The organism is Arthrobacter horti, from assembly GCF_030731045.1.
Taxonomy (GTDB): domain Bacteria; phylum Actinomycetota; class Actinomycetes; order Actinomycetales; family Micrococcaceae; genus Arthrobacter_E; species Arthrobacter_E nanjingensis.
Window position 1 is genome coordinate 227,835 of sequence record NZ_JAVALS010000001.1, and the last position, 113,176, is coordinate 341,010.

Genomic DNA, 113,176 nt, shown 5'->3' on the forward strand with positions numbered 1-113,176 from the left:
CTGCCCATCGTGTTCACGCTTCTGTTGTCCTTCTTCACCTGGGACGTGATCACGCCACCGCAGTTCGTGGGATTCCAGAATTTCCAGAAGCTGGCATCGGATACCGCGGTTATCCACTCCTTCGGCGTCACCGGCCTGCTGGCGGTCCTGATCGTGATCCTCCAGATCGTGATCGGCCTCACCATGGCCTTGCTGGTCCAGCAGCGGAAGTCTACCTGGGCGCGGTCCATCTTCCGTACCGCGTTCTTCCTGCCGCTGCTCGTCTCCGCCGCGTCCATCTCGATCGTGTTCAGCTACCTGTTCGACACCAATTTCGGGGTGGTCAACTACTACTTGCAGCTGATCGGGATCGCCCCGGTGGACTGGATGAACTCCCCGGCAGGCGCCACGGCCACCATTGTGATCGTGGCGGTCTGGCAGAAGCTCGGATTCGTCTTCATCCTGTTCGTCGCCGCCCTCGGTTCGCTCCCGCAGGATGTCCTCGAGGCCGTCTCACTGGACGGCTCGGGCCCCATCAGGACCTTCTTCTCGATCAAGCTGCCACTGATCAGCCCGACGATCTTCTTCGCCGCGGTGATCGGCATGATCGACGCCATGCAGATCTTCGACCAGCCGTACGTCATGACCAAGGGCGGCCCGGGCGATTCCACCACCACCACGGTGATGCTCATCTATCGCACGGCCTTCCAGAATATCGACTTCGGCTATGGCTCCGCGATCTCCGTGGTCCTGTTCCTGCTCCTGCTGCTCCTGACCTGGATGCAGTTCACCGTGTCCCGGAAGTGGGTGTTTTACTCATGAGCACGTCCGCTCCTTCCCGTTCATCCGGCAAGACCCTGGGCAAGGTCACTCTCTCGCCCGGCGGGCTCCGCCGGGTGTACCGCGGCGCCGGTCTGGTGCTGCTGGTCGTGATCGCCGCGGCCTTCGTCCTTCCGATCCTGTGGACCGTCTCCACCTCGCTCCGACTGCCGAACGAGTCGTTCTCCAACCCGCCGTCCTGGCTCCCCACTGATCCGGTGTGGTCCAACTATTCGGCGGTGTTCGAACAGGTCCCCATGCTGACCTTCTTCATCAACAGTGTGGTGGTCACCGGGCTGATCGTGATCCTCCAGCTGATCACGTCCACCATGAGTGGCTACGCGTTCGCCTTGATCCGCTTCCGGGGCAAGAACGCCCTGTTCGCCATCGTGCTGGCCACCATGATGGTGCCTGCGCAGACCACGATCATCCCGGTGTTCATCCTGATCCGGTACATGGGGTTGTCGGACAACCTCGGAGCACTGGTGATTCCCGCGATCGGTGGGGCCTTCGGCACGTTCCTCATGCGCCAGTACTTCCTGCAGATGCCTGCCGAGCTCGCTGAAGCAGGCAGGGTCGACGGCGCCGGACACTTCCAGATCTTCTCCAAGCTCTACGTGCCGATCGCGCTACCGCCCATGGCGACGCTGGCGGTGCTGAACTTCTCGGGGTACTGGAACGAGTTCTTCCGGCCGCTGATCTTCCTTCAGTCCACCAACAATTTCACCCTTCCAGTAGGGCTGGTCTCGCTGCAAGGCAACTTCGGCACCGGCAGCATCTCCGTGGTGCTTGCCGGCGTCGTGATCGCTCTGATCCCCAGCGTGGCAATCTTCCTCCTGGCCCAGCGGTATTTCGTCGAGGGCATCACCGCAGGGTCCTTCCGATGAGCACCACCACGACCGAAAGGCGATCAATGACCGTCTCCCAGGAATCCGGGGCCGAGCCGTTCGCCGCTGAGGCGTTCCGGCCGCTGATCCACTACACGGCCGCGGACCGGTGGATCAACGATCCCAACGGACTGGTTCACCACGGCGGGCTTTACCATCTCTTCTTCCAGTACAACCCGTACGGCACCGACCATGGATTCATGTCCTGGGGGCACGCGGTCTCCCCGGACCTGGTCCGGTGGGAGGACCGTCCGGTGGCCATCCTGTGTGATGAGGACGAACAGATCTTCTCCGGAAGCGCGGTGGTGGATTCCGGCAACTCAGCGGGGTTCGGGCCGGACGGCAGTTCACCTCTGGTGGCCGTGTACACCAGCCACTACAGCGATTCTTCGCCGTACCCGAAGACCCAGGCGCAGTCCCTGGCTTACAGTCTGGACGGTGGTGAGAGCTGGACGAAGCATCACGGGAATCCGGTGCTGAACCGCGGCTCCTCCGACTTCCGCGACCCGAAGGTGTTCCGCTATCAGGGACCGGCAGGGGAGTACTGGGTCATGGTGGCCGTGGAGGCGGTGGACCGCAAGGTGGTCCTTTACCGTTCGCTTGACCTGAAGGACTGGACGTACCTGAGCGAGTTCACCTCCACCGAAGTGGTGGGGCAGATCTGGGAGTGTCCCGATCTGTTCCCCCTGGCGCTGGACGGGGACCCGGATGAGGTCCGCTGGGTGCTGGTGGTCAGCTTCAACCAGGAGGAAGGGAACGGGGGCTCGAAGGGCATCTACTTCATCGGGGACTTCGACGGGACCCGGTTCACCTCCGCCGCTGCGGAGAATGCCCGGCAGGCTGAGTGGGAGTGGCTGGACCATGGCCGCGACTATTATGCGGCGGTGTCGTTCAATGACGCCCCGGAGGGCCGGCGGATCATGATCGGCTGGATGAACAACTGGGAGTATGCCAAAGACCTCCCGACCAATCCCTGGCGCGGTTCGATGTCCGTGGCACGGGACCTCAGCCTCCACCGTGAGCAGGGGCGCCTTGTCCTGCGGCAACGGCCGGCCGCCCTGCCGGACTCGGCGGGAATCGCGGTGGAGGTGCCGCCTCTGGCCGTTCTGGAAGGATGCCGGTCCCTGCCGGCGCTGCCGTCCGGCCAGGCGGCTCGACTCGAGGTGCGTCTGGTCCGTGAGCTCGCGTCCGAAATGGGCCTGGTCCTCAGGGCGGGCGAAGGGGAGGAGACCGTCCTCGGCTACGACGTGGAGACGGAGGAACTCTTCCTGGACCGCCGGTGGGCCGGCGGTGGGGACCTGGGCCCCTTCTTCGCATCCAGGGAGTCGGCGCCGCTGACGCTCGACGACGGCGGGCTGGGACTCACGGTGATCCTCGACGCCGGCTCGGTGGAGGTCTTCGCCGGCGACGGCCGGTGTGTCATCACCGATCAGATCTTCTCTCGCGACGAGAGCGTCGGTCTGTACGCCTACGCGAAGGGCGGCTCCGCCAGGATTGAGGGCTTCTCGCTGACCCCCTTGGCGGCCGCACCGGTCATTCGCCGCTGACGTGATCCTTGCGGGGGTTCGCGACCTTCCACGCCAATCCCCGCAAGGAGAGCAGGCCGGCCCGCGCACCTGCTCAGGCTTTGGGATTCCTGCGCGTCGCCTTCAGGTAGAGGCCCATGAGCCGGGGCACCACCACATAGACCGCGAGAGGCACCACGATGACCGTCAGGCCCAGCGCACGGAGCACCGGGTGCCATGACGCCATCACCGGGCCGAGACCCCAAAGACCCAGGGCCACCATGGGGAAGATGGCCAGCCACGTGACCAGGGCCCGTTCGTGGACGCTTGGCGGGGTGGGTCCCGTCGGCGTCGGGGTCTGGGCGGGTGCCGCGTCATGAACGAGTGAATCGGTGGGCGTCATGACCGGTCCAACAGCCATGACGCCCAACGCATTCCTCGTACTCGCGGATCAGACGGCCAGTGGTGCGGCCGCGGACACCAGGCTGAACAGGTCCTTCGGGTTCTCCGGGGAGGCGATCAGGTCGATCTCCTGGAAGAAGTCCGTGCCGTCCACGGCGTCCCGGACGTACCGCAGGGCGGAGAAGTCCTCCACGGCGAAGCCCACGGAATCGAAGATGGTGATCTGTTCCGGGGAGGTGCGTCCGGCCGCGGTGCCGTTCAGCACCTTCCAGAACTCGGTGACCGGGAAGTCCTCCGGCATCTGCTGGATCTCACCCTCGATCCGGGTCTGCGGCGGGAACTCCACGAACACCTCGCCGAGGTTCAGGATCTCCGCATCCAGTTCGGTCTTGCCGGGACAGTCGCCGCCGATCGCGTTCAGGTGCACGCCCGGCCGGATGAGATCGGCTGTGAGGATGGTGGCGTTGGCCTTGTCCGCCGTGCAGGTGGTCACGACGTCGGCGCCGTCCACGCATTCGGCAGCGGAGCCGGTGATCTCGATCGTGAAGCCGAGCGGCTCCAGGTTCCGGACCAGCTTCTCCATGGCCGCGGGGTCCGTGTCCCAGATCCGCAGCGAATCGATGCCGAGGGCGGCGCGGAACGCCAGTGCCTGGAACTCGGACTGCGTGCCGCAGCCGATCAGGGCCAGGGTCTGCGAGTCCTTCCTGGCCAGCTGCTTCGCCACCATGGCCGACGTCGCGGCCGTGCGCAGCGCGGTGAGGACGGTCATCTCGGCGAGGAAGGTCGGGTAGCCGTTGTGCACATCGGCGAGCATGCCGAACGCCGTGACGGTCTGGTAGCCGCGAACCGGATTGGAGGGGTGGCCGTTGACGTATTTGAAGCCGTACTCCTCCTCGGTGCTGGTGGGCATCAGCTCGATGACGCCGAAGGAGGTGTGGCTGGCCACGCGCGGCGTCTTGTCGAAGGACTCCCAGCGGCGGAAGTCCTCCTCGAGATAGCCGATCATGCCGGTGATGATGTCCTCGACGCCGCGATCGGCGGCCCAGCGGACCATGGTACGGACGTCGACAAAGCGTGCCATCGTGGGGAGTCTCCTTGAATCGGTGTAGGGGGTTCCACCAGCTTAGGAATCGTCGATATGCACCCACAATGGACGTTCCATGCGATTTTCATCCAATAACTATGCAGAACGACGAAGGCATCTGGTCACTGTGCGCAATACCCGTTTCGGGGCCCGCGGCGCGGCCGGGTCGGCGCCACGGGGTCAGCGCCACCGGTTCAGCGCAGCGCGGAGCTGAGCAGCAGGCTCGTCTCACTGTTGATGATCCCGTCGATGCCCCGGATCCGCCCGAGCACGCCGTCGAAGGCGCCCAGGCTTTCCGCGCGGAGCTCGGCGACCAGGTCCCAGCGGCCGTTGGTGGTGTGCAGCGAGAGGATCTCCGGGAAGCCGCGCAGCTGCGCGATCACCTTGTCCGCCGACTTCCCCTCCACCTCGATGAGGGTGACCGCCCGAATGGTGAGGGGGTCGGCGTCGTCGCGCACGCGGGCCGTGAAGCCGATGATCACGCCCGAGGCGACCAGGCGGTCGATCCGGCTGCTGACCGTGGTGCGGGTGACGCCCAGTCTCCGGGCCAGGCTCGCCACGGATTCGCGTCCGTCCTCCCGGAGCGCGGAGAGGAGTCGTCGGTCCAGATCGGTGAGGCTCGCCATGAACCTCAATGCTAGTGGGAGTCTCAGGCCATCGCCGGGGCGGTGCGTGGACGCCTCGCCCGGCCGAGCCACAGGGCGGCCAGCCAGGCGACGGCGAAGTCCGCCGCCGCGATGCCGAGCGCCATGGCGCTGTGGCCCGCAGATGCGGCCGTGATGGCCGGGCCGGTGGCGTGATGCGCGTGGTCCATCAGGGTCACCGGCCCCAGGGCCATCCCCACGTGGACCAGCGCCATCACCAGCGACATGACCGTCAGCATGCGGGCGGAGTGCGCCGTCGGCCGGCGCCACATGCCCCACGCGCACGGTGCGCACGCGGCGATCATGACGACGGCGGCGACAGCCATCCACGCGCCGTCGGCCACCATGCTCAGATGGGCGGCCATGCCGGCGACGGCCGCCAGCGCGACGCAGCGCGCCGGCAGCCGTGCGCTCATGCTCAGACCCCCTTGATGACCTGCGGCTGGCCGAGGTGCTTGAGGCCCTCCGCACCGAACTCCAGGCCGTAGCCGGACTGCTTGGCCCCGCCGAAGGGGACTCGCGGGTCGATGGCGCCGTGTTCGTTGATCCAGACCGTGCCGGCCTGCAGCAGGGCCGCGACCTCGCGGGCCCGGGCCGTGTCGCTGGACCAGACGGAGGCGCCGAGCCCCACCTCCAGGCCGTTGGCCTTCGCCACAGCCTCCTCGACGGTGGAGTACCGGATGATCGGCAGGGCCGGCCCGAACTGCTCCTCCGCCACGAGGGGGTTGGTGTCGTCGATATCCGCCACGAGCGTGGCCGGGTAGAAGTAGCCGGGCTGATCCGCCTCGGGGTTCCCGCCCAGCAGGACCCGGGCGCCGGAGGCCTTGGCAGACTCCACCAGGCGGGAGACGATGTCGAACTGGGCCTTGTTCTGCAGCGGGCCGAGGACATTGTTCTCGTCGAGGCCCACACCCATGGGGACGGCCGCTGCATAGGCGGTCAGGGCGTCGCAGACGGCGTCGTAGATGTCCTCGTGCACGTAGAGGCGCTTGAGCGCCGCGCACGTCTGGCCGGTGTTGATGAAGGCGCCCCAGAAGAGACCCTCCGCGATCGCGGCCGGATCGGCGTCCGGCAGGACGATGCCGGCGTCGTTCCCTCCGAGCTCCAGCGTGAGGCGCTTGACCGTGTCCGCGGAGGAGCGGATGATCGCCTTGCCTGTGGCAGTGGAGCCCGTGAACATGACCTTGCCGATGGCGGGGTGGGAAGCCAGCGCCTCCCCGACGTCGCGGCCACCGGAGACCACCGTCAGCAGTCCTTCCGGGATGGCCTGGTTCATGACCTCGGCCAGGGCCAGGACGCTCAGCGGGGTGTACTCGCTGGGTTTGACCACGATCGCGTTGCCCATGCGCAGGGCCGGGGCGATCTGCCAGATGGAGATCATCATGGGCCAGTTCCACGGGCCGATGGCGCCCACGACGCCGATGGGCCGGTAGCTCAGTTCGGCGTAGGTGGTGCCGTCGTCCACCAGGACCTCCGGCTCCAGCGGGGTGTCCGCGGTGGCGCGCAGCCAGGCGACGCACGCGCCGACCTCGAAGCGGGCATTGGGGCCGTTGAGCGGCTTGCCCTGCTCGCGGGACAGGAGGCGGGCGAGTTCCTCAGCATTGGCCTCGATCGCGTCGGCGGCCCGGTGGAGCGCGGCGCTGCGCTCGCCGTGACCGGCGGCGGCCCAGGCCGGCTGAGCGGCCCGTGCGGCGCTGATGGCCGACTCAAGATCCGCGACGTCGTGGACCGGGGCGGTGCCGACCACCTCGCCGGTGGCCGGATCGAGGATCTCACGGCCGGCGGCGTTGCCGGACGGTGCGATCGCTTCGAGCAGGGTGCGTGTCTGGGTGGTGTCCATGTGACCTCCGTCTCAAGGGATTTCCTCCACCGTAGGCGGCCGGGCATGCCCAGGGCTGTGCTGTCAGCGCACCGGGCTTGACTCCCCGCGCGCCGTTGCGCGGCAGCCGCTGGGAGACTGGCCGTAGGCGGCGCGGAACACCCGGCTGAAGTGGGCGGAGTCCAGGAACCCCCAGCGCGTGGCGATCGCGGTCACCGGCCTGCTCGCCAGCACGGGGTCCTGAAGATCGGCCCGGCAGTGCTCCAGGCGCCGTTGCCGGATGGAGGTGGCCACCGTGGTGCCGATCTCTTTGAACAGCTCATGAAGGTGCCGCGTGGAGATGTAGTGGGCCGCGGCGATCGAACCGGGGCTCAGTTCCGGATCTCCCAGGTGGTCCTCAATGTAGGCCTGGACCTGGGAGAGCAGGAGCTGGTGCGGATCCAGGCCGGTGGCAGGCCGCTGGTCCAGCTCCTCATGGAAGAGCGTGGTGACCAGTCCCAGCGCATTGCGGATCAGGCGGATCCCGTTGGGGCGTTCCAGAGACTCGAGCTGAGCGGCCAGCTGGACCAGGAAGGGGCTGACGAGCGCTCCGAGGCCGCGGGTGCCGTCGATGGTGGTGGCCGTGATCTGTTTGAGCGCCTCGGCCGGGAGGTCCAGCGCGGTCTGCGGGAACATGAGGATCAGGGTGCGGAAGTCGCCGTCGTGGGCGATCGTGTACGGGCGGTCCGTGGCGTAGATGGCCAGATCGCCCGGCCGCAGCACGGCCTCCCGGCCGTCCTGCATCAGCAGCCCCGTACCGTGCATCTGGATCCCCAGCTTGAAGTACGCCTCCGCGGACGCGGCCACCAGCCGGTCCGTCCGGTGGACCGCGTGCCCGCTCGCGGCGACGTCGATCACGCTGAGGTCCGGCGCGGTGACGTGCAGACCGCGCAGGGAGCCGTGGAAGTCCCCGCGCACGGTGGAGGAGACGTCGAGCGGGACGAAGGACTGCGACGTCGCGCGCCGCCAGCTGTCCGCATCGGCGACGTTGATGGTCTGCAGTCCGGTGGAGGCGGTCAGCATGGGCGTCCTTCTTTCACCAGGGCCTCCAGGAGGAGGTCGAGCTGTTCGACGAGCTGGGCGGGGGAGTGATGCGTGGGGGAGAAGACTGCGGTGATCTGGGTGCCCAGGACGTGGCTCATGAGGGTGCCCACCGCCACCTGGATCTCCTGCTCGCCGCTCATGCCGGCGCCGTCCAGCAGTGCGGCGAGGCCGGTCCGCCACTGTTCCATGGCGCTGTCATGGGCCGCGGTCTTGGCGGGATCGTTGAGGGCCTTCTGCCAGAACGCGATGGCGACGCGTGCCTCTTGCAGCCGCTCCTCGTCCAGGGGGAGGATCTCGTGGCAGTAGGCGCGCACGGCGGCCAGGCCGGAGCGCCCGTGGACCGAGGCCTCCATGCGTTCATTGGTGCGCTGGAAGATGTGCTCGAAGGCGAAGTCCAGGAGCCGTTCCTTGGTGGGGAAGTAGGGCTTGAGGGCGCCGTTGGCGAAGCCGGCCTCCGCGGCGATGTCCCGCATGGTGGCGCCGTCGATGCCGCGGGACGCGATGATCCGCCAGGTGGCGTCCACGAGTTCGATCCTGCGGCGGTCGTGATCGACGATCTTGGGCAAGTGTCCTCCGGCGGCATCTTTTCTGCGGTTCTTTTTTCTACAACTGTTGTGATTCAGATTACACCGGGCTTATTCTCTACGTCGAGAGAAAAAACCACTGAAGGAGGATCTCATGGGCACGGACACCATCACCCACAGCTGTCACGGGCGCGGCGACGACGCCGGCGCGGACGCCGCGGAACGGGGCGCCTTCGCGCTGGCCTCCGCCGAGGAGATCGAAGCCGTCCGAGGCATCCTCACCGAGGCCGGGCTCTGGACCGGGACCACGCGCGTCGCCTACCTCGGACTCATCGACCCGCCGCGCGGCATCGCCGCGGAGGCTTCCGGCGAGCGCCGCTTCCGCGCCTTCCTGCACGACGTCGCCGGGGCACGCCCGCACGACGTCACCGTCTCCGTCACGCACGGAAGGGTGGAGTCCGACGTCGAACTCGACACCGCGATGACCGGCGAGCTGCCGATCATGGGCGAGGAGTTCGAGGCCGTGGAGGAGATCCTCAACGCGGATGAACGCTGGCTTGCGGCGCTCGCCGCCCGCGGCCTGGACCCCGCGACGGTCCGCGTCGCCCCGCTGTCCCCGGGCGTCTTCGAATACCCGGAGGAGAAGGGGCGCCGGATCCTGCGCGGCCTGGCGTTCGTCCAGGAACACCCGGAGGACTCTGCCTGGGCCCATCCGGTGGACGGCCTGGTGGCCTACCTGGACATCGTGAACCGCTCGGTGGACCAGATCCTGGACTTCGGGCCTGTGCAGGTTCCGGCCGAGCACGGCAACTACACGGACCCCGAGCTGACCGGCCCGGTCCGCACCACCCAGAAGCCGTTGGAGATCATCCAGCCCGAAGGTTCCAGCTTCACCGTCACGGGCGGCAACCACGTCGAGTGGGAGCGCTGGAGCCTGGACGTCGGTTTCGACATCCGCGAAGGCCTGGTCCTGCACAACATCGCCTTTGATGACGCCTCCGGTGGCGACCCGGGTGCCCGGGTGCCCACGCGCCGTCGTCGTATCCTGGACCGCGCCTCGATCGCCGAGATGGTGGTGCCGTACGGCGACCCGTCGCCCGTGCGCTCCTGGCAGAACTACTTCGACACCGGCGAATACCTGGTGGGCCAGTACGCCAACTCCCTGGAGCTCGGCTGCGACTGCCTGGGCGAGATCACCTACCTCAGCCCCGTGGTGAGCGACGAGTTCGGCAATCCGCGCACCATCCGCAACGGCGTGTGCATGCACGAGGAGGACTGGTCCATCCTGGCCAAGCACTCCGATCTGTGGAGCGGCGTGGACTACGTGCGCCGCAACCGCCGCCTGGTGATCAGCTTCTTCACCACGGTGGGCAACTACGACTACGGCTTCTACTGGTACCTGTATCTGGACGGCACCATCGAGTTCGAGGCCAAGGCCACGGGCGTGGTGTTCACCAGTGCGCTGCCGGACAAGGAGTACCCGTTCGCGTCCGAGCTGGCGCCGGGCCTCGGCGCCCCCTTCCACCAGCACCTCTTCAGCGCCCGGCTCGACTTCGCGCTCGACGGCGGGCCCTCCCGCGTGGAGGAGGAGGACGTGGTGCGCGTGCCGGTGGGCCCTGGCAACGAGCGCGGGAACGCCTTCACCCGCAAGCGGACCGTGCTGTCCCGGGAATCCGAAGCGGCCCGCGACGCCGACGCCGCAGTAGGGCGCACCTGGGTGGTCAGCAACCCGGAGTCCCGCAACCGCCTGGGCGACCCGGTGGGTTACAAGCTCCACGCCGAAGCCCAGCCGACGCTCCTGGCCGACCCGGCGTCGTCGATCGCCGCCCGTGCCGCCTTCGCCACGAAGGCGCTCTGGGTGACCCGGTACGACGAGGCGGAGAAGTACCCCACCGGTGACTTCGTCAACCAGCACCCGGGCGGTTCCGGCCTGCCGGCCTACGTGGCCCAGGACCGTGACCTGGACGGGCAAGAGCTGGTCCTCTGGCACACCTTCGGGCTCACCCACTTCCCGCGCCCCGAGGACTGGCCCATCATGCCCGTGGACCACGTCGGATTCCGCCTCCGGCCGGAGGGCTTCTTCGACCGTAGCCCCGTCCTTGACGTGCCGGCGTCGGCGCAGAAGGAGGGCGGGCACTGCCACTGAGCGCAGGCGCGCTCCGGAGGACAAAAGCCCTTCGCTGTGAGTCAAGTCACGGACGCGGCGGCCGCGGCACGATGGTGCTGTGGCCGCCGCGCCGCGTTTCCCGCCGGGACGTCCCGGCTCCCAGACAGGAGTTGTCCATGACCACCCACACGACTCAGCGAAAGGCCGAGGGGACGGCCGGAACCGACGCCCGCCGCAGACTGGGCGTCACCTCGATCACCCTGATGATCATCGCCGCCTCCGCCCCGCTCACCGTGCTGGCCGGCGGTGTGACCACCACGTTCGCAGTCTCCGGGCTGTTCGGCGTGCCGCTGTCCTTCCTGGTGCTGGGCGTGATCCTGACGGTGTTCGCCGTGGGCTACGCGGCCATGAGCCGGCACGTCACCAACGCCGGCGCCTTCTACGCCTACATCGCCCAGGGCATCTCCCGCCCGCTGGGGGTGGGCGGTTCGCTCGTGGCGCTCATGGCGTACAACCTCATGCAGATCGGCATCTACGGGGTGTTCGGCTTCACCGTCTCCTCGCTGCTGTCCTCCCGGCTGGGACTGGACGTCCCGTGGTGGGTTCCGGTCCTCGTGTGCATCGCCGTGGTGGGCGTGCTCGGCGTCAACCGGGTGGACCTGTCCGCCAAGGTCCTGGGCGTTCTGGTGGCGTGCGAGTTCCTGGTGGTGATCGTGTACGACGTGGCGTCCTTCCTGGTGGCACCGGAAGGCGTGTCCGCCGCGCCGCTGTCACCCACCAGCCTCTTCCTGCCCGGTGTGGGTGCCGTGCTGTCCTTCGGGATCGCCGCATTCATGGGCTTCGAGTCCGCGGCCATCTACGGTGAGGAGGCGCGTGAGCCGCACCGCACCATCCCGCGCGCCACGTACCTGGCAGTGGGCGTCATCGCGGTGTTCTACGCCGTCTCGGCCTGGGCCATGGTGGTGGGCACGGGCCCGTCCCAGCTGATCGATGCGGCCGGCAAGAACGGCCCGGACCTGGTGTTCTCCTTCCTCAGCGCCCACCTGGGCGGCGTGATGGCGGACATCGCCCAGTTGCTCTTCTGCACCAGCATCTTCGCGGCACTCGTCAGCTTCCACAACGCCGTGGCCCGGTACTTCTTCTCCCTCGGTCGCGAGCGAGTGCTGCCTGCCTGGCTGGCGAAGACCAGCCGGCAGGGGGCGCCGCGCTCCGGCTCATTGCTTCAGACGGCGCTGGCCGTGGTGGTGGTCGCGGTCTTCGCGGTGGCCGGGCAGGGGTCCGAGCTCGGGCCGCTGTACCCCGTCCTGACCCTCTTCACGTGGCTCACGAACTCCGGGGCACTGGGGCTGGTGTTCCTCATGGCCGTGGTCTCCGTGGCGGTCATCGGCTTCTTCTGGCGGCACCGTGAACTCTCGCCGGGCGCCTGGAAGGCCGTGGTGGCGCCGGCCGTCGGCGCCGTGAGCCTGCTAGGGGTCCTCGCGCTGATCCTGGCCAACTTCGACGTGCTGCTCGGCCAGACCGAGCCGAGCCCGCTCAGTTTCATCCTGCCCGCCGTGGTGCTGCTCCCGGGCCTGGTGGGGATCGGCTGGGCGTTGCGCCTGCGCCGTTCCCACCCGGAGGTCTACCGGGGGATCGGGCACCGCGCGGAGGAGGACTGACGCGTCAGGACTTCGGGTTCGGCGTGAATTCGTGGCCGAGCGCCTGGGAGAGGGCTACGAAGATCCGAGTGGCCGGATCCAGGCAGGGGATGCCCTTGGGGGAGTCCGGCAGGGTGGGGGACTGAGTGCAGTCTCCGGAGAGGATGTCGCTGTTCACCATGACCGCCACGGTGGTGTCCGTCCGAGTGTCGTAGAAGGTGGCGGCGTTGAATCCGGGGACTTCGCCGGTGTGTCCGAACCAGCCGCCGATGCAGCCGGCCGCCAGGCCATAACCTGCTGGGCCGGGGATGGAGGTGAGGCGTTCGGTCTGGGTCTCCGGCTTCAGCAGGCCCTGGCCGGTGCCGAGCGCCCGCCCGTACACGAGCTGATCGCTCACCGTGGAGACCAGTGCGCCGGCGGACCAGCCCCAGGACGGATTCCACGAGGTGGCGTCCTGCGGCGCGGTCTGCCCTTCCGGAAGGCCCTGGAGGGTGACGCCGTCCGGGTGCGGGGAGGGGAGTGTGCCGCTCGTCTCCGGGAGGGTGGTGTCATGCAGGCCGAGCGGCGTGATGATGCGGTCCTTCAGGACGGTCCCGTAACTCTGCCCGGTGAGCTTCTCCACGAGCAGGCCCAGGATGACCGTGTTGGTGTTCGAATAGTCGAACTTGGCGCCCGGATCGAACAGCCGCGGCAGCTTGATGCCCATGTCCATCAACTCCCTCGGCTTCCACACGCGTGTGGTGTTGGTGAAGAACTCGTCCTGGAAGGACTGGTCCAGGGTGTAGCTGGCGATGCCGCTGGTCATGTTCATCAGCATGGCGACGGTCACCTTGTCCCCTTCGGGGATCTCCGGGAAGTACCGGCCGATGGGATCCGTCAGCTTCACCTTTTCGTCCTGGACCAGCTGCAGGACGAGTGTTCCCGTGAACGTCTTGGTGACGGAGCCGATCCGGCTGTGCATGTCCGCGGTCATGGGGATGGTCCCTCCCTGATCCGCGGAGCCGGCGGCCTTGATCCAGGTTCCCTCAGGTGTCCGCACGGCCATCACCGCGCCGGACGCGGATGCCTGTCCCATGCCGATGCGAGCCGCCTTCTCCAGCTGTTCGGCCACGCCGGACGGCATGGCGCCCATCGCCGCAGCGGGCAGCTGCCGGCTGATCACCGCCTGCGGGTCGGTGACGCAGGGGCCCGACGCCGTGGCGCTCGGCCCGGTGGTGACCGGCGCTTCCGGTGCGGACGCGGAACACCCGCTGAGCGCTGTGCTCAATATCAGGGCGAGTGCCGCCGTCGTCGTTGACATCGCAAGCCTGCGTGAAGCCATGATGCGTCCTTCCTCCGGCGAGCGCCCCCGCTCGCACCCCCTGATCCGCCGGTCTGGAAGGCCGGTGTTCGTATCTTAGGAGCGCGGGATCGGTCAGGGGAAGGGAACGTCCTTGACTGGTGTATCCGGCAGGTTCACACTGTGGTTCAGCGACGGGGCTTCAGCATGCGCAGAGGGCGATCCAGGCCTCGCCCGGCAGGAGGGGTGCCATGCCCACGGAAGTGCTGGATGCTGACTATCTGATCGTCGGGAGCGGCGCCGTGGGGCTCGCCTTTGCGGACGTCCTGTTCACGGAAACGGACGCCACGTTGGCGATCGTGGACCGGCGCCACGGGCCCGGAGGCCACTGGAACGATGCCTATCCGTTCGTCCGGCTCCATCAGCCCTCCGCCTACTACGGGGTGAATTCCCGGGATCTCGGAACTGACAGCCTGGACAGGACAGCCCTCAACAAAGGCATGTACGAGCGTGCCAGCAGCGCGGAGATCCTGGCGTACTACCAGCGGCTCATGACGGATCTGATGGGCTCGGGACGGGTGCGATACTTCCCCATGAGCGAGTACGTGGGCGACTTCGCCCATGAGCACCGGGTGGTGCCGCGTGTCGGAGGGGACTCCACGGAAATCAGTGTCCGGCGCCGCACCGTGGACACCAGCTACATCCGCACCGAGGTGCCCGCCACGCACCCGCCCCGGTACCTGATCGCCGATGGCGTCCGGTGCGTTCCGCCCCATAGGCTTCCTGGGGAAGACCGGCCGGAGGACGGCTACGTGGTGATCGGCTCCGGGAAGACCGGGGTGGACGTGTGCCTCTGGCTGTTGGAATCCGGGGTGGCTCCGGAGCGGATCACCTGGGTGGCGCCGAGGGATTCGTGGTTCCAGAACCGGCACCACATGCAGCCGCTGGGGGAGTTCATGACGCCGGCGCTCGCGGGGCTGGTCCAGCAGGCGGAGATCGCCGGGTCGGCACAGTCCGCGGACGAGTTCTTCCTGGGGATGGAGGCGGCCGGGGTGCTGCTGCGGGTGGATCCGTCCGTCACGCCGGAGATGTTCCACGGGGCCATCCTCTCCGTGGCCGAGCTCGAGGAGCTCCGGCGGATCCCTTCGGTCGTCCGGATGGGCAGGGTGCAGGCGATCGGGCCGGAACGGATCGTGCTGGAGGGCGGCACGGTGCCGTCCAGCACGGGGCGGCTGTACATCGACTGCACGGCACGTGGTGTGGACCTGCGCGAGTCCCGGACGGTCTTCACGGACAGCACCGTCACGCCTCAGATGGTCAGGACGTTCCAGCCGGTGTTCAGCAGCGCCCTGATCGCCCATGTCGAGGCGACCGTGGACGGCACCGAGGCGAAGAACGCGCTCTGCCGTCCCATGCAAATGGCGGACCGGCCGGCCGAGTACCTGCGCGTCCTGCTCCTGAACTACGCGAACCACTACGCGTGGAACAAGAACCCTCTCATCGCTGAGTGGCTCCAGGCGTCCCGTCTGGACCGCTATTCGCGGCTGACCAGGGACGGGGCCGACGGTGATCTGGAGCGTCTCGCCCTGATCGAGCGCCACGGCGCGGCGGTGAAGTCGGCCGTGGCGAATCTGCCGCTGCTGGTGGCGCAGCATGAGGCGGCGGAGGCCGCTTCCGCGCCGTCGGAAAACGGGTAGCGATTGCCCTCGACAGACGTGCCGCCGGCCCCCATGATGAGTCCCATGCGCGACGTCATCAGTACTCCGGGAGCCCCGTCATCGCCGTTCTTCAGCCAGGGGGTGAAAGCAGGGCCGTTCCTCCTCATCTCCGGGATGACCGGCCTGGACACGTCCACCGGCGAACTCGCCGGACCCACTGTCCAGGAACAGACGTGGCAGGCCATCGCCAATTGCGGAGAGGTGCTCAAGGCCGCAGGGCTGTCCCTGGACGACGTGGTGGAAGTCGGCGTGCTCCTGACCCACCCGGCCGATTTCGCAGGGATGAACGAGGAGTACGTGCGCCATTTCCCGGAGAATCCGCCGGCCCGGTATGTCACCAAATTGGGGGTGGACCTCCCGGGGATCCTGGTGTCGATCCGGATGACGGCGTACACCGGGTGAGCGTGCCCTTCAAGACGGATTTCAAGAAGACCTTGGACCGCTACCGGGCACGGCAAGGCGATTTCCGTGTGCTGGAGGTCCCGGAAACGCGGTATCTGGTGATTGACGGCCACGGAGATCCGAACACCTCGCCCGCCTTCGCCGAGGCGCTCGCGGCCCTGTATCCGGTGGCGTACAAGCTGAAGTTCGCGGCCCGGGATGCCACCGGGGAGGACTATGTGGTGCCGCCGTTGGAAGGGCTCTGGTGGGCGGACGACATGGAGGCTTTCACGACGGCGAGGGACAAGTCACGCTGGGACTGGACGGTCATGCTGATGGTGCCGGAGCACGTGCCCGGGGATCTGGTGACGCTGGCCGTGGAGCGCGCAGGGGCGAAGAATCCGCCGCTTCGCTTGGGCGAGGTCCGTCTGGAAACGCTCATGGAGGGCCGCTGCGTGCAGACCCTTCACGTGGGAAGCTTCGAGGCGGAAGCGGTGGTTCTGAACAGGCTCCACCACGACGTGATCCCCGGTCTTGGCCTGGGTCTGCGCGGGAAGCACCACGAGATCTACCTCAGCGATTTCCGGAAGACCGCCCCGGAGAAACAGCGCACCATCCTCCGTCAGCCGGTGGCGGAGGCCTGAGAAGGTCAGCGGTGGGTGCTTGGCCAGATCGAACCTGAGAGCGGGAACTCCGTCAGCTCACTCGCCCCGTGGCCGAGGGCCTTCACGATGCCGGACAGGACGATGCCGAACTCGCGGGCATTGTCCTGCGCCTGGCCCAGGTACGTCTTGACGGCCAGCCCGTCCGACAGGACGGAGAGGACTTCCGCCGCGGTGGTGAGTGCATTGTCCGGGGCGGAGGGGATCCCTTCAGCCTGGCACAGGCGTGCCAGTGTCTCCCGGAGGACCTCCACCTGCCCGGTCCCGCTCACGGGCTCGGTGTCCGGGGATCCCAAGGAAGCCGCGGTCAGGAGACGCAGACGGGTGGACGGCAGGCCGAGGCAGGTGTCGCACCAGACCGTGGACATCAGTGCCGAGGCGTCATGCAGAGACAGGGTATCGCGGACCACCTGGGCCAAGGCCTTGTCCATGGCCGTGCGAAGGCGGTGCTGGGCGTTCCATGAGGTGAATCCGACCACGTCCCGCAGGAAGTCGTGGTGCGCCACCCAGCGGTCGCGGAACTTGGCCTCCGTGGGTTCGGTGCGCGGGAAGTCCTGGGCGGCCCTGGCCACGACGCGCGGACGGGAGAGGAAGCCAGGGAACCCCGAGTCCTCACCCGTGGGCCGGCCGACGGAGAAAGTCTCATCCAGAAGCCGCTCTGCGGAGAGGAGGAGGGCGCGGGTCAAATCCGAGTTGGCCAGCTTCGCGCGGCTGCTCGGACGGACCCTGTTGAGGTGGGTGACGGTGGACGAGAGGTCTGAGTGATTCACAATGTTGAGTTCATGGAGTGGGGTCATTGGAAGGTCTGGATGATCCCGAAGACTGCCGGACCCAGGACGATGATGAACAGGGCGGGAAGGATCACGAAGATCAAGGGGAAGAGGATCTTGACTGGGATCTTCATGGCCTGCTCCTCGGCACGTTGACGGCGCTTGAGACGCATCTCATGGGCCTGAGCACGGAGGACTTTGGCGATCGCTATGCCGTACTGGTCGGCCTGGACCACCGCCCGGACAAAGGACTTCAGGTCGGGAAAGTTAGCCCGCTGAGCCAGGTCCAGATATGCTTCGCGACGGGAGCGTCCTACTTGGATATCCTGTAAGGTCCTGACGAATTCCACCTTGAGCGGGCCGGAGCTACTCTCCGCGGCCCGGGCCATGGCTGACTCGAATCCGACGCCGGCTTCCACGGAGATGAGCATCTGGTCCAGCATGGTGGGCAGTGCGATCTGCATCTCCAACCGTCGCTTGTCTCCATGGTTCTTGATCAGAACGTCTGGAAGGAAATAGAACAGCACTGTCAACACGATCAGCAGAAGAAATGTCTGAGGCATCGGTTTTGCGAGCGCCATGATTCCGCCGAGAAGGAATCCCGCCAGTGCAAGGAGCGGCTTGATCGCGACGACGCGGTCCAGGGGCCAGTCGGCAGGTCGGCCGGCTTGGGCCAACTTCCTGTCCAGCCACCGGACATAGCCCTTGGGCGCCACACGACGCGCGAGGTCAAGCCACATCGTCGGACGAGGACCCTCGTCTAACCGACCAGCTGCCGTCCTGGTGCCTTGGAGATTCGTCTCGATATTCTTTCGGATCAACCGGCTTCCACCAGCGAACATCCACACCAGGAAAGCCAGAGGCGCCACGATGAGTGCGATCGTGACATAGGCGAATATCGACATGAGATCCCCCTCAGAACTTGATCTTGGTGATTCGGCTGAGCCAGAACGCCCCCACGAGGAGGAGTACGGCGGTGGCGGCGAGCATGATCCATCCTGGAACAGTGGTGAAGAACGTCGTTGCGACGGTTGGGTTGATCATCGAAAGGATGATGAGCATGACGATGGGAAGAGCAATGAGCACGACGCCGGACGTGCGGCCTTCCGCACTCAAGGCCCTCACCTGTCGACTGATCTGTGCACGTTCCTTGATCGTCTCGTGGACGTTGTCGAGAACTTCGGTCAGATTGCCGCCGACTTCGCGCTGAGTTTCGACAGCCTGGGTGGTCCACAGGAAGTCTTCACTCTTCATCCGCGCGGCCGTTTCCTCCATGGCCACAACAAGGTCGCGGCCGATACGGGTCTCGGAGACGATCCGGCGGAGCTCCTCGGACATGGGCTCCTCGGTCTCCTCAGCAGCCGAATCCACCGCCCGGAGGAAACCGTGGCCGGCGCGCATGCTGCCGGAAAGCATCTGAAGAGTATCCGGGAGTTGTTCGGCGAATTTCCCCTGGCGCCGGGAAATGCGGATATTCAGCCACAGATAGATGGCAAGCGGCGTCAAGATGATCGCCAGCAGGGCAATGGGCAGCTCGCCCAGGAGGAATCCGATGACTGCTGCGATCAACGTGATCGCTCCTGCGCGTAGCAGGAGATCCCCCATCGAGACCCTCAGCCCGGCCTGCTCCAGACGATCCACCTTGAGGAAGCGGATCCGGCTTCCGCGCAAGGAGGAATTGATGTTCCCGACCGTCTCCCTGGTCAGACGGGAGAACGCGGTCTCCGCCTTGGCTTGGCCAAGGCGACGTCGGTCGCGTGAGACGGTCCGGGATCGAGGCAAGAGGAATGCGAACACGCCGATGATCGCCGCATAGACGGCCAGAAGGCCAAGAGGGAGAAACCAAGCCGGAGTAGCACCCATCGTGTTCACCTCCGGCTCAGATTCGCATGGAAGATCCGGTCATCAATCGGGATGCCGAGATCACGGAAGTGTTCCACGAAACGCGGACGGATGCCGGTGGAGACGGGATGACCGAGGAAGCGGCCATGCTCATCGACGCCTGCGCCGTAGTCGAAGACGAACGCGTCCTGGAGGGTCACGATGTCTCCTTCCATGCCCTGTACCTCGGTCAGATGCGTGACGCGACGAGTGCCGTCGCGAAGGCGTGTCAGGTGCACGATCAAGTTCACCGCGGAGGACACCTGCTCGCGCACTGCTCGGAGCGGAAGGTCCATGCCGGCCATCAGGACCAGGGTTTCCAGGCGGGAAATCGCGTCACGGGGCGTATTTGCGTGGACCGTGGAAAGGGACCCGTCATGGCCTGTATTCATCGCCTGCAGCATGTCCAGAGTCTCGCCGCCGCGGACCTCGCCGACCACAATCCGGTCGGGCCGCATGCGAAGGGAGTTGCGGACCAGATCCCTGATCGTGATCGCCCCATTGCCTTCGATGTTCGGAGGACGGCTTTCGAGCCGCACCACGTGCTCCTGTTGCAGTTGAAGCTCCACGGCATCCTCGATCGTGACGATCCTCTCGTCGTACGGGATGAACGAGGACAGCACGTTGAGCAGTGTGGTCTTCCCAGTTCCCGTGCCGCCCGAGACGATGATGTTCAGGCGAGCCTGGACACAAGCTCGCAGGAGTTCGGTCATTTCCGGGGTCATCGAGCCGAGCTCGATGAGTTTCTGCACCGTCAACGCTTCGTGGCCGAACTTGCGGATGGTCAATGCTGCACCGTTGACCGCAAGAGGCGGAATGATCGCGTTGACGCGCGAGCCATCTGCGAGCCGGGCATCGACCAGAGGCGACGACTCATCAATGCGGCGTCCCACGCGAGAAACGATGCGATCAATGACCCGCCGTAGCTGATCCTCAGAAGTGAATCGAGTGTCGGTCAGGTTCAGTTTGCCGGCCCGCTCGATATAGACCTGGTCGGCGCGGTTGACCATGATCTCGGTGACCGATTCGTCTTCTATGTAGCGTTGCAGTGGGCCTAATCCCAGGACGTCGTCCATGATCTCGTTGATGAGGCGGTCTCGTTCGCTCGCACTCAGCGGGACCTGCTGCTCGCTGACCACCGAGCGCAACTCACCGCGCACAAAAGTGTGAAGTTCGGCTTCGCCGAGTGCGGTGTCGGTGATGCGACTGCCCACGCGCTCATACAACTCACGGGTGACGTCTTCCTTAAGTGCGCTCAGGGCCTGGGAACTCGCCAGGCTTCCGGCAGTCTGGAGTCCAGCCTTGCGCGCTTCGGCTTCGGCAGCGGCGATTTCCTCGAGGCGCCTGCTCAAGGGTGTGGGGCCCTGATCGTCCGAAGTTGCTTCCGTCGTCTGCTCTGGTCGGGAATTCTCTCGACCGCCGTTGCCGGACGGGGCGGAGACTACTCGTCCTTCGACCACGGGGGTCTGGGCCAGTCGAAGCTCGTTGAGGCGATCGCTCAAGCTCATCGCTTTGCTCCTACTCCGGGCTCCCAATGAAGTGCGAACCGATCGACGAGTGCGCGGAGGCTCTTCACCGACGGGTCACGGAGGCCGTCCTGCAGCGCCGGAACTCCGCGGTTCGTCGTCATGGGGATGGACCGCGAACGAGGGATCTGGACGTCAACCGGGACCCCGATGCTCGCCTCGACGTCATGGACAGAGACACCCGAGTGGCGGTCCGCCATGTTGAGGACGACGTGGCGTCCGGGGGGCAGCATATTGACCTCGCCGAGGATGTCCAGTCCGTTGCGAAGACCACGGATGCTGGGGATGTCCATCCCGCACACCCAGACGACATCGCTGGTCTTCTCAAGCAGCGCGAGCACGTGGTCTCCCAAACCCGGGGACGTGTCGACGACTACGTACTGGAAGTTCTCAGCGAGCTGATCGATCAGTTCAGTCACCACGGCGGGCGACACCCCGTCCGCGTCGGCAGGGTTGGCGGGAGCGCACAGTGCGTAGATGTTGCTGCCGTGAGGCGTGAGGTAGGTCTTCAACGAGAGCGCATCGCGGGGACCCCGCGCCGCATCCGTGATCGTCTGAACGGGCTTCAGCATCAGGCCGCTGGCCACGTCGCCGAACTGGAGATCGGCGTCCACGATCACCACCGACATCGGCGCGATTTTTCCGAGGCCGACGGCAAGGTTGGTGGCGATGGTTGTCTTTCCGACCCCTCCCTTTGGCGACATCACAGCGATCACCCTGCCGTGTGGGGTCGCTGAAGCGGACGTCGATGTCTGGGCTTCGGCCGTCCCTGCCGTGTGCCGGCTCAGTGCTGAGTCCGATGCCCGGTGGAGTTGGGCCCTCAGCGCGTCAACATCCGAATCTGGTTCAACGATGTCGCGGACGCCTGCACGCATTGCGCCCAGCACGTTCTCAGGCGTTGCGGCGGCGGCATAGACGATGCTCACCTGGGGGTGCCAAATGTTCACGTCGGAGGCGAATCGGAAGACTTCATCCGCCTTCAGATCAGGTCCAAGCACCAGGACTTCGACGGGATCTCCCACTAGCTGCGAGAAGACGTCATCGATGTGGGCAGGGAGGAAGTTGGCTTGGAAGGACTGAAAGCTGTCCTCGAAGTCACGTGCGGCGAGCTTGATCCGGTGGGAGAATTCAGAATCCGCAGTGATCAAGGCAAGCCGGCTCATCGGAACACCCGCCCTCGGTCGATCGGAGCACCGCTGTTCTCCGTAGTGGTGCCGGGCTCCTTGCTCAGGTAAACCTTGCCGTATTCGACCGCATAGATGATGCGGTCGGAATCGGCCGGCGTGCGTGCGATGGTTACCAAGTAATTGCCATTGCTGGACGAACCGCTGCTGCCGATGCCGCCGCTGGATTTCTGAGTCGATTGATCGTCCGCATTGTTGGGTGCGTTCTCCCCGGACACGAGCTGGACGCCGGTGACGAGCACCTTGTTGAACGTCTGCTGCGTCTGATTAGGTGTGTTGTTATCGGCGTTCAACGAGATGATCACTCCCACGGTGTCACCTGCAGAGAGCGTTCCACCAACCACCCGTTCGATGGGGAGTTTGAGGGTGATCTCTTGCATCCCTGCCGGAATGCTGACTCGGCGAGGGCCATTGAGGTCGTTCGCGTTGACGAATCGTGACTTGATCAGTACCTCGCCAGGTTCGAGATCCGATGAGGCGGCCGTAGTTCCGAGATCTGCCAAGTTCGACACCGCATCCTGCGGAACCACGGACTTCGGCACCGGCTTCTTGGCCACAGCATCTCCGAGATTTCCGGCGATGGTTCCCTTGAGGACCTGCTTCTGAACTACGTAGACTTCGGTGGATTCCGTGCCATTCAGAGCACGCTTATCGGCGCCATTGACATACATGATTAGTAAAACGGTGCCTATCACTGCCACGACAAGGGCAGCGAGGCCACCGATCAGGCGAGTCCTCACGGGTACTCCTTTAGGAATTCAGACGCGATAGGTGCGTGAAACTTATTTGATGAGGCGGGGAGGCAGGGTCACGCCACCGCCTGTGTAGCCGCTGCCAAAGTAGTCCTTAGGGTCTGCGACGAATTCGACGAAGTGTCCGTAGAGCCCGTTTGCGCTCGTCTTCTGAGGAGGTGGAGGGTTCCAATTCGAAGTCGTGGTGCCCGGGAAGCTGTATCCTTCGAGGAAGAAAGCAGCAAATCCCTTGACGTAGTACCAGCTCTTTGATCCAGTGAGTCCATTCGTGGTGCCGTCCCAGACTGGAATCAAGATCACGCTGTTGAGCTTGCTTGCGAAATACGATGGGGTGCAGCCAAGGCTGCCATGAGGCATCGGAGCGCCTGGGCTGGCCGGAACGTAGTATTTTCCGGTGGCCGGATCGAGCTGAACTTTGACGGTGCAAGGCTGACCAGGAACATTAGGTGAGGTCCACTCGAAGCCGCCTGGTATCACTCCACCTGAGGGACTGTCGGTAGCGCAACTTGTAGTTCCTTGAGTGAAGATGTATTGCTCACTGCCATCCTGGAATTGACAGTGCGCGAAGGTCATAGGAAATGCCCCAGGGCCTCCGGCGGGTCCACCCCAACTTGCAGTTGCGGTGGCTTTCACCTTGACGCTGGTGATGCCCAGTGCCTTAGCCAGGGTCATGGCCAGGCCGTTGTCGTCGGTGGCTGCCGTGACTTGAACCGTGTGGTTGTCGGGAAACACTGTCTGGACCGGAGCAAGGTTCTCAGACGGCGTGCGCTTGTTCGCCTGGGCGTATTGGTCAGCCTGGGCTTGCGCTTCGCTGAATGCAGTGCTCGGGCAGGTATCGACGGCGTTCGCAGCGCAATAGGCTGCCGCTGCAAGGGCTCCGGCATCAGCGCTGTTCTGGAGCTGACCTCGCTTTTCAGCGATGCGCCCCATATCCACCGCGAGAGCGCCGGCACCGATCAGGACCACAGCAAGGATGGCCACGACGACTGCGACGGCACCTCCCTCGTCCTTACGGGAGGAATGTCCTACTTTTCGCATAACATGGACGCCTTCCCTTGAAGGGTCAGGCCGCCCGTGAAGCCGGCCCAACTCCCGGTCAGAAATTTGACGTTAGCCTGCACGGTAACGTTGACGGGGCTTCCCTCAGTGCAACTGGCCGGAATGGAAGATCCGGCTGGATCGATTCCGGCAGGATAGGCACTATTTGCTGCGGAGACGGCGGCAGACTGACTGTGCGGCGAGATGGCCAGTGTTCTGGCCGCTTCGCGCGCTGCATTGGTCAGAAGAATTTGCGAATTATAGAGGTGGGAAACCTCCAGAATCCCTACAATCAGGGCAAGCAGGAGCGGGATCACCAAGGCGAACTCCACTGCGGCGGCCCCGCGTTCCCGGTCGCGGCAAGCCATTGTTTCTCCTACTGAGAGCTATTCAATGACGCCGGGCACAGCTGCGTTCAATTTCGAACGGGCCGTGCCCGACGCACTGTTTTTGCTCTACTTGGCCCAGCCGCTGACGGTGGTTCCCAGAGAGCTGAACCAGCTGCTGAGGGCGGTGCCGAATGCCGTGACGCCGACGATGATGATGAGGGCGATGAAGGCCACCAGCAATGCATATTCAGTGCCGGTCGCGCCCTTTTCCTTCTCAGCGGGGTTGGTGATGTCGTTCCAGAAAGACATCAAGGTAACGAGGATCTTGTCCACGATGATCTCCTAAATTTTTCCCTGTTTCGCATGAACCCTGATCGACGAATCCCCCCGGACTCTTTAATGCCGATCAATGGGTGCGAGTTCACTATGGCACCAAGGAAGCCAGGTAGTCCAGTCTGTGACTACTTGGTTTGATACTCGTTTTTTCCTCCCGGTGGGAGGTACTGGTGGGAGGACTCTCCCGGTTCCGCTGTCTCCCTTGATTTTCCGCGGGTTTCACTTCCGTGTGACTGGATGTGAACGGGCGAGGGAAAGTTTGGGATCCCTGTCAGGGCTGCCTAATTCGATAGGATCGAACGGTACGGCAATCACCTGCGGAGGAGTTCGAACGTGTCCAGCCTGCCCCCCACCCGTCCCCGCGCCGTCTTCCTGGACATCGACGGCACCTACGCGGACCACGGGCTGGTCCCCGACGCCCATGTCGAGGCCGTCGAACTCGCCCGCAGCCGGGGTCACCGGGTCTTCCTCTGCACCGGACGCCCCCTTGCCATGATCGCGGACCGCATCCTGGCGCCCGGCTTCGACGGCGTCATCTCCGGCGCCGGCGCCCACGTGGAGGTCGGCGGCGAACTCCTGGTGGACACCCGCTTTGACCAGGACCTGGCCGACCGCGTCATCGACGCCCTGGACACCCACAACGCCGCCTACATCCTCGAGGCCCCGCATTCCCTTCACGGACGCCGCGGCGTCGACCTGCGCCTCCGCGACGTCCTCAGCCCCATCTTCGCCGCCCGCGAGCAGACCCACGGCCGCCACGGCGCCACCGTGGATCCCACCGCGGACATCCTGGCCCCCATGCAGTACGCGGACGACCTCCGCGGCACGTCCTTCGCCAAGGTCTCCTGCTTCGACTCGGACACACCCCTCACCGAGGTCGTCGCCGATCTCGGCCCCGCCGTCGGCCTGGTCCCCAGCTCCCTCTCCGCCCTCGGCGACACCGCGGGGGAGATCTACGTCTCCGGGATCCACAAGGCCGTCGGCATCCGCGTCGTCCAGGACTACCTGGGCCTGCTCCGTGAGGACATCATCGCCATCGGGGACAGCGCCAACGACCTCGAGATGCTCCGTTACGCCGGCATCGGCGTGGCGGTGGACGGTGCCACCCCGGACGTCCTCGCCGCCGCCGACCGCACCACCGGCGGACCGGCGGAACACGGCGTCGCCCACGCGTTGGCCGAGCTCGGCCTCCTCGGCTGAGGCCGGACGCCCAGAGCAGACGACGACGGCGCGGCGCCCCGGAAAGGGGCGCCGCGCCGTCGTCGTAAATTCAGTCAGCCCGCGTCAGTGCCGCGAATCGTCCGCCATACGCGCCACGTGCAGCGTCAGATACGCCACCTCGTCATCCGTGAGCTCCTGGTCCAGCCGCAACTCGAGCACCGACTGCAGCTTGATCGCCGTGGCGTAATCCGCCGGGTACGCCTCCTGGATCGCCGTGAACAACTTGGAGTTCCCCTCGTTCAGCTGCTTCCCGGAGTGAGCCCGCACGAAGAAATAGCGCAGGTGGGTGATGAACCGCGCCGTGTTCACCGAGTCCCGGTCGAACTCGCGCCCGTACGCCGTCTCCAGAACTTCGAACAGCTGCGTCAGCACCCCGGTCATCCGGTAGGTGTAGGACAGGTTCCCCGTCGAGAAGCCCGCATTGACCAGATGCAGCGCCACCGCCACGGCCTCCTCCGCCGGCAGGTGAACGTCCAGCTGCCCGTTGACGAAGTCCACCACCTTGCGGGCCGTGCGGAACTCGTGCGGGTACAGGTGCATGACTTCCGACTGCAGCGGGTATTCCAGCCGGATGTCCTGCCGCACCCTCTTGATCGCGAAGCTGAGGTGATCCGCCAGCGCCACCAGCAGCGTGGAGCCGACAGACTTGTCCAGCCCCGCGCCGTCGTACTCCGCGGACGCCGCCTTCAGCGCCTGGTCCGCCAGCAGCAGATGCTCCGGCGGGATCGCCGCCACCACGGCCCCGAAGTTGTCCGGGTCCCGGCCGTTCTCCGGAACGAACACCCGGACGATCTTCGATCCATCCACCTGATGCCCCGGCTTGGCCTGGAAGCCCAGGCCGCGGCCCGTGAGGATGGTCTCCTGGCCCGCGTCATTGCGCGCCAGGACCACGTTGTTGTTGAAGACGCGCAGGATTTCCACGCCATTGTGCCTGTCTGTCGAAAAGTAAGGGTCTGTCAGGGGAGTAGAGGGGGGATACGGCCGTGCGGCGGGACCTCGCGGATCCCGCCACACGACCGTATCAGGGGCGCGTCACGCCGGCGCGCCTCACGCGAGCCGCATTCACGCCAACCGGTTTCACGCCAACCGCTTTCACACCAGTGCTGCGCCGTTGCTCGCGATCACGTCGCGGTACCAGCCGAAGGACTTCTTCCGGTACCGGTCCAGGGTGCCGGTGCCGTCGTCGTTCCGGTCCACGTAGATGAAGCCGTACCGCTTGCTCAGCTGCGCCGTGGACGCGCTGACGATGTCGATGCAGCCCCAGGACGTGTAGCCCAGCACCTGCGCGCCGTCGGCGATCGCCTCCCGCACCTGCACCAGGTGATCGTTCATGTACTCGATCCGGTAGTCGTCCTCCACGGTCTTCACGCCGTCCACCTCGACCAGCTGGTCCTTGGCGCCCAGCCCGTTCTCCACGATGAAGAGCGGCTTCTGCCAGCGCTCCCAGTAGTCGTTGAGCACCACCCGCAGACCCTGGGGATCGATCTGCCAGCCCCACTCGGACGCCTTCAGGGTCGGGTTGGACACCCCGCCCATGAGGTTGCCCGGGCCGGACGCCGCGTCCGGGTCGGCGGATTCGCAGATGCTCATGTAGTAGCTGAAGGAGACGAAGTCCACGGTGTTCTTCAGGTCCGCGCGGTCCTGCTCCGTGACGTCCAGCTCGATGCCGTTGTCCCGGAAGTACCGCAGCAGGTAGCCCGGGTATTCGCCGCGGCAGTGGATGTCGCCGAAAGCGTAGCTCGCGTGTGCGGTATCCATGGCGGCCACCACATCGTCCGGGGACGGCGTGAGCGGGTACACCGGCAGGGCCAGGATCATGCAGCCGATCTGCGCGGCCGGCGCGAGCTCACGCGCCAGCTTTGTGACGCGGCCGGACGCCACCAGTTCGTGGTGGATGGCCTGGTACAGATCCGAGTCCGTGAGCTCCTCGCGCGGGGCGGGGATTCCGCCGGACAGGAACGGCTGGTGGATCACCGAGTTGATCTCGTTGAACGTCAGCCAGTACTTGACCCGGTGCCCGAACCGCTCGAACAGCGCCCGGCAGTACCGCTCGTAGAAGCCGATCAGCGCGCGGTTGGTCCAGCCGCCGTACGTGCGGGCCAGGTTCAGCGGCGTCTCATAGTGGCTGATGGTCACCATCGGCTCGATGCCGTGCTTCTCCAGCTCGTCCAGCACGCGGTCGTAGAACGCCAGGCCCTCTTCGTTCGGCTGCTCGTCGTCGCCGTTGGGGAAGATCCGGCTCCACGCGATGGAGAAGCGGTAGACCTTGAAACCCATCTCCGCGAACAGCGCGATGTCCTCCGCGTAGCGGTGGTAGAAGTCCACCGCCACCTGCTTGAGGTTGTCCTCCGTGGCACCCTCGGTGGGCGGGGTCATGACGCCCTGCGGCATCACGTCCTGGATGGACAGGCCCTTGCCGCCCTCCGCGTGGCCGCCCTCCACCTGGTTGGCGGCCGTGGCGCCGCCCCAGAGGAACCCTTCCGGGAACGGGCCGCCGGCGGGCTTGGTCACTGCGTGGCTCATGCTTTTCTCCTCCTGGTGAATGCTGTCAGAGTTCGACGTCGAGTGCCGGGACACCGTGCGTCAGGCGCCCCGCGCCGAGCGGCACGACGGCGGTCAGATCCTTGGTGTTGGTCACCACCATGAGCGTGGTGGTGTCGTAGCCGGCCTCAAGGACCTTGGCGCGGTCCACCGTGGCGAGCAGCTGGCCCGCCTCGACGCGGTCGCCGCGGGCGACGGCCGGTGCGAAGCCCTCACCCTTCATCTGCACCGTGTCGATGCCGATGTGCACCAGGACCTCCACGCCGTCGTCGGATTTGATGCCGTACGCGTGGCCGGTCTTCATGGCGGCTTTCACCGTGCCGGAGACGGGGGAGTACACCGCGTCCTCCTCCGGCACGATGCCCACGCCGGCGCCCATGGCGCCGGATGCGAACACCTTGTCCTGCACATCGGCGAGAGCGACGACGGCGCCGGACACCGGGGCCAGCACAGTGACGCTGCCCGGGGTGGCCACGGGGGCGGCGGGCGCGGCGGCGGTCACGGCGTCGTCGGCCTGCTCACGCGGGCCGAAGAAGAAGGTGAGGAGGAAAGCGATCAGGACGGCGGCCAGAACACCGATCATCAGGACCGCGAAGCTGCCCACCTGGGAGAACGCCGGCAGGGACAGCAGGGACGGGAAGACGAATGCCGTGGCGGCACTGCCGCCCATCCCGGCGATGGCACCGCCGATGGCGCCACCGGCGATACCGAAGTAGAACGGCTTCTTCAGGGGAAGGTTGACGCCGTAGATGCCGGGCTCGGTCACACCGGCCAGGAAGCCGGAGAGAGCGGCCGGGGCGGCGACTTCACGGCGCTTGGCACTCTTGGAGCGGAGCGCGACCGCCAGCATGGCGGCGGCCTGCGCGAGCACGGCGGGGACCACGGGGCCGAACATGATCGAGTAGTGGAGGGTGGCGAGGTCGTTGGCCATGAGCGGCACGAAACCCCAGTGCAGGCCGAAGAGGACGAACACCTGCCACAGACCGCCCATGATGGCGCCGGCCAGCCACGGGGCGAAGCCGAAGATCGCGGACACGCCGTGGGAGATGCCGGTGGAGATGAAGGTGGTGACCGGACCCACCGTCATGAGCGTCAGGGGAACCATGATGGCGATGCTGAGCAGCGGGACCAGGAAGTTGCGGATGGCGGACGGCAGGATCTGCTGGAGGAAGCGTTCCAGGTAGCCCAGCAGCCAGACGGCCACGATGATCGGGATCACGGAGCTGGTGTAGCTCATCATGACCACCGGAATCCCAGCGAAGTGCACGGGCTTGCCGTCCGCCGCGAGGGCGATGATGCTCGGGTAGACCAGTGCCGCCGCGACGGCCATGGCGGTGAACTGATTGGCCTTGAAGCGGCGGGCCGCCGTGACGGCCAGGAACACCGGGAGGAAGTAGAAGAGGGCGTCCGCGGCCGCGGAGAGGATCACGTACGTCTGATCGGTGGGCTGGGCCCAGCCGAAGGTGGTGGCCATGGTGAGGAAGGCCTTGAAGAGGCCCGAACCGGCGAGCGGCCACAGCATCGGGGTGAAGATGCCGGAGACCATGTCGATGAAGCGGTTGAACAGGTTGCCCTTTGCCGGGGCGTCCTCCTGGGCGTCTTCGGTGCCGAAGCGGGAGATCTTGCCCAGCTCGGCGAAGACCCGCGGCACGTTGTCACCCACCACCACCTGGTACTGACCGCCGGCCTTCATGACGGTGATCACGCCCGGGAGCTTCTCGATGGTCTCCGTGTTGGCGAGGCTCTCATCCTTGAGGCGCAGCCGCAGGCGGGTGGCGCAGTGGACGGCACTGGATACGTTCTCTTCCCCGCCGACTTCCTTGAGGATGTCGGCGGCCAGCGACCGGTAATCGACCGATGCCATGGCGTTCCTTTCTTCCTTCTTCCCGCGGCGACAGTGCCCGGAAAACAAAAAAAGACCCAGGATCCACCTCAGAGAGGTGTTTCCCAGGTCTTGCCCCGGAGCGTGCCGGGTGACAATCCTGTGCAGCCGAATGGTTGCTTGTTCAACTGTACGCGTGACGTGGTTCACGGGCAAGTGGTTGTTTGAAGCTCGGAAACTTCGGGCGGTTTCGCGGCAAATGGAAACCGTTCGGTGTCAAAATGGTGCCATGACAGTCATTCGCACGGCATCCGACCTGGGGAAGGCCATTCGTGGCGCCCGGATTCAGGCCGGCCTGAGTCAGGCTGAGCTGGCGCGCCGGGCGGGACTGTCCAGGAAGTTCATCGGCGAGCTGGAAAGTGGCAAGGAGACGGCAGAACTCGGCTCCGCCTTGCGGGTGTCCGAGGCGCTCGGCCTGACGCTCCGAGGCCCGGACCTCACACCGCAGGCTGTTCTTGAAGACGCGGCAGACGCTGTCAGGGGCGAACTCTCTCGTGGGGATGCCGACTTCGCGCTCCGGATCGCTCTGGACACCTTCAGGAGTCTTGAATCGATGGCGCCGAGCGTCCTGCGAAAACCTCGGTCCACCGGAGACCCGAGGTGGGACTCCCTGTTGGCGGCAGGCGCCCGCATCGCTCTCCGGAACAGTCGGGCGAAGCCTCGTTGGGGTTCCCGATTGGCTGAGGCATGGTTCCCGGCGGATGATTTGGGCCCGGTCACCGATGCCTATCGCAGGCTGACCATTCGGCGTACGCCCAAAGAACTGGCTGACTTCAACATCTTCCTCAATGACAAGTCTTTGCTGAGCGCATGAGCCGTGATTTCGGCCTGGAGGAGGTCACTGAGCTGCTTGCCGAACTCGGCCGGCGCTTGGCGGCGCGAGGCGTGGAGGCGGACATCAAGCTCGTCGGCGGACCAGGGACATTGATGCGTCTTACGCACCCGCGCGCGAAGTGGACGTGCATGCCCAGTCCGGGTCAGCACCGCCTCTCCAGAGACCCTCCTCGCCATGAAACTGAGCGCCGCCCGTGAAAGAGACGAACCGGATATCCGGCACCTCATCGGTGTGCTCGGACTGGAACGGCCAGAAGAAGGCGGCCGGATCGCTGAGGAGCAGTATGGCCATGACCGATGGTGCCTTTACGAAAGCCGATAGGGCGGACGCCGTGATCATCGCGGCAGAAGCGATGAACCAGCAGGCACCTGAAGCCTGAACCGGTCCGAGGCGATCCCGGAAACTTTGTCAGACCCCCTTGGAAGAATGGGGTCATGGAGGCGGCACCGGTGAAAGAGCTGGTCGGGCCGGGCGGTGTGTCCGGGCCAGAAGCCACAGTGCGTGCCTGTGTGGACCGTCTGCGGCCGCTCGCCGACGGGTCACGGCACAATCCGGGTTCTCCGGCTGATGCGCTCCGTTTCGCCCGCGACGTCGAGGAACTGTCGCGGCTCGTCGAACAGCTCCAGGTGGTGGCCGCCGCCTCGGTCGAAGAGGCCTGGGATCGCGAGCCGGACCGGGCGTCGGGACACCGGAATGCGGCGGACTGCCTGCGGGGTGCACTGAGGATCGGCGTCTCTGAGGCACGACGCCGGCTGGCCCTGGCCGCGAGCGTTCTTCCGTCACGCTCGCTGACGGGCCAGGAACTGCCGCCTGAGCACCCGGAAGTAGCCGGTGCGCTTGCGGATGGAGTGCTGGCGTCACGGACCGCCACCGGGATCGGCATTGCGTTGGCTTCAGTTCACGGTGTCGCCGGGGCAGAAGCGCGGCGCGCCATGGAGGAATCCCTCGTCTCGGCCGCACGGATCCACGACCCGGATTTCGTCCGCATCCTGACACGCCGCTGGGTCGAGGGGCTGGACCAGGACGGCGACGAGCCCAGTGAGGAGGAGCTGTCCCGCAGGCAGGGTGCATTCATCCGCAAGCAGGTGCGTGGTCTGCACCGGCTGGAGATCTTCGCCACCACGGCACAGTTCGAGCAGCTCCTGACCGTCATGAACGTCCAGGGCAATCCACGGGTGCGCGAGGCGGGTGCGGCGGGGCCCGGTCCGGACGGAGACGACGGGGGAGAAGCGCTGACCACCGGGGACTCGTACGGTGAATCGGCCAGTACGGAAGCGGCCGGGGCACGACCGGTGTGCGCGGGTGCGGCCGTCACACGGGTCGGCAGCCCGTGGAACGCCGCGGCCGAAAGCGCCGCCGACGAGGCCGCCGTGGCGGACCGTCGCTCCCGGGCCCAGAAGCTGCTCGACGGTCTGGTCGGCGCGTGCGGGATCGCCCTGGCTTCGGGCACGCTGCCGCAGAACGGGGGACTCCGGCCGCAGGTGATGGTCACCATTCCGTACGATCAGCTGTTCCGGGACCTGACGGATCTCAAGGACTTCGGAGAGTCCAGGCACCTCACGGATCCCGGGGATGTCAGGGATGCCGGGCGCGTCAGGACGACGGCCGGTGCGCCGGACGACGGGACGGGCGTTCCCCGCACCGGAACGCTCATGTTCACCGGACCGGTCAACGCCCGGACCATCCGGAAGATCGCCTGCGATGCCGATCTGATCCCCGTGGTCCTGGGCGGTGAAGGCCAGGTTCTGGACATCGGCCGGGCGTCCCGGGTGTTCCCTCCGCACGTCCGCAAGGCCCTCGTGGCCCGCGATCAGGGGTGCGCCTTCCCTGGCTGCACTCTTCCCGCGCCGTGGTGCGAAGCTCATCACGTGGACTACTGGTCCCGCGGCGGAAGCACTGGGGCCGGCAACGGGGTTCTCCTGTGCAGCCATCACCACCACCTGATGCACCAGGAGGAATGGGAACTCCGAATGTGCAGCGGCATCCCCTGGTTCATCCCACCGCCCCATCTGGACCCCGGGCGGAGGCCCCGGAGGAACCACTACTTCGTCCAGCAGTCGCGTGCTGCGTGAGTGGTGGCTGCGGCATCAGCATCACGCGGCGGCGAGGAATTGTGACGTCACATTAAGCCGTCACGGCCAGCTCCATCGCGGGACGAAGGCGCCCGTGCCACGTCTCGCCGCGTTGTGACACGGACTTGACTTGACGTGACAGTAATATTCGGCGCTCGAACACTTTCCGTTGCCCCGTGAAACCTGAAGAACGCTGTCCGAGGCCGTACTATCAAATCCCCCCACCATGTGTGCCGGACTCCACGCCCGGCGCCCAGGCAAGCAGGAGCCACCCATGCGCCTTTCGCCCCGTGAGCAGGAAAAGCTCATGATCGTCGTCGCTGCCGATCTGGCGCGCCGCCGACAATCACGAGGCCTCAAGCTGAATTACCCGGAGGCCGTCGCCATCCTCAGCTACGAGCTCATCGAGGGCGCCCGGGACGGCCGCACCGTCGCCGACCTCATGTCCTGGGGGACCACCATTCTCAGTCGTGACGATGTCATGGACGGGTTGCCGGAGATGATCCACGATGTGCAGATCGAGGCCACCTTCCCCGATGGCACCAAACTCGTCACCGTTCACGAACCCATCCGATAGGCCCGGACATGAGCAACGCCCCCCAGAACTCCTCCTTCATCCCCGGCCAGACCGTCGTGGCCGACGGCGTGATCACGCTCAACGCCGGACGCCCCGTCACCGAGCTGACGGTCACCAACACCGGCGACCGTCCCATCCAGGTCGGCTCGCACTACCACTTCGCCGAGACCAACCCGAAGCTCGACTTCGACCGGGCGGCCGCCCGTGGACTGCGCCTGGACATCCCCGCCGGCACCGCGGTGCGCTTCGAGCCCGGCGACGCCAAGACCGTGCGGCTCGTGCCGCTCGGCGGCACCCGCGAGGTGTACGGCCTGCGCGGTCAGGTGGAAGGCCCGCTCGACGCTCCGGACGCCGCAGGGCAGGCGCCCGCGGGAGACGACGCGCCGTCGTCGTCCGTCTCCGGCAGCCTGCCCAATCTTCAGATCCCGCGCGAGCAGTACGCCCAGCTGTACGGCCCCACCACGGGCGACCGCGTCCGCCTGGGCGACACGGGGCTGTTCGCCGAAGTGGAGCGGGACCTCACCGTCTACGGCGAGGAGGTGGTGTTCGGCGGTGGCAAGGTCCTGCGTGACGGCATGGGCCAGAACGGTCTGGTGACCCGGGACCAGGACGTCCCGGACACCGTCATCACCAACGCCCTGATCGTGGACCACAGCGGCATCTACAAGGCCGACGTGGCCCTCCGCGACGGCCACATCCAGGCGATCGGCAAGGCCGGCAACCCGCTCATCCAGGACGGCGTGGACATCGTTGTGGGCGCGTCCACGGAGATCATCGCAGGGGAGCGGAAGATCCTCACTGCGGGCGGCATCGACACGCACATCCACTTCATCTCCCCGGACCAGGTCCCCACGGCCCTGTCCTCCGGCGTCACCACCATGATCGGCGGAGGCACCGGCCCGGCCGAGGGCTCCAAAGCCACCACCGTCACCCCGGGCGCCTGGCACATCGCCCGGATGCTCCAGGCCGCGGAAGGCCTGCCCATCAACGTCGGCCTGCTCGGCAAGGGCCACGCCAGCACCGCGGAGCCGCTCGCGGAGCAGATCCGTGCCGGCGCCATCGGTCTGAAGATCCATGAAGACTGGGGTGCCACGCACTCCTCGATCGACACGGCCCTCACGGTGGCGGATGAGTACGACGTCCAGGTGGCCATCCACACTGACACGCTCAACGAGTGCGGCTTCCTGGAGGACACGGTCGCCTCGATCGACGGACGCGTCATCCACACCTTCCACACCGAAGGCGCCGGCGGCGGCCACGCCCCGGACATCATCGCCATCGCCGCGCACTCGAACGTCCTGCCGGCTTCCACCAACCCCACCATCCCGTTCACGCGGAACACGGCGGAGGAGCACCTGGACATGCTCATGGTGTGCCACCACCTGAGCCCCGCCATCCCGGAGGACGTGGCGTTCGCCGACTCCCGCATCCGCCCGGAGACCATCGCAGCGGAGGACGTGCTGCATGACCTGGGCGTCTTCTCCATCATGTCCAGCGACTCCCAGGCCATGGGCCGCGTGGGCGAGGTGGTCCTGCGCACCTGGCAGCTGGCGGACAAGATGAAGACCCAGCGTGGTCACCTGAACGCGGATGGCTCCACCACTCCGGTGGCGGGCGAGGCGGACAACTTCCGCATCAAGCGCTTCGTGGCCAAGTACACGATCAACCCGGCGCTGGCGCAGGGCATCGCGGACTCCGTCGGCTCCGTGGAGGTGGGCAAGTTCGCCGACCTGGTGCTCTGGGACCCGGCGTTCTTCGGTGTGAAGCCGGACATGGTCATCAAGGGCGGCACCGTGGCCAACTCGGTCATGGGTGACCCCAACGGCTCCATCCCCACCCCGCAGCCGCAGACCCTCCGGATGGCTTTCGGCGCCCTCGGCAAGAGCCTGCAGACCTCCTCCATCACCTTCCTGTCCCAGGCGGCCATCGAGGCCGGTGTCCCGGAGGAACTCGGCCTGCGCCGCGTCATCCGGCCCGCGCACGGCATCCGGAACCTCCGCAAGGAGGACCTGCCGTTCAACGGGGAGACCCCGGCGCTGGACGTGGATCCGCAGACCTATGAGGTACGGGTGAACGGCGAAGCCATCACGTGCGACCCGGTGGACACCGTCCCGCTGGGCCGACGCTACTTTTTGTTCTGACACAAAGACGGTCCTGAATCACAGACCCGGAAAGGCGGCCATGATCGTCACCCAGATCCTGGGCAACATCCACGATCCCGGAAACCCCCACACGGCGGTCCACCATGAAAAGGTGGTCCTCCCCGTCGCCGCGCTGGCCAAGCGCATCCAGCGCCTCACGAGCGATCACGGCCGTGAGCTGGGCCTCCGGCTGCCCGCCGGCTCGGAGGACCTGCGCGACGGCGACGTGCTGCTTGCGGAGGACGGCAACGCCGTCGTGGTCTCGGTGGAGTCCAGCGACGTCCTGGTGATCGCGCCGCGCACCGTCTCCGAGGCGCTCTTCGCCGCGCATTCACTGGGCAACCGGCACCTCCAGGCGCAGTTCTTCGGTCCGGACTCCGAGTACGCGGCCGAGGTCATGGTCTGTCAGTACGACCACACCGTGGAGGACTTCCTGGACCACCATGGCGTGCCGTACTCCCGGCAGGACCGGATCATGGCCGTGCCGTTCCGGCACGCCGAACACACGCACTGATGGCCTCCCTCGCAGCGCTGCTTCACCTGGTGGACTCCGCCCTGCCCACCGGGGCGTTCAGCCATTCCTTCGGGCTGGAGTCGTTCATCGATTCCGGCCAGGTCCACGACGAGGCGAGCCTCGCGGCGTGGCTGCGCGGATATCTCGACACACAGCTGACGTACACGGACGCGGTCGCGGTGCGGCGGGCCTGCCGCCTGGCCGCCGATCTCTCCGAGGAGGGCTCAGCGGGGGCGGTCGCGCGTGCGGGGCTGAGCAGGCTCGACGGCGAGCTCGGCGCATTGCTCATCGCGCGTCAGATCCGTGAGGCGAGCCGGCGCATGGGCCGTCGCCTGCTGGAGATCGCCTCGGATTCCTTCCCGTCCGCCGAGGTCGACGCCTACCGCGCCGCCGTGGACGCCGAGGACTGCCAGGGTCATGCCGTCCTCGCGTTCGCGCTGGCCGGGGCAGGGCAGGGCTATGACGAGGACACCCTGGTGGAGGCACACCTCCACGCCACGCTGACCACGCTCGGCTACAACGCCGTGCGCGCCATCCCGCTCGGCCAGCTCGCCGGGCAGCGCGTCCTGACGGCGGTGCGCGCAGGGCTGCCGGCCGCCGTCGAGCGGTCCCGCACCGCGGACGCCCGCCACTTCGGTGCCGCGGCACCCGCCCTGGAAATCCATCAGATGAGGCACGAGCATCAGCGTGCCCGCATGTTCGCCAGCTAGGAGAGCTCAGCATGAACGACCCCGTGATCATCGGCATCGGCGGCCCCGTGGGCGCCGGCAAGACCCAGCTCGTGGAGCGCATCACGCGCGCGCTCATCGGCGAGTTCTCCATGGCCGCCATCACCAACGACATCTACACGATCGAGGACGCCAAGATCCTGGCCCGCAACGGCGTGCTGCCGGAGGACCGGATCGTGGGTGTGGAGACCGGCGGCTGCCCCCACACGGCCATCCGCGAGGACACCTCCATGAACACCGCGGCGATCGAGGACCTCAAGGCCCGCCACCCGGATCTGGAGCTGATCTTCGTGGAGTCCGGCGGCGACAACCTCTCCGCCACGTTCAGCCCCGAGCTGGTGGACTTCTCCGTCTACGTCATCGACGTGGCCCAAGGCGAGAAGATCCCCCGCAAGGCCGGGCAGGGCATGATCAAGTCGGACCTGCTGGTCATCAACAAGACGGACCTGGCGCCGCATGTCGGGGCGGACCTGGCCGTCATGGAGAGCGACTCCAAGTCCTTCCGCGGCCAGCGGCCGTTCTGTTTCACCAACCTCAAGACGGACGAGGGCCTGGAGTACGTGCTGGAGTGGATCCGCCGGGACGTGCTCCTGACGGATCTGGCATGAAGCTGGAGATCCCGGCGCCCGCCGGAACGGCGGCGGATGATTTCATGGGGTCCCTGACCCTGGAGGTCGAGGAGCGGGACGGCCGCTCCGTGGTGCGCAGGCAGGCCCATTCCGGAGCCCTGCGTGCCCTGCGTCCGCACTACCTGGACGCGAGCGGCCAGGTGTCCGTCACGGCGATCAACCCGGGCGGCGGATACCTCGGCGGCGACCGCTACCGGCTCGCAGCGGAGCTGGGGGAGAAGGCGTCGCTGCTGCTCACCACGCAGTCCGCCACCAAGGTCTACCGGACCCCGCAGGGGCCAGTGCATTCCGCGCAGGAGTTCACGCTGGCCGACGGCGCGCGGCTCGAGTCCGTGCCGGACGGGATCATCGCTTACCAGGGCGCCACATACCGGCAGGACACCGTGGTGCATCTGCACCCCGGTGCTTCACTCGCCCTCGCCGAGACCGTCACCCACGGATGGTCCCCGGACGGCACGCCCTTCGCGTTCGACGAGGTCTCCCTGCGCACCGAAGTCCACGTGGACGGCCGTCTGGTCGTGCTGGACAACCTCCTGCTGCGCCCAGACGCCGAGGGACTCGGCGCGCTCATGCTGGACGGCCGTTCCCACCTCGGCACGCTGCTGGTGGTGGACTCCCGCGCGGACGACGACGCCGTCGCGGCGCTGCGCTCGACGCTCGGCATCGTGGGGGAGCAGCCGGCCGGCGCGCCGCTCACGGGCATCAGCCGCCTGGCGGTCCCCGGTTTCGTCCTGCGGACCCTTGCGGACAGCACGCAGGCCGTGGAGGCCGTCCTCTTCGCCGCTCTCGGCTGGATGCGCGCCGAGTGGCACGGGCAGGGGTCGCTGGACCTGAGGAAGCGCTGATGGCGCCGGCTGCTTCTCAACCGCTGCCGGGGAGCCTCCGGAAGGCTCTGGCCATCGTCCTGGGGCTGCACCTGCTGGCCGGGGCCCTGCTGCTCCTCGCCACGGGCGAGCAGGCCGCCGAGGTGGCAGGGCTGTGCGCTGTCGCGTATCTGGCGGGGATCAAGCATTCCTATGATTGGGACCACATCGCGGCGATCGACAATTCGAGCCGCCGTTTCGCCGCAGCCGGGCACTACCACCCGGGCGTCGGCCTGGCCTTCAGCCTGGGACACTGCGCCGTGGTGGTCCTGGCCTGCGTGTTCGTGGTGCTCGGCGTCGGCTCCATGCACGAACTGTTCCGTGACGGAAGCCAGGCGAACACCGTCCTGGCCACCGTGGGGTCCGCCGTCTCCGGCTTGTTCCTGTTGCTGCTCGGCCTCGGCAACACGGGCGCCTTCCTCAGCACCGCCCGGACCGCCCGTCGGATCGGAGCCGGGCAGGAGGTTGGCCCGGATGATCTGGAGCCGCGAGGCCTGGCCGCCCGGATGGTGGCGGCACCGCTGCGTGCTGTCCGACGGCCGGCCCAGCTCTTCGGGGTCGGCTTCCTCTTCGGCCTGGGCTTCGACACGGCCACCACGATCGGCCTGCTGGTGACATCCGCCTCCGCGGTCCTGTCCGGCGTCCCTCCGCTGGCACTGCTGGCCATGCCGTTCGCCTTCGCGGCAGCCATGACGCTGTTCGACGGTGCCAACGGCGTGGCGATGATGCGCCTGTACCGGAGCGCGCTCCAGCATCCAGTGCGGCGCATTCGCTTCAACCTCGTGGTCACGGGCATGTCCGCCGCCTCGGCCCTGTTCGTCGCGGTCATCACGCTCGGCACCCTCGCGCGCACGGCCCTGGACCTGGACGATCCGTTCACCGGGTTCCTGGCGGGCATCGACCTCGGCGACGCCGGCCTCCTGCTCGTGGCGTCCTTCCTGACGGTGTGGGGCGTCGCGGCGCTCGGCCGGCGCCGCAAGGCGGCCGCCCTCCGCTGACGGGACGGCAGAGCCTCCCACGGCTCATCTGAACACCGACGACGGCGACCCCCGGCACCTGCAGGGGGTCGCCGTCGTCGCTCCCGGCTGTGCCGTGCTCCACCAGCGGACACCCCTTGAATTCCTCCGAGTGAAACGGATACCTTTCGATCATCATTTTGCAATGCAAAATGATGCGCTGCATCGGTCCACAAGTGTGATCCACGCCTCCTACGATGGCTGACCAGTGGCGGACCATGGCGGTCGGCCAACCCCTGAGGAGGAAGTATGAAGATCTCCCGTCTTGCCGCGGCAGTCCTGGCGAGCGCAGCCCTGGGCCTGACGGCCTGCGCGCCGCCCACGGCCGGCGGCGGATCGGCGTCCACGAAGGACGAGACCGGTGGAACCCTGCGCGTCTGGCTGTTCTCCGAGGTCAACCAGGACCCCAAGAGTGCAGTCGTCAATGACGCCATCAAGGACTTCGAAGCCGCGCACAGTGGCGCGAAGGTGGATGTCCAGTACATCCCCACCGATTCCCGCGCCGAACGCTTCAAGGCGGCGTTCAATGACCCGTCCAGCGCCCCGGACGTGGCCGAGTTCGGCAACACGGACCTGGCGAACTACGTGGCCGCCGGCGGCCTGGCCGATGTCAGCGACGTCGTCAAGGGCTGGGACGAGGGCAAGGACCTGGACCCGAAGATCCTCAAGACCACCGAGATCGACGGCAAGAACTACGGCGTCCCGTGGTTCGTTGGCGTCCGCGCCCTCTACTACCGCACCGATCTGCTGCAGGCGGCCGGGCTGAAGGCGCCCACCACGCTCCAGGAAGTGGAGACCACGGCCCGCGCCCTCCGCGCCAAGAACCCGGGCACGCTCGGTATCGCGGTCGGCGGCAAGTCGCAGTTCTCGGCCATGCCGTACCTGTGGGCCTACGGCGGCGGCATCGCCGATCAGCAGAACGGGAAGTTCGCCTCCCAGCTGAGCAGCGAGAAGTCCAAGGCCGGGATCACCGCCTACACGAACCTGCTGAATGATGACATCTGCCCGCCGCAGACCTGCGCCGAGTTCGGCGGCAACGCGACGGTCCAGCAGTTCATCGCCGGCAAGGCGGACATGGCCATCGGCGGCGACTTCAACTACAAGGCCGTCGCAGCTGCTCCCGCGGTCAAGGGCAAGTTCGCGGTCATCCCGGTCCCCGGCACCACGGCGGGGAGCATCGCCCCTGCCTTCGCCGGCGGCAACAACCTGGGCGTCTTCAAGTCCAGCACCCACCGGACGCTGGCGGACGACTTCGTCAAGCTCCTGGCCGGCAAGAAGTACCAGCAGAAGATGTTCCAGGCCATGGGCAATCTCCCGACCTTCGCCGACGTCCAGAAGCAGGTGGCGGGGGACAACGCCTACCTGAAGCCCTTCGTGGACACCATCGCCGCGGGCACCGACTTCGTGCCGGTCACCGAGCAGTGGGCCACCATCGACGCCCAGGGCATCTTCACCGGTATGTACCAGAAGGTCGCCTCCGGCAAGTCCACCGTGGACCAGGCGGCCGCCGACGCCACGACTGCCATGGACAAGGTGTTCGGGTCCGGCAAATGAGCAGCAGCACCGTCAGCCTCCGGCAGGGCGCGCCGCGCCCTGCCGGGCGGCGAGGCCCCCGGTTCGGAGCCTTCGAGCCCTGGTTCTACCTGGCCCCCGCCTTCATCGTCCTGATCGGGCTCCTCGGCTACCCGATCTTCCAGCTCGTGAACATCTCCCTCTACGACTACCGCCAGGCCCAGGTCAGCGGCGCGGCCCCCTTGGAGTTCACCGGGCTCGGCAACTATCAGCAGCTCCTGTCCGACCCGCAGTTCTGGGCCGTCCTCGGCAACACCGTGCTCTTCGCCGGATTCTGCGTGGTGATCACCATCCTGGTGGGCGGCTGGCTCGCCGTGCTGGCCACCCGCCTGCGGCCCTGGGTCCGGACGCTGCTCTTCGTGGTCTCCATGGGCGCCTGGGCCACCCCCGCCGTGACCGGCAGCGCCGTCTGGCTGTTCCTCTTCGACCCCACGCTCGGCCTGGTCAACAAGACCCTCGTGGCTCTGGGACTGCACGCCTTCGACGGCTACTCCTGGACGTACGACAAGTGGAGCGCCTTCGGGCTCGTGGCCAGTGAAGTGGTGTGGTGTTCCTTCCCCTTCGTCATGGTGACGGTCTACGCGGGCATCCAGGCCATCCCCACCGAGGTGATCGAGGCGGCCCGTCTGGACGGCGCCTCCATGGGCCAGATCGCCCGGACCATCATGCTGCCCATGCTCCGGCCCATCATGATGATCGTGATCATCCAGTCCATCATCTGGGACTTCAAGATCTTCTCGCAGATCTACATCATGACCTCCGGCGGCGGTGTGGCCGGCCAGAACCTGGTCATCAACGTGTACAGCTACCAGCAGGCCTTCGCGGCCAGCCTCTATGGCCTGGGCTCGGCCCTGGGCGTGATCATGACCGTCATCCTGATGGCCGTCACCCTCGTCTACCTGCGCCTGATCAAGAAGGACGGTGAAGCCCTGTGAGCATCCTCAGCGCGGTGCGCCGCGACAGCCGCCGCGAAACCACAATCCCGGCGCCGGCCGCCGGCAAAGGCACCCGCAAGCGCTGGGGCGCCGACGCGGTGGGCATCCTGCTCGCCGTCGTCGTCGCCTTCCCGCTCTTCTGGATGGTGCTCTCAGCGCTGAAGCCCAAGACGGCGCTCGACGCCGGCGACTCCCTCCCGTTCACGCTGCAGCCGAGCTTCGACTCCTTCGTCCGGGTCCTGGCCGTGAACGGCTTCGCCCGGTACTTCATGAACAGCGTGGTGGTGGCCCTGGCCGTGGTGCTCGTGTCCACGCTCCTGGCCTTCCTCGCCTCGGTGGCGCTGACCAGGTACCGCTTCAAAATGCGCACCACGCTGCTCGTCACGGTTCTGGTGGCGCAGATGGTGCCCGTGGAGGCCCTGACCATCCCGTTGTTCTTCCTCATGCGGCAGGCCGGGCAGAGCATCCCGCTGGTCGGGCTCAATCAGCTCGGGTCCCTGGTGGTGGTGCACGTCGGCTTCGCCATTCCGTTCGCGGTCTGGATGCTGCGCGGCTTCGTGGCCGCGGTCCCCGTGGAGATCGAGGAGGCGGCCCGCCTGGACGGCGCCTCCAGCTTCCGCTTCGTCCGCTCCGTGCTGTTCCCGCTCGTGGCTCCCGGCGTGGTGGCGTGCTCGGTGTTCTCCTTCATCTCCACCTGGAACGACTTCCTGTTCGCCAAGACGTTCATCATCTCGGCGCAGGAGAACCAGACGCTCCCGCTGGCCATCCTGACCTTCTTCAAGCCGGACGAGAACGACTGGGGCGCCATCATGGCCGGCTCCGTCATCATGACCATCCCGGTGCTGGTGTTCTTCATCGCCGTCCAGCGCAAGCTGGTGTCCGGCCTGGCCGGGGCGGTGAAGGGATGACGCACCCGCTGATCCCCGCACCCCGGAGCGTGCGGTACGACGACGGCGCGCCGCTGGCGCTGTCCGCCGCCACGACGCTCTCGGCCGACCCGGAGCTCGCGGGGGCGCGGCGTGCGCTCGCCACCCGGCTCGGGGCCGCCACCGGATGGGACCTGCTCCCGCCGCTGGACGGCGAGGCGTGCATCCGGCTTCGGCACGACGTCTCACTCACCTCCGGGAGCGGGCTGCTGCAGGAGGAGGACTACCGTCTCTCCTGCGACGGCGAGCAGGTGGTGATCAGCGCGGCGGGGGAGTCCGGCGCCTTTCACGGGGTCCAGACGCTGCTGCAGTTGCTCGGGGCCTCGGCGTTCCGCCAGGCGCCTGACCCCGTGGCGCTTTGGGAGGTGCCGCGGCTCCGGATCGAGGACGGACCGCGCTTCGGCTACCGGGGAGTCATGCTGGACGTGGCCCGGCACTTCATGCCCAAGGACGCCCTGCTGCGGTTCATCGAGGCCCTGGCCGTCCACCGCTTCAACGTCCTGCACCTGCACCTGAGCGATGACCAGGGCTGGCGCGTGGAGATCAAGGCCTTCCCGGAGCTGACCCGGGTGGGATCCTGGCGTCCGCGCAGCTCCCGGGGCGACTGGCGAGCGGGCCTTTGGGAGGACACCCCGCACGGTGGCTTCTACACGCAGGAGGACCTGCGGGAGATCGTGGCCTTCGCCGCGGACCGGCACGTGACCGTGATCCCGGAGATCGACGTGCCCGGGCACAGCCAGGCCGCCATCGCCGCCTACCCGTGGCTCGGCGGTCTGGAGGATTCCTCGGGCGTCTGGGAACGCTGGGGCATCAACCCCACGGTCCTGGCCCCCACGGAACGCACCTTGGACTTCTACCGCACGGTGCTGGATGAGATCATGGGCCTCTTCCCCGGGCCGTGGATCAGCCTGGGCGGTGACGAGGTGCCGCTCGATCAGTGGGCCGGTTCCCCGGAGGATACGGCCCGCGCCCGCGAACTGGGCTTCGACGGCGTGGCCGGACTGCACTCCTGGTTCATCGGGCAGCTGGCCGGACACCTTCGTGACCACGGCCGCCGGACCGCCGTGTGGGACGAGATCGGCGACGGCGAGCTTCCGGACGGCGCCCTGGTGCACTCCTGGCGCGGCTATGAGGGAGGACTCGATGCTCTGGCGCGTGGCTACGACGTGGTCATGTGCCCGGAGAAGGAGGTCTATCTCGACTATCCTCAATCGGATTCGGCGGACGAGCCGGTGCCGGTGGGGAGTGTGACCACCCTGGAGAAGGTCTACGCCTTCGAACCCCTTCCCCCCGGATCGGACGGGGCCACCGGCGGTCGGCTCCTGGGCGCGCAGGGAAACCTGTGGACCGAGCACCTCGACAGCCCGCGCCGGGTCCAGTTCGCGGCCTTTCCCCGGCTCTGTGCCCTCGCCGAGGTGCTGTGGTCGCCGGCGGAGGAACGGGATCTGCCGGATTTCCTGCGCAGGCTGGAGGTGGATCACCTGCCGCGCCTGGAGGCGCTCGGCATCGAATTCCGCCCGCTGTCCGGGCCCGCGCCGTGGCAGAGACGCCCCGGCGTCCCCGGTCGCATGCATGCACCGGGCCACCTGGCCGGCGTCGCGCAGCCCGCTGATTCGCACCCCGACGAGGCGACCGCCTGATGCCCGACTTCAGCACACCTCCGAGCGAGGCAGGGGAGCGCAACTCATCGGCCTCACTCCGGAAGGCCCTGAGGCTCGTCATGATCGTCGCGGCACAGCAGCCCGGGACCGACGGGATGGCGCTGGCCGAGCTGAGCGAGGTGGCGGGTGTCAACAAGAGCACCGTGCTGCGCCTCAGCAGCCCGCTCCTGGACGAGAAGCTCCTGGAACGGGACGCCGAGACGGGGCGTTTCCGGCTGGGACCCGGATGTCTGTCCCTGGGGCAGTCGTACCTCCAGGGCATCGATCTGCGCAGCGTGGCCCGTCCGGAACTCCGTGGTCTCATGCGTCTGACGCAGGGCACCTGTCACCTGGTGGTGCTGACGGGGCGCGACGTGGTCTATGTGGACAAGGTGGAGGACGAGGCCGTGGTGCGCATGGCCTCACGGATCGGCGCCACCATGCCCGCCTATTGCACGGCGGTGGGCAAGGCGATGCTGGCCTATTCGCCGGAGGAGACGGTGGCGGAGGCGCTTGCCGGGACGCTGGAGCCGGTCACCGACCGGACCATCACGGATCCCGTGCTGCTCCGGGCGGAGTTCGAGGCGATCCGTCGCCGCGGCTACGCGATCGATGACCGGGAGAACGAACCCGAGGTGCGCTGCGTGGCGGCGCCCATCTTCGGCAGCGAGGACCGGGTGATCGCGGCGCTCAGTGTCTCGTCGCTGGCGTCCCGGATGACCGCGAGGCGCGTCCGCGACGTCGGGCCCTCGGCGGCCCGGGCCGCACTGAGGATCTCCGCGCGCATGGGCTCCCGCAAGGCGGCGATCCTGCTGGAGCGGCCGGCGGCCGCAGAGTGACGGCCTGCCCTGACCGGCCTCAGCTGCCCGTGTAGCGGCCCGGGCGGTGGTTGAAGGCGAGCACGATGTTCAGGATCACGGCGCCCGCCGCGGAGAGCAGGACCATGGGCCAGGACACCACGGCCAGGGAGCCGAGGACCACCAGGACGTCCAGCACCATCTGCGTGTAGCCGGCGCGGAAGCCGAAGCGGTCCTGGATCAGGAGCGCCAGGATGCCGAAGCCGCCCAGGCTGGCCTGGTGGCGGAAGAGCACCAGCAGGCCGAGCCCGGCCAGCAGATTGCCGGCCAGTGCACCGTAGGCCGGGTTGAGGTGCAGGGTTCCCAGCGCAAGGGGATGCAGCGAGGACAGTGCGGACACCGCCGCCACACACGTGATGGTGCGCAGCGTGAAGTTCCAGCCCTTCTTCCATGCGGCCAGGACGAAGAAGGGCGCGTTCACGGCCAGGAAGACGACGCCGAACGGCGCACCGGCCGCGTAGCTGAGCAGGAGGGACAGGCCTGCGGTCCCTCCGGTCACCGTGCCGCTGCTGTGCAGCAGGTAGAGGCCCAGGGATGCGATGAAGGTGCCCGTCACCAGGCCCAGCAGGTCCTCGGCGAGGCCGTGCGGCTTAGCGGCCGGGGCCGCGGTGGCGGAGGAGGGGCGGAGGCGTTCTGCGGTGCTGACGGTCACGGACAGAATCGTCCGGATTCCGGGATACCGGTGCAAGCTCGTCCGGATATGCTGGGATGAACGCCCAGAATAATCTGAGATCTCCAGACAACTGCCAAGGAAAGCAGGTGAATGCTGGGATGAGTGCTCCAGCTCACAGAGTCGACGCCCTGGACGCCAGAATCCTGCTGGCGCTGGATGAGGACCCGAGCGCCTCGGTCCTGGCTCTGGCGCATCGGGTGGGATCCTCGCGGAACACGGTGCACGCCCGCCTGCAGCGCATGAACAGGCAAGGGCTCCTGCTGGGCTTCACGCAGAGAGTCTCACCGGCCGTGCTGGGCTACGGACTGGTGGCGTTCGTCTCCCTGGCCATTTCGCAGGCGGAGAGCACCGAGGCGATCCAGGGGGTCCAGATGATCCCCGAGGTCGTGGAGGTTCACAAGACCACGGGCGACGCCGACTTCCTGGTCAAGGTGGTGGCGCGGGACACCGCGGATCTCAACCGCGTCATGGACACGTTGGTTTCGGTGCCGGGAGTGGTCAGGTCCAGCACGGCGGTCTCCCTGGAGGAGACCATGCCGTACCGGACCCGGGCGCTGCTGGAACGCCTCGCCACCATGGGTGGCGAGGCGTGAGGGGGGAGTCGCCTCAGGCGGTGACGGCCAGGGCGTCGATCTCCACCAGCATGACCTCGTGCGGGAGGTCGACGAACACGGTGGTGCGGCTGGGCAGCTGACCGCTGGGCACGTTCTCCTGGATGAACTCGCCGTAGACGTCGTTCATGGCGCCGAAGTCGTCACGGGTGGTCAGGTAGACGCGGAACATGATGACGTCCTCCACGGAGGAGCCGCCGGCCTCGAGGATCGCCTTGATGTTCTCCAGGGTGCGGCGGGTCTGGACGCGGACGTCGCCGTCGCCGATGTACTGGTTGGTGGTGGGGTCCATGGGGCCCTGGCCGGAGACCTGGAACAGGCCGCCCTTCTTGACGCCCTGGGAGAAGGTGTGGGCCGGTGCCGGCGCGTTCTCGGTGAAGACGATGTCCTTGGAGCTCATGTCATGTTCCTTTCGATGGGGGTTTGTGGAATGGGGGAGAGGATTCAGGGGGCCGTGTGGCCCAGTTCCGCGGAGATGGCGCGCGTGCACTCCAGCAGGGCCGGCAGCAGGCCCAGGAGGCCCTCGCGGTCCAGCATGACGGTGGGGACCGAGCAGGACACCGCCGCGACCACGCCGCCGCTCGCGTCCCGGATGGGCGCCGCGATGCAGTGGACGAACTCCTCGAACTCCTGGTCATCCAGGGCCCAGCCCTGCTCGCCGGCCTGCTCGATCGCCTTGAGAAGGCTCGCCTGATCCGTCAGGGTGTTCTCGGTGAATCGGGGGTAGTCGATGCCCGCGGTGAGGCTCTCGAGCTGGTCCTGCGGCATGTCGGCCATGATCACCTTCGCCACGGCCGCCGCGTTCAGGGCCGCCGTGAGGCCGATCCGGGAGTACATCCGCACCGGGTGCCGGGACTCCAGCTTGTCGATGTAGACCACGTCCCGGCCTTCAAGGGCGGCCAGGTGGATGGTGTGGCCCGTGGCCTCGTTCAGCCGTTGCAAGTGGGGGTGAGCCGTGCCCCTGATGTCGCGCTGCTCCAGGGCCAGGCTGGAGAGCTGGAACAACTGGGAGCCCAGGCGGTAGCGCTGCTGGGCGTCGCGGATCACGAAGTTCCGGTCTTCCAGGCTGTGGAGCAGGCGCATGACGGTGGTCTTGTGAACATCGGCGGTGGAGGCCAGCTCATCCAGGGTCGCCGGCCCCTTCGCCAGGGCGCCCAGGAGATCGAGGGCGCGGAGCAGGCTCTGGCTCATGCCTGGCCCACCAGGAACCGTCCCTGGGTCACGCGCAGGGACGCCCACTCCTCGTCGGAACAGCGCAGGATGTGGTCCAGATCCTCATCGTCCGGCAGCGGGCCGCGGTCTCCGTGCACGGTCAGCGTGCACGCAGCGGCCACGTGGCCGCGCCGCAGGCTGAGCCGCTGGTCCAGTCCGGAGAGCACTCCGCTGAGGTACCCGGCGGCGAACGAGTCGCCGGCCCCCACAGGTTCCACCACGTCCACGCTGAGCGCGGGCACTTCCTGCCGCGCGCCGTCGCGCTCCAGGGCGATGGCACTGGTCGACTCATTCTTGATGATCAGGACCTCGGGGGTCGGCAGGAGCTCGCGCAGGCGGCCTTCGTCATCGGTGCCGAAGGCCAGCAGGGCCTCGTCCTTGCCCATGAGCACGATGTCGGAGAGATCCGCCAGGCGCTGCAGGACCGAGGAGTCGCGGCCTTTCCAGAGGGCGGGGCGCCAGTTCACGTCGAAGCTGATGCGCTGCCCGCTCCGGCGGGGCCGGGAGAGGAGCTCCAGGAGGAGGTCCCGGCAGGAGTCGCTGAGGGCGGCCGTGATGCCGCTGAGGTGGATCAGACCGGCATCGGCCACGACGGCGGCGACCTCCGGGTCGTCCAGCAGCGCCGGGCTCATGGCGGACGCGGCCGAGCCGCTGCGGTAGTAGAGCATCCCGGTGCCGCTGTCGGCGTCCCCGGGGACCTTGACGTACAGGCCCGTCGGGCGGGCCTCGTCCAGCTGCACCCCCCGCGTGCCCACGCGATGGCGTTCGAGCTCGTTCCGGATGCGGCGGCCGAATCCATCGGCGCCGAGACGGCTGACCCATTCGGTGCTCACGCCCATGGCCGCCAGTCCCAGGGCCACATTCGATTCCGCTCCGCCCACACCGAGGTGCAGGCTGTCCGCGGTCTCCAGGGATCCCCTGCCTCCGGGGGTCAGCATGGCCATGGTCTCTCCCAGGCAGATCGCTCGTGGCATCGATTGCTCCTTCGCATGGCTCCATGGGGACTGGGTGCGGACGGCATCCATTGACGCGGCCCCGGGTCAATGCTAAACATGAATGCAGAGGATTTGCAATATGCGTTGCAAAATGCGCAACGAGAGCGAAGCCTGTCCGATGAGGGGCAGGTTCCGTGGACGAGAACCCTGATTCGAGGTAGCTACAGTGAGCCAGAAGTCCTATGACCTGGTCAAGGTCCAGAGCCTCCGCGAGGAGGCTCTGGACTTCCGCCACAAGGCGGTCCCGGCGGCCCTGCACGGGCTGAGCGCCGGGGAGTTCGCCACGAAGGCCCTGCCGCTGGGTGGGTTGCAGACGCCGCTTCTGACCCTGGACGCGGACGCTCTGGACCTCAATGCCCGCCGTCTGGCCGGGTGGTGCGCCGAGCACGGTGTGCTGCTCGCGCCGCACGGCAAGACCACCATGTCGCCGGAGCTCTGGGCCCGCCAGATGGACCTCGGAGCCTGGGGCATCACGCTCGCCAATGCCGCCCAGCTGCGGGTGGCACGGGCGTTCGGCTTCACGCGGCTCATGCTCGCCAACAGCCTCACGGACCCGCAGGCCATCCGCTGGGCCGCGGACCAGGCCGCCGGCGGCGCACGGATCGTCTCCTGGGTGGACAAGCTGGAGACCGTCGCCCTGCTGGAGAGCGAACTCTCGGGCCATGGCGTGCTGGAGGTGATCGTCGAACGCGGTGGCACCGGTGGCCGCACCGGTGCCCGCAGTCACGAGGAGGCGATGGCCATCGCCCGCGCGGTCCACGCATCCCCGGCCCTCCGGCTCACCGGCGCCGGCGGCTATGAGGGCGCCCTGGCGCACACCTGGGACGACGCCGGCCTCGCCGCCGTGCGCGGCTACCTCGCCGACGTCGCGCGGCTGCACGCCGAGCTGCTCGCCGAAGGCCTCTACGACACGGAGCAGATCATGGTCACCGCGGGCGGCAGCGCCTACTTCGACGACGTCGTCGACGTCCTCGCCCCGCTGCGCACGGAGGCCGGGGACGGCACGCCCGCCGTCGACGTCGTCATCCGCAGCGGCGCCTACATCATCCACGACGACGGCTTCTACCGGGGCATCTCGCCCTTCTCCCGCCGCGATCCGGACGGCCCGGAGGCGTTCCGCTCCGCCATGCACGCCTGGGTGCGGGTGGTTTCGCAGCCGGAGCCCGGCCTGGCGATCCTGGAGGGCGGCAAGCGCGATCTGCCGTTTGACGAAGGACTTCCCGTCCCTCAGCTGATCGGCGACGCGCTGGGCGGTCCCGCCGCACCCCTGGAAGGCGCCGAGATCACCGCGGTCAATGACCAGCACGCCTTCCTGCGCTTCCCGGAGGGCCTGGACGTGAAGCCCGGGCAGGTCATCCGGCTGGGACTCTCCCACCCGTGCACCGCCCTGGACAAGTGGACCCTGATCCCGGTCCTGGACACTTCTTCCGAACCGGAGCGCTCCACCGTGGTGGGTGCCGTACGGACCTTCTTCTAGGAGCGGTCATGAGCATTCTGATCAGCAATGTCACGCTGGTGGACGGCAGCGGCGCCCAGCGGCGTCAGGCCGACGTCCTGCTGGACGGCGAGAGCATCGCCCGCATCGCGGACGCCGGGACGCTCGCTGCGGAGGACGGGGCGCAGCACCTCGACGGGACCGGCCTGGTCCTGAGCCCCGGGTTCATCGACATGCACGCCCACTCGGACCTGCAGCTCCTCCTCACCCCGGACCACTACGCCAAGCTCAGTCAGGGCGTCACCACCGAGCTCCTCGGCCAGGACGGCCTGTCCTACGCGCCGGTGGACGACGCCGCCCTGGCAGGCGTCCGGCAGAAGATCGCCGGCTGGAACGACAACCCGGAGGACTTCGACTGGGACTGGCGCGGTGTGGGGGAGTACCTCGACCGTCTGGACCGGCAGGACGACGGCGGGCGAATCGCCACGAACGCCGCGTACCTGGTCCCGCAGGGCACCGTCCGGGCACTCGTCATGGGCTTCGACGACCGCGCTGCCACGGCGGAGGACGTCACGCTCATGCAGGAGGTCATCCGCCGGGGCATGGAGGAGGGCGCCGTCGGCATGTCCTCCGGCCTGACCTACACGCCCGGCATGTACGCCACCACAGAGGAACTCGGCGCCCTGTGCCGGACGGTAGGGGAGCTCGGCGGCTTCTACGCCCCGCACCACCGCTCCTACGGCAAGGGCGCCCTGGACGCCTACGCGGAGATGATCGGCCTGAGCCGGGACACCGGCTGCGCCCTGCACCTCTCCCACGCCACCATGAACTTCGCCGAGAACAAGGGGCGCGCCGGGGAACTCCTGACCCTCATCAATGCGGCACTGGACGACGGTGTGGACATCACGCTGGACACTTACCCGTACCTCCCCGGCGCCACCACCCTCTCCGCCATCCTGCCCAGCTGGGCCTCGGCTGGCGGCACGGACGCCACCCTGGAGCGGCTCCGCGACCCGGAGACCCGGGAACGAATCCGCGAGAACGTGGAGATCTACGGCTCGGACGGCTGCCACGGCGTGGTGGCCGAATGGGACACTCTGGAGATCAGCGGCGTCCAGAACCAGGACCTGGCCGGATATGTGGGCCGGACCGTGGAGCAGATCGCCCAGGCGGAAGGCCGGGAGCCGTTCGACGTGTTCACGCAGATCCTCCTGGACGACCGCTGCGGCACCGGCATCCTGCAGCACGTGGGCCACGAGGAAAACGTCCGCGCCATCATGGTGCACCGCACCCACACAGGAGGCAGCGACGGGATCCTGGTGGGCGGCAAGCCGCATCCCCGGGCCTGGGGGACTTTCCCCCGGTACCTCGGCCACTACTGCCGCGAGCTCGGGCTGCTCAGCCTCGAGGAGACCGTGCATCACCTCACCGGCCGCCCGGCGGCCCGTCTCAAGCTGGACCGCCGCGGTCTGGTCCGGGAGGGCTATGCGGCGGACCTGGTCCTCTTCGACCCGGAGACCGTCCGGGACACCGCCACCTTCGAGAACCCACGCCAGGCGGCGGCCGGGATCCGCTACGTGTTCGTCAACGGCACCGCCGCCATCGCCGACGGACAGCCCACGGGAGCGCGCGCAGGCCGCGCCCTCCGTCGAACCCCGGAAGGAACGACAGCACCCCGATGAACAACGCCGAACTCGAGGCGATCCTCGCCGCAGACCGTACCCTGGCCGTCGTCCGCGCCAAGGCCATCCCGGACGCCGCCCTCCTGGCCGGCGCCCTCGCCGCCGGGGGCATCCGCACCCTGGAGCTCACCTTCACCACCCCGCACGTCACCCGGCACATCCGCCGCGTGGCGGAGACGGAAGGCGACCACGGCGCCGTCGTCGGTGTGGGCACCGTGCTGACCGCAGATCAGGCGCGCCAGGCCATCGACGCCGGGGCCCGCTTCCTCGTGACGCCCGGGCTCCGCGCGGAGGTCGCCGCCGTCGCCCGTGAAGCCGGGGTGCCCATCACCCTGGGCGCCCTGACCCCCACCGAGGTGGCCACGGCCCTCGACCTCGGTTCGGAGATCGTGAAGATCTTCCCGGCCCGCCACGTCGGCCCGCAGTACCTCAAGGACCTCCAGGGCCCGTACCCGGGACTGAAGCTCCTGCCCTCCGGCGGCATCGACGCCTCCAACGCCCGCAGCTACCTCGACGCCGGCGCGCTGGCCGTCTGCTGCGGCACCTCCGTGGTCCCTCCGGCCGCCGTCGACGCCGGCGCCTGGGACGACATCACCTCCCGCGCCAAGGACTTCGTCCGGGCGCTCTGACCCCCGATCATCCACGCCGCACACGCGGCGGACACCTCAAAGGAGAGACCATGGATGGATTCCTGTCGTGGCTCCGCCACGACACCACCGGCCTGCTGCTGCTGGCGGCCGCCGGCGTCGCGCTGCTGCTGTTCCTCATCATCAAAGTGAAGGTGGAGCCCTTCATCGCCCTCGTCGGCACCGGTGTCCTCGTGGCCCTCGTAGGAGGCGTCACGGTGGAGCAATTGGTGGGCACGCCCATCAAGAGCAGCGACTCGCTCATCGAGAAGGGCTTCGCCGGGATCCTCGGCCACATCACCCTGATCATCGGCCTCGGCACCGTGCTCGGCGCCATCCTGGAACGCTCCGGTGGGGCCGAGGTGCTCCTCGGCAGGCTGGTGCGGGTGTTCGGGGAGAAGGGCACACCGCTCGCCATGGGCGTCACCGGCTTCGTACTCGGCATCCCGGTGTTCTTCGACATCGGCATCTTCGTCCTGGCTCCGCTGGTCTACGTCGCTGCGGTGCGCGGTGGCAAGTCCCTGGCCCTGTACTGCCTGCCTCTGCTGGCAGGCCTGTCCGTGACGCACGCCTTCCTGCCGCCCCACCCGGGTCCCGTCGCCGCTGCCGGTCTCTTCCACGTGGACCTCGGCTGGATCATCATCATGGGCCTGGCCTGTGGCATCCCCGCCTGGTTCGTCTCCGGCATCCTCTGGGGCACCTGGATCGGCAAGCGCGTCAACATCGCAGTGCCGGAGGACCGGATCATCGCGGAGTCGGAGGAGGCCAAGAGGCACGAGCCACACATCGGCGTCGTCGCCCTGGTCATCGGCCTGCCCATGGTCCTGATCCTGGGCGCCACCTTCGGCAACGTGTTCCTGGGCGCCAGCCCGCTCCGTGATGTGCTGACGTTCTTCGGCAACCCGGCCATCGCCCTGACCGTGGCCGTTCTGTTGGCCATGTGGCTGCTGGGCATCCGCAGCGGCATGACCTCCAAGGATCTCTCCGAGCTCAGCTCCTCCTCGCTGCGCCCCGTGGCGATGATCCTGCTGGTGGTCGGCGCCGGCGCCTTCTTCGGCGCTGTGCTGTCCGCCACGGGCGTCGGCGCGGCGGTGGCGAAGTCGCTCTCCACCGCCGGTCTGCCGCTCATCGTCTCCGCCTACGTGATCGCCTGCGGCATGCGCATCGCCCAGGGTTCCGCCACGGTGGCCATCGTGACCACGGGCGGCATCCTGGCTCCGGGGCTGGCCGCCGCCCACTATTCCCAGCCCCAGCTCGCCCTGCTGGTGATGGCGATCTCCTCCGGCTCCATCATCGCCAGCCACGTCAACGACGGTGGCTTCTGGATCGTCTCCAAGTACTTCAACATGTCCGTCAAGGACACCCTGAAGACCTGGACCGTCCTGGAGACGGTGCTCTCCGTGGTGGGCTTCGGCATGGCCAGCCTGCTGTGGGCGTTCGTCTGACGCCGACGCAGTGACCGCATCGAAGGCCGGACACCTGTGGTGTCCGGCCTTCGGTGTCTCCGGCTGTACTGAGCGGTCCTCAGATCGGGGTCGTCAGAGCCCGGCTTCGGCGAAGGCGATCGTGGGAAGGTCCACGATGTGGGCCCCGCCATCGGCCACGAGCGTGGCGCCGGTGATGCAGGACGATGCGTCGGTGCCCAGGAAGTGGGCCACCGAGGCGATCTCGGACGGTTCGGCCGGACGGCCCAGCGGAATGTTCCGGGTGACGATCCCGTACGCCTCGTCCCGCGACCCGAGGCCGGCCTTGGCGGCGAACTCGTCCATCTCATGATCGGCCATGGGAGTTCGCACCCAGCCCGGGCAGATGGCGTTGACCCGGACACCTTGCGAGCCGTAGTCGCGGGCAAGGCTTCGGGTCAGTCCGATCAGCGCGTGTTTTCCAGTGGTGTAGCCCACCACTGACGGGCCCGCGAACAGTCCGGCCAGCGAGGACATGATCACGATCTTTCCGTGGCTGCGGACCAGTTCAGGCAGGCATTCCCGGGCGGTGATGAAGGCCGTGCTCAGATTCGCCCGGAGCGACGCCTCCCAGGCCTCGTCGTCGGTGTCCAAGGCGGAGGAGAAGCCGTGCCCGCCTGCGTTGGCGACCAGGACGTCCAGCCGGCCATGACGGTCCACCACCTCCCGTACCACGGCTCGCACGGAGCTTGCGTCCGCCGCGTCCATCGCCAGCGCTTCGCCGGCGATCTCCTGGGCGACGGCGGTCAGCGGCTCCAGGCGCCGGCCCGTCACCACCACGGTGTGGCCGTCCGCGGCGAAGCGCCGGGCGATCGCGGCTCCGATGCCGGTGCCGCCTCCGGTGATCAGGACGACGCTGCGGTGAGGCACATCTGGCTTGTTCATGGTTCCCTTCCGGGGTTCAGGCGGGAAATCCGCTACGGGCGCTGAACGCGAAATCACTCAGCAGGGTGGTTCCGTTGACCGGGGCCAGGATCGGGGAGAGGAGAATCAGGACCTGCGCCGCCACCTGGGCCGTGGACTGGACCGGGAAGGCGGTCCCGCCGAAACCTTCGGGCCGTTCAAGGTCGGCGCGGCTCATGGGGGTGTCCACCACGGACGGGCAGACCGAGTTCACCCTGATGCGGTGCTCGGCCCACTCGACGGCCAGGGCGCGGCCCAGCTGGATCACCGCGGCCTTCGACGCGCAGTAGGGCGCCATGCGCGGGGCCGCCACCAGGGCGGAGTCACTGCCCAGGAGGACGACGGCGGGGTCTCGGCCCTGCCGGAGGAGCGGGAAAGCGTGCTTGAGCACCAGGAACGGTGCCATCACATTGACCTCCATCACCTGCCGCCAGTCCTCCGCGCTGGTGGCTTCCAGCGGGGTTCCCACCGGGCCGGACACGCCGGCGCAGGAGACCAGGACGTCCAGTCCGCCATCACGGCCCGCGGTGCTGAGGGCCAGAACGACGGCACTCTCGTCCCGGAGGTCAACCGTGAGGCAGGTGAGACCGGCGCGAAGGCCGGATGCCCGCAGTTCCTCCCCGAGGCGGTTCAGGGCGGCGGCATCACGGTCCAGGGCGTACACCGTGCACCCCTCCACCAGCAGTGCCGAGGTCACGGCGCGTCCGATGCCGCTGGCGGCTCCGGTGACGACGGCCCGGCGACCGTCCAGACCGAGATTCACGGGACCGGTCCCGGCGCCGAATGACTGATGGTTCATAGGACTCATGCTGAGCGATATACCGCTGTCCGGACCGGTGGTGTGCGCGCAGGTGACAGTGCTGTGCTCGGACGGGCAAGTCACGCCAGGATGTTCGCTCACGGTCAAGTGGCGGTCACTCTCAGCCATGGGAGCGCTGCGTCTCCGCGGTCAGACTGAAGGGCGAGCCGGCACTTCGCCGGACACTTCCCCGCAGTTCACACCGCGGACGTCGCAAGGAGCACCATGACGGACAACGGCGTTTCGCCTTCCGGATCCACCACCCTTTCAGACACCTCGACCTGGCTGCCCCTTGACGGCCTGGCTCCCGGGTTCGACGCCAACAAAGCACCGCACGACACCGCCCTGTCGGGTCGCGAGATCGTCGTGCTCGACGGACGTGGAACCCGGATCGCCCACCGGTTCACGGACCATGAGGTCTCCTGGGACTACCAGCCGGGGGCCGGCGATGCTCTGGCTGCCCACGAAGGCGTGGATGAGTATGAGGCGTTCCTGGTCGATGACGGGCTGTACTTCGTCCAATTCCACCACCGGGAACGGCAGGAACAGGCGGTCTCCCTGGTCTTGGACCTGAGGGACGGACATGCCCTGGGCATCGTGAGCACGATCCTCGCTGAGGACGGCCTCCCGGCGGGGCAGACCCGGGTGCGTCACGACGTGGCTCCCGGCTCCATCGAGGGCATCCTCCCGCAGGGGACACCGCCGTCACCCACGTCCTCGATGGTGGGCCGTCGCGTGGTGTGGGACTACAGCCCGGAGCACGCCTACGAGCACATCTACCTGTCCGAGCAGTGGTACACGTGGCAGTGCCTTGCCGGGCCGGAGGCAGGACTGGCGGACACGGATGAGAACACGGTGTGGGAGATCCGTCCGGGAATCAACGTCTTCGCCTGGCGGGAGAAAGTCATCCCCTGCGCCTCGGTGACCATTGCCGACCACCGCAACGCCCGGGCCATCCGGTCCCACGGTGTGCTGTTCGGACTCGATGAGTCGGGTCTGGTGCCGACGCACTTCACCTTCGGCGCCCACGGCAGGCTGGTCTCGCTGACAGTGCACCCGGAATCGTTCAACTTCGGCTGAGAACCTGACCGAGGGCCCCGGAAGGTGAGTCCTTCCGGGGCCCTCGTGTCAGACGGTGAGCCGTGCCCTGAAGTCCCGAGGGCTCTCTCCGAAGGCGGCCTTGAATGTCCTGCTGAAGTGCGCGGGGTCCGGGAAGCCCCACGCCGCGGCGATGGACGCCACTGAGCGGTTCAAGAGCACCGGATCGGAGAGCTCCCGCCGGCATCGGGCGAGCCGCTGCTGCCGGATCCACCCGGCCACTGTCACTCCCTGAGACCGGAAGAGGCCGTGAAGGTGCCTGGTTGAAATGTAGTGCGCCGCCGCGATCGTCCCGGGTGCCAGGTCCGGAGAGGCGAGGTGATGGTCGATGTAGCCGTGGATCTCGCGAAGCAGTCGCTCGTGAGGGTCATGGCCCTCGGCTGTCGTCCCGAGCGTGAAAGCCAGCGCCGTGCTCAGGATGTCCAGGCATGAGTGGGCGATGCGCACGCCGAACGGGCCGGCCAGCTGATCCAGCTTGCCCCCCACCTGGGCCAGGACCGCCGCGGCCAGGGACCCGAGCTGCCCCGGGGCTGCGAGGTTGACCGCGGAGAGCTGGCGCACCTGAGCCTCGGGAATGGTGAGGGCGGACTTGGGGAACATGGCGACGATCAGCCGGCTCGGCTCGTCGGAGAGCAGGGAATACGGCCTGGATGTGTCGTACACGGCGAGGTCTCCGGGCCTGAGAAAGACCTGGTTGCGGTCCTGGATGAGAAGGCTGGATCCTTCCAGGATCAGACTGACCTTGAAGAAGCCGCCGCCGCCCTGAGCGATGAGTTCCTGGGTGCGTTCCGCGCGATGTCCGCCGGCCGTCAGTTCGACGAGATGGAAATCCTGGGTCGACGCCGAGCGGAGGCTGCTGTGGAATGCCTCATTCCGATCGCTGTGAACCTCGAGGGGGACGAAGGAGGAGGAGACCATCCGCTGGAACGTGCTGAAGTCGTGGCCGTGGATCAGACTGACTCCGCCGTCGCCGGCACGGAGCGGGTATTCCGGCATGGTGTCCATCCTCTGCTCGGATCCCGCGCGGCGTGATGCGGGTCTCAGTTCAAGGTTGGGACAGATCGTATATGATTTCGGCCGCCGGGGCCAGGCACGCCGCGCGTCATTCGAACCGTTCGGTGGACCCCATGCCGTAGCGGGCGATCTCCGGGTAGCCGCTGGAGTAGTCGATCACGGTGGTGGGCTCGGTGCCGCAGTCGCCGGCGTCGATCACGGCGTCCACTTGGTTGTCCAGCTCCTCCTTGATCTCCCAGCCCTGCACCAGCGGCTCCTCCTGGCCCGGCAGCAGCAAGGTGGAGGACAGCAGGGGCTCGCCGAGCTCGTCCAGGATGGCCCGGGTGACCCGGTGGTCCGGGATGCGCACGCCCACGGTCTTCTTCTTGGGCTGCAGCAGGCGGCGGGGGACCTCCTTGGTGGCGGGCAGGATGAAGGTGTAGCTGCCCGGGGTGACGGCCTTGATGTCGCGGAAGGCGTCGTTGCCGATGTTCACCAGCTGGCCCATCTGGGCGAAGCTGCTGCACACCAGGGTGAAGTTGTGCTTGTCGTCCAGGCGCCTGATCTGCCGGATCCGCTCCAGCGCCTCCTGATTGCCTACCGCCGCGCCCAGGGCGTAACAGGAGTCCGTGGGGTAGGCGACCAGGCCGCCGTCGCGGATGATCTGCACCACCTGCTGGATCAGGCGGGGCTGCGGGTCTACGGGGTGGATGTCGAAGTAGCGGGCCATGCTACCGAGCATACGTCCGTGCAGGTAGCGTGGAGGAGTGCAGGACTTCATGAGCAACCCTTGGCAGTACTGGTGGCTGATCTTCGTGGTCGGCCCGGTTGCCGGAGGGATCGTCCGGCGCTTCGGGCCGATCAGCGAACGCCGCCACCAGCGGCGGATGGAGATCGAGCGCATCCGCGCGGGCCATCCGGAGCACGACGGCGGAACGCGCCACGGTGCGGAGGAGGCGCCTCTTGCGCCGGCGAAGGAGAGCGGCCCGGACCTGGAGCGGGTGCTCGCCGAGCACGACGCCGTCAACACCCGCTGGCTGGACTACGAGCTGGATGTCGCCAAGATGATCGACTTCCCCGGCATGAGCGATGTGCGGGAACCGCTCACCGTGGAGTACCTGAAGGCCAAGAGGCGGGCCGACTCGCTGCGTCCGGTGGCGGGGGAGAACCTCGAGGGTGAGGATTTTCACAGCTACCGGGACGCGGTGCTCGCCTATGGCCACGCATTCGACGTCGCCGAGAGAAACGCCCATCGGCTCAAGGACACGGCGTTCACCCCGGAGGAGCGGCAGCGCCTGGCCACCGCCCGGCGGCTGCTCAGCATCGCGATGGACCCGGGAGCCACCTCCCCGGAACGGCAGGCCGCCTACCGGCGCGTGAGGAAGGAACTGGACGGGCTGATCGCGGTGCCGCAGACCGCATTCGCCTCCCTGGAGCGGCAGATCGCGGCAGCGCTGGATGGGCATCCGGCAGTACCCTCAGACGAGCGCCGGGACTGACACCCGGGCAGTTCGCGGGGATTTCCCGCAGTCGTCATCTGCCCTTAACATTGACTCCGTGGGTGTGCTCTGCGCCCGCCTCTCTCACCTCACACAGATTGGGCCCGGGTGGACGTCACCTTCATGGCAGCGCTGGTCATCATCCTGGCGCTGTTCTTCGATTTCACAAATGGCTTCCATGACACGGCCAATGCGATGGCGACGCCCATCGCGACGGGGGCCATCAAGCCCAAGGTGGCTGTCACCATCGCGGCAGTCCTGAACCTGGCGGGAGCCTTCCTCTCCACGGAGGTGGCCAAGACCATCTCCGGCGGCATCATCCGGGAGGGCCAGGACGGCATTCACATCACACCGGAGATCATCTTCGCCGGCCTGATGGGCGCGATCCTCTGGAACATGTTCACCTGGCTCAAGGGCCTGCCCTCCAGCTCGTCGCACGCCCTGTTCGGCGGCCTGATCGGCGCCGCTGTCGTGGGCATCGGCGTCCACTCGGTGAACTTCGAGAACGTGATGCTCAAGGTGATCCTGCCGGCGCTCTTCGCGCCGCTCATCGCCGGTGCGGCCGCCTACATCTGCACCCGCCTGGCCTACGCCCTGACGTCCCGGCATGACCCGGAGACCGGGGACAAGCTGACCCAGAAGCGCGGGGGATTCCGCACCGGCCAGATTTTCACCTCCAGCCTCGTCGCCCTCGCCCATGGCACCAGCGACGCGCAGAAGACCATGGGCGTCATCACCCTCATGCTCATCGCCGTCGGCAGTCAGCCGGTGGGCTCCGGTCCCCAGCTCTGGGTGATCACGGCCTGTGCCCTCGCCATCGCCATCGGCACCTACACCGGCGGCTGGCGGATCATCCGCACCATGGGCTCCGGCCTGACCGATGTGAAGCCCGCGCAGGGTTTCGCGGCCGAGGCGAGCACCGCGGCCGCCATCCTCTCCTCGGCTCACCTGGGCTTCGCCCTCTCCACCACTCACGTGGCCTCCGGTTCCGTGATCGGTTCCGGCCTCGGCCGTAAGGGCACCACGGTGCGCTGGGGCACCGCGGGCCGCGTCGTCACCGGCTGGCTCTTCACACTGCCGGCCGCCGCCATCGTCGGGGCTCTCGCCGCGCTGCTGGTCGACTCCGGCCCTGTCGGCACCGCGATCGCCATCGCCGGTGGAATCGGCGCCATCGTCTTCATGTTCCTGCGGTCGAAGAAGACCGAAGTGGACCACCAGAATGCGGTGGAGGTCGAGGAAGCGGGCACGGCCGTCCGGTTCCAGAAGAAGAAGACCGTCAAGGCCGGAAGCGCCGGAAGCAAGGGTGAACAGGCATGAAGTGGCTGGAACTGTTCCAGGTCGCCGGGGCGACCTTCATCTCCTCCATCGTCCTGGTGGTGCTGTACTCCTTGGGCGTCCGTCTCACGGCCATCGCCGCCGATGCCGAGCAGAAGTCCCCGGCCCGCATGCGTTCGCTGGCCTACGTCTGCTTCGGGGCCTGCGGTGCGGTGGTCCTGTTCGGCATCTACCTGATCGTGCCGTACTTCTCCAAGTAGCCGGCAGCCCGGTCTCCCGGGGAGTCCGGGCTATGGTGGGGTATGGGGAAATTCCAGTACTTCACCGCAGTGTCCCTGGACGGCTTCATCGCCACGGAGGACGATTCTCTCGCCTGGCTCTTCCACGAGGGTCAGGACGGCACACCCGGGCGGTATGAGGACTTCTACGCCGGCATCGGCTGCCTGGTCATGGGCGGGACCACCTACGAATGGCTGCTGGAGCACTTCGACGGCCCGTGGCCGTACGTCGGCACTCCCGTGTGGATCTTCACACACCATGAGCTCCCGGTGTTCCCTGGTGCGGATGTGACCCTGGTCCGCGGTGACGTTCAGGAATTCGTCCCGGATTTCCTGCGCGACGCCGGGGCGAAGAACGTGTGGGTGATGGGTGGCGGCGACCTGGCCGCCCAGTTCGCCGCCGCCGGGCACCTTGATGAGCTGATCCTCTCCGTCTTGCCCGTCACGCTCGGCACGGGCAAGCGCATCCTGCCGCTCACGGACGGGGAACGCCGCTGGGAGCTGGCGGAATGCGGGGCCGTGGGCTCCGTCGTCGAGCTCCGCTACACCGCCGCAGCGCCTGCCTGAGTCCGCCCGCGGCGGATGAAAATGTCTCAGCCGCCCACTACGCTGGCAGGGTGAGCGAAACAGGCAACGCGGCAGCGGATGGCGCGACGACGATCAACGGCACCAGCGACGGAAGCCAGGACGGAGCGGGCCGCGGCCGGCTCCTGGTCCTGGACGGTCACTCCATGGCGTTCCGGGCGTTCTACGCCCTTCCAGCGGAGAACTTCGCCACCTCCACCGGGCAGCACACCAACGCGGTGCACGGCTTCACTTCCATGCTGATCAACCTGATCAAAGACCAGAAGCCCACCCACGTGGCCGTCGCGTTCGACGTCTCGGATGACACCACCTTCCGCAAGAAGGAGTACGACGACTACAAGGGAGGCCGCAACGCCACCCCGGAGGAGTTCCACGGCCAGATCGACCTGATCGACCAGGTCATGCAGGCGTGGGGCATCAAGACCCTCCGCATGCCCGGCTTCGAGGCGGACGACATCCTGGCCACTCTTGCCGCGCGCGGTGAGGAAGCCGGCTGGGAGGTCCTGCTGGTCTCCGGTGACCGGGACTCTTTCCAGCTCATCACGGACAACGTCTTCGTGCTGTACCCGAAGAAGGGCGTCTCCGACATCCCGCGCATGGACGCCGAGGCTGTCCGGGAGAAGTACTTCGTGGGCCCGGACCAGTACTCTGATCTCGCCGCGCTGGTGGGTGAGAGCGCGGACAACCTGCCTGGCGTGCCCGGTGTCGGTCCCAAGACGGCGGCCAAGTGGATCAACCTCTACGGCGGTCTGCCCGGCATCCTGGAGAACCTCGACGCGATCAAGGGCAAGGTGGGCGATTCGCTCCGCGCCCATCTGGACGACGTCAAGCGCAACCGGCACCTCAACCAGCTCCTCAAGGATCTGGATCTCGGTGTGGGCCTGGACGAACTCGCCGCGCCGCGCCCGGACCAGGACGCCGTGGAGGAGCTCTTCGACGCCCTCGAGTTCAAGACCCTCCGGACCCGCCTCTTCGCCCTGTATGGGGAGGACACCGCAGCCATCCAGCACGAGGGGATCGAGCTGCCACTGTTCGAGGTGGGAGCCACGGCGGAGTCCCTGAACGCCTTCCTGGCGAACGACGACGCCGCCGCACCGGCCGCTCTGGCCGTCGCCACAGTGCCGGGAGGCATCGGGCAGGAGGCCACCGCCGTCGTCATTCTCCGCGGCGAGGCCGCCCGGTACCTGGAACTCACTGAGCTGGACGCGGACACCGAGAAGGTGCTGGCTGGCTGGCTGACCGACGCCGGGCGGACCAAGGTCATCCACGAGTACAAGGAGGCGTTCAAAGCCCTCCACGCCCGCGGTCTGCTCCTGGAGGGCGTGGTGGACGACACCTCCATCTCCGGCTACCTCATCCAGCCGGACCGCAGGAACTACGAACTCGCGGAGCTGATCCAGCACCACCTCAAGATCACCCTGGAGGCGGCCCCTGCCGCTCCGGTGGGGCAGCTGGACCTCGGCCTGGACCTGGACGGCAACGCCGCGCAGCTGCGTGCCGAGGCCCTGGTGCGTCATGCCGCGGCGGTCCGTGCGCTGAGCGAGCACCTGGCCCCGATGCTGGCCGAGCGGCAGGCGGACAAACTGCTGAGCACGCTGGAACTCCCGGTGGCGCGGGTCCTGGCTGACATGGAGATCGCCGGCATCGCCGTCTCCCTGGAGAAGATGCAGGAGCAGCTGGACGACCTCGCCAAGCAGGTCGACGCGGCAGAGAAGGCAGCCTACGCGGCGATCGGCCACGAGGTGAACCTGGGTTCCCCGAAGCAGCTGCAGATCGTCCTCTTCGAGGAGCTGGGCCTGCCCAAGACCAAGAAGATCAAGTCCGGCTACACCACGGACGCCGCCAGTCTGAAGAACCTCCTGGACAAGACAGGCCACGAGTTCCTGGTCCAGCTCATGGCTCACCGCGAGGCCTCCAAGCTCCGTCAGATGGTGGAGACGCTGTACAAGTCGGTGGGGGAGGACGGCCGCATCCACACCACGTACGCCCAGAACGTGGCGGCCACGGGACGCATCTCCAGCAACAACCCGAACCTGCAGAACATCCCGGTGCGCAGCGAGGAGGGCCGCCGGGTCCGCGATCTGTTCGTGGTCTCGGACGGCTTCGACTGCCTCCTGGCCGCGGACTACTCACAGATCGAGATGCGCATCATGGCCCACCTGTCCGAGGACGCCGGGCTCATCCAGGCGTACCAGGAGGGCGAGGACCTGCACCGCTACGTCGGTTCGCACATCTTCAACGTGGCGCCCCAGGACGTCACCAGCGCCATGCGATCCAAGGTCAAGGCCATGTCGTACGGCCTCGCCTACGGCCTGACGAGCTTCGGGCTGTCCAAGCAGCTGGAGATCTCCGTCGATGAGGCGCGCACCCTCATGAAGGACTACTTCGACCGCTTCGGCGCCGTGCGTGACTACCTGCGCGGCGTCGTCGAGCAGGCCCGTCAGGACGGCTACACGGCCACCATCGAGGGCCGCCGGCGCTACCTGCCGGACCTGACCAGCACGGACCGGCACCTGCGGGAGATCGCCGAGCGCGTGGCTCTCAACTCACCCATCCAGGGTTCCGCCGCGGACATCATCAAGCGAGCCATGCTCGGCGTCGCGAAGTCCCTCGCGGACGAAGGCCTGAAGTCCCGGCTGCTGCTGCAGGTCCACGACGAACTCGTCCTGGAGGTCGCGCCCGGGGAGCGTGAACAGGTGGAACGGCTGGTGACCCGGGAGATGGGCCACGCCGCGGAGCTGTCCGTCCCGCTCGATGTGCAGCTCGGCGAGGGCAAGAGCTGGCACGACGCCGGCCACTGAGGGGTTGCCCATCGATTGCTGAGAAAACGTTCGAATAGAGGACGTAACGAGCGTTTTCTCAGCAGTCGATCAACGTGTGGGTTCCCTCTCGCCCACGTAGAATCCTGGCGTGCCCTTCCTTTCCCGCCTGTGCCGCTGGGCGTCCGAACGCCCCCATGAGCCCGCCGTCGCCGTCGGACGGGACTCCTTGGACTGGGAGGAGCTCCTCGAACGCAGCGGAGCACTGCTGCGTGGCGTGCCCGACGGCGGGTACAGTGTGCTCCGCCAGGGCAACTCCCTGGATTTCATCACCCGCTGGGTGGCCGGTGTGGCCGGCGAACGGCGCTGCGCCGTGCTGGACACGGGGCTCCCCGAGGCACAGTACGCTCAGGTGCTGGCCGAACTCGAGCGCCATTGGGGGCGGCCGGCGCCGCTGAGCTCCGGCGGCGCCGACGCGTCCGGAAGCCTGCGGGAGACCGTCGTCGAGCACCGCGACGCCGGTCAGCCGGCCGTCCTGGACGACGGCGCCCCGGACAGCCTCTTTCTCCTGGCACTGACCTCCGGCACCTCAAGCCTTCCCAAAGCGATCGTGCGCACCCGGCGGTCCTGGGAGGCCTCTTTCGAGGCGTCCACGGCGTTCTTCGGCCTCGGCCCGGAGGACGTGACGCTCGCGCCCGGGCCGCTGACCTCCGGCCTGGGCCTCTACGCCCTCTCCGAATGCCTGCATGCCGGATCGGCCTTCCGGACGCTGACCTCCTTCGACGTCGGAGACGTCCACGATGCCATCGAGCACGACGGCGTCACGCGCCTCGTGCTGGTCCCTGCCATGCTGCGGCTGCTCGCCGAGCGGGGGATCGCCGCCGGTGCCGACCCCGGGGGACTGCGCAGCGTGGTGGTCGCCGGTGCCAAGCTCGATGCCCGGACGCTCGAGGCGACGCGCCGCTGGGCGCCGGCTGCCGTGGTCTACGAGTACTACGGCGCCCAGGAACTGAGTTTCGTCAGCGGAACGCGCCATCTGCCCGGTGTTCCGGCCGCCGACGAAGCGGAATTCACCAGTGTGGGCGTGCCGTTCCCCGGCGTCGAGCTGGCCATCCTGGACGCGGAGGGCCGGGCACTGCCCGACGGGGAGACCGGATCCATCGCGGTCCGCAGCGCGATGGTCAGCCAGGGCTACCTCTGGGGCGACGACGGCCATGCCTTCACCCGCCGCGGCGACTGGTGCACCGTGCACGACCAGGGCCGAGTGGTGGACGGGAACCTGCACTTCCTGGGCCGTGCCTCGGACATGGTGAACGCCGCGGGACTCAACGTGTACCCGCAGGAGATCGAGCGCGCCCTGGCCAGTCTGCCGGGGGTCGAGTCCGCGTTCGTCACCGGGCTCGACGACGGCCTGCGCGGCCAGCGCCTCGTGGCCGCCGTCCGGATGGGGCACGGTGGCGTCGGCGCGGGTCAGCTGCGGATGGCGCTGGCGGATCTGCTGGACTCCCGGAAGCTGCCGCAGGAGTACTACGAGCTGCGGGAACTCCCGCTCACCGGCCGGGGCAAGCCGAGCCGTGCCTTGCTCCGCGAATGGATCACGGCCGGCGACCCGCGGACGCCGAGGCTCCGGCCGTGAGTCTCCTTTCGGCGAATCCGGTGGATGACCGGACTCCGGTCATCGTCGCGGCACTCCGTACGCCACTGTGCCGCACGGGTGGTGCGCTGGCCGGTCTCACGGCGGACGAACTGCTGGCCCCCGTGCTGTCCGGCCTTCTGGAGTCCTCCCGTCTGGACGGTTCTGCCGTGGACGAGGTCCTGGCCGGGAACGCCGTGGCCGCGGGCGGCAATGTGGCGCGTCAGGCGGCGCTGGCCGCAGGACTTCCGGCGTCCGTCGCCGCGCTCACCCTGGACCGCCAGTGCACTTCCGGGCTCGACGCCGTCATCCACGCCGCACGGCTCATCCAGGCGGGTGCCGGCGACGTGTACCTGGCTGGCGGGACGGAGAGCATCAGCACCGCACCGCAGCGCGCCGAACGGCTGCCGGACGGGAGCACACGTCCCTATTCGAGGGCGCGCTTCACCCCACGCGGCGCGGCCGACCCGGAGATGGGTGCGGCGGCCGAAAACGTCGCCGCGCACTGTGGCATCACCCGGGAGGCGCAGGACGCCTTCGCGGCACGCAGCCACGAGCGCGCCGTCCAGGCCGTGGAGTCCGGAACGTTCAGCGCGGAGACGATCCCCATGCCGGGCGCCCCAAGGGCCCACGACGACGGCCCGCGCGCCACCCTGGACACCCGCCTTCTCTCGCGCTTCCGGCCGGTCTTCCGCGACGGCGGGACGGTCACGGCGGGCAACTCGTGCCAGGACGTCGACGGCGCCGCCGCGGTCCTGCTGACCACGCGGGCCCGAGCGCGCGCACTGGGTTTCACCTCGGGCCTGCTCTTCGAGCAGGCGGCGAGTGCCGGCGTCGAGCCTGAACTTCTTGGCCTGGGCGCGGTGGCGGCCGCCCGCAAGCTGCCCGATGAGGTCCTGAGCCGTCCCGGATTGGTGGAGTTCAATGAGGCGTTCGCCGCGCAGACACTGGCGTGCCTCGAAGGCCTCGGAATCGACCCGGCCACGGCGAACCGCGACGGCGGGGCCCTCGCCCTCGGGCACGCCTACGGTGCGTCCGGCGCGGTCCTGGTGGTCCGGCTGTTCCACCAGGCCCGGCGCTTGGGCGTGGACGGGCACAGCGCCCTGGCGCTCATCAGCGGGGCCGGCGGCCAGGGCGTGGCGGCCTCGTTCCGCTGGTCCGCGTCTCTCTGAACCACCGCGAGACGCCAGAAGATCACAGTCCCACGCTCCAGGACTGTGATCTTCTGGCGTCTCGATGCCGTGCTCAGATCTTCGTGGAAGCGTCCTTGAGGACGGACCGCAGGATGCCGCCGATCTCGGCGAACTCCGCCGGGCCGATGGTCAGCGGCGGGGCGAGCTGGATGACGGGGTCCCCACGGTCGTCGGCGCGGCAGTACAGTCCGGCGTCCCAGAGCGCGGGGGAGAGGAAGTCCCGCAGCAGGCGATCGGACTCGGCGGCGTCGAAGGTCTCCCGGGTGGCCTTGTCCTTCACCAGTTCGATGCCGAAGAAGTAGCCCTCGCCGCGGACGTCGCCCACGATGTCCAGGTCCAGCAGCTTCTCCAGCTCGGCGCGGAACAGGGGTGAGTTCTCCCGGACGCGGCCGTTGAGATCCTCCTCCTCGAAGATGTCCAGGTTCTCCAGGGCGGCGGCCGCAGCTGCAGGATGCGCCGCGAAGGTGTAGCCGTGATAGAACGTGTTCTCCGGCGAGTTGAAGGGCTCGTAGACCTTTTCACTGACCACGGTGGCGCCGAGCGGGACGTATCCGGAGGTGATGCCCTTGGCGCAGGTGATGATGTCCGGGACGTAGCCCAGGGCGTTGCAGGCGAAGAAGTCGCCCACGCGGCCGAAGGCGCAGATGACCTCGTCGCTGACCAGCAGGACGTCGTGGCGGTCGCAGATCTCGCGGACCCGCTGGAAGTAGCCCGGGGGCGGCGGGAAGCAACCGCCGGAGTTCTGTACGGGCTCCAGGAACACGGCGGCCACCGTGTCCGCGCCCTCGAAGAGGATGGCCTCTTCGATCCGGTCCGCGGCCCAGCGGCCGAAGGCCTCGAGGTCATCGGTGGGGGCGCCGGCCTCGGCGGCGCGGTAGAAGTTGGTGTTGGGCACGCGGTGCCCGCCCGGGGTCAGGGGTTCGTAGAACTGCTTCATGGCCGGGATACCCGTGATGGCCAGGGCGCCTTGCGGTGTACCGTGGTAAGCCACCGCACGGGAGATGACCTTGTGCTTCATCGGCTTGCCGCGCAGCTTCCAGTAATGCTTGGCCAGCTTGAAGGCGGTCTCCACGGCTTCGCCGCCGCCCGTGGAGAAGAAGACGCGGTTGAGGTCGGCGGGTGCGTAGGAAGCCAGCCGTTCGGCGAGCTCGACGGCGGCCGGGTGGGCGTAGGACCAGATCGGCATGAAGTCGAGCTGCTTCATCTGGCGCGCCGCGGCGTCGACGATCCGCTGCCGGCCGTGGCCGGCGTTGACCACGAAGAGCCCGGCCAGGCCGTCGATGTAGCGCTTCCCCGCGGCGTCGTACAGGTGGTGGCCTTCGCCGCGGGTGATCACCGGGATGCCGTCGTTCAGCACCTTCCGGGAGGTGAAGTGCGGCCAGAGGTGCTTCGCGGCCTTGGCCTGCAGGGCGGCGGTGTCGTGCGGGCCCTCAGGACTGAACGGTGTTCTCATCGTGTTCCCCATCCGTATTTCTGTTTCTGCAGTTCGAGATAGACGAACGTCTCCGTGGACGCCACTCCTTCGATCGTCCGGATCCGGCTGTTCAGCAGCTCGATCAGATCCGCGTCGTCCTCGCAGACCAGCTCCGCCAGGATGTCGAAGGATCCGGCGCTCAGGACCAGGTAGGACACCGCAGGGAGCTGCGCGATGGCGTCCGCCACCAGCCGGGTGTCCCCGGTGGTCTTGACGCCGATCATCGCGACCCGGTGGAAGCCCAGGCGCATCGGATCCGTGACGGCCACGATCTGCATGATCTGCGCGTCCAGGAGTTTCTGGACGCGCTGGCGGGCCGCGGCCTCGCTGAGGCCCACGGCCTTGCCGAGTTCGGCGTAGGAGCGGCGCCCGTCCTGCTGGAGCAGCTCGACGAGTTTCTTGGAGGTGTCGTCGAGCTGGAGCGGAGGATTTCCGGGAGACATGTCCCGATTCTGCCCCCACTCGGAGGATTAAGCAACGGTTTCAGTGGAGAAAAGTAAAAGCAGCTACGGATTCAGTTGAATGCCGGGTCGTCAGCTTCGGGTTCCGTAGCGTCCCCGAGGCCCCTGGCAGTCAGGGCGTCGCCGGTCCTCTGGGCGTAGGCCACCGAGGCGATCAGGACCGGCAGGACGCGGGCGCGCGGGCTGCGCTCCAGGCCCCGGGCACGTGCGGCCTCCCGGACCGAGGAGAAGGTGCCCAGCAGATACGGGATGCTGCGGAGCGTGATGGCGATCAGCAGGGCGAGCCGTTCCGGGTCCAGGCCGAAGCGCCGCAGCGGTGAGGCCAGGCGGACCACGCCGTCCAGGAGCGTCTGGACGGGCGTGGTCAGGGTGAGGATCGCGGCCGCCACGAGGCAGCTGGTGATGTTGGCGGCGATGCTGATGCCCCGGCCGGGGCCCAGCTGCCAGCTCTGGAAGACCAGGACCACCAGTAGCAGGGGCGCCGGGGCTGCGAACAGCCGCCAGGTGCGCCGCCAGCCAGGAGCGATCGAGGCGAACAGTGCCACGACGAGCCCCAGGACCGCCAGGGAGGCCGCCCAGGAACTCAGCCAGAACGTGCCGAGTCCCAGGACTGCCAGAAAGCCGGCTTTCAGCCCGAGGGGCGTGCGGTGCAGCCAGGAGTGCCCGGGCAGATACTCACCCAGCGGCGTCCCACGGCCGTTCACGGGGTCCCCGACAGGCTGAGCTCGCGGTAGAACGCGACGGCGGAGGCGGGGTCGCCGTCGAACACGATCTCGGCGCGGTCCACCACCAGGACGCGGTCCATGTCCAGGGCGAGCTCCAGGTCGTGGGTGGCGAGCACCTGCTGTTGCGGCAGCTCCGCCAGGGTGCGTCGCAGCAGTTCGCGGTTGCGCAGGTCCAGCAGGGTGGACGGCTCGTCCAAGGCGAGAACCCGTGGCTCCACCGCCAGCACGCTCGCCAGCGCCATGAGCTGCCGCTCGCCGCCGGAGAGTTCGTAGACGCTCTGATCGGCCAGAGTCGCGAGGCCGAAACGCTCCAGGATCTCCTGGGCCCGGGCGGCGCGGTCCTTCCGGGGCACCGAGCGGCGGAGGGACAGCTCAAGGTCTTCGCGGCCCGTCGGCATCACGAGCTGGCTGAGCGGATCGGTGAAGACGAACCCCACCAGGGCGCGGACGGCGCGTCCGTCGCGCCGGGTGTCCAGGCCGTGCACGGTCACGGAGCCCGAGTCCGGCAGCTGGAGCCCGTTCAGCAGGCGCAGCAGGGTCGACTTCCCGGAGCCGTTGGCACCCAGCACCCCGATCCGCCGCTCGGTCAGCCGCAGCCCGTCCACCGTCAGGATGGTGCGGGAGGGGCGTCTGTCCTCGCCCGCCGCCCGGACGACGACGTCGCGCAGCAGCACGGCGTCGTCGTCCGGATCCGCGGGGCGCGCGAATGACCGTGCGTCAGGCATCCGCGCCGGTCTCCGGCTGAGCGCGGCGTGCGACACGGCGCAGCAGGATGTCCGGGAAGGCCCGGTGCAGCGCGGTGGCCAGAACGGCGGCCAGCACGTCCTTGAGAATGTCGCCCGGGTAGAACGGGAGATCCGCGATGAAACCCTGGGCCAGGGTCACCTTGGCGTTCAGCATGATGCCCACCGGGCCGAGAGTGTGGGTCAGCACCAGGCTGCTGACTAGGGCGGCGAGGAAGAACCAGAGCGTGCGGGGCTTGAGCCCGCGCCTGAGGACGTGCGAGGCGAAGAAGCCGGTCAGGCCGGCGACCAGCGGGAATGCCACGATGTAGCCGGCGGACGGCCCTGCCATGACGCCCAGACCGGCGCGGCCCTGCGAGAAGATCGGCAGGCCCGCCAGGCCGAGCACCACGTACAGCAGGACCGCGGCGAAGGCCCGGCGTCCTCCCAGCACCAGGCCGGTGAGGGCGATGACCAGGGTCTGGATGGTGATCGGGACGCCCACACCGCCGATGCTGATGCCCGGGACGAAGGCCGAGGCAGCCACGAGCGCGGCGAAGACGGCCACCAGAGCGGTGTCACGCGGGGTCCAGGCACTCCGGCCGGCTCCGGCCGTGGGGGTGTCGGCGGTCATGGTCTCCTCTTTCGGCGATGTCATGGGCACCACCCTAGAAGCGCCGGAGGGGGCCGTTTTTGTGGGGTCCCTACAAAGACGTACGGCGAAGCCCTGGAGCTTTCCGCAAGGGTGTCGGGTCGCGGTCGGCCACCCGCCGCCGCCTGGCGCGGGCGGAACCGGTAGAATCGATACGGCCCCGTGTTCCCTCCAGGCCCAACGGCTGGGGGAACCCTCGCAGTACGTGACGCACCGCCTCCGGGCGACCGCCGTCGTCGTCCGTGGAAACAGGGCCCCGACACCACCCCAGCGGAAGGCACTCCTGTGATCAGCGTCCAAGACCTCGAACTGCGCGCCGGCGCGCGCCTGCTCATGGACCAGGTGACGTTCCGCATCGACAAAGGGGACAAGATCGGGCTGGTCGGCCGCAACGGCGCCGGCAAGACCACGCTGACCCGCGTCCTGGCCGGCGAGGGGCTCCCTGCCTCCGGCACCGTCACCCGTTCCGGCGAGATCGGCTACCTCCCGCAGGATCCCCGCACCCCGGACATGGAGCAGCTGGCCCGGGACCGGATCCTCGCGGCCCGAGGCCTGGACGTCATCATGCGCAAGCTGAAGAAGGCGCAGACGGAGATGGCCAGCGAGGACGAGGCCATCCACCGGAAGGCCATGAACCGCTACGACCGGCTCGAGGCCGAATTCCTCGCCGCCGGCGGCTACGCGGCCGAGTCCGAGGCGGCCACGATCTCGGCGAACCTCGCCCTGCCCGAGCGCATCCTGAACCAGCCGCTCAAGACCCTCTCCGGCGGTCAGCGCCGCCGTGTGGAACTGGCCCGCATCCTGTTCTCCGGCGCGGACACCATGCTCCTGGATGAGCCGACCAACCACCTCGACGCCGATTCCATCACCTGGCTCCGCGACTTCCTCAAGGGCCACCAGGGCGGGCTGATCGTGATCAGCCACGACGTGGAGCTGCTCGAGGCCACGGTCAACAAGGTGTACCACCTGGACGCCAACCGGGCCACGATCGACTACTACAACATCGGCTGGAAGCGGTATCTCGCCCAGCGCGAGACGGACGAGCGTGCACGACGCCGCGAACGCGCCAACGCGGAGAAGAAGGCCGCCGTCCTGCTCGACCAGGCCAACAAGATGCGTGCCAAGGCCACCAAGGCCACCGCGGCGCAGAACATGATCAAGCGCGCCGAGCGCATGCTGGGCGGCCTGGAGGACGTGCGGGCCGCGGACCGCGTGGCCGCGCTCCGCTTCCCGGAGCCCGCGCCCTGCGGCAAGACCCCGCTCACGGCGGAGGGGCTCAGCAAGTCGTACGGTTCGCTGGAGATCTTCACGGACGTGGACCTGGCCATCGACCGTGGCTCCCGCGTGGTGGTCCTGGGCCTCAACGGCGCCGGCAAGACCACGCTCCTGCGCATGCTCGCGGGCGTGGACAAGCCGGACACCGGCGAGGTCGTGGCCGGCCACGGGCTCAAGATCGGCTACTACGCCCAGGAGCACGAGACCCTGGACCACGACCGCTCGGTCCTGGAGAACATGCGCTCCTCCGCTCCCGCCCACATGACGGACACCGAGGTGCGCAGCATCCTGGGTTCGTTCCTCTTCCAGGGCGATGACGTGGACAAGCCGGCCGGCGTCCTCTCCGGTGGTGAGAAGACCCGTCTGGCACTGGCCACCATCGTGGCGTCCAGCGCCAACGTCCTGCTCCTGGACGAGCCCACCAACAACCTGGACCCGGCCAGCCGCGCTGAGATCCTGGGCGCCCTGGCGAACTACAAGGGCGCCGTCGTCCTGGTCTCGCACGACGAGGGCGCCGTGGAGGCGCTGAACCCGGAGCGCGTGGTGCTGCTGCCGGACGGCGTCGAGGACATCTGGAACGCCGACTACCTGGATCTCATCACCCTCGCCTGAGTGGGCGTGGCTGCGGCTAGGCCCCCGGGACCGTGTGGTCCCGGGGGCCTTGCCGTCACCGGGGTGGGTCAGTGACGGTGCCGGCTCACTGAAAACCCTGGCTCACTGAAAACCCTGCGCGTCCAGGAGGGCGTCCTCTTCATCTTCGGCGTTGCGGCGGCCGGAAGCGCGGCGCAGGGCCTGCTTGCGATCGGCCTTCTTGCGGTTCTGCCGCCAGTACTTCGCGGCCGTGTGCGACGCCGGGGCCTCACCGGAGGCCTCAGACGCGACCGCGGTGAGGTTCCCGCCGTCGCACGCCTCGCCGTCGGCGGCCAGTTGCGCGAGTTCAGCGTCCTCGGCGTCCAGCGCGTCATTGCGCGCCTGCTGGCGTGCCGCGTAGCCGAAGCCGATCAGCATGAGCACGCCGAACGCGAACCACTGGAGCGTGTAGGAGAGGTGGGTGCCGTTGTCCACGGCCGGCATGGGCAGCGGCGCCGGGGCGATGGCCGGGGCCGGGGACTCACTCACCATGAGGCCGTAGGCGCCCTGCAGAACCGGGTAGCTCAGCTGCTGGGCGTACTGTGGAAGGTTGATGGAGGCGATCTGCCCGCTCGGGGCGCCTCGGTTCAGCGTGGGCTCGGACGGCCGGATGCGGACCACCACGGTCGCCTCACCGGCGGGCGCTGCCGGAATGCTGTCCGGTCGGCCGTTCTCCTTGTTGCCGATCGGGAGCCAGCCGCGGTCCACGATGACCGTCTCGCCGCAGTCCAGGCGGAAGGGGACCACCAGCTCGTACCCCGGCTGGCTGTTCATGGGCCGGTTGCGGACCACACGTTCGTCCTGGGCCAGGTAGTGCCCGGTGAGGCGGACCTGGCTCCACTCCTTGTCCTGGTCCATCTGCTGGAACAGCGGCCTGGCCTGGTCAAACGCCACCGGCGTGGAGTTGTAGTTGTCCGAAATGCGTTTGACCACCGCGTCGGTCTCCTCCATGCGGCCCATCTGCCAGCGGCCCAGGAAGACGCACGCGATCGCGAAGATGACGGCGAGCCCCAGATAGGTGAGCCAGCGGCGGGAGAAGAGGAAACGGTACATCCGGCGTCAGCCTTCCGGGTCGCTGGGGGAGGGGGTGGCGTCCGCGGGGACGGTGAAGGGCACGGTGTCCTTCCAGAACGCACGCTGCTGGAGGTAGTCCTGGAGCCAGCCACGGTGCTCATCGCACGCCAGCCAGATCTTGCGGCGCTCCGGTGGGTGGATGCGAGGGTTGTTCCAGAGGATCGACCAGGTGGCGCCGGCGCGGCAGCCCTTGCGGGAGCAGATCGCCTCCGGGGCGGCCTGCGGTGCGGCCCCGCCCCGGGCGAGGGCGTCGAAGAAACTCATGCGGTGTCCCCGCCGTCGCGGCGGTCCCGCTCACTGAGGATCTCGCCCTGGATCACGCCGTCGTCTGAATCGTCGACGCCGGTGCCCTCGCCGTCGTCGGACGCCTCACCGGCCTCCGCGGGCAGTTCCCCCTGGAGTGGGACACCGATCAGGTTTTCGCTGGGCGCCTCCGCCATGTCGCCTCCGTTGGCGATCACCACGGCGATCCAGGGGAGGAATACCGCGCCGGCCACGGCGATGAGCTTGAACCAGCCGTCCAGGACGAACAGCAGACCCAGGCAGGCCATACGGATGCCCATCGCGGTGGCGTACTTGATCATCCTGCTGCGGATCTCATCAGAGTGCGGTGCCCCCGCGTCGGTGATGCTCACAACCTCGGCGTCACGGCCCGGCTTGTTCTGCCGACCGGCGCCCTTCGGCTTCGTCACGGTTTCCACTCACGCTCCCTGCACTTCACCTTCATTGTCTCACCGTGCGGCATCAGCCCAAAAACGAGCGGACCGATATGATTCCTCGTGTTCACGTCAGCATTGAGGAAGCGAGATCGCGCATGAGCGAGCAGAGCGCCACGGGCCGCAGTGTCCTGGTCACAGGGGGAAACAGGGGCATCGGTCTGGCGATCGCCAAGGAGTTCCTGGCCAACGGGGACAAGGTCGCCGTGACCTACCGCAGCGTCACCGAGCTGCCGGAGGGCATCCTGGGCGTCCAAGCGGACGTGACCGATGAGGCCTCCCTCGATGCGGCGTTCAAGCAGGTCGAAGAGGCCCACGGCCCCGTCGAGGTGCTGGTGGCCAATGCCGGCGTGACCAAGGACACTCTCCTGCTGCGCATGAGCGAAGACGACTTCACCTCGGTGATCGACACCAACCTCACGGGCTCCTTCCGCGTGCTCAAGCGCGCCATCAAGGGCATGATCCGCCTCCGCAAGGGCCGCGTGGTCTTCATCTCCTCCGTGGTGGGCCTCTACGGCTCCCCGGGCCAGATCAACTACTCCGCCTCCAAGTCCGGCCTGGTCGGCATGGCCCGTTCCCTGACCCGTGAGCTCGGCTCCCGCGGCATCACCGCCAATGTGGTGGCCCCCGGCTTCATCAACACGGATATGACGGCCGAACTGCCGGAGGACACCCAGAAGGGTTACCTGGCCTCCATCCCGGCCGGCCGATTCGCCGATCCCGAAGAGGTCGCCCGCGTGGTCCGCTGGATCGCCGGCGACGAGGCCGCGTACATCTCCGGCGCCGTCATCCCCGTGGATGGCGGACTGGGCATGGGCCACTGATCTTCCACACTTTTCACGATTCCAAGGAGCAGCACATGGGAATTCTCGACAACAAGTCCGCAATCGTCACGGGTTCCTCCCGCGGCATCGGCGCCGTGGTGGCCGCGACACTGGCAGCCGAGGGCGCCGGCGTGGTGGTCAACTACCGCCAGAAGGCGCCCCGCGCCAACAAGGTGGTGCAGCAGATCACCGAGGCCGGTGGCCGCGCCGTCGCCGTCGCAGGTGACCTGACCGCAGAGGGCGGCGCCGAGGCGCTCGTCGCCGCCGCGCAGGAGAACTTCGGCGGCCTGGACATCCTGGTCCTGAACGCCTCCGGCGGCATGGAGTCCGGCCTGGGCGAGGACTACGCGCTGCGCCTGAACCGCGACGCGCAGGTCAACATGCTCAAGACCGCCACCGCCGTCATGCCGGCCGGTTCGCGGGTGGTGTTCGTCACCAGCCACCAGGCCCACTTCATCGACACGGTCCCCACCATGCCGGAGTACGAGCCGGTGGCCCGCAGCAAGCGAGCCGGTGAGACCGCGCTGCGCGAGTTCATCCCGGAGCTGGAGGCCAAGGGCATCAGCTTCGTGGTCATCTCCGGTGACATGATCGAGGGCACTGTCACGGCCACCCTGCTGGACCGCGCCCGCCCGGGCGCCATCGAGGAGCGCCGTGCCGAGGCCGGCAAGCTCTTCACGGTGGAGGAGTTCGGCGCCGAGGTGGCCCGCATGGTCTCCGCCGACGTCTCCACGGGCCACACCGAGTACGCCGGCGGCGCGGGCCACTTCCAGAAATAGCCTGCCGCAACAGCTGAGGGCCGCCTTCCCGTCCGGGAAGGCGGCCCTCAGCTGTTGAAAGGAACGGTTCAGCGCAGGGCGCGTATCAGCGCAACGGCACCCCGGCCAGGACGGCGACGGCGTCCAGGTTCGGCAGGTTGATCGCGGCGTCGGCCACGGCCTGCACGGCCGGCTTGGCGTTGAACGCGACGCCGAGCGCGGCGGTCGCGAGCATGTCCAGGTCGTTGGCGCCGTCGCCGACGGCGAAGCAGGCGTCCAGCGGCACCTCGGCGGCCTGCGCCCACTCGCGCAGCTTGCTCGCCTTCATGGCGCGATCCACCACGTCGCCGGCCACCCGGCCGGTCAGGACGCCGTCCTGAACCTCCAGTTCGTTGGCCAGCCAGTAGTCCAGGCCGAGGTCCTCGGCCAGCGGCTTGAGCACCTGGTTGAAGCCGCCGGAGACGACGGCCACGCGGTGCCCTGCGGAGTGGAAGGACTCCACGAGCCGCTGGGCGCCGACGCTCAGCTTCACGGTCCGTCGCACTTCGTCCAGGACGGTGGCCGGGAGGCCGGCCAGCTGGGCGACGCGCTGGTGCAGGCTCTGGGCGAAGTCGAGCTCGCCGCGCATGGCGGCCTCTGTTACGGCGGCCACCTCGGCCTCCTTGCCGGCGTGGGCGGCGATGAGCTCGATGACCTCCTGCTGGATGAGGGTGGAGTCCACGTCCATGATGAGGAACTTGCGATCCGCCTCCCGGAGCCCGGAGGGCACGACGGCGACGTCCACGCCCAGCGCGGCCTTGGCCAGTGCCTCGCGGACGGTGACGAGCCACTGCTCCGGCACCACGGAAGCGGCGTTCTCCTCGGCCGGCGCGACGACGGCCAGCTCGGAGGCCTCGAAACCCTCCACGGGGACGGCCCGCCACGGCCCCTCCACGGCACCGAACCTGCCGATCACGGATGCGGCCGCTTCGAGGGCGGCGTCGTTCAGTTCCGGGGCATAGGCAAGGGCGGTGAAGTGTGACTGCATTGTGCCATCGTAGCCAGCGTTGCGGTTATCCACGGAACCTGAGTTTTCGCTAGGGTTTCATGTTATGAGCGAAGTCCTGCAGTTGAGCCATGTCTCGGTCCGGAGAGGCCAGAAGACACTCCTGAACGACGTTTCCTGGCAGGTCAACGAGGGCGAGCGGTGGGTGGTGCTGGGCCCCAACGGCGCCGGCAAGACCACTCTGCTGCAGCTCGCCGCGGCCCGGCTGCACCCGAGCGACGGCACCGTGGACATCCTGGATGAGCGCATGGGACGCGTGGACGTGTTCGAACTCCGCCCCCGCATCGGCCTGTCCTCGGCCGCTCTGGCCAACCACATCCCGGAGGATGAGACCGTCCTGAACGTCGTGGTCACCGCCGCGTACGGCGTCACCGGGCGCTGGCGTGAAGGCTACGAACGCGCCGATGAGCGCCGTGCTTTCCGTCTTCTGAATGAGTGGGGCATGGGGCCGCTGCTGAACCGTCAGTTCGCCACGCTGAGCGAGGGGGAGCGCAAACGTGCCCAGATCGCCCGCGCACTCATGACGGACCCGGAACTGCTGCTTCTGGACGAGCCGGGCGCCGGCCTGGACCTCGGCGGCCGTGAGGAACTCGTCGCCGAACTGTCCAAGCTCGCAGCCGACCCGTACTCGCCCGTCACCGTCCTGGTGACCCACCACCTCGAGGAGGTGCCGCCGTCGTTCACGCACGCTCTGCTGCTGCGCGCCGGTGGCGTGGTCGCCGCGGGCCCGATCGCCGGGGTGCTGACCGAAGCGAATCTGAGTGAGACGTTCGGCCTGGAGCTCACCGTCACTCAGGACAGCGGCCGCTACACCGCGCGCGCCCGCTCCTAGGACCGCTTCATGGAGTGGCTGCATGGCGTTCTGATCTTCATCGCCGGTCTCTGGGCGGGGACGATCAACGCCGTCGTCGGGTCCGGCACTCTGGTCACCTTCCCGGTGCTGGTGGCGCTGGGGACGGCGCCGGTGACGGCGTCCATCAGTAACGCGACCGGTCTGATCGCCGGCGGGTTCTCCAGCGCGATCGCGTACCGGAAGCAGCTCGACGGCCATTGGCGGACGCTGGGGCGCCTGCTGCCGGCCTCCGTCCTGGGTGGCATCACCGGTGCGTATCTGCTCCTGCACCTGCCGGAGTCGGTCTTCCAGTACGTGGCGCCGGTGCTGATCGTGGCCGCGCTGCTGCTGGTGGTGTTCCAGCCCAAGCTCCAGGCGTGGGTCCGCAACCGGGAGCAGGTGCCCGGCAATGCGCTGAAGGACAAGAGCCACGGCACGCTGCTGGTGGTCCTGGTGTTCCTGGCCGGAGTGTACGGCGGGTACTTCGTGGCCGCTCAGGGCGTGCTGCTGGTGGGCATCCTGGGGGTGTTCATGGCCGGGACCATGCAGCAGGCCAATGCCATGAAGAACTTCCTGGTGCTGGCGGTCAATCTGGTCGCGGCGGCGTCGTATCTGCTCTTCGCCTTCGGACGGATCGACTGGTCCATCGTCCTGATCATCGCCGTGTCCTCGCTGATCGGCGGTGTGGTGGGGGCCAAGGTCGGCCAGAAGCTCAAGCCGGTGGTGCTGCGCTCCGTGATCGTGGTCCTCGGCCTGGTGGCGCTGGCCGTCATGGTGTCCAAGCTGCTGGCATAATCCTCTGACGTGCCTGTCATCCTTCTCGAGACCGCCGCGGATCCCCGGGTCTCCGATTACCTGAAGCTCACCGACGTCCAGCTCCGCCTGAAGACCGAGCCGGAGCGGGGACTCTACATCGCAGAGTCCTCCCGCGTGGTCCGCCGGGCCATCGCCGCAGGGCACCGTCCCCGTTCGTTCTTCCTCACCGCGAAATGGCTGGGGGAGCTGCAGGACCTGCTGGAGCGGTTCCCGGACGTCCCGGCGTACGTGGGGGAGCCCGCCCTCCTGGAGGAGATCACCGGATTCCACCTCCACCGGGGCGCTCTGGCCGCCATGGAGCGCCCGGAGCCGCTGGCGCTGGCCGAAGTGCTCGACGGCGCGCGGCGGCTCGCGGTGCTGGAGGACATCACGGATCACACCAACCTCGGGGCGATGTTCCGCAGTGCCGCGGGCCTGGGCATCGATGCCGTGCTGGTCACCCCGCGCTGCGCGGATCCGCTCTACCGGCGATCCATCCGGGTCAGCATGGGCACCGTGTTCCAGGTGCCGTGGGCGCGGCTGGAGTCCTGGCCGGACGGGATCGCGGAGCTGCAGGCTGCGGGCTTCACGGTGGCGGCGATGGAGCTGACGCACGAGTCGCTGACCATCGACGCGCTGTCGGCGAGCAATCCGGAGAAGCTGGCGCTGATCCTCGGCACGGAAGGCGCCGGGGTGACGCCGGCCGCGCTGGAGGCCGCCGACGTCGCCGTCGAGATCCCCATGCGCCCCGGCGTCGACTCGCTCAATGTCGCTGCGGCGTCCGCCGTCGCGTTCTGGGAGCTGCGGGCCCGCTGAGCGCGGTTGGGGCGAGCAGGGCCGATCCGCAACGGCCACGACCGGGACCTCGACCCGGCCGAGCGCCGTCACTGGGAGTTTTCCGACGCGCTCGGACCGGTAGGCTGACCAGCCGGCGGTACTCCGTTCTCCACGACCCGCGGAGAGCTCGCATCGGTGCTGGGTCGTTTGCGGCTTCTGCAGGCGTGGTCAGTAGAACCGGACTTCGGAGGCGGATTTCCGGAGTCGCTCACGTTTGCTTTCCGTCCGGTGCGGACCGGGCTCGGATAGAGGGTTCCACTCGTCGGCCCCCACCTCGGCGGGGTCTTGTATCAGTGCTCCGAGCAGCAGGGCGAGCCCGCCCTTGAGCTCCTTCAGGGTGGTGTTGGTGATCTCCAGGCACCGGTCATTGAGGATGAGACCGACGTCCGGATATCCGGCTGCGGCGAGTTAGCCGGTGGTACCGATCTGATTGATCAGCTGTTTCTCGGCGGCAGTGGTCCGTCGCGAGAGTATGGCTGGGACGTTGTACTTCCTCACACGTGGGTCTTCTTCAATTCCGTCGGCGATACCAGAGAAGAGGACGCCTTCCAGGCGCAGGGGCCACCGGGAGCGTGAGAGGCCGTTGTTCGTGTTCATGGTGTGGTCCTTGCGACTGACGTGCCTCATCGTATGTTCATCGAGGGGCCGGACCTGCTTTCCGCCCAATTCAGTAGTTGTTGCGACGTATCAGGGTGAGCGTGGCTTGCCAGAAGAGGTCAGTCTGCCTGGGTCCTGCGGTTGGCGCAAGTTGTTGGCGAGGGGGCAGTCGAAGACGGATCCTCGGCCGTGGCCGACGGCATTGAGGTACTTGATGACGATGCGGTACGAGGCGCGTAGCGTGGTGCTGGTGTACGGGATGTCCTCCTCGGCGCAGGTGCGCTGGACGATGGCAGCGGCCTGTCGCAAGGCTGGGCGTGGCATGGTGGGGAAGAGGTGGTGTTCGATCTGATGGTTCAGGCCGCCCATGAGAAAGTCCATGGCCCAGTTGCCGGTGATGTTGCGGGAGGAACGGACCTGCCGGGTGAGAAAATCCACCCTGTCGCCTGCGGCGAAGACTTTCATACCCTTGTGGTTCGGGGCGAACGTGGCTCCCATGTAGAAACCGAATACGCCCTGCTGGATCAGTGTGAACGCGATGGCCAGGGGCGCGGGGAGGAAGACGAAGGCCAACGCCGGAACCGCGCAGATCCTCACGGTCAAGATCGCCAGCTCCAGAGCACGGTGATCGACGCGGCCCTTGCCGAGCAGGTGACGGTACGAGTCCACCTGCAGGCTGATGCCCAGGAACGGCAGGAGCAGGAAGAGGACGTAGCCCTGTCTCTTGGCAATGAAATGCAGCACGCGTGGTCGTGCCGCGGCCGCTTCATCGTAGAAGACGACGAACCCCGGGCGGATGTCCGGGTCTTTGCCGATCACGTTCGGATTGGAGTGGTGCCGGGTGTGCTTCTGCTGCCACATCGCATAACTGATACCGGCTAGACAGATCGCGACGAGCCGTGCGAACCAGTCATTGGCTTTCCAGGTGGTGAAGATCTGCCGGTGGGCCGCTTCATGGGCCAGGAAGGCAAATTGGGTCATCAGCACGCCCAGGGCCACGGCGATCAGGACCTGAAAGCCTGAGTTGCCGATGAGGCCGAATCCGGCCCATGCCGCCCCGTAGGCCAAGAGGAGGAGCGAGAAGAGGGTGACGTAGAAGCCGCGATGGCGAGCCAGCAGACCGGCACCGTTGATCTGTCCTTGAAGGGTGACGAATCGCTCCACGATGGGGTTGTTTCGTACCGGGACCGCGATATGGTCGGTGTTCACCTGTACCTCCAATAGCTGAGAGGTTCGGTGCGACCCTCGAAGTCGGGCACAATTCCCTCATGCCTGTTCTACGCTCCCGGCGCTGCAAGGAGCGGGCGATCATCCGGCGGGACGGTCTCTGACGTAGGCCTCGAGGGCGTTAAGCACAATGTCGGATTCTTTGACGTGGTCCTGGAGTGCGATGGTTCTGATGGCGTACTTCAACGACTCGTGCACCCGGGTGCAGAGCACAGTTGACCGACTGCTCGCCTTGACAAGGCGTGTGTTCTCAGTGGCGGTTCTGGCTCGCGGTTCAGAGTTTGTAGCACTGGAGTTTTCGGCAATGCGCCGCCTCGTGGATCGCGGTGCCAGCCCACCATACTGCGCAACGCCTGGCCCGATTGCCGGGTCGGTGACCTCGATGGGCTTAGCTGGCCTTCGGTATTTCCTGATCATGATGCTCCTAAGCCAGGAATTTGCTGCTATGGGCCGGGCGCCCGGTTTCTGAGCGGACCGACCGCGGCCATCCGGGGTGGCAGGAACAATGCTCTCCTTACAGCTGGGACCAGGCGCTGCTGTTAAACACGATTTCTGCGGCTGCGGCCTTGACCTCGTTCAGTCGCAGTTCTTCTTCGTGGGCCTGAGACGTCAGTCGTTCGGCGCGTGTCGTCCACTCCTGCAGAACCTCGGCCGAGATCTGAGCGAGAATGTCGCCGATGACGAGGGCGAGTCCGCGTTTGAGTTCATCGAGGTTGGTGTTGGTGATGAGCAGGCGCCTATCGGAGACCTGCAACTCGACTGCCGGGTATCCTGCGTTGTTCAGTCTCTGCCGGACATCGTCCCCACGGAGTAAGTAGATTTCGCGGGTTTCAGGTCTCCGGGTGAAGACGGCCGGCACCGTGTACCGGGAAGGGGCACGGGCCGTGCCGAGTTCGGAGGGAAGAGCCGAGGCGAGGACGCCGCTGAGGGCGAGAGGCTCGGAGGGTGTTGTGCTGGGCATGACTGACGCCGCCGTTTCGTATTGCTGCGCTGTCGATTCCACAGAGTGGGTGGCGGCTATGGTCGCGCGCTCAAGCGAGCGCTATTCGTCCAGGGGGTGAGCATCATCGTGTCCGCCCTCGTTGTCCCAGCCCTCCGTAGCGTCTTCTTCGTTGCGACGAACCGTCGCCGCATCCGGATCGTTGGGATCCGGTGAAAGGCTTCGCTGGGTTTTCGACGGTACGCCTTCTCCTTCTCGGTCCCGACCTCCCGACATACCTTCAGTCTACTCCCCGGAACAGTGGCCGAGCCGGTTCATCCGTGAATTCTCGAGGTTCTCGGCCCCGTGGGATGGCGTCCGGGAGGACAATGGGAAGGGACCTGTCGGTGAAGCACTCATCGATGACGACAAGCACCCGGGAAGCCCCAAGGTGCGGAGTGGAGACATGATGGCGCTTGATCAGGACCACCCGGTCGAAGACTTGGAACCGGCGGATTCATGGGCGTTACTGGCTGCCTCGGAGCTGGGCCGACTGGCGGTCAGTGTCGGGGACATACCCGAGATCTTCCCGATCAACTACTACCTACACGACCGGCAGGTGATCTTCAAGACAGCTCAAGGCAGCAAGCTCGTGCATTTGACGATCAACCGGAACGTGGTCCTCGAAGCCGACGGCTACGACGACGAGACCGCCTGGAGCGTGATCGTGAAGGGCACGGCCAAAACGATTCAGGACACAGAACTCATCGAGGCTGCGCGGAAGCTCCCCTTGCCCTCGTGGATCCCCACGGTGAAATACCTGTACGTCCAGATCACGCCGCACACCATCAGCGGCCGCCGCTTCGCCCGCGGCCCTGAAACCTGGCAGTGAGCTCCGGACCTTTGACCCGGGCCGGCCGGAGCCGCTGACGCCACCTGGATCCGTTGGTACCGTGATTGCATGGACGACCCACTGGATCCTGGTCCGTTCTTCCACGGAACGGCCGCCGAACTGAAACCGGGGGACCTGCTATCGGCGGGCTTCCGGTCCAACTACCGGCCGGAGGTGGTGATGAACCACATTTACTTCACCGCACTGCGGGACGGCGCGGGCCTGGCGGCGGAGATCGCCGCGGTCGACGGCGAACCGCACGTCTACCTCGTGGTGCCCACGGGCGAGTTCGAGAACGATCCCAATGTCACGGATAAGAAGTTCGCCGGCAATCCGACGCGTTCGTACCGAAGCAAGGAACCGCTGAGGATCCTGGAGTAGGTCACCGACTGGACACGTCTGACTCCGGAGGCCCTGCAGAGCTGGCGGGACCGCATCGCGGCGATCCGGGCCGATGACCGCGCGGAGATCATCAACTGAAAGGCACGTCGCAGAGCCATCCCGCCGATTGGTCCGGCGCACCTCGATGCTGTAAAGTCGATAGCTGGCCGTCCTGGCCGAACATCATCCCTGCTGCTGGCAAAATCCAGCGGCGCGAACGAAGGTCCACTGATGAAGTCTGATATCCACCCGAAGTACCAGCCGATCGTTTTCAACGACCTGGCTTCCGGCGTCAAGTTCCTGACCCGCTCCACCGCCACGTCTGACAAGACCATCGAGTGGGAAGACGGCAAGACCTACCCCGTCATCGACGTCGAGGTCTCCTCCGAGTCGCACCCGTTCTACACGGGCAAGCAGCGCATCATGGACTCCGCCGGTCGCGTCGAGCGCTTCAACGCCCGCTTCAAGAACTTCGGCAAGAAGTAAGCTTCCTGCCCACCCGGAAGGGACCGCAGCCTGGCTGCGGTCCCTTCCGCGTTTAAGCGCACAGTTCCGTAAGGCTGCTCGCGCGATAGCCTGAAACCATGTCCACGCATCATGGTGAGTTCAAGGTCCCCGGAGGAAAGCTGGTCGTCGCCGATCTGGAGGTGACGGACGGCGCGCTCAGCGGCGTGTCCATCAGCGGCGACTTCTTCCTGGAGCCGGACGAGGCCCTGGACGCCATCAACTCCGCGCTCCTCGGCTCCCTGGCCGACTCGCCGTCGTCGGCCCTCACCGCCCGCGTCCACGACGCCCTGCCCGTGAACACCCAGCTCTTCGGCATCACGCCGGAAGGCGTGGCCACCGCAGTCCGCCGCGCGCTCGGCCTGGCCAGCACCTGGTGGGACCACGAATGGGAGGTCATCCCGCCCAGCATCCTGCCCACCGAGGTCAACGTCGCCCTGGACGAGGTTCTCACCCGGGCCGTCGGCGACGGCGAGCACCGCCCCGCCCTGCGCTTCTGGGACTGGGCGGAGACCGCCGTCGTCATCGGCAGCTTCCAGTCCTACCGCAACGAGCTGGACCCCGACGGCGTCGCGAAGCATCACGTGAACGTGGTCCGCCGGGTGAGCGGTGGGGGAGCGATGTTCATGGAGGGCGGCAACTGCATCACCTATTCGCTGTACCTGCCGCAGAGCCTGGTGGACGGGCAGAGCTTCGAAGCCTCCTACGCCTTCCTCGACGCCTGGGTGCTCGAGGCCCTCGACCGGGTGGGCGTGCAGGCACGCTACGTGCCGCTGAACGACATCGCCACGGACCAGGGCAAGATCGGAGGCGCCGCCCAGAAGCGCCTGGCCAACGGCGGCATGCTGCACCACGTCACCATGAGCTACGACATCGACGCGGACAAGATGGTGGAGGTCCTGCGGATCGGCCGGGAGAAGCTCTCCGACAAGGGCACGCGCAGCGCCAAGAAGCGCGTGGACCCGCTCAAGCGGCAGGCCGGCATGGACCGTCTGGCGATCATCGACGTCATGATCCAGGTGTTCCAGGAACGCTACGGCGCCGCCCGGACGCGCCTGACGGAGACGGAACTGGCCGCCGCCAGGGATCTGGCGACGGCCAAGTTCAGCACCGAGGAGTGGTTGCACCGGGTCCCCTGAGGGCACCCGGCGGCTCAGGCCTTCGTGGGTTCCATCCCCGCGGCCTGGGCCCGCAGCGCGCGCACCAGCTTGTCGCGCTCCTCGAGGATGAGGCGCCGCAGCGCGCGGGGGGCCTCCTCGTGAGCGGCCAACCATTCGTCACAGCGCACGACGGCGGGGTGAGCCTCGGGCGCCTGCCCGGCGGTCAGATCCTGGGAACCGGGGAAGAATCCCAGCACGATCCGGCTGGCCATCCCGATGCTCAGGGACGACCACACCGTGGTCAGCCCGGCGAAGTAGCGCACCTCGTAGGGGGCGGTGAGCCGGGCTGGACCGGTGGCGAAGCCGGCGATCGTGGCGCTCAGGTTCCGGTTGGAGAGAGTGGTGTCCGTGCCGCACGCCGCCCAGGCCCCGGCCTTCGCCTCCGCAGTGGGCCGGGCCGCGAGTGCCATGGCGTGGCCGGCGCGGGCGTCGGCGTTGTCTTCGTGGGCCAGCTCGGCATCGAGCGCGGGGGCGTCGAGACGGCCGTGGGCCGCCAGGGCCTCCAGTGCGGCCCAGCGCAGCTTGGTGTCCAGGGTCAGGCCGTCGAAGGAGCGGCTGCCGGAGAGCAGGCCGGTCAGGAGTTTCAGGGCGCGTTTGCTGTGTAGGCTGAGCGCCATGACGCAACGGGCCCAGGCCAGCTGGGCATCCGATCCGGCCGCCGCTTTCGTCAGGCGTGCGACGGCGGTGTCCAGGAGCTCGTCGCGGAGGCCGTCCCGGGCGCTGGACGGCACGTACTGGTTGACCGCCAGGGTGGCGTTGCTCAGCACGGACTGGAGGACGCCGATGGTCTCTTCCGTGTGGGCGAAGCGCATCGTCATGCGGACGTACTCGGCGGCGGGCCGGAGACCGTCCCGGGTGGCGCTCCACACCGCGTTCCAGGCCAGGGCGCGGGCCATGGGGTCCTTCAGCTTGTCCAGGCTGCCGGTCACCGTCTCATAGGACACATCGTCCAGGCGGATCTTGGCGTAGCTGAGGTCTTCGTCGTTCAGAAGCGCCAGGGCGGGGCGTGCCCGGCCGGCGAGCTCCGGCACCTCGGTCTCCGCGCCCGTCACGTCCAGCTCCAGCGTCTTCGCCCAGGTGATCTCGCCGTCGTCGCCCTTCTCATAGAGGCCCAGACGGAGGCGGTGCGGCCGGAGGACCCTCTGGCCGGTCACGGGGTCCTTGGCACGCTGGACCACGCCGGCGGAGGCGATCTCCCCGTCCCGGTCCTCGATCTCCAGACTCAGCGTGGAGATGCCGGACGTCTCCAGCCATTGCTCGGACCAGCCGCTCAGCTGCTTGCCGGATGCGGCGTCCAGTTCGTTCAGCAGATCGGCCAGCGTGGTGTTGCCGAACTCGTGCTTGCGGAAGTAGCGGCGGGCGCCGTCGATGAACGCGTCGAAGCCCACATAGGCCACCAGCTGCTTGAGGACGGCGGCGCCCTTGGCGTAGGTGATGCCGTCGAAGTTCTGCTTGGCGGCCTCCAGATCGGGGATGTCCGCCACGATGGGGTGGGTGGTGGGCAGCTGGTCCTGCACGTAGGCCCACGCCTTGCGCTGGTTGGCGAAGTTCACCCAGGAGGTGCTGAAATCACTGGCCTGGTCCACACCGAGTGACCCCATGAAGTCGGCGAAGGACTCTTTGAGCCATAGATCGTCCCACCACTGCATGGTCACCAGATCTCCGAACCACATGTGGGCCATCTCGTGCAGGAGCGTGTTGGCGCGCTGCTCGTACTGCGCCTGCGTGGCCTTGGAGGCGAAGACGTACTCCTCGGTGAACGTCACCAGGCCAGGGTTCTCCATGGCGCCCAGGTTGTACTCCGGCACGAACGCCTGATCGTACTTGCCCCACGGGTAGGGGTAGTCGAAGAGTTCGGAGAAGAAGTCCAGTCCGCGCTTGGTCTGAGCGAAGAGCTCTTCCGTGTCGAAGGATCCGGCCAGCGATGCCCGGCAGTAGAGTGCCAGCGGCACCGTGAGGCCGTTGCCGGCGTCGTCCTTGCCGGTCCAGCTGTCCGTGGCCCGGAAGTACGGGCCGGCCAGCACCGCGGTGATGTAGGTGCTCAGCGGCAGGGTCTCCGCGAAGTCCCAGCGCGCGGCGCCGTCCTTGCCGGAGAGCGGGGTGCGGGAGGTCTGAACCCCATTGGAGGTCACGTGCCAGTGCTCAGGCGCGGTGACGTGGAAGGTGTAGCGGGCCTTGAGGTCGGGCTGTTCGAAGTTCGCGAACACCCGGCGCGCGTCGGCCGGCTCGTACTGGGTGTAGAGGTACGTCTTGCCGTCGGCCGGGTCCACGAAGCGGTGCAGGCCCTCGCCGGACCGGCTGTACAGGGCCCTGGCCTCCACTGTGACCTGGTTCTTCTCCTTCAGCCCGGACAGGCGGATCCGGCTGCCGTCCACCACCTCGGAGACGGGCAGCTCCTTGCCGTTGAGCGCCACGGACTCCACGCTCTCGCCGATGAAGTCCAGGAACGTGGATCCGCCCGGGGTGCCCTCGAAGTCGATGACGCTCCGGCTCGGGAACCAGGTGGCCGCAGGATCCTCGGCCTTCCGGACATCGAGGGTGACGTCGTAGCTGAGGGTCCGGATCGTCGCGGACCGTTCCTGGGCTTCAGTGCGAGTGAGATTGTGGTTTTGCACCCGAACATTCAACCACGCACGTACCCTTGCGCCGCAGATCCGGCGATGCAAGGGCACGTGGAGGCGCCATGAACGTGATCATCGTCACCAGGGTGACGGCTTGTAATCCTTAAGGAAGACGCCGTACTGGTCCTCACCGGCCTCGCCCATCACGATCGGGTCGTACACGCGGGCCGCTCCGTCCACCAGGTCCAGTGGGGCGTGGAAGCCTTCCTCCATGAGACGGACCTTGGTGTAGTGGGGGCGCTCATCGGTGATCCAGCCGGTGTCCACCGCGGTCATCAGGATGCGGTCGCTCTCGAACATCTCGCCGGCACTGGTGCGGGTCATCATATTCAGCGAGGCCTTGGCCATATTGGTGTGCGGGTGGCCCGGGCCCTTGTACTTCCGGCCGAACTGGCCCTCCATGGCGCTGACGTTGACCACGTACTTGCGCTGGGCCGTGGAACGGCGCATGGCCTCGCGGAGACGGCTGACCAGAAGGAACGGGGCGGTGACGTTGCAGAGCTGGACCTCCAGCATCTCCAGCGGATCCACCTGGTCCACCACCTGGGTCCAGGAGTTGATCGAGGCCAGGTCCGGGACCAGGCCCCCCGCGTCGATGGCCGTCCCGGCCACGATGCGCTCCAGGGACGCGGACCCCGTGGACAGTGCCAGGGAGGTGATGGCGTCTCCGGCAAGCACCGGGTGCTCCATGACGCTGGAGGCCAGGGCCAGCGGGTGCTTGTCGTGCGCGTGGCCGAAGGTCACCAGCTCAGGGCCGCCATTGGCCGGCAGCAGGGCCGCGGGGAGCGGTTCGTCCTCGGCGTCCACCAGCGGCTTGTATGCGTTGCCGGAACGGCGGACGGTCTGGGCGGCGTTGTTGATGATGATGTCCAGAGGCCCGGCCTCGGAGACCGAGTCGGTGAGCGCCATCACCTGCGATGGATCGCGGAGGTCGATGCCCACGATCCGGAGCCGGTGCAGCCAGTCGGCGCTGTCCTCCATGGCGGCGAAGCGCCGGGCGGCGTCCTTGGGGAAGCGCGTAGTGATGGTGGTGTGCGCACCGTCGCGCAGGAGCCGCAGGGCGATGTACATGCCGATCTTCGCGCGGCCGCCGGTGAGCAGGGCGCGCCGGCCGGTGAGGTCGGTGCGGGCGTCCCTCTTGGCGTGGCTCATGGCCGCGCACTCCGGGCACAGCTGGTGGTAGAACGCGTCCACCTGGGTGTAGTGCTGCTTGCAGATGTAGCACGGACGAGAGCGGATCAGGTGCCCCGCGATCTCGCCGGTGGCCGAGCTGCTGAGCTTGTTGCCACGCGTCTCGTCGTCGATCCGGTCAGGAGCGGCCGTCGCCGTCAGTGCCATGACGGCGCCGTCCGCCGCAGCGATCGCATCCCGCTTCTCATTGCGCCGGTGCCGCTTGACGGCCTTGAACATCTTGCCGGTGGCGCGCCGTACGGCGACGTAGTCCGGGTGCTCTTCGTCATAGACGTGGATCGTGTTGAGGACCTTGAGGCAGGCGGCGATCTCATCCGGCGTGAGTTCGGGAGTGGTCATTCCCCCCATTTTAGCGGGAAGCGCGGGAGGGGACGGCCACGCAGGCCGCCCCCTCCCGCCGGGATCCCGGAATCAGCCCGTCAGGACGGGTGTCCGCCCAGGACGGCGTCGGTGTCCAGTACGGTCTCCTCCGGCTCGGAGGCTGCGGCCTGGACGGCGGAGACCTTGTCGATGGCCTCCTTGAGCTCGTCGTACTCCTCGACGGCGGCCAGGACGCCGGCGGGGACGGAGCCCCGGAAGCTCTTGGACAGGGCCAGTTCGGCTTCGCCAGGTTCGGGCACGGTCTGGCCCTTGGCCAGGACGGTGATGCCGGACTCGGTCACCTTGAATCCACGGGCCACGTCCAGATCCCGGTCCACGCCGATCGTGGCGCCCTTGGGCACGCGGACGTTCTTGTCCAGAATGGCGCGGCGGACGATCGCGCCCTCCCCGACGTGGACGTTGTCCATGAGGACCGAGTCGAGGACCCGGGCGCCGGCGTCGACATAGGAGTCGGTGGAGAGGACGGAGCCTTCCACGATGCCGCCGGAGACCACCACGCCGTTGGCCACGATCGAGTCCAGGGCCGTGCCCACCGTGCTGTTGCGGCCCTTGACGAACTTGGCCGGCGGGGAGGGGGTCTGCCGGGTGAAGATCGGCCAGTCGCGGTTGTAGAGGTTGAACACAGGGACGGGGGAGATGAGGTCCATGTGGGCGTCGTAGAAGGAGTCGATGGTGCCCACGTCACGCCAGTAGGTGCGGTCCCGCTCGGTGGAGCCGGGGATCTCATTGGTGGTGAAGTCGTACACGCCGGCCTCGCCGCGGGAGACGAAGTAGGGGATGATGTCCCCGCCCATGTCGTGCTTGGTGTCGGTGCGTTCGGCGTCGAGGGTCAGGGCCTCCACGAGCGCGTCGGCGTCGAAGACATAGTTGCCCATCGAGGCCAGGAACTGGTCCGGCGCGGCGGCCAGCCCTGGCGTGCTGGAGGGCTTCTCCACGAAGGCGGAGATCTTCCCGGCGTCCTCCTGGTCCACCTCGATCACGCCGAACTGATCGGCCATCTCCAGCGGCTGGCGGACCGCGGCCACGGTCGCCTTGGCACCGCTGGCCACGTGCTGCGCCACCATCTGCTGGAAGTCCATGCGGTAGACGTGGTCGGCGCCGACCACGACGACGATGTCCGGCTTGGCGTCATGGATCAGGTTCAGCGACTGGTAAATGGCGTTCGCGCTGCCCAGGAACCAGCTCTTGCCGATGCGCTGCTGGGCGGGCACCGACGCGACGTAATTCTGCAATTGCGTCGACAGGCGCCAGGTTTCCGAAATATGACGGTCCAGGCTGTGGGATTTGTACTGGGTGAGCACCACGATCCTGAAATAGCCCGAGTTCACCAGATTGGACAAGGCGAAGTCGATCAGCCGGTACGTGCCCGCGAACGGTACCGCCGGTTTGGCGCGGTCCGCCGTCAGCGGCATGAGCCGGTTGCCCTCCCCTCCGGCGAGGACGATTGCCAGGACTTTTTTCGGTGCCATATTCGGACTCCTGCGTGGATACTCGGTGTGATGGCCGTCATCTGGACCTTCAGACAGCTTTCACACTAGATCAGATGGGCAGTTCGGACTACGTTGTAAACGTGCGAATCGACATTGTTTCCAAAGAATTTCCACCCGATATTTACGGTGGTGCCGGCGTGCACGTCGCCGAGCTCAGCCGCGTCCTGGCATCGCACGTCGACCTGCGTGTCCACGCCTTCGGCGCACCGCGTGAGAGCGACTACCATGGGGCCACTGTCAGCAGCTACGCCACCCCTGCCGAACTGAAGGACGCCAACGCCGCGGTGCAGACACTGGGCGTGGACCTGAGCATCGTGCCGGATGTGGCGGGTGCGGATCTGGTCCATTCGCACACCTGGTACGCCAATATGGCAGGTCACCTGGCCTCCCTCCTGCACGGCATCCCGCACGTGCTCAGCGCCCACAGCCTGGAGCCACTGCGCCCCTGGAAGGCGGAGCAGCTCGGCGGCGGATACCGGCTGAGCTCCTGGGTGGAGCAGACCTCCTACGAGGCGGCGGCGGCCATCATCGCGGTCTCGGAAGGCATGCGCCAGGACATCCTGCGCTGCTACCCGAAGGTGGACCCCGCCAAGGTGCGCGTGGTGCACAACGGCATTGACGTCTCGCTGTGGAACCGCGATGAGGACGACGACGCCGTGCGCGCCCTCGGCATCGATCCGGAACGTCCCAGCGTGGTCTTCGTCGGCCGGAACACGCGCCAGAAGGGCGTGCCGTATCTGCTGCGCGCGGCACAGCAGCTCGCGCCCGAAGTGCAGCTCGTGCTGTGCCTCGGCGCCGCGGACACTCCGGAGCTCGCCGCCGAGACGGCCGAGCTGATCGCGGCCCTGCAGGCCCAGCGCGACGGCGTGGTGCTCATCGAGCGGATGCTGCCCCGCCGCGAACTGATCCAGGTGCTCAGCCACGCCACCGCGTTCGCCTGCCCGTCCATCTACGAGCCGCTGGGCATCGTGAACCTGGAGGCCATGGCCTGTGGTGCGGCCGTGGTGGCCAGCGCCACGGGTGGCATCCCGGAGGTCGTGGCGCACGGCGAGACCGGTCTGCTGGTTCAGCTGGAGCAGGTCACGGACGGCACGGGGACCCCGCTGGACCCCCAGAAGTTCGTGAACGACTTCGCCGCGGCGCTCAATGAGGTGGTCTCCGATCCGGCCCGCGCCCGCGTCATGGGTGAGGCCGGCCGCCGCCGGGCGGAGAAGCACTTCTCCTGGGATTCCATCGCCCAGACCACGCTGGAGGTCTACCGCTCGGTGCTGCCGCAGAGCTGAGCCGCAGCATGACTGAGGGCCCGTCCCCCACGGGGGACGGGCCCTCAGCCATGCCCGGTTACTTCTCCTTGCGCGCTACTTCTTCTTCCGTTCCAGGAGGATCTTCTCGTCCACCGGGGCGTGGCCGGAGGCGCGGAGCGTCCGGTAGTAGGCGCGGGCCTCGTCCTGCCGGATCAGTTCGGCGCCGCTGCCCACGGTGGAGCGGATGTGCTCCTGGCCGTAGCCGAAGGCGTCCACCAAGTCCAGGGCGTGCGGGCGGATCCGGACCAGGAGACGGTTGATGTAGTCGCCCACGGTGCGGGCGCGCTGCATGGAGAGCCGGCCGTTCATGAGGTACCAGGACAGGTGCTTCTCGATCAGCGACAGGCCGAAGAGGTCGCGCAGCCAGGTCAGGACGGTGCGGGTGCCCGCATCCTCGATGCTGTGCAGGCCCTCGGTGAACGCCTCCCACTGGAGCAGTTCGCCGTGGGCGCGTGCGGCCTCGATCAGCTGGTCCTGGTTCTCGTTGAACAGTGCGGCGGCCTTCGCCTGGGGCAGGCGGTTGGCGCCCTTCAGAGCCCCGGCCGCTTCGGCCACCATGGTCTGGACGCGGTCCGTGAGGAGGTTCCGCTGGGTCTCCTCCTCCTTGAGCGCCTGGGCGGACTTCTGCGGCAGACCGGTGTCCGCCACGAACTGCGCCACCTGGCGCAGGCCCGTGCGGTGGAGCGCGACGTCGGACGCCTGCGCGACGACGAAGCGCGCCATCACGCCGAAGTCGACGTTGCGGAACTCTTTGGCGTAGTCGGCCAGGAGTCGCTTGGCCACCAGTTGGAGCAGGACGGTGTTGTCGCCCTCGAAGGTGGCGTAGACGTCCAGGTCGGCCCGCAGGGAGGCGAAACGGTTCTCAATCAGGAACCCGGCGCCGCCGCAGGCCTCGCGGCACTCCTGCAACGTGTCCAGGGCGTGCCAGGTGCTCAGCGGCTTCAGTGCGGCGGCCAGGGTCTCCAGGTCCTGCCGGTCCTCATCCGTGTCCTCGGCGCCGGAGAAGACGGCGTCGAACTTCTCCAGGAGCTGTTCGTGGGCGAAATTCGCCGCATAGGTGGTGGCGAGGCGGGTGAAGAGCCTGCGCTGGTGGCGCTGGTAGTCCAGGAGGACTTCCTCCTCCACCGGGGAGGCGGCGTTGAACTGGCGGCGCTGGCTGGCGTAGCGGATAGCCGAGGTGAGAGCGATCTTGCTGGCGGCGACGCTCGCGCCGTCCAACGAGACACGCCCCTGAACCAGGGTGCCGAGCATCGTGAAGAAGCGGCGGCCGGGGCTGGTGATGGGGGAGCTGTAGGTTCCGTCGGCCGCCACGTCACCGTAGCGGTTCAGCAGATTGGTGCGGGGGATCCGGACCTGGCTGAAGTGCAGGCGGCCGTTGTCGATGCCGTTCAGGCCTCCCTTCACGCCGTCGTCCTCCCCGCCGACGCCCGGCAGGAACTCCTTGGTCTCGGCGTCGCGGATCGGCACGTAGAAGGCGTGCACGCCGTGGTTGACGCCCTGCGTGATGAGCTGGGCGAACACCACGGCGGCCAGGCCGTCGTTCGCGGCGTTGCCCAGGAAGTCCTTCCACGCGGCCTTGAACGGCGTGTGGATGACGAACTCCTCCGTGGCCGGGTCATACGTGGCCGTGGTCCCGATGCTCGCGACGTCGGAGCCGTGGCCCATCTCGGTCATGGCGAAGGCGCCCGGCGTCTGAAGGGACATGATGGCCGGCAGCCACTTCTCATGGTGGGGTGCCGTGCCCAGGTGAAGCACGGCGGCGCCGAAGAGGCCCCACTGCACACCGGCCTTGATCTGGAGGGACGGATCCGCCGTGACGAGTTCCTCGAAGCCGGCGATGTTGCCGCCGTGGTCGTCCCCGCCGCCGAAGCGGGCCGGGAACGCGCGGTGCACGGCGCCATGATCCACCAGGCCCTTGAGCTGCTCGAAGACGCGCGCCCGGTGATCCACATGGGTCAGGCCCTCGATCTTGTGGAACTCCTCCTTGCCGGCCAGGGCGCGCGCCTCGTGCCGGACCTCGGCCCAGCGGCCGAGGAGCCGCTCGCCGAGCAGGGCCACGTCGAGGTGCGGGTCACGCACCTCGTCCTTGCCGTTCGGGTGACGGGTGTCCGGGAGTGCTTCAGTCATGCTGCTCTTCCTTTCCGGGGATCAACGCTGGGCCGGGATCTGCGCCGGCGCGCCTGGATGAGGGGGTGCGGGGTGCGGGGTGCTGAGTGCTGGGGGCGGCCCGCAGGGTGGGGACCGCGGGACGGATGCCGTCCACCAGCCAGGCCGTGAGGGCGCTGGCCATCTCCGCCTGGCTGGGCCGTTCCGCGCCGTCGGGGTTCAGGAGCCACTGTTCGCCCGCGGACCGGACCAGACCGATGGCGGCCCGTGGCCAGTAGCCCAGCAGGACGTCCTCTTCGGGGAACAGTTCGTTCATCGGCCGGGCGATCATGTCCGTCACGGCTGAAAGGAAGTGCCCGAATGCTGCGTCCTGCGCCGGGCCCTGTCCCTGGCTGTCCGCCCCGGGGTGCTGGGTGACGAAGGCGTAGACGTGCGGCGAGGTCTCGGCCATCTGCAGATAGGCGTTGACCATGGCGAACAGGCCTTCTTCGGGTCCCTGGGTCTCTTGCACAGCCTCACGGATCCGGGACTGCATCCGGTCCAGGACCACCTCGCCCACGGCCTGCTGGAGACCCGACTTGTCGCCGAAGTAGCGGTAGAACACGGACTTGGACGTTCCAGCGGACGCGGCGATCTCCTCCATGGAGGCCTCGGGGCCGAGGGCGTGGACGGCCTTGCGTGCCGCGCGGATGAGTTCCGTGCGGCGCTGCAAGCGGTGGGACTCCCACCGGGCGGCGCGGCCGTCCTGGCTCGGGACCGTGCCTTCGGAGGACTCAGAGGACACGAGGGGCGCTGCGGGCGCGGCTGGTTCAGGTGTGACCGGGTTCACGATACCCAGCGTATCAGGTACGCTGGGTATCAGTAATCATCGACTGGAAAACCCGCGAGGCCCGCCATGACCGGCGCGGCCCGCACGGAAACGGAGCGGACCATGACCACCGTACGGAAGGCCGTCGTCGTCGGCGGCAATCGCATCCCCTTCGCCCGCGCCAACGGCGCGTACGCCACGGCGTCCAACCAGGACATGCTGACCGCGGCACTGGACGGCCTGGTGGCCCGTTTCGGTCTCCAGGGTGAGCTGATCGGGGAGGTGGCCGCGGGCGCGGTCCTGAAGCACTCCCGCGACTTCAACCTCTCCCGCGAAGCCGTGCTCGGCTCGTCCCTGGCGCCCGAGACGCCCGTCTACGACCTTCAGCAGGCCTGTGCCACCGGCCTGGAGGCCGTGCTCGGCCTGGCGGACAAGATCAAGCTCGGCCGTATCGACTCCGCGATCGCCGGCGGCGTGGACTCGGCGTCGGACGCCCCCATCGCCGTCAGCGAGGGCCTGCGCCGGGTGCTGCTCGAGCTGAACCGTGCCAAGACCGCACAGCAGAAGCTCAAGGCGCTCTCCAAGCTGCGCCCCAAGGACCTCGCCCCGAACGCACCCGGCACGGGCGAGCCCCGCACCGGCCTGTCCATGGGAGAGCACCAGGCCATCACCACCGCCCAGTGGGGCGTGACCCGGCAGGCCCAGGACGAACTGGCCCTGGCCAGCCACAAGAACCTCGCAGCCGCATACGACCGCGGCTTCTTCGACGATCTGGTCACGGCCTACCGCGGTCTCAGCCGGGACTCCAATCTGCGCGCGGACACCAGCCTGGAGAAGCTGGTCAAGCTGTCCCCGGTGTTCGGCAAGCAACTCCCCACCCCGGCCACCATGACTGCCGGCAACTCCACCCCGCTCACCGACGGCGCCTCTGCCGTCCTGCTGGCCTCCGAGGAGTGGGCCGATGCACGTGACCTCCCGAAGCTCGCCACCGTGGTGGACGGTGAGGCGGCCGCCGTCGACTTCGTCCACGGCAAGGAAGGCCTCCTGATGGCGCCGGCCTACGCCGTGCCGCGCCTGCTGGCCCGCAACGGCCTGAGCCTTGACGACTTCGACTTCTTCGAGATCCACGAGGCGTTCGCCGGCACGGTTCTGAGCACGCTCGCGGCTTGGGAGGACGAGAACTTCTGCCGCGAACGTCTCGGCCTCGACGCGCCGCTCGGCGCGATCGACCGGGCGAAGCTCAACGTCAACGGCTCCTCCCTCGCCGCCGGGCACCCGTTCGCCGCCACCGGCGGACGCATCGTCGCTTCCCTGGCCAAGATGCTCCACGAGAAGGCAGTCGCGGATGGCAAGCCAGCCCGTGGCCTCGTGTCCGTCTGCGCGGCCGGCGGCCAGGGCGTCGTCGCGATCCTCGAGTCCTACTGAGGCCCGCGGCGACGAAAGGCAGAATCATGGCAGACAAGTACACCGAATTCGTCAGCCGCGGCTTCGGCCGCGACCTGGCCCGCAAGCTCGGCCTCCCGCAGCCGGTGAAGCTGCGCCGCTACACGCCGGAGCAGCCGCTGCTGGACGGCCCGGCCGTGGTGCTCGGACAGGGTGATGGGGCCGAGGGGGTCGCCGCCCAGCTCCTCGACTGGGGGCTGGACGTCCGCCGCAGCATCGGCGGCTCAGAGAAGATCGCCGCCCTCGTGCTGGTGCTGGATGAGCTGAGCCACCCGGCCGAGCTCTCGGCCACCGCGCTCGCGGCCGGTCAGCTGTTGCGCCAGCTGCGGCCTTCGGGCCGCGTGGTCACCGTCTCGCGCGACGCGGCCTCGGCCATGGAACCCGCGACGGCGGCGGCCCGCCAGGCCGTGGACGGATTCCTCCGCTCGCTGGCCAAGGAGCTCCGGGCCGGCGCCACCGGCAACGGCGTGGTCCTGGAGGACGGGGCCGATGCCGCGTCGCCCGCGGCGCTGGGCGCCCTCCGTTTCCTGCTCTCCGCGCGTTCGGCCTTCGTGGACGGGCAGTTCCTGCGGGTCACTGAGGGGGACACCGTGCCCGACGGCGGCCGCGAGCCGCTGGCCGGCCGCGTCGCCGTGGTCACGGGTGCGGCACGGGGCATCGGCGCCGCGATCGCCGCCTCGCTGAGCCGCGACGGGGCCAAGGTCATCCTGGTGGACGTTCCTGTGGCCGGTGAGCAGCTGGCGGCGACCGCGAACGCGGTGGGTGGTGTGGCGCTCCAGGCGGACATCACCTCCGAGGACGCCGCCCAGCGGATCCTGGACCTGGCCGGTGAGCGCTTCGGGCACCTGGACATCGTGGTGCACAATGCGGGCATCACGCGGGACAAGCTCCTGGCCAATATGGACCAGGCTCGCTGGGACAGCGTCATCGCCGTGAACATCGCGTCGCAGCTGCGCATGAACGAGGCGTTTCTGGCTTCCTCCCTGTTCCGCGACCGGCCGCGGATCGTCAGCCTGGCCTCCACGTCGGGCATCGCCGGCAACCGGGGCCAGACCAATTACGGAGCGTCCAAGGCCGCCGTCATCGGGATGGTCCGCGCGAGCGCACCGCGCCTGGCCGAGCATGGGGGAGCCATCAACGCCGTGGCCCCGGGGTTCATCGAGACCGAGATGACCTCCCGGATCCCGTTCGCCACGCGCGAGGTGGCCAGGCGGCTGAACTCCCTCCAGCAAGGCGGACTGCCGCAGGACGTGGCGGAAGCCATCGCTTTCCTCGCCGGTCCCGCCGCCGGCGGCGTGAACGGTCAGGTCCTGCGCGTGTGCGGCCAGAACCTGGTGGGCCAGTGAGCACCGCGGCACTGACCGTGGTCCTTCAGGAACCGCCGTCGCTGGCGCGGCTGTACCTGAACGCGGCGGCCACGGCCGCGGCTCATCGTCTCCGCAAGCGGCCCGCCGCCACCCGGGTCCCGGAGGCGGTGCACGAACTTCCGGCTTTGACCGTGGACCTGGAGCACCTGACCAGCTTCCAGCGGCTGCTGCACGCCACCGTGCGGGACGAGTTGCCGTCGGCCTATGTGCACACGCTCGCCTTCCCTGTGTCGATGAGCGTCATGACCCGGGACGACTTCCCGCTTCCGCTCCTGGGGCTGGTGCACCTGGAGAACTCCGTGGAGCACCACGCCGCCATCCCGTTCACCCTTCCTCTGACGGTGAGGGCTCATGCCGAGAACCTCGCCGGGCACCGGGCGGGCACCACGGTGGACATGGTTGCTGAAGTCAGCGACTCCGTCACCAGGGAGCTGCTCTGGCGCGGTGTCTCGACGTATCTCGCCAAGGGCGTGTTCTTCCCCGGCCTGGACAAGCCGGGTACTGGGGGCAGGAACGGGGAACGCGCCCGGGAGCCGTTCGTCCCGCCGACCCCCACCGCGCTGTGGCGCCTGGGGCAGGAGACGGGCCGCGACTACGCAGGGGTCTCCGGCGACTTCAACCCCATCCACCTGAGCTCGCTGAGCGCCAGGGCGCTGGGCATGAAGACCTCCCTGGCCCACGGCATGTACTCGGTGGCACGGGTCCTTGCGGAGTCCGGCCACGACAGCGATGCCGGAACCCGCTGGCACGTGGGTTTCGAGGCGCCGGTCTACCTGCCCGCCACGGTGGCCGTGTCCCTGCAGGACGCGCAGGACCCCGGCGGGGAATGGACCGGGACCGCCTTCCAGGCCTGGAACGGCAAGAGCGCCCGCAGGCACTTCCACGGACGGATCGAACCGCTGGGCCGCTGACGGCACCGTCTGACCATGCGGTCGGAGTACGGGAAGGGCCCGGCACCCCATGGGGTGCCGGGCCCTTCCGCCGACCCGGAGTTCAGACTCCGCTCAGTCCACCGGTTCCTTCTCCAGGAGCCGGGACGTCTCGTCGTGCCATTCACGGCTCAGCGGCCGGAGGTTCGCCTCCACCGCGCGTGCATGGTGCCCACAGAACAGGAGTTCCCCGCCAGAGGCCTCAAGAACCACCCGGACGAATGCCTGGGCGCCGCAACGGTCACAACGGTCAGCCGCATTGAGCGTGCGTTCCGCAACTGCTGTTGACATCGGGGGCCTCCTTCAATAGATCCGTACACCTATATAACCAGTGACCGGGCCGTTCCGATGTCACAAACAGGGCTCTTTCGCTCAGCGCGTAGTCCGGGGCGGGCGGGGCCGGCGGCCAGTGGGAGCGGTGCCCGGTGAGCCTGCACGGTCCGCCGTCCGGGGAGAACTATCCTGGAAAGAGCGTCCAGACGGTCCCAACAGCCAGGAGTCCTGACCCAGTGTCACCCAGTTCCGAATACAGTGCCCGGCATCTCTCCGTCCTGGAGGGGCTCGAAGCCGTGCGCAAGCGCCCGGGCATGTACATCGGCTCCAACGATTCCCGGGGCCTCATGCACTGCCTCTGGGAGATCATCGACAACTCGGTCGATGAGGCGCTGGCCGGCTTCGGTCATGACATCAAGGTCATCCTCCACGCGGACAACTCGGTGGAAGTGCACGACGACGGCCGCGGCATCCCGGTGGACATCGAACCGAAGACCGGGCTCACCGGCGTCGAGGTCGTCTTCACGAAGCTGCACGCCGGCGGCAAGTTCGGCGGCGGCTCCTACAACGCCTCCGGCGGTCTGCACGGTGTGGGCGCCTCCGTGGTGAACGCACTGTCCTCCCGCCTGGACGTCCAGGTGGACCGCGGCGGCAAGACCTACCAGATGTCCTTCCGCCGCGGCGAGCCCGGCCGTTTCGAGGACTCGGGCAGCAAGATGCGTCCCGACGCCACCTTCAAGCCGTTCCTGGATGGCTCCACGCTGGACGTGGTGGGCAAGGCCAAACGCGGGGTCACCGGCACCCGGATCAGGTACTGGGCCGACACCCAGATCTTCACCCCGGACGCCCGCTTCTCCTACGAGGATCTGACGGGCCGCGCGCGCCAGACGTCCTTCCTGGTACCCGGCCTGAGGATCACCGTCCGGGACGATCGCCGCCTGCCGGGCACTCCGGGGGAGAGCGGTCCGCACGAGGAGGTGTTCCACCACGACGGCGGCATCTCCGAATTCGCGGAGTTCCTGGCCGCGGACACGGCGGTCACGGACATCTGGCGCCTGAACGGCTCCGGGAGCTTCAAGGAGACCGTGCCGGTCCTGGACGAGCAGGGCCACAGCCGCCTGGCCGAGGTGGAGCGCCACTGCGAGGTGGACGTCGCGCTCCGCTGGGGCATCGGCTACGACACCACCGTGCGGACCTTCGTCAACATCATCGCCACGCCCAAGGGCGGCACCCACCTGGCCGGCTTCGAGCAGGCGCTGCTGAAGACCTTCCGCAAACAGATCGAGGTCAACGCCCGCAAGCTGAAGGCGGGCAATGACAAGGTGGAGAAGGACGACGTCACCGCGGGTCTGACCGCCGTGCTCACGGTTCGTCTCGCCGAACCGCAGTTCGAAGGCCAGACCAAGGAGGTCCTCGGCACGCCCGCGGTCCGTGCGATCGTCGCCCGCGTCGTCGAGAACGAGATCACCGCCCGGCTGACGTCCACCAACCGCAGCGACAAGGCCCAGGCCACCTTCCTGCTGGAGAAGGTGGTCAACGAGATGAAGTCGCGCGTCTCCGCGCGCGTGCACAAGGAGACCCAGCGCCGGAAGAACGCGCTCGAGTCCTCCACCATGCCGACCAAGCTGGCCGATTGCCGCAGCAATGACGTGGCGCGCTCCGAGCTGTTCATCGTGGAGGGCGATTCCGCACTCGGCACCGCCAAACTGGCACGGTCCTCGGACTTCCAGGCCCTCCTGCCCATCCGGGGCAAGATCCTCAACGTGCAGAAGGCCTCCGTGGGGGACATGCTCTCCAACGCCGAATGTGCCGCCCTCATCCAGGTGGTGGGCGCCGGCTCGGGCCGCAGCTTCGACCTGGAGGCCGCCCGCTACGGCAAGGTGGTGCTCATGACGGACGCCGACGTGGACGGGGCGCACATCCGCACCCTGCTGCTCACGCTCTTCTACCGTTACATGCGACCGCTTGTGGAGGCGGGGCGCGTCTTCGCGGCCGTCCCGCCGCTGCACCGGGTGGAGGTCATCAACGCCGGATCCAAGGCCAACGAGTACGTCTACACGTACTCCGAACAGGAGCTGCATGTGCTCCTGGCCCGTCTGGAGCAGGAGGGGCGCCGGTACAAGGAGCCGATCCAGCGCTACAAGGGCCTGGGAGAGATGGACGCCGATCAGCTCGCAGAGACCACCATGGACCCCCGGCACCGGACGCTCCGGCGGGTCAGCATCGACAATGCCGAGCAGGCCGAGCGGATCTTTGAACTCCTCATGGGATCCGAGGTGGCACCCCGCAAGGACTTCATCGTGGCGGGTGCGCAGCACCTGGACCGGGATCGCATCGACGCCTGAGCGCCTTCATCGCTCGGCACCGGCCGGCCGCCGGCGCGGCGTTCAGACGTGGACGACGCCGGGGACGATCAGCAGCGCGGTGGGCACCAGGAGCAGCAGTACTGCCGAGGCGAGCACGGCCAGCCGTTGCGCCGGAGGCAACGCGGGTGCCGCGCTCAGGAGACGCTTGACCCGGGCCACCGTCGTGGCGGACGCGCCGGCGTCGTCGTTCACCTCGAGCGGCTCCGAGACGTCCGGCACGTACTGACCCGGCTGCTGCCCGTCCGCGACGACGGCGACGGCCCGGATGAGGGTGCCGCGGTCGCTGACCTTCAGCGCGGCATCGTCGGCCAGCATCTCGATGAGTTCATTGACGGCGCGCTGCGCCACACGGGTGGTGGGCAGCCAGGGGAGTGCGGCGCGCCAGGCGGCGAACGCCCAGAGCAGCAGGTGGTGGCGCTGGGTCAGATGGCTGCTCTCGTGGGCCAGGACCGCAGTGAGTTCGCGCTCGTCCAGGGCCGCCATGAGGGAGTCGGAGAGGACCGTCACCGAGCGGGCACCGCCCGGGAGGCAGTAGGCGACCGGCGCGGCGTGGCTGATGACCACGGTGCCCGGATCGTCGTGCGGTTCGCTCAGAATGGCCAGCAGATCCCGGTGGCGCCGCCGTCCCGTGCTGATCCGCAGGTAGCTGAGCAGCAGGGTGAAAAGCAGGTGGAGGGTCAGTGCGCCGGCCGTCGTCAGGCCGACCACGTTCCAGAACCCGAGGGCGTCCTTGCCGGCCGGGGCCGTTCCGATCATGATGAGGAGCAGGCCGTGCAGGCCGGAGACCAGGTTGTCGCCCAGGGGGGACAGCCCATAGCAGAGCATGGCGCCGATCATGGAAAGACCTCCGGCCAGGCCGATGGCCTGCCAGAGGACGAGCGCGGCGAACGGGTCCCGCGTGGGCCAGGTGCATCGTGCCAGGAGGATGGGCGCCGGCCAGGCGAGGATGATCGCCAGAGCTGCTAGGAACCAGGCGGCGAGGAACACCGCATGCCTCAGCTGGCCTGCGGGGCGGAATCCGCGGGCGGAGTGATGCCCAGGAGCCTGCGGAGGGCGTCCGCCTCCTCGGTGGTCACGGAGCCCACGAAACGCGCCAGCACGGCCTCACGGTCCGGAGCGGAACCCAGCACCTCATGCATGAGTTCGGCGGTGTGCTCGGCGCGGCTGGACACGGCACGGTAGCGGTGCGGGCGGGTGCCGCGTTCGCGGGTCACCAGCCCCTTCTTCTCCAGGCGGGAGAGGACGGTCAGCACGGTGGTCACGGCGAGCTCCTTGCCGCCGTGGGCGGGATCCGTGCCGGCCAGCCGGTCGCGCAGATCGTTGGCCGTGGTGGCATCGCTGCCGGCCCAGAGAAGGTCCATGACGGAACGCTCAAGATCCCCAAGGCTTGCCATTGAAAGCGTCCAACTCCTCTGTAATGCTGAATCCGATCGCGCGTCCGGGGATGTCCGGACGTGAGTGCATCTTTAAATCTATCCTGTTCCGGCCGCTTTTTCTACATTCAGTAGAACCATCGCCGGACGTGTCGGACGACACGCGCCAGTGCCGCTCCAGCTGTTCTACACTTTGTAGAAGACAACTTCTACGTGGCGTAGAAATCAAGTGTCGGTGAAGAACGGGGAAGCCATGGATCCGCTCGAAATTGCCCGCTGGCAGTTCGGCATCACAACCGTCTACCACTTCATGATGGTGCCCTTGACCATCGGCCTCGGCCTGGTGGTGGCCTTCATGCAGACCCTCTGGTACCGCAGCGGCAAGGCCGAGTACCTGCGCATGACCAAGTTCTGGGGCAAGCTCTTCCTCATCAACTTCATCATGGGCGTGGCCACGGGAATCGTGCAGGAGTTCCAGTTCGGCATGGCCTGGAGCGAGTACAGCCGCTTCGTGGGTGACGTCTTCGGCGCCCCGCTGGCCATGGAGGCGCTGCTGGCGTTCTTCGTGGAATCCACCTTCCTGGGCCTGTGGATCTTCGGCTGGAAGCAGCTGCGCAAGGGGCTGCACCTGGCGTGCCTGTGGATCGCGGTCATCGGCTCGGTCATCTCCGCCTACTTCATCATCGTGGCCAACAGCTGGATGCAGCACCCGGTGGGTGTCACGCTCCAGGACGGCCGCGGCCGCATGGTCGACGCCTGGGCCGTGTTCACCAACAACACCGCCATCGTGGCCTTCAGCCACACGATCATGGGCGCTCTCGCCGTCGCCGGCGGTTTCCTGCTGGGCATCGCCTGGTACCACCTGTGGCGCCGCCGCACCGACGGGATCGACACCGTGGATGAGAACGGCCGCGTCGTGGTCGGCGAAGCGGCCGGTGTGCCGGGCCGTGACAAGACGGACCACAAGGTCTGGCTGCGTTCCCTGAGGATCGGCGCCGTCATCGCAGCGATCTCCTTCGCCGGAACCTCCATCACGGGCGACCTCCAGGGCAAGCTGATGTTCGTGCAGCAGCCCATGAAGATGGCCGCCGCCGAGGCCGCGTGCCACGACGGCACCCAGTTCTCCGTGCTCAGCGTGGGGGACCTCGGATCCAAGGACTGCTCCAACATCGTGGCCGTCATCGAGGTCCCCGGACTCCTCTCCTTCCTGGCCAAGGGCGACTTCACCACCGATGTGAAGGGCGTGAACACCCTGGTCCCGGAGTACCAGGCGAAGTACGGCACCAATCTCCCCAACGACCCCAAGCTCGGTGACCGCGCCGGCAAGGCCATCCAGTACGTTCCCGTCATGGAGGTCACCTACTGGGGCTTCCGCATGATGATCGGCTTCGGCGGCCTCGCGGCGCTGGCCGCCGTCGTCGCGCTCTGGCTCACCCGGCGCGGCACCGTGCCCGCGAGCCGCTGGCTCATGCGACTGGCCGTGTTCGGCATCCTGGCGCCCTTCGGCGCCAACGCCGCAGGCTGGATCTTCACAGAGATGGGACGCCAGCCGTTCGTCGTCGCACCGAACCCGGACGTCACCGGCGCCGACCCCGTCTTCATGTACACGGCGGCCGCGGTCTCCCCGGGTGTCTCCGGCGGGGAGATCCTGACCTCCCTCATCCTCCTGAGCGCCGTCTACGCCGCGCTCATGGTGGTGGAGGTGAAGCTCCTGACCACCTACATCCGGGGAGGCGTGGCGTCCGCGATGCCGGAGCTCGCCCACCCGGGGAAGGATGAGGACTCCGGGCCTTCATCCGATGACACCGACGTCCTGGCCTTCGCGTACTGAGAGGTAGAGAGCAATGGAAGTTCTTCCCAGCATCTGGTTCATCGCCATCGCCGTGCTCTGGACCGGCTACCTCTTCCTGGAGGGTTTCGACCTGGGCGTCGGCATGCTCATGAAGCTCTTCGCCCGTAGCGACCGCGAGCGCCGCGTCCTGCTGAATACGGTCGGACCGGTGTGGGACGGCAACGAAGTCTGGCTGCTGACCGCGGGCGGTGCGACGTTCGCGGCGTTCCCGCACTGGTACGCCTCCCTGTTCTCGGCCCTCTACCTGCCGCTGACCCTGGTCCTGCTCGGCCTGATCTTCCGGGCCGTCGCCTTCGAATACCGGGGCAAGATCAACACGGACCGCTGGCGCAACGCCTGGGACTGGGCGATCGTGCTGGGGTCTTTCGTGGCCGCCTTCGGCATCGGCGCGGCCCTCGCCCTGAGCACCACCGGCCTGCCTCTGAACGCCAACGGCGACCGGGTGGGCGGGCCCTTCGCCTGGTTCACCCCGTACGCCCTGCTGGGCGGCCTGGCCGTGGTCGGCTTCGCGCTGGTCCACGCCCTGGCCTTCCTGATGATCAAGACCGACGGTGAGATCCGTCACCGGGCCCGTGCCTGGCTCACCCGCTGGCTCCCGCTCGGCCTGGTGCCGATCGCCGCGTGGGTGGTCGCCGTCCAGCTCCTGCACGGCAAGTGGTTCAGCTGGGTCCTGACCGTCCTGGCGGTGGCCGCGGCGGTGGCCGCCTGGCTGCTGGCCCGCCGGCAGGCCGAAGGCAAGGCGTTCCTGTCCCTGGGGATCTTCCTCGCCGCGGGCACCTCGGCGATCTTCTCCGCCGTCTACCCGGTGGTCCTGCCGTCCACACTGGACCCGGCGTTCAATCTGACCGTCGCCAACGCGTCGTCGAGCGACTACACGCTGGGCCTCATGACCGTGGTGGCGTGCATCGGCCTGCCGCTCGTGATCGCCTACCAGGCCTGGACCTACTGGGTGTTCCGGAGACGCATCAGTGCGGCCCACATCCCGGATTCGCACACCGTCCTGCCGGCCGTGGTCCGCAAGGTCCTCAAGGGGCAGTCCTGATCCATGGCTGAGAGGAAGTCGCCGTTCCCCCCGGCGCCCCGCCGTTCGCTGTACCTTCTGGGACTGCTGGGCGCCCTGAACGCACTCGGCCTGGTGCTCATGGCCCAGGCCATCGCGGCGGGGCTCGGGGGACTGGCTTCGGGGCACGACGCCGGGAGCCTCCTGAGCCTCTGTCTGCAGGGAACGCTGGGCGCACTGCTGCGGGCCGGGGCGAGCTGGGGGCAGGCCGTGGTGGCCCGTGCCACGGTGGTCGAGGTCAAGGAGGGCTTCCGGACCAGGCTGCTCTCCGCGCTGCTGGACGGCCGGCGTCCTACGGATTCCGCGGGACGCGGGGCCGACACTCTGCTGGTGACCCGGCGTCTGGACGAACTGGACAAGTTCTACACCGAGTACCTCCCCGCCCTGGTCAACTGCGCCACGGTGCCGCTGCTGCTGGGCGCACGGATCCTGCTGGCGGACTGGATCAGTGCACTCATCATCGTGCTGACCATCCCTCTGGTGCCGCTGTTCATGATCCTCATCGGGCGGCACACTCAGGAGAGCCTGGGCCGGGCGTACCGGACGCTGGACGTCCTGTCCTCCCACCTGGTGGAGCTGGTCCGCGGTCTGCCTGTCCTCCTGGGGCTCGGGCGTACCGAGGGGCAGCGCCAGGCGCTGGACGCCGTGGGGGAGAAGCACCGCCGGGAGTCCATGACCACCCTCCGCACGGCCTTCCTCTCGGCCTTCGCGCTGGAACTCATCGCCACCATCTCCGTGGCGCTGGTCGCCGTGACCATCGGCGTCCGACTGGTGCACGGCCAGATGGGGCTCGACGCCGGGCTCCTCGCCCTGATTCTGGCTCCCGAGTGCTACCAGTCCCTGCGCGTCCTGGGCTCCGCCTACCACGCGAGCGAGGACGGCAAGCTGGCCCTGGCGGAGGTGGGCGACGCACTGCGCTCCGAGCCGGCCGGTGAAGTCACCCTGCGCCACGACCATGCGGCCGTGGCCGGGCGGGTCCGGGTGGAGGCCCTGACCGTGGCCTACCCGGACCGGGGCGTCCGGCTCGGTCCCGTCGGATTCGACCTCCGGACCGGCACCGTCACTGCGCTGACCGGTCCCAGCGGATGCGGCAAGAGCACCATCCTCGCGGCCCTCACCGGAACGCTCGACGCGCCGGCCACGGTGAACGGGATCCTGCATGTCGCCGGCGATCCCACCCGGGACGGTGAGGCGACCCGCTTCGCCTACGCCCCCCAGCACCCGGAGTTCCTCCGGGACACGGTCGAGGACGAAGTCCGGACCTGGGCGGGGTCCATGGAAGCGGAGGAGACAGTCCGCCGGGCCCTCGAGCTCGCCGACGCCGTCGGCCTGGCCGGATCGCGCCCCGCGGAACTGAGCCCCGGGGAGCAGCGCCGCGTGGCGCTGGCCCGGGCGTTCGCCGTCGCGCTGACCGAGCAGGCCGTCCTGGTGCTCGACGAGCCCACCGCACACCTGGACGAGACCCGCGCCGGGCGGATCCGCCGCAGCATCGCACTGCTGGCGCAGGAGCGCCCCGTGCTGCTGGTGAGCCATGACCCCGCCACGCTGGCCATCGCCTCGGAGCATGTCCCCGTGACGGCGTCTGGAGCGGCGGACAGCAGGGAGACTGAGCGGGTCCTGGAGAGCAGCCACACCGCTGATCCGGCGGTGGCGCGGAAGGCCCCGGTCCGGACGGAAGAAGACCCCGGCGACGCTGACACCCCGGAACGGCGCGGAACGGGACTGCTGACCGGCTTCCGGCGCCGGCTGACCGGTTCGGTGGTGCTGGGTGTGCTGGCACAGCTGTTCTCCGTGTGCCTCGCGGCGCTGTCCGGCTGGCTCATCGTCCACGCATCCTCGCAGCCCCCCATCCTGTACCTGATGGCCGCCATCGTGGGGGTGCGATTCTTCGGCATCGGACGCTCCGCCCTGCGCTACACGGAGCGCCTCCGCATGCACGACACCGTGTTCCGTCTCACCACGGGTCTGCGTGGCCGTCTCTGGACCGCCCTGTCCACCCGGGCCCTCGGGATCCGCCGCCTCATGCAGGGTGATGCGGTGCTGGACACCGTGGTCGCCCAGGTGGACGAGTACCGTGACCTCCTGCCCCGCGTTATGGGGCCTCGCTGGACCGCCATCGGCACCTCGGCAGTAGGCATCGTGGCCACGGCGCTGGTCCTGCCCTGGGCCACGCCTGTCGTGGTGATCGTCAGCGTCCTGGGTGTGCTCGCGGCGCCGGCGCTCGCGGTCCGGGCCGACCGGCATGCGAGCCGGCTGAACGTCAGCCGGCGCTCGGCGCTGCTCCAGTACGTCTCCCGGTCCCTTCAGTCGCGGAAAGACCTCGGCGGCAACGGGCTCGCCCCGCTCGCCGTCGCCGAGGCGGAAGGGCTTTCCGCCGAGGCCGTCGGCGCGGCGCGCCGCAGCGCCTGGGCGGAGGGACTGGCGCAGGCACTCGCCGTGCTGGCCTCGGCGCTGGGCGCCGTCGTCGTCGTGATCCTGGCCGTGGCGCAGGGCGGCGGGCAGGGCGCGGCCGAGCGCGCCGCCGTCGTGGCGTTGCTCCTCCTGTCCCTGGTGGAACCGTTCCTGGCCGGCATCACCGCAGCCAGGCTGCGGCCCTCCCTCCGGGCGTTGGAGGAGGAACTCGAGGCGGTCCTGGCGCCCGACGCGCCCCTCGCGTCGCACGGCACCCGCGTCCAGGAGCCGCAGGCCTTCCCCAGCTGGCTCCGCTTCACCGGGCTGAGTGCGGCCTGGCCGGACGGGGATCCGGTCTTCACCGGCCTGAACGGCGAAGCGCGGCCCGGCCGTTCGCTCGCAGTCACGGGGGAGTCCGGCAGCGGGAAGTCCACGCTCCTGGCGGTACTCATGGGGTTCCTGCCGCCCGGGCGGGGGCAGGTGGAGATCCACGGCCGGATCGCCTGGTGCCCCCAGGAATCCCACGTCTTCGATTCGACGGTGCGCGGGAATCTCTCCCTGGCTCTCCCCGTAGGTGGCGCCGCCGATGCCGGGCTGTGGGAGGCACTGGAACGCACCGGACTGGCCCGGGCCGTCCGGGACATGCCACGTGGACTGGACACCCGCATCGGCCCGGGCGGTGCGTTCCTCTCGGGCGGGCAGCGGCAGCGGCTGGCGATGGCCCGCACCTTGCTGGCCGGGGCCACGGTCCTGCTGCTGGATGAGCCGACGGCGCACCTGGACTCCGAAGCCGCAGACGCCCTGATGGCGGATCTGACAGCTTCCCTGCAGGAGGAGACTCTGCTGGTGGTATCCCACCGGGAGGCTGACCTGGTGTTCCTTGACGACAGGCTGGTCCTGGGAGAGGAATCCCCGCAGGGGGCGCTGGCTCGCTGACGTTATGCTGAGCCCATGAACGGTGGACTCGGGGGACTGACCGTACGGGCGCCGCGCGCTGAAGACGTCCCGGCCTGGGCGGGACTGATCGCCAGGATCGGTGAACACGAGCAGCAGAGCTGGTTCGAGAAGGCCGAGGACCTGGAGGCGTTCCTGGCACAGCACGACGCCACGGATGCGATCCTGGCGTTCGACGACGACGGCGTGCCGCGCGCCCACGGGCGCGTCAGCGCCTTGGCGTCGGACGCCGTCGTGCCCACCAGGGGCGGGGTGGATCCGGCCTGGCAGCGGAAGGGCGTGGGCCGTGCGGTGCTGCGCTGGCAGGAGGCCCGCGCCGCCGGGATCATGGCCGGCCGCGGCGTGGCCACCGTGGCCGTCCGCGCGCAGCACGAGGAACGGATCCTGGCTCCGGGGCGGCTCTTCGCCTCGCAAGGGTTCGGCATCGTGCGCTGGTTCAACGAGATGCACCGCGGACTCTCGGCCGGGCTCCCGTCGGAAGCGCTGGACCCGGACTACGAACTTGCCCCGTGGACCGCGGAGTCGGATGAGGAGGTCCGGCTCCTCCACAATGCCGCCTTCGCCCGCCATTGGGGGAGCGAGCCGCGCAGCCCGCAGTCCTGGTCTTTCCGGGTGGGCAATCCGGAGATCAGGCGTCCATGGTGTCTGCTGGTGCGTGAACGTTCCTCCGGTGCGGCCGTCGCCTATCACCTGGCCAGCCACGACCCGGACATCGTGCGCCTGCACGGACGGGCGGAAGGATACACGGAGCTTCTGGGCGTGGATCCGGCCCATCGCGGCCGTGGCCTGGCACGTTTCCTGCTCGCCGAGGCCATGCGCCTCTTCACAGCGGATGGTATGGACACTGCGGCGCTCGACATGGATTCGGGCAACGTCACGGGGGCGCTGGCGCTCTACGAAGGGCTCGGCTACCGGGTGGTGAACCGGGCACCGGTCTGGGAGAAGACGGTTCCCGTCAACCCTTGACGTCGTACAGGTGGTGCGCCAGGTCGTGCAGGAAGTAGGCGCTCAGCGTGGTCACCGTGAATGAAGAGCCGTTGCTGCGCAGGCCGTGGTGCCCCAGAGCCGCCTCCGGGGTCTCGCGGAACGCGCGCGCGGTGAGGGTGGCTTCCTCGCTGATCTGGCGGAGGACCCGCCTCGGGCTTTCCGTCCGGTACTCCTTGGCCACGGCGGTGGCGTCCTGGTCCCAGTTGTCGAAGGCCGCGCCGTCGGTCTGAACCATCAGGTGGAGCCGCTCGCGGAACAGTTCCAGGACGTCACGGACGTGCGCCGCGTACTCCAGCGGCGACCAGGTGCCGTCATCGGGGCGCACAGCGACGTCCTCCCGGTGCAGCACGGCCTCCCAACGGACCGGCTGCTCCAGTACCATCTGGGACACCCGCTCCGGCGTGGTGCCGGCAGGGTCGAAGCCGCAGTCCGGGCACACCCGTTCGGTCACCCAGGTCCAGTCCTTGTTGTCCGGTTCGATCGCCATACTGCCAGCCTACCGCCGAGGGACGAGGCCGGGGAGGCCGGAAGGCGCGTCAGCCCAGGCTCGGGCCGATCGCGTCCACCGACTGGCTGAGCGGGACGCCCGAGCCGTCGCGGCGTCCGTGCTCCTGCGGCAGGGACCGCGCGACGCCGGCGGTGCTGGCTGCCTTGGCCGGGCCGTGGCCCGCCCACGCGAGCATCAGCCGGTCCTCACCCTTGAGGAAACGGTGGGCGCGGACGCCGCCGGTGGCGCGGCCCTTGGCGGGGAACTCGCTGAATTCGCTGACCTTGGCCGCACCCGGGCTGGTGCCCGGGAGGGCGTCCGCGGTGCCCGCGATGGTGACCACGACGGCGGCCGGGTCGTCTGCGGCGACGACGCCGAAGAAGATCGCCTCGTCGTCGTCGGCCAGTTTGATGCCCGCCATGCCGCCCGCCAGCCGGCCCTGCGGCCGGACCGCCGTGGCAGGCATGCGCAGCAGCTGGCTCGAACGCGCGATGAACACGAGTTCGGAGTCGTCCGGGGACGGAGCCACGGCCAGGACGCGGTCCTTGGGCTTGAGCGTGACAGCCTCCCAGTCCTCCCGGTTCAGTGGGTAGTCCGGCTGAATGCGTTTGACCACGCCCTGCGCCGTGCCGAGAGCCACGACCTCATTGAGCGGGACGATGCCCACCACGGTCTCGCCCTTGGGCAACGGCAGGAACTCCTTGACCGCGACGGCGGTGGACAGATTGGGTGCACCGTTCGGCGCCGGGATCACGGGCAGGTCCACCACCTGCAGGCGGAGCATGCGGCCGAGGCTCGTGACGGCGCCCAGTTCACCACGGGCGGTGCTGCGGACGGCGGAGAGGAGGACGTCGTGCTTGGCGCGGTTCCCAGCGTCGGCGAGCGGATCCGCGGAGTCGGTGCGGGCCATCACTCCGGAGGCGCTCAGCACCACCCAGCAGGGCTCGTCGGCGATCTCCAGGGGCAATTGCTGCGCCGCGGCCTTCTTGCCGGGGGCGGCGGCCGCGGTGACGGCGGCGACAGGTCCGTCCTCCTTCTCCAGGAGCACCGTGCGCCGCGGGGTGCCGTACTGTTCGGCGACCTGGGCCAGTTCGGTGGAGACGACGTCCCGCAGCCGGGCGTCCGAGGCGAGGATCTCCTCCAGCTCGGCGATCTCCCGGCGGAGCTCGTCGCGTTCCTTCTCCAGCTCGATGAGCGAGTACTTGGTCAGCTGCCGCAGCCGCAGTTCCAGGATGTAATTCGCCTGGATCTCGGAGAGGTCGTAGACGGCCATGAGCCGCTCCCGGGCCACTGCGGCCTCGTCGCTGGAGCGGATGATCTGGATGACCTCGTCGATGTCCACGATGGCGATGAGCAGGCCCTCCACCAGGTGGAGGCGGTCCTTCTTCTTGCCCAGCCGGAAGGCGGTGCGCCGGCGCACCACGTCCAGCCGGTGGCCCAGATAGACGTGCAGCAGCTCCAGCAGACCGAGCGTCCGCGGCTGGCCGTCCACCAGGGTGACGTTGTTGATGCCGAAGGAGTCCTCCAGCGGGGTCAGGCGGTAGAGCTGCTGCAGGACGGCCTGCGGGTTGAAGCCGTTCTTCAGCTCGATGACCAGGCGGAGCCCGTTCTGCCGGTCGGTGAGGTCCACCAGGTCGCTGATGCCGGCCAGCTTCTTGGCGTTGACCGCGTCCTTGATCTTCTCGATGACCTTCTCCGGGCCCACCATGTACGGGAGCTCGGTGACCACCAGGCCGGTGCGCCGCGCGGAGAGCTGCTCCACGGAGACCTTGGCCCGGGTCTTGAAGCTGCCGCGCCCGCCGGCGTAGGCGTCGCGGATGCCGTCCAGGCCCACGATCCGGCCGCCGCTGGGCAGGTCCGGGCCGGGGATGAACGTCATGACGGTCTTCAGATCGGCGTCCGGGTGCTCCAGCAGGTGCCGCGCTGCGGCCACCACCTCCACCAGGTTGTGCGGGGCCATGTTCGTCGCCATGCCGACGGCGATGCCGGAAGCGCCGTTGACCAGCAGATTCGGGAACGCGGAGGGGAGGACCTCCGGCTGAGTGAGCTGGTTGTCATAGTTGGGGACGAAGTCCACCACGTCCTCGTCCAAGTGGCCGGTCATGGCCATGGCCGACGGCGCCAGGCGGGCCTCGGTGTAGCGGGGCGCGGCCGGGCCGTCGTCGAGGGAGCCGAAGTTGCCGTGGCCGTCGATCAGTGGCAGGCGCAGGGAGAAGTCCTGGGCCATGCGCACCATGGCGTCGTAGATCGCGGAGTCGCCGTGCGGGTGGAGCTTGCCCATGACCT

At 68.0% G+C, this 113,176-nt stretch carries 105 protein-coding genes and 1 pseudogene (2 of these 106 only partly in view); 56 read left to right on the top strand and 50 right to left on the bottom strand.

The genetic code is table 11. From position 1 onward, the window contains the following. The 3 genes in view from Q9R02_RS01045 to Q9R02_RS01055 are tightly spaced (each overlapping or abutting the next) and all read left to right on the top strand, a layout consistent with a single transcriptional unit that may run on beyond the window. Positions 1-801 carry the 3' portion of a carbohydrate ABC transporter permease gene (locus tag Q9R02_RS01045; RefSeq protein ID WP_305994781.1) on the top strand. The gene continues 72 nt to the left of window position 1, outside the view, so 801 of the gene's 873 nt are visible here — the last part of the coding sequence; its start codon lies beyond the left edge, outside the window; its stop codon occupies positions 799-801. Continuing rightward, positions 798-1,685 carry a carbohydrate ABC transporter permease gene (locus tag Q9R02_RS01050; protein ID WP_305994782.1) on the top strand — a complete coding sequence of 296 codons (888 nt, stop codon included), beginning with the start codon at positions 798-800 and terminating at the stop codon, positions 1,683-1,685. The genes Q9R02_RS01045 and Q9R02_RS01050 overlap by 4 nt, the downstream gene beginning before the upstream one ends. Next, positions 1,682-3,232 (top strand): glycoside hydrolase family 32 protein, encoded by a 1,551-nt coding sequence (locus Q9R02_RS01055; RefSeq protein ID WP_305994783.1) that lies wholly within the window; start codon positions 1,682-1,684, stop codon positions 3,230-3,232. Before Q9R02_RS01050 ends, Q9R02_RS01055 begins: the two co-directional genes overlap by 4 nt. Positions 3,233-3,305: 73 nt before the next feature. Here the strand turns inward: Q9R02_RS01055 and Q9R02_RS01060 are convergent, their stop codons facing one another. From Q9R02_RS01060 to Q9R02_RS01090, 7 genes are all read right to left on the bottom strand, one after another. After that, positions 3,306-3,593, bottom strand: a complete 288-nt coding sequence (locus Q9R02_RS01060) for a putative antibiotic biosynthesis monooxygenase (protein WP_305994784.1) — start codon at positions 3,591-3,593, stop codon at positions 3,306-3,308. 48 nt (positions 3,594-3,641) lie between these two features. Continuing rightward, positions 3,642-4,673, bottom strand: coding sequence for an ornithine cyclodeaminase (gene ocd, locus Q9R02_RS01065; RefSeq protein WP_305994785.1), 1,032 nt, complete (start codon positions 4,671-4,673; stop codon positions 3,642-3,644). Between the two features lie 197 nt (positions 4,674-4,870). Further along, a complete protein-coding gene (locus tag Q9R02_RS01070) occupies positions 4,871-5,302 on the bottom strand; it encodes an Lrp/AsnC family transcriptional regulator (RefSeq protein ID WP_305994786.1) in 432 nt (143 codons plus the stop codon). Between the two features lie 23 nt (positions 5,303-5,325). After that, on the bottom strand, positions 5,326-5,736 hold the full coding sequence (locus Q9R02_RS01075; RefSeq protein ID WP_305994787.1) for a hypothetical protein: 411 nt from the start codon (positions 5,734-5,736) through the stop codon (positions 5,326-5,328). Positions 5,737-5,738: 2 nt separating this feature from the next. Then, positions 5,739-7,160 (bottom strand): aldehyde dehydrogenase family protein, encoded by a 1,422-nt coding sequence (locus Q9R02_RS01080; RefSeq protein ID WP_305994788.1) that lies wholly within the window; start codon positions 7,158-7,160, stop codon positions 5,739-5,741. A gap of 63 nt (positions 7,161-7,223) precedes the next feature. Then, on the bottom strand, positions 7,224-8,201 hold the full coding sequence (locus Q9R02_RS01085; RefSeq protein WP_305994789.1) for an AraC-like ligand-binding domain-containing protein: 978 nt from the start codon (positions 8,199-8,201) through the stop codon (positions 7,224-7,226). After that, a complete protein-coding gene (locus Q9R02_RS01090; RefSeq protein ID WP_305994790.1) occupies positions 8,195-8,788 on the bottom strand; it encodes a TetR/AcrR family transcriptional regulator in 594 nt (197 codons plus the stop codon). Before Q9R02_RS01090 ends, Q9R02_RS01085 begins: the two co-directional genes overlap by 7 nt. A gap of 112 nt (positions 8,789-8,900) precedes the next feature. On the opposite strand from Q9R02_RS01090, the gene Q9R02_RS01095 reads away from it, so the two are divergent. Then, the gene (locus Q9R02_RS01095) at positions 8,901-10,892 is read left to right on the top strand and encodes a primary-amine oxidase (RefSeq protein WP_305994791.1); all 1,992 of its coding nucleotides are present in this window, start codon (positions 8,901-8,903) and stop codon (positions 10,890-10,892) included. A gap of 137 nt (positions 10,893-11,029) precedes the next feature. Beyond that, positions 11,030-12,511 carry an APC family permease gene (locus Q9R02_RS01100; protein WP_305994792.1) on the top strand — a complete coding sequence of 494 codons (1,482 nt, stop codon included), beginning with the start codon at positions 11,030-11,032 and terminating at the stop codon, positions 12,509-12,511. 4 nt (positions 12,512-12,515) lie between these two features. Here the strand turns inward: Q9R02_RS01100 and Q9R02_RS01105 are convergent, their stop codons facing one another. Next, positions 12,516-13,811, bottom strand: a complete 1,296-nt coding sequence (locus tag Q9R02_RS01105) for a serine hydrolase domain-containing protein (protein WP_305994793.1) — start codon at positions 13,809-13,811, stop codon at positions 12,516-12,518. Positions 13,812-14,020: 209 nt separating this feature from the next. On the opposite strand from Q9R02_RS01105, the gene Q9R02_RS01110 reads away from it, so the two are divergent. The 3 genes from Q9R02_RS01110 to Q9R02_RS01120 are packed head-to-tail and all read left to right on the top strand — an operon-like array spanning position 14,021 to position 16,512. After that, positions 14,021-15,466, top strand: coding sequence for an NAD(P)-binding protein (locus tag Q9R02_RS01110; protein WP_305994794.1), 1,446 nt, complete (start codon positions 14,021-14,023; stop codon positions 15,464-15,466). Positions 15,467-15,511: 45 nt separating this feature from the next. Further along, on the top strand, positions 15,512-15,889 hold the full coding sequence (locus Q9R02_RS01115; protein ID WP_305994795.1) for a RidA family protein: 378 nt from the start codon (positions 15,512-15,514) through the stop codon (positions 15,887-15,889). A gap of 2 nt (positions 15,890-15,891) precedes the next feature. Next, entirely contained in the window at positions 15,892-16,512 is a 621-nt protein-coding gene (locus Q9R02_RS01120) for a GyrI-like domain-containing protein (protein ID WP_305994796.1), read from the top strand. Positions 16,513-16,517: 5 nt separating this feature from the next. Here the strand turns inward: Q9R02_RS01120 and Q9R02_RS01125 are convergent, their stop codons facing one another. The 9 genes from Q9R02_RS01125 to Q9R02_RS01165 all read right to left on the bottom strand — a co-directional run bounded on the left by Q9R02_RS01125 (position 16,518) and on the right by Q9R02_RS01165 (position 24,343). After that, positions 16,518-17,300, bottom strand: a complete 783-nt coding sequence (locus tag Q9R02_RS01125) for a hypothetical protein (protein ID WP_305994797.1) — start codon at positions 17,298-17,300, stop codon at positions 16,518-16,520. A 23-nt stretch (positions 17,301-17,323) separates the two neighbouring features. Further along, positions 17,324-18,205, bottom strand: a complete 882-nt coding sequence (locus tag Q9R02_RS01130) for a type II secretion system F family protein (RefSeq protein WP_305994798.1) — start codon at positions 18,203-18,205, stop codon at positions 17,324-17,326. Positions 18,206-18,215: 10 nt separating this feature from the next. Beyond that, a complete protein-coding gene (locus tag Q9R02_RS01135) occupies positions 18,216-19,163 on the bottom strand; it encodes a type II secretion system F family protein (RefSeq protein WP_305994799.1) in 948 nt (315 codons plus the stop codon). A 5-nt stretch (positions 19,164-19,168) separates the two neighbouring features. Continuing rightward, a complete protein-coding gene (locus Q9R02_RS01140; protein ID WP_305994800.1) occupies positions 19,169-20,689 on the bottom strand; it encodes a TadA family conjugal transfer-associated ATPase in 1,521 nt (506 codons plus the stop codon). Continuing rightward, positions 20,686-21,870, bottom strand: coding sequence for a CpaE/TadZ family protein (locus Q9R02_RS01145; protein WP_305994801.1), 1,185 nt, complete (start codon positions 21,868-21,870; stop codon positions 20,686-20,688). The genes Q9R02_RS01140 and Q9R02_RS01145 overlap by 4 nt, the downstream gene beginning before the upstream one ends. Beyond that, positions 21,867-22,631 (bottom strand): Flp pilus assembly protein CpaB, encoded by a 765-nt coding sequence (cpaB, locus tag Q9R02_RS01150; protein ID WP_305994802.1) that lies wholly within the window; start codon positions 22,629-22,631, stop codon positions 21,867-21,869. The genes Q9R02_RS01145 and cpaB overlap by 4 nt, the downstream gene beginning before the upstream one ends. Before the next feature lie 42 nt (positions 22,632-22,673). Continuing rightward, positions 22,674-23,681 carry a pilus assembly protein TadG-related protein gene (locus Q9R02_RS01155; RefSeq protein WP_305994803.1) on the bottom strand — a complete coding sequence of 336 codons (1,008 nt, stop codon included), beginning with the start codon at positions 23,679-23,681 and terminating at the stop codon, positions 22,674-22,676. Beyond that, positions 23,669-24,049 (bottom strand): TadE/TadG family type IV pilus assembly protein, encoded by a 381-nt coding sequence (locus Q9R02_RS01160; protein ID WP_305994804.1) that lies wholly within the window; start codon positions 24,047-24,049, stop codon positions 23,669-23,671. The genes Q9R02_RS01155 and Q9R02_RS01160 overlap by 13 nt, the downstream gene beginning before the upstream one ends. Positions 24,050-24,136: 87 nt before the next feature. Next, a complete protein-coding gene (locus tag Q9R02_RS01165) occupies positions 24,137-24,343 on the bottom strand; it encodes a Flp family type IVb pilin (RefSeq protein WP_305994805.1) in 207 nt (68 codons plus the stop codon). Between the two features lie 336 nt (positions 24,344-24,679). On the opposite strand from Q9R02_RS01165, the gene Q9R02_RS01170 reads away from it, so the two are divergent. Continuing rightward, on the top strand, positions 24,680-25,546 hold the full coding sequence (locus tag Q9R02_RS01170) for an HAD hydrolase family protein (RefSeq protein ID WP_305994806.1): 867 nt from the start codon (positions 24,680-24,682) through the stop codon (positions 25,544-25,546). Between the two features lie 84 nt (positions 25,547-25,630). Here the strand turns inward: Q9R02_RS01170 and Q9R02_RS01175 are convergent, their stop codons facing one another. The 3 genes from Q9R02_RS01175 to Q9R02_RS01185 form a co-directional block, all read right to left on the bottom strand. Next, entirely contained in the window at positions 25,631-26,488 is an 858-nt protein-coding gene (locus tag Q9R02_RS01175; RefSeq protein WP_305994807.1) for a BglG family transcription antiterminator, read from the bottom strand. A gap of 171 nt (positions 26,489-26,659) precedes the next feature. Continuing rightward, positions 26,660-28,090 (bottom strand): glycoside hydrolase family 1 protein, encoded by a 1,431-nt coding sequence (locus Q9R02_RS01180; RefSeq protein WP_305994808.1) that lies wholly within the window; start codon positions 28,088-28,090, stop codon positions 26,660-26,662. A 25-nt stretch (positions 28,091-28,115) separates the two neighbouring features. Next, positions 28,116-29,972, bottom strand: coding sequence for a beta-glucoside-specific PTS transporter subunit IIABC (locus tag Q9R02_RS01185; protein WP_305994809.1), 1,857 nt, complete (start codon positions 29,970-29,972; stop codon positions 28,116-28,118). 247 nt (positions 29,973-30,219) lie between these two features. Between Q9R02_RS01185 and Q9R02_RS01190 the strand changes: the two genes are divergently transcribed. The 15 genes from Q9R02_RS01190 (at position 30,220) to Q9R02_RS01260 (ending at position 45,277) form a co-directional block, all read left to right on the top strand. Further along, the gene (locus Q9R02_RS01190) at positions 30,220-30,804 is read left to right on the top strand and encodes a helix-turn-helix domain-containing protein (protein WP_305994810.1); all 585 of its coding nucleotides are present in this window, start codon (positions 30,220-30,222) and stop codon (positions 30,802-30,804) included. A gap of 214 nt (positions 30,805-31,018) precedes the next feature. Then, positions 31,019-31,204, top strand: coding sequence for a hypothetical protein (locus tag Q9R02_RS01195; protein ID WP_305994811.1), 186 nt, complete (start codon positions 31,019-31,021; stop codon positions 31,202-31,204). Positions 31,205-31,259: 55 nt separating this feature from the next. Beyond that, a complete protein-coding gene (locus Q9R02_RS01200) occupies positions 31,260-32,897 on the top strand; it encodes an HNH endonuclease (RefSeq protein WP_305994812.1) in 1,638 nt (545 codons plus the stop codon). Between the two features lie 274 nt (positions 32,898-33,171). Continuing rightward, positions 33,172-33,474: an urease subunit gamma gene (locus tag Q9R02_RS01205; RefSeq protein WP_305994813.1), complete on the top strand. Its 303-nt coding sequence runs from the start codon at positions 33,172-33,174 to the stop codon at positions 33,472-33,474. An 8-nt stretch (positions 33,475-33,482) separates the two neighbouring features. Further along, the gene (gene ureC / locus Q9R02_RS01210; protein ID WP_305994814.1) at positions 33,483-35,615 is read left to right on the top strand and encodes an urease subunit alpha; all 2,133 of its coding nucleotides are present in this window, start codon (positions 33,483-33,485) and stop codon (positions 35,613-35,615) included. 40 nt (positions 35,616-35,655) lie between these two features. Continuing rightward, positions 35,656-36,129 (top strand): urease accessory protein UreE, encoded by a 474-nt coding sequence (ureE, locus tag Q9R02_RS01215; protein WP_305994815.1) that lies wholly within the window; start codon positions 35,656-35,658, stop codon positions 36,127-36,129. After that, a complete protein-coding gene (locus Q9R02_RS01220; protein WP_305994816.1) occupies positions 36,129-36,839 on the top strand; it encodes an urease accessory protein UreF in 711 nt (236 codons plus the stop codon). Before ureE ends, Q9R02_RS01220 begins: the two co-directional genes overlap by 1 nt. Positions 36,840-36,850: 11 nt before the next feature. Further along, on the top strand, positions 36,851-37,465 hold the full coding sequence (gene ureG, locus Q9R02_RS01225) for an urease accessory protein UreG (RefSeq protein ID WP_305994817.1): 615 nt from the start codon (positions 36,851-36,853) through the stop codon (positions 37,463-37,465). Beyond that, a complete protein-coding gene (locus Q9R02_RS01230) occupies positions 37,462-38,331 on the top strand; it encodes an urease accessory protein UreD (protein ID WP_305994818.1) in 870 nt (289 codons plus the stop codon). Before ureG ends, Q9R02_RS01230 begins: the two co-directional genes overlap by 4 nt. After that, positions 38,331-39,347 carry a HoxN/HupN/NixA family nickel/cobalt transporter gene (locus Q9R02_RS01235; protein ID WP_305994819.1) on the top strand — a complete coding sequence of 339 codons (1,017 nt, stop codon included), beginning with the start codon at positions 38,331-38,333 and terminating at the stop codon, positions 39,345-39,347. Before Q9R02_RS01230 ends, Q9R02_RS01235 begins: the two co-directional genes overlap by 1 nt. 267 nt (positions 39,348-39,614) lie before the next feature. After that, positions 39,615-40,919: an extracellular solute-binding protein gene (locus Q9R02_RS01240; protein WP_305994820.1), complete on the top strand. Its 1,305-nt coding sequence runs from the start codon at positions 39,615-39,617 to the stop codon at positions 40,917-40,919. Further along, a complete protein-coding gene (locus Q9R02_RS01245; protein WP_305994821.1) occupies positions 40,916-41,872 on the top strand; it encodes a carbohydrate ABC transporter permease in 957 nt (318 codons plus the stop codon). Before Q9R02_RS01240 ends, Q9R02_RS01245 begins: the two co-directional genes overlap by 4 nt. A 2-nt stretch (positions 41,873-41,874) precedes the next feature. Then, on the top strand, positions 41,875-42,780 hold the full coding sequence (locus Q9R02_RS01250) for a carbohydrate ABC transporter permease (protein ID WP_425279207.1): 906 nt from the start codon (positions 41,875-41,877) through the stop codon (positions 42,778-42,780). Further along, positions 42,777-44,438: a beta-N-acetylhexosaminidase gene (locus Q9R02_RS01255; protein ID WP_305994823.1), complete on the top strand. Its 1,662-nt coding sequence runs from the start codon at positions 42,777-42,779 to the stop codon at positions 44,436-44,438. The genes Q9R02_RS01250 and Q9R02_RS01255 overlap by 4 nt, the downstream gene beginning before the upstream one ends. Continuing rightward, complete coding sequence (locus Q9R02_RS01260; RefSeq protein WP_305994824.1) at positions 44,438-45,277, top strand: IclR family transcriptional regulator; 840 nt, start codon at positions 44,438-44,440, stop codon at positions 45,275-45,277. The genes Q9R02_RS01255 and Q9R02_RS01260 overlap by 1 nt, the downstream gene beginning before the upstream one ends. A 19-nt stretch (positions 45,278-45,296) precedes the next feature. Here the strand turns inward: Q9R02_RS01260 and Q9R02_RS01265 are convergent, their stop codons facing one another. Beyond that, positions 45,297-45,947 (bottom strand): YitT family protein, encoded by a 651-nt coding sequence (locus tag Q9R02_RS01265; protein WP_425279187.1) that lies wholly within the window; start codon positions 45,945-45,947, stop codon positions 45,297-45,299. Between the two features lie 119 nt (positions 45,948-46,066). Here Q9R02_RS01265 and Q9R02_RS01270 point away from each other — a divergent pair, with 119 nt between their 5' ends. After that, the gene (locus tag Q9R02_RS01270) at positions 46,067-46,561 is read left to right on the top strand and encodes an Lrp/AsnC family transcriptional regulator (RefSeq protein ID WP_305994825.1); all 495 of its coding nucleotides are present in this window, start codon (positions 46,067-46,069) and stop codon (positions 46,559-46,561) included. Positions 46,562-46,574: 13 nt separating this feature from the next. Here the strand turns inward: Q9R02_RS01270 and Q9R02_RS01275 are convergent, their stop codons facing one another. From Q9R02_RS01275 to Q9R02_RS01285, 3 genes are read right to left on the bottom strand one after another with little or no spacing between them, the layout of a single operon-like run. Continuing rightward, positions 46,575-46,979, bottom strand: a complete 405-nt coding sequence (locus tag Q9R02_RS01275; RefSeq protein WP_305994826.1) for a RidA family protein — start codon at positions 46,977-46,979, stop codon at positions 46,575-46,577. Between the two features lie 44 nt (positions 46,980-47,023). Beyond that, on the bottom strand, positions 47,024-47,770 hold the full coding sequence (locus Q9R02_RS01280) for an IclR family transcriptional regulator (protein ID WP_305994827.1): 747 nt from the start codon (positions 47,768-47,770) through the stop codon (positions 47,024-47,026). Next, a complete protein-coding gene (locus tag Q9R02_RS01285; protein ID WP_305994828.1) occupies positions 47,767-48,765 on the bottom strand; it encodes a sugar kinase in 999 nt (332 codons plus the stop codon). The genes Q9R02_RS01280 and Q9R02_RS01285 overlap by 4 nt, the downstream gene beginning before the upstream one ends. Positions 48,766-48,952: 187 nt before the next feature. On the opposite strand from Q9R02_RS01285, the gene Q9R02_RS01290 reads away from it, so the two are divergent. From Q9R02_RS01290 to Q9R02_RS01305, 4 genes are read left to right on the top strand one after another with little or no spacing between them, the layout of a single operon-like run. After that, the gene (locus Q9R02_RS01290) at positions 48,953-50,263 is read left to right on the top strand and encodes a type III PLP-dependent enzyme domain-containing protein (RefSeq protein WP_305994829.1); all 1,311 of its coding nucleotides are present in this window, start codon (positions 48,953-48,955) and stop codon (positions 50,261-50,263) included. An 8-nt stretch (positions 50,264-50,271) separates the two neighbouring features. Continuing rightward, entirely contained in the window at positions 50,272-51,903 is a 1,632-nt protein-coding gene (locus tag Q9R02_RS01295) for an N-acyl-D-amino-acid deacylase family protein (RefSeq protein WP_305994830.1), read from the top strand. Then, positions 51,900-52,532, top strand: a complete 633-nt coding sequence (locus Q9R02_RS01300) for a bifunctional 4-hydroxy-2-oxoglutarate aldolase/2-dehydro-3-deoxy-phosphogluconate aldolase (protein ID WP_305994831.1) — start codon at positions 51,900-51,902, stop codon at positions 52,530-52,532. Before Q9R02_RS01295 ends, Q9R02_RS01300 begins: the two co-directional genes overlap by 4 nt. A 50-nt stretch (positions 52,533-52,582) precedes the next feature. Beyond that, complete coding sequence (locus tag Q9R02_RS01305) at positions 52,583-53,974, top strand: GntP family permease (RefSeq protein WP_305994832.1); 1,392 nt, start codon at positions 52,583-52,585, stop codon at positions 53,972-53,974. 93 nt (positions 53,975-54,067) lie between these two features. Here the strand turns inward: Q9R02_RS01305 and Q9R02_RS01310 are convergent, their stop codons facing one another. Together Q9R02_RS01310 and Q9R02_RS01315 are read right to left on the bottom strand one after the other, a co-directional pair. Next, complete coding sequence (locus Q9R02_RS01310; RefSeq protein ID WP_305994833.1) at positions 54,068-54,877, bottom strand: SDR family NAD(P)-dependent oxidoreductase; 810 nt, start codon at positions 54,875-54,877, stop codon at positions 54,068-54,070. A 16-nt stretch (positions 54,878-54,893) separates the two neighbouring features. Continuing rightward, positions 54,894-55,694, bottom strand: a complete 801-nt coding sequence (locus Q9R02_RS01315) for an SDR family NAD(P)-dependent oxidoreductase (protein WP_305994834.1) — start codon at positions 55,692-55,694, stop codon at positions 54,894-54,896. A gap of 225 nt (positions 55,695-55,919) precedes the next feature. Between Q9R02_RS01315 and Q9R02_RS01320 the strand changes: the two genes are divergently transcribed. Beyond that, on the top strand, positions 55,920-56,774 hold the full coding sequence (locus Q9R02_RS01320; protein ID WP_305994835.1) for a MoaF C-terminal domain-containing protein: 855 nt from the start codon (positions 55,920-55,922) through the stop codon (positions 56,772-56,774). Between the two features lie 48 nt (positions 56,775-56,822). On the opposite strand, the gene Q9R02_RS01325 is transcribed toward Q9R02_RS01320, so the two are convergent. Together Q9R02_RS01325 and Q9R02_RS01330 are read right to left on the bottom strand one after the other, a co-directional pair. Next, positions 56,823-57,788: an AraC-like ligand-binding domain-containing protein gene (locus tag Q9R02_RS01325; protein WP_305994836.1), complete on the bottom strand. Its 966-nt coding sequence runs from the start codon at positions 57,786-57,788 to the stop codon at positions 56,823-56,825. Positions 57,789-57,894: 106 nt separating this feature from the next. Then, positions 57,895-58,515, bottom strand: coding sequence for an L-threonylcarbamoyladenylate synthase (locus Q9R02_RS01330; RefSeq protein WP_305994837.1), 621 nt, complete (start codon positions 58,513-58,515; stop codon positions 57,895-57,897). 49 nt (positions 58,516-58,564) lie between these two features. Here Q9R02_RS01330 and Q9R02_RS01335 point away from each other — a divergent pair, with 49 nt between their 5' ends. The 7 genes from Q9R02_RS01335 (at position 58,565) to Q9R02_RS01365 (ending at position 66,986) form a co-directional block, all read left to right on the top strand. Further along, positions 58,565-59,284, top strand: coding sequence for a hypothetical protein (locus Q9R02_RS01335; protein WP_305994838.1), 720 nt, complete (start codon positions 58,565-58,567; stop codon positions 59,282-59,284). 108 nt (positions 59,285-59,392) lie between these two features. Next, entirely contained in the window at positions 59,393-60,601 is a 1,209-nt protein-coding gene (locus Q9R02_RS01340; RefSeq protein ID WP_305994839.1) for an inorganic phosphate transporter, read from the top strand. Beyond that, complete coding sequence (locus tag Q9R02_RS01345; protein WP_305994840.1) at positions 60,598-60,819, top strand: hypothetical protein; 222 nt, start codon at positions 60,598-60,600, stop codon at positions 60,817-60,819. Before Q9R02_RS01340 ends, Q9R02_RS01345 begins: the two co-directional genes overlap by 4 nt. A 42-nt stretch (positions 60,820-60,861) precedes the next feature. Beyond that, entirely contained in the window at positions 60,862-61,404 is a 543-nt protein-coding gene (locus Q9R02_RS01350; protein WP_305994841.1) for a dihydrofolate reductase family protein, read from the top strand. Positions 61,405-61,568: 164 nt separating this feature from the next. Beyond that, positions 61,569-64,223, top strand: coding sequence for a DNA polymerase I (gene polA, locus Q9R02_RS01355; RefSeq protein WP_425279208.1), 2,655 nt, complete (start codon positions 61,569-61,571; stop codon positions 64,221-64,223). Positions 64,224-64,332: 109 nt separating this feature from the next. Beyond that, positions 64,333-65,817, top strand: coding sequence for a class I adenylate-forming enzyme family protein (locus Q9R02_RS01360; protein ID WP_305994842.1), 1,485 nt, complete (start codon positions 64,333-64,335; stop codon positions 65,815-65,817). Then, positions 65,814-66,986 carry a thiolase family protein gene (locus Q9R02_RS01365; RefSeq protein ID WP_305994843.1) on the top strand — a complete coding sequence of 391 codons (1,173 nt, stop codon included), beginning with the start codon at positions 65,814-65,816 and terminating at the stop codon, positions 66,984-66,986. Before Q9R02_RS01360 ends, Q9R02_RS01365 begins: the two co-directional genes overlap by 4 nt. 73 nt (positions 66,987-67,059) lie before the next feature. Here Q9R02_RS01365 and Q9R02_RS01370 read toward each other — a convergent pair whose 3' ends face one another. From Q9R02_RS01370 to Q9R02_RS01390, 5 genes are all read right to left on the bottom strand, one after another. Further along, positions 67,060-68,460 carry an aspartate aminotransferase family protein gene (locus tag Q9R02_RS01370; RefSeq protein ID WP_305994844.1) on the bottom strand — a complete coding sequence of 467 codons (1,401 nt, stop codon included), beginning with the start codon at positions 68,458-68,460 and terminating at the stop codon, positions 67,060-67,062. Further along, complete coding sequence (locus Q9R02_RS01375) at positions 68,457-68,924, bottom strand: Lrp/AsnC family transcriptional regulator (protein ID WP_305994845.1); 468 nt, start codon at positions 68,922-68,924, stop codon at positions 68,457-68,459. The genes Q9R02_RS01370 and Q9R02_RS01375 overlap by 4 nt, the downstream gene beginning before the upstream one ends. 71 nt (positions 68,925-68,995) lie before the next feature. Further along, on the bottom strand, positions 68,996-69,646 hold the full coding sequence (locus tag Q9R02_RS01380; protein ID WP_305994846.1) for an energy-coupling factor transporter transmembrane component T family protein: 651 nt from the start codon (positions 69,644-69,646) through the stop codon (positions 68,996-68,998). Continuing rightward, complete coding sequence (locus tag Q9R02_RS01385) at positions 69,643-70,392, bottom strand: energy-coupling factor ABC transporter ATP-binding protein (protein WP_305994847.1); 750 nt, start codon at positions 70,390-70,392, stop codon at positions 69,643-69,645. Before Q9R02_RS01385 ends, Q9R02_RS01380 begins: the two co-directional genes overlap by 4 nt. After that, complete coding sequence (locus tag Q9R02_RS01390; RefSeq protein WP_305994848.1) at positions 70,385-71,047, bottom strand: biotin transporter BioY; 663 nt, start codon at positions 71,045-71,047, stop codon at positions 70,385-70,387. Before Q9R02_RS01390 ends, Q9R02_RS01385 begins: the two co-directional genes overlap by 8 nt. A 279-nt stretch (positions 71,048-71,326) precedes the next feature. Here Q9R02_RS01390 and Q9R02_RS01395 point away from each other — a divergent pair, with 279 nt between their 5' ends. Next, the gene (locus tag Q9R02_RS01395) at positions 71,327-72,928 is read left to right on the top strand and encodes an ABC-F family ATP-binding cassette domain-containing protein (RefSeq protein ID WP_305994849.1); all 1,602 of its coding nucleotides are present in this window, start codon (positions 71,327-71,329) and stop codon (positions 72,926-72,928) included. 102 nt (positions 72,929-73,030) lie between these two features. On the opposite strand, the gene Q9R02_RS01400 is transcribed toward Q9R02_RS01395, so the two are convergent. Genes Q9R02_RS01400 through Q9R02_RS01410 form a run of 3 tightly spaced genes read right to left on the bottom strand, consistent with a single transcriptional unit; the run spans position 73,031 to position 74,721 of the window. Beyond that, positions 73,031-73,999 carry an SURF1 family cytochrome oxidase biogenesis protein gene (locus Q9R02_RS01400; protein ID WP_305994850.1) on the bottom strand — a complete coding sequence of 323 codons (969 nt, stop codon included), beginning with the start codon at positions 73,997-73,999 and terminating at the stop codon, positions 73,031-73,033. Positions 74,000-74,005: 6 nt separating this feature from the next. Beyond that, the gene (locus tag Q9R02_RS01405; protein WP_305994851.1) at positions 74,006-74,284 is read right to left on the bottom strand and encodes a hypothetical protein; all 279 of its coding nucleotides are present in this window, start codon (positions 74,282-74,284) and stop codon (positions 74,006-74,008) included. Next, positions 74,281-74,721 carry a DUF3099 domain-containing protein gene (locus Q9R02_RS01410; RefSeq protein ID WP_305994852.1) on the bottom strand — a complete coding sequence of 147 codons (441 nt, stop codon included), beginning with the start codon at positions 74,719-74,721 and terminating at the stop codon, positions 74,281-74,283. The genes Q9R02_RS01405 and Q9R02_RS01410 overlap by 4 nt, the downstream gene beginning before the upstream one ends. 113 nt (positions 74,722-74,834) lie before the next feature. Here Q9R02_RS01410 and Q9R02_RS01415 point away from each other — a divergent pair, with 113 nt between their 5' ends. Continuing rightward, on the top strand, positions 74,835-75,560 hold the full coding sequence (locus tag Q9R02_RS01415; RefSeq protein WP_305994853.1) for a beta-ketoacyl-ACP reductase: 726 nt from the start codon (positions 74,835-74,837) through the stop codon (positions 75,558-75,560). Between the two features lie 35 nt (positions 75,561-75,595). After that, positions 75,596-76,339 (top strand): SDR family oxidoreductase, encoded by a 744-nt coding sequence (locus Q9R02_RS01420; protein WP_305994854.1) that lies wholly within the window; start codon positions 75,596-75,598, stop codon positions 76,337-76,339. Positions 76,340-76,424: 85 nt separating this feature from the next. Here Q9R02_RS01420 and serB read toward each other — a convergent pair whose 3' ends face one another. Beyond that, complete coding sequence (gene serB, locus Q9R02_RS01425; protein ID WP_305994855.1) at positions 76,425-77,345, bottom strand: phosphoserine phosphatase SerB; 921 nt, start codon at positions 77,343-77,345, stop codon at positions 76,425-76,427. Positions 77,346-77,409: 64 nt separating this feature from the next. Here serB and Q9R02_RS01430 point away from each other — a divergent pair, with 64 nt between their 5' ends. From Q9R02_RS01430 to Q9R02_RS01440, 3 genes are read left to right on the top strand one after another with little or no spacing between them, the layout of a single operon-like run. Beyond that, complete coding sequence (locus Q9R02_RS01430; protein ID WP_305994856.1) at positions 77,410-78,195, top strand: ABC transporter ATP-binding protein; 786 nt, start codon at positions 77,410-77,412, stop codon at positions 78,193-78,195. Positions 78,196-78,204: 9 nt separating this feature from the next. Next, positions 78,205-78,990, top strand: coding sequence for a sulfite exporter TauE/SafE family protein (locus tag Q9R02_RS01435; RefSeq protein ID WP_305994857.1), 786 nt, complete (start codon positions 78,205-78,207; stop codon positions 78,988-78,990). A gap of 9 nt (positions 78,991-78,999) precedes the next feature. Next, the gene (locus Q9R02_RS01440) at positions 79,000-79,806 is read left to right on the top strand and encodes a TrmH family RNA methyltransferase (RefSeq protein WP_305994858.1); all 807 of its coding nucleotides are present in this window, start codon (positions 79,000-79,002) and stop codon (positions 79,804-79,806) included. A 429-nt stretch (positions 79,807-80,235) separates the two neighbouring features. Here Q9R02_RS01440 and Q9R02_RS01445 read toward each other — a convergent pair whose 3' ends face one another. The 3 genes from Q9R02_RS01445 to Q9R02_RS01455 form a co-directional block, all read right to left on the bottom strand. Beyond that, entirely contained in the window at positions 80,236-80,424 is a 189-nt protein-coding gene (locus tag Q9R02_RS01445; RefSeq protein WP_305994859.1) for a hypothetical protein, read from the bottom strand. A 90-nt stretch (positions 80,425-80,514) separates the two neighbouring features. Further along, positions 80,515-81,633, bottom strand: coding sequence for a fatty acid desaturase family protein (locus tag Q9R02_RS01450; RefSeq protein WP_305994860.1), 1,119 nt, complete (start codon positions 81,631-81,633; stop codon positions 80,515-80,517). Between the two features lie 532 nt (positions 81,634-82,165). Beyond that, complete coding sequence (locus Q9R02_RS01455) at positions 82,166-82,612, bottom strand: hypothetical protein (RefSeq protein WP_305994861.1); 447 nt, start codon at positions 82,610-82,612, stop codon at positions 82,166-82,168. 424 nt (positions 82,613-83,036) lie between these two features. Here Q9R02_RS01455 and Q9R02_RS01460 point away from each other — a divergent pair, with 424 nt between their 5' ends. From Q9R02_RS01460 to lplAB, 4 genes and pseudogenes are all read left to right on the top strand, one after another. Next, a complete protein-coding gene (locus tag Q9R02_RS01460) occupies positions 83,037-83,462 on the top strand; it encodes a pyridoxamine 5'-phosphate oxidase family protein (RefSeq protein WP_305994862.1) in 426 nt (141 codons plus the stop codon). Positions 83,463-83,531: 69 nt separating this feature from the next. Beyond that, a pseudogene (locus Q9R02_RS01465) lies at positions 83,532-83,840 on the top strand (NAD(+)--rifampin ADP-ribosyltransferase); the annotation flags it as partial. A 234-nt stretch (positions 83,841-84,074) separates the two neighbouring features. Then, the gene (locus tag Q9R02_RS01470; RefSeq protein WP_305994863.1) at positions 84,075-84,329 is read left to right on the top strand and encodes a type B 50S ribosomal protein L31; all 255 of its coding nucleotides are present in this window, start codon (positions 84,075-84,077) and stop codon (positions 84,327-84,329) included. A 98-nt stretch (positions 84,330-84,427) separates the two neighbouring features. Further along, on the top strand, positions 84,428-85,486 hold the full coding sequence (gene lplAB, locus Q9R02_RS01475; protein WP_305994864.1) for a lipoate-protein ligase LplAB: 1,059 nt from the start codon (positions 84,428-84,430) through the stop codon (positions 85,484-85,486). Positions 85,487-85,500: 14 nt separating this feature from the next. Here the strand turns inward: lplAB and pepN are convergent, their stop codons facing one another. The 3 genes from pepN to glgC all read right to left on the bottom strand — a co-directional run bounded on the left by pepN (position 85,501) and on the right by glgC (position 91,169). Continuing rightward, entirely contained in the window at positions 85,501-88,122 is a 2,622-nt protein-coding gene (gene pepN, locus Q9R02_RS01480) for an aminopeptidase N (RefSeq protein WP_305994865.1), read from the bottom strand. Positions 88,123-88,206: 84 nt separating this feature from the next. Next, positions 88,207-89,658 (bottom strand): SDR family NAD(P)-dependent oxidoreductase, encoded by a 1,452-nt coding sequence (locus Q9R02_RS01485; RefSeq protein WP_305994866.1) that lies wholly within the window; start codon positions 89,656-89,658, stop codon positions 88,207-88,209. Between the two features lie 80 nt (positions 89,659-89,738). Then, positions 89,739-91,169 (bottom strand): glucose-1-phosphate adenylyltransferase, encoded by a 1,431-nt coding sequence (gene glgC / locus Q9R02_RS01490; protein ID WP_305994867.1) that lies wholly within the window; start codon positions 91,167-91,169, stop codon positions 89,739-89,741. A 101-nt stretch (positions 91,170-91,270) separates the two neighbouring features. Between glgC and glgA the strand changes: the two genes are divergently transcribed. After that, complete coding sequence (gene glgA / locus Q9R02_RS01495; protein WP_305994868.1) at positions 91,271-92,473, top strand: glycogen synthase; 1,203 nt, start codon at positions 91,271-91,273, stop codon at positions 92,471-92,473. A gap of 75 nt (positions 92,474-92,548) precedes the next feature. Here glgA and Q9R02_RS01500 read toward each other — a convergent pair whose 3' ends face one another. Together Q9R02_RS01500 and Q9R02_RS01505 are read right to left on the bottom strand one after the other, a co-directional pair. Further along, complete coding sequence (locus Q9R02_RS01500) at positions 92,549-94,621, bottom strand: acyl-CoA dehydrogenase family protein (RefSeq protein WP_305994869.1); 2,073 nt, start codon at positions 94,619-94,621, stop codon at positions 92,549-92,551. Further along, the gene (locus Q9R02_RS01505) at positions 94,614-95,429 is read right to left on the bottom strand and encodes a TetR/AcrR family transcriptional regulator (protein ID WP_342006867.1); all 816 of its coding nucleotides are present in this window, start codon (positions 95,427-95,429) and stop codon (positions 94,614-94,616) included. The genes Q9R02_RS01500 and Q9R02_RS01505 overlap by 8 nt, the downstream gene beginning before the upstream one ends. 102 nt (positions 95,430-95,531) lie before the next feature. Here Q9R02_RS01505 and Q9R02_RS01510 point away from each other — a divergent pair, with 102 nt between their 5' ends. From Q9R02_RS01510 to Q9R02_RS01520, 3 genes are read left to right on the top strand one after another with little or no spacing between them, the layout of a single operon-like run. Further along, positions 95,532-96,833 (top strand): acetyl-CoA C-acetyltransferase, encoded by a 1,302-nt coding sequence (locus Q9R02_RS01510; protein WP_305994870.1) that lies wholly within the window; start codon positions 95,532-95,534, stop codon positions 96,831-96,833. Positions 96,834-96,859: 26 nt separating this feature from the next. Then, on the top strand, positions 96,860-98,197 hold the full coding sequence (locus Q9R02_RS01515; RefSeq protein ID WP_305994871.1) for a 3-oxoacyl-ACP reductase: 1,338 nt from the start codon (positions 96,860-96,862) through the stop codon (positions 98,195-98,197). Further along, complete coding sequence (locus Q9R02_RS01520; protein ID WP_305994872.1) at positions 98,194-99,129, top strand: MaoC family dehydratase; 936 nt, start codon at positions 98,194-98,196, stop codon at positions 99,127-99,129. Before Q9R02_RS01515 ends, Q9R02_RS01520 begins: the two co-directional genes overlap by 4 nt. A 93-nt stretch (positions 99,130-99,222) precedes the next feature. Here Q9R02_RS01520 and Q9R02_RS01525 read toward each other — a convergent pair whose 3' ends face one another. Continuing rightward, positions 99,223-99,438: a DUF7455 domain-containing protein gene (locus Q9R02_RS01525; RefSeq protein ID WP_305994873.1), complete on the bottom strand. Its 216-nt coding sequence runs from the start codon at positions 99,436-99,438 to the stop codon at positions 99,223-99,225. A 218-nt stretch (positions 99,439-99,656) separates the two neighbouring features. Between Q9R02_RS01525 and Q9R02_RS01530 the strand changes: the two genes are divergently transcribed. After that, entirely contained in the window at positions 99,657-101,765 is a 2,109-nt protein-coding gene (locus Q9R02_RS01530) for a DNA gyrase/topoisomerase IV subunit B (RefSeq protein WP_305994874.1), read from the top strand. Positions 101,766-101,807: 42 nt separating this feature from the next. Here the strand turns inward: Q9R02_RS01530 and Q9R02_RS01535 are convergent, their stop codons facing one another. Together Q9R02_RS01535 and Q9R02_RS01540 are read right to left on the bottom strand one after the other, a co-directional pair. Beyond that, complete coding sequence (locus tag Q9R02_RS01535) at positions 101,808-102,773, bottom strand: M56 family metallopeptidase (RefSeq protein ID WP_305994875.1); 966 nt, start codon at positions 102,771-102,773, stop codon at positions 101,808-101,810. A gap of 8 nt (positions 102,774-102,781) precedes the next feature. Further along, on the bottom strand, positions 102,782-103,180 hold the full coding sequence (locus Q9R02_RS01540; protein WP_305994876.1) for a BlaI/MecI/CopY family transcriptional regulator: 399 nt from the start codon (positions 103,178-103,180) through the stop codon (positions 102,782-102,784). Between the two features lie 232 nt (positions 103,181-103,412). On the opposite strand from Q9R02_RS01540, the gene Q9R02_RS01545 reads away from it, so the two are divergent. From Q9R02_RS01545 to Q9R02_RS01560, 4 genes are read left to right on the top strand one after another with little or no spacing between them, the layout of a single operon-like run. Beyond that, positions 103,413-104,990 (top strand): cytochrome ubiquinol oxidase subunit I, encoded by a 1,578-nt coding sequence (locus Q9R02_RS01545; RefSeq protein ID WP_305994877.1) that lies wholly within the window; start codon positions 103,413-103,415, stop codon positions 104,988-104,990. A 13-nt stretch (positions 104,991-105,003) separates the two neighbouring features. Next, entirely contained in the window at positions 105,004-106,053 is a 1,050-nt protein-coding gene (gene cydB, locus Q9R02_RS01550; RefSeq protein WP_305994878.1) for a cytochrome d ubiquinol oxidase subunit II, read from the top strand. 3 nt (positions 106,054-106,056) lie between these two features. Then, positions 106,057-109,398, top strand: coding sequence for a thiol reductant ABC exporter subunit CydD (cydD, locus tag Q9R02_RS01555; protein WP_305994879.1), 3,342 nt, complete (start codon positions 106,057-106,059; stop codon positions 109,396-109,398). Positions 109,399-109,413: 15 nt separating this feature from the next. Further along, a complete protein-coding gene (locus Q9R02_RS01560; RefSeq protein ID WP_305994880.1) occupies positions 109,414-110,382 on the top strand; it encodes a GNAT family N-acetyltransferase in 969 nt (322 codons plus the stop codon). Here the strand turns inward: Q9R02_RS01560 and Q9R02_RS01565 are convergent. Both Q9R02_RS01565 and Q9R02_RS01570 read right to left on the bottom strand, forming a co-directional pair. Beyond that, the gene (locus Q9R02_RS01565) at positions 110,372-110,890 is read right to left on the bottom strand and encodes a DinB family protein (protein ID WP_305994881.1); all 519 of its coding nucleotides are present in this window, start codon (positions 110,888-110,890) and stop codon (positions 110,372-110,374) included. The two genes, Q9R02_RS01560 and Q9R02_RS01565, sit on opposite strands and share 11 nt — an antisense overlap. A 49-nt stretch (positions 110,891-110,939) precedes the next feature. Further along, positions 110,940-113,176: the 3' portion of a DNA gyrase/topoisomerase IV subunit A gene (locus Q9R02_RS01570; protein ID WP_305994882.1), read on the bottom strand. Its footprint extends 250 nt past the window's final position; the window shows 2,237 of its 2,487 coding nt (coding positions 251-2,487); the start codon falls outside the window, past its right edge; it ends in the stop codon at positions 110,940-110,942.

Excerpts from the sequence above, each read along its gene's own strand:
- Q9R02_RS01055 (WP_305994783.1), top strand. The coding sequence starts at position 1,682 with ATGAGCACCACCACGACCGAAAGGCGATCAATGACCGTCTCCCAGGAA.
- Q9R02_RS01510 (WP_305994870.1), top strand. The coding sequence starts at position 95,532 with ATGACCACCGTACGGAAGGCCGTCGTCGTCGGCGGCAATCGCATCCCC.
- Q9R02_RS01070 (WP_305994786.1), bottom strand. The coding sequence starts at position 5,302 with ATGGCGAGCCTCACCGATCTGGACCGACGACTCCTCTCCGCGCTCCGG.
- Q9R02_RS01160 (WP_305994804.1), bottom strand. The coding sequence starts at position 24,049 with ATGGCTTGCCGCGACCGGGAACGCGGGGCCGCCGCAGTGGAGTTCGCC.
- Q9R02_RS01485 (WP_305994866.1), bottom strand. The coding sequence starts at position 89,658 with ATGACCACTCCCGAACTCACGCCGGATGAGATCGCCGCCTGCCTCAAG.
- ureE (WP_305994815.1), top strand. The coding sequence starts at position 35,656 with ATGATCGTCACCCAGATCCTGGGCAACATCCACGATCCCGGAAACCCC.
- serB (WP_305994855.1), bottom strand. The coding sequence starts at position 77,345 with ATGCAGTCACACTTCACCGCCCTTGCCTATGCCCCGGAACTGAACGAC.
- Q9R02_RS01405 (WP_305994851.1), bottom strand. The coding sequence starts at position 74,284 with ATGAGTTTCTTCGACGCCCTCGCCCGGGGCGGGGCCGCACCGCAGGCC.
- glgC (WP_305994867.1), bottom strand. The coding sequence starts at position 91,169 with ATGGCACCGAAAAAAGTCCTGGCAATCGTCCTCGCCGGAGGGGAGGGC.
- ureC (WP_305994814.1), top strand. The coding sequence starts at position 33,483 with ATGAGCAACGCCCCCCAGAACTCCTCCTTCATCCCCGGCCAGACCGTC.
- Q9R02_RS01100 (WP_305994792.1), top strand. The coding sequence starts at position 11,030 with ATGACCACCCACACGACTCAGCGAAAGGCCGAGGGGACGGCCGGAACC.
- Q9R02_RS01115 (WP_305994795.1), top strand. The coding sequence starts at position 15,512 with ATGCGCGACGTCATCAGTACTCCGGGAGCCCCGTCATCGCCGTTCTTC.
- lplAB (WP_305994864.1), top strand. The coding sequence starts at position 84,428 with ATGTCCACGCATCATGGTGAGTTCAAGGTCCCCGGAGGAAAGCTGGTC.
- Q9R02_RS01255 (WP_305994823.1), top strand. The coding sequence starts at position 42,777 with ATGACGCACCCGCTGATCCCCGCACCCCGGAGCGTGCGGTACGACGAC.
- Q9R02_RS01080 (WP_305994788.1), bottom strand. The coding sequence starts at position 7,160 with ATGGACACCACCCAGACACGCACCCTGCTCGAAGCGATCGCACCGTCC.
- Q9R02_RS01445 (WP_305994859.1), bottom strand. The coding sequence starts at position 80,424 with ATGAACACGAACAACGGCCTCTCACGCTCCCGGTGGCCCCTGCGCCTG.
- Q9R02_RS01130 (WP_305994798.1), bottom strand. The coding sequence starts at position 18,205 with ATGTCGATATTCGCCTATGTCACGATCGCACTCATCGTGGCGCCTCTG.
- Q9R02_RS01375 (WP_305994845.1), bottom strand. The coding sequence starts at position 68,924 with ATGTCTCCCGGAAATCCTCCGCTCCAGCTCGACGACACCTCCAAGAAA.
- Q9R02_RS01435 (WP_305994857.1), top strand. The coding sequence starts at position 78,205 with ATGGAGTGGCTGCATGGCGTTCTGATCTTCATCGCCGGTCTCTGGGCG.
- ureG (WP_305994817.1), top strand. The coding sequence starts at position 36,851 with ATGAACGACCCCGTGATCATCGGCATCGGCGGCCCCGTGGGCGCCGGC.
- Q9R02_RS01060 (WP_305994784.1), bottom strand. The coding sequence starts at position 3,593 with ATGACGCCCACCGATTCACTCGTTCATGACGCGGCACCCGCCCAGACC.
- Q9R02_RS01460 (WP_305994862.1), top strand. The coding sequence starts at position 83,037 with ATGATGGCGCTTGATCAGGACCACCCGGTCGAAGACTTGGAACCGGCG.
- Q9R02_RS01135 (WP_305994799.1), bottom strand. The coding sequence starts at position 19,163 with ATGGGTGCTACTCCGGCTTGGTTTCTCCCTCTTGGCCTTCTGGCCGTC.
- cydB (WP_305994878.1), top strand. The coding sequence starts at position 105,004 with ATGGAAGTTCTTCCCAGCATCTGGTTCATCGCCATCGCCGTGCTCTGG.
- Q9R02_RS01400 (WP_305994850.1), bottom strand. The coding sequence starts at position 73,999 with ATGTACCGTTTCCTCTTCTCCCGCCGCTGGCTCACCTATCTGGGGCTC.
- Q9R02_RS01330 (WP_305994837.1), bottom strand. The coding sequence starts at position 58,515 with ATGGCCCGCTACTTCGACATCCACCCCGTAGACCCGCAGCCCCGCCTG.
- Q9R02_RS01140 (WP_305994800.1), bottom strand. The coding sequence starts at position 20,689 with ATGAGCTTGAGCGATCGCCTCAACGAGCTTCGACTGGCCCAGACCCCC.
- Q9R02_RS01500 (WP_305994869.1), bottom strand. The coding sequence starts at position 94,621 with ATGACTGAAGCACTCCCGGACACCCGTCACCCGAACGGCAAGGACGAG.
- Q9R02_RS01385 (WP_305994847.1), bottom strand. The coding sequence starts at position 70,392 with ATGCCTGACGCACGGTCATTCGCGCGCCCCGCGGATCCGGACGACGAC.
- Q9R02_RS01300 (WP_305994831.1), top strand. The coding sequence starts at position 51,900 with ATGAACAACGCCGAACTCGAGGCGATCCTCGCCGCAGACCGTACCCTG.
- Q9R02_RS01390 (WP_305994848.1), bottom strand. The coding sequence starts at position 71,047 with ATGACATCGCCGAAAGAGGAGACCATGACCGCCGACACCCCCACGGCC.
- Q9R02_RS01095 (WP_305994791.1), top strand. The coding sequence starts at position 8,901 with ATGGGCACGGACACCATCACCCACAGCTGTCACGGGCGCGGCGACGAC.
- Q9R02_RS01180 (WP_305994808.1), bottom strand. The coding sequence starts at position 28,090 with ATGAGCCACGCAGTGACCAAGCCCGCCGGCGGCCCGTTCCCGGAAGGG.
- Q9R02_RS01335 (WP_305994838.1), top strand. The coding sequence starts at position 58,565 with ATGAGCAACCCTTGGCAGTACTGGTGGCTGATCTTCGTGGTCGGCCCG.
- Q9R02_RS01545 (WP_305994877.1), top strand. The coding sequence starts at position 103,413 with ATGGATCCGCTCGAAATTGCCCGCTGGCAGTTCGGCATCACAACCGTC.
- Q9R02_RS01050 (WP_305994782.1), top strand. The coding sequence starts at position 798 with ATGAGCACGTCCGCTCCTTCCCGTTCATCCGGCAAGACCCTGGGCAAG.
- Q9R02_RS01085 (WP_305994789.1), bottom strand. The coding sequence starts at position 8,201 with ATGCTGACCGCCTCCACCGGACTGCAGACCATCAACGTCGCCGATGCG.
- Q9R02_RS01230 (WP_305994818.1), top strand. The coding sequence starts at position 37,462 with ATGAAGCTGGAGATCCCGGCGCCCGCCGGAACGGCGGCGGATGATTTC.
- Q9R02_RS01205 (WP_305994813.1), top strand. The coding sequence starts at position 33,172 with ATGCGCCTTTCGCCCCGTGAGCAGGAAAAGCTCATGATCGTCGTCGCT.
- Q9R02_RS01370 (WP_305994844.1), bottom strand. The coding sequence starts at position 68,460 with ATGAGAACACCGTTCAGTCCTGAGGGCCCGCACGACACCGCCGCCCTG.
- Q9R02_RS01240 (WP_305994820.1), top strand. The coding sequence starts at position 39,615 with ATGAAGATCTCCCGTCTTGCCGCGGCAGTCCTGGCGAGCGCAGCCCTG.
- polA (WP_425279208.1), top strand. The coding sequence starts at position 61,569 with ATGGCGTTCCGGGCGTTCTACGCCCTTCCAGCGGAGAACTTCGCCACC.
- Q9R02_RS01145 (WP_305994801.1), bottom strand. The coding sequence starts at position 21,870 with ATGAGCCGGCTTGCCTTGATCACTGCGGATTCTGAATTCTCCCACCGG.
- Q9R02_RS01310 (WP_305994833.1), bottom strand. The coding sequence starts at position 54,877 with ATGAACAAGCCAGATGTGCCTCACCGCAGCGTCGTCCTGATCACCGGA.
- Q9R02_RS01345 (WP_305994840.1), top strand. The coding sequence starts at position 60,598 with ATGAAGTGGCTGGAACTGTTCCAGGTCGCCGGGGCGACCTTCATCTCC.
- cydD (WP_305994879.1), top strand. The coding sequence starts at position 106,057 with ATGGCTGAGAGGAAGTCGCCGTTCCCCCCGGCGCCCCGCCGTTCGCTG.
- Q9R02_RS01075 (WP_305994787.1), bottom strand. The coding sequence starts at position 5,736 with ATGAGCGCACGGCTGCCGGCGCGCTGCGTCGCGCTGGCGGCCGTCGCC.
- Q9R02_RS01560 (WP_305994880.1), top strand. The coding sequence starts at position 109,414 with ATGAACGGTGGACTCGGGGGACTGACCGTACGGGCGCCGCGCGCTGAA.
- Q9R02_RS01275 (WP_305994826.1), bottom strand. The coding sequence starts at position 46,979 with ATGAGCTCCAAGGACATCGTCTTCACCGAGAACGCGCCGGCACCGGCC.
- Q9R02_RS01280 (WP_305994827.1), bottom strand. The coding sequence starts at position 47,770 with ATGAGCCAGAGCCTGCTCCGCGCCCTCGATCTCCTGGGCGCCCTGGCG.
- Q9R02_RS01540 (WP_305994876.1), bottom strand. The coding sequence starts at position 103,180 with ATGGCAAGCCTTGGGGATCTTGAGCGTTCCGTCATGGACCTTCTCTGG.
- Q9R02_RS01305 (WP_305994832.1), top strand. The coding sequence starts at position 52,583 with ATGGATGGATTCCTGTCGTGGCTCCGCCACGACACCACCGGCCTGCTG.
- Q9R02_RS01415 (WP_305994853.1), top strand. The coding sequence starts at position 74,835 with ATGAGCGAGCAGAGCGCCACGGGCCGCAGTGTCCTGGTCACAGGGGGA.
- Q9R02_RS01320 (WP_305994835.1), top strand. The coding sequence starts at position 55,920 with ATGACGGACAACGGCGTTTCGCCTTCCGGATCCACCACCCTTTCAGAC.
- Q9R02_RS01155 (WP_305994803.1), bottom strand. The coding sequence starts at position 23,681 with ATGCGAAAAGTAGGACATTCCTCCCGTAAGGACGAGGGAGGTGCCGTC.
- Q9R02_RS01185 (WP_305994809.1), bottom strand. The coding sequence starts at position 29,972 with ATGGCATCGGTCGATTACCGGTCGCTGGCCGCCGACATCCTCAAGGAA.
- Q9R02_RS01350 (WP_305994841.1), top strand. The coding sequence starts at position 60,862 with ATGGGGAAATTCCAGTACTTCACCGCAGTGTCCCTGGACGGCTTCATC.
- ocd (WP_305994785.1), bottom strand. The coding sequence starts at position 4,673 with ATGGCACGCTTTGTCGACGTCCGTACCATGGTCCGCTGGGCCGCCGAT.
- Q9R02_RS01295 (WP_305994830.1), top strand. The coding sequence starts at position 50,272 with ATGAGCATTCTGATCAGCAATGTCACGCTGGTGGACGGCAGCGGCGCC.
- Q9R02_RS01430 (WP_305994856.1), top strand. The coding sequence starts at position 77,410 with ATGAGCGAAGTCCTGCAGTTGAGCCATGTCTCGGTCCGGAGAGGCCAG.
- Q9R02_RS01470 (WP_305994863.1), top strand. The coding sequence starts at position 84,075 with ATGAAGTCTGATATCCACCCGAAGTACCAGCCGATCGTTTTCAACGAC.
- Q9R02_RS01325 (WP_305994836.1), bottom strand. The coding sequence starts at position 57,788 with ATGCCGGAATACCCGCTCCGTGCCGGCGACGGCGGAGTCAGTCTGATC.
- Q9R02_RS01565 (WP_305994881.1), bottom strand. The coding sequence starts at position 110,890 with ATGGCGATCGAACCGGACAACAAGGACTGGACCTGGGTGACCGAACGG.
- Q9R02_RS01245 (WP_305994821.1), top strand. The coding sequence starts at position 40,916 with ATGAGCAGCAGCACCGTCAGCCTCCGGCAGGGCGCGCCGCGCCCTGCC.
- Q9R02_RS01105 (WP_305994793.1), bottom strand. The coding sequence starts at position 13,811 with ATGGCTTCACGCAGGCTTGCGATGTCAACGACGACGGCGGCACTCGCC.
- Q9R02_RS01220 (WP_305994816.1), top strand. The coding sequence starts at position 36,129 with ATGGCCTCCCTCGCAGCGCTGCTTCACCTGGTGGACTCCGCCCTGCCC.
- Q9R02_RS01455 (WP_305994861.1), bottom strand. The coding sequence starts at position 82,612 with ATGCCCAGCACAACACCCTCCGAGCCTCTCGCCCTCAGCGGCGTCCTC.
- Q9R02_RS01285 (WP_305994828.1), bottom strand. The coding sequence starts at position 48,765 with ATGCCACGAGCGATCTGCCTGGGAGAGACCATGGCCATGCTGACCCCC.
- Q9R02_RS01110 (WP_305994794.1), top strand. The coding sequence starts at position 14,021 with ATGCCCACGGAAGTGCTGGATGCTGACTATCTGATCGTCGGGAGCGGC.
- Q9R02_RS01190 (WP_305994810.1), top strand. The coding sequence starts at position 30,220 with ATGACAGTCATTCGCACGGCATCCGACCTGGGGAAGGCCATTCGTGGC.
- Q9R02_RS01200 (WP_305994812.1), top strand. The coding sequence starts at position 31,260 with ATGGAGGCGGCACCGGTGAAAGAGCTGGTCGGGCCGGGCGGTGTGTCC.
- Q9R02_RS01315 (WP_305994834.1), bottom strand. The coding sequence starts at position 55,694 with ATGAACCATCAGTCATTCGGCGCCGGGACCGGTCCCGTGAATCTCGGT.
- Q9R02_RS01270 (WP_305994825.1), top strand. The coding sequence starts at position 46,067 with ATGAGTGCTCCAGCTCACAGAGTCGACGCCCTGGACGCCAGAATCCTG.
- Q9R02_RS01235 (WP_305994819.1), top strand. The coding sequence starts at position 38,331 with ATGGCGCCGGCTGCTTCTCAACCGCTGCCGGGGAGCCTCCGGAAGGCT.
- Q9R02_RS01420 (WP_305994854.1), top strand. The coding sequence starts at position 75,596 with ATGGGAATTCTCGACAACAAGTCCGCAATCGTCACGGGTTCCTCCCGC.
- Q9R02_RS01260 (WP_305994824.1), top strand. The coding sequence starts at position 44,438 with ATGCCCGACTTCAGCACACCTCCGAGCGAGGCAGGGGAGCGCAACTCA.
- Q9R02_RS01525 (WP_305994873.1), bottom strand. The coding sequence starts at position 99,438 with ATGTCAACAGCAGTTGCGGAACGCACGCTCAATGCGGCTGACCGTTGT.
- Q9R02_RS01515 (WP_305994871.1), top strand. The coding sequence starts at position 96,860 with ATGGCAGACAAGTACACCGAATTCGTCAGCCGCGGCTTCGGCCGCGAC.